The following is a 110,732-nucleotide window of genomic DNA, read 5'->3' on the forward strand; positions in this document are numbered from 1 at the left end:
TGACCGTCTCGCCCCACTTCTCGTGCGGCACCCCGATCACCGCTGCCTCGGCCACCGCCGGGTGGCCGTACAGGCAGTCCTCCACCTCGATCGAGGAGACGTTCTCCCCGCCGCTGATGATGACGTCCTTCTTCCGGTCGGAGATGGTGAGTTGGCCGTCGGTGAGGGTGCCGCCGTCGCCGGTGTGGAACCAGTCGTCCCGCAGCGCCTCGGCGGTGGCCTCCGGCTGGCGCCAGTAGCCGTCCAGGACGGTGTTGGAGCGCACCAGCACCTCGCCGGACGCGTCGACCCGCAGTTGGGTGCCCAGCGCGGGGGCGCCGGCCTGCACCAGCTTCTCGGCCCGCTCGGCGGCCGGCAGGGCGTCCCACTCGGCGCGCGAGCGGTTGACGGTGACGATCGGGGCGGTCTCGGTCAGGCCGTAGAGCTGCATGAACTCCCAGCCCAGCTGCTCCTCGACCTGCTGAACCACCGAGGTGGGCGGCGGCGCGCCGGCCACGATCATCCGCACCCGGTCCCGGCCGGGCACCGGGCCGTCCCAGTCGGCGGCCGCGTCCAGCACCATCTGCACCACGGCGGGCGCGCCGGACAGGAAGGTCACCCCGTGCCGCTCGACCCGGCGCAGGATCTCCGCGCCGTCCACCTTGCGCAGCACGATGTGCCGGGCGCCGAGCCCGGTGATCGCGAACGGCAGGCCCCAGCCGTTGGCGTGGAACATCGGCAGGGTGTGCAGGTACACGTCCCGGTCGCTCGCGCCGTAGTGCAGGCCCATCAGCGTCGCGTTCAGCCAGGCGTTGCGGTGGGTGATCTGAACGCCCTTGGGGCGGGCGGTGGTTCCGCTGGTGTAGTTGATGGTGGCGGTGTCGTTCTCGGAGATCGCGTACCGGCGGGGCGCGTTGTCGAAGTCGTACAGCAGGGCGTCGCTGTCCGCGCCGATCACGAACTTGTGCTCGGCCACCACCCCGTCGAGCGCGTCGGCGAGTTCGGGATCGACCAGCAGGACGGAGGCGCCGCTCTGCTCGACGATGTACGCGACCTCCTCGGCCCGCAGCCGGAAGTTGACCGGCACCAGCACCCGGCCGTACCCGCTCACCCCGAAGAAGGAGGTGAGCAGCCGGGCGGAGTTGTGCGACACGATCGCGACCCGCTCTCCCGGCCCGACGCCGAGCCGGTCCAGCCCGGCCGCCTGGGCCCGGGCGAGTTCGGCGACCCGCCGGTAGCTCAGCTCGCCCCAGGATTCGGCCGGCTGCACCGGCTCGTCGACGATGCCGACCCGGTCGCCGTAGACCAGCTCGGCCCGGTCGAGGAAGTCCATCACGGAGAGTGGAATCTGCATGCGCCCACTGTCCTCCGCGGTCGGCCCCCTGCACACCCCCGATCGGGGGTGGTCACCCGTCCGTCCGTCTGCCCGGGCCGCTTCCCGGGCCGTTCTCCGGCTCGCTCCCCGGCCCTTCCCCCGGCTCGCGGCCGGCCGCCGCCAGCGCCGCGACCAGCCGGTCCCGGGCGTCGGTCTGGGCGGCGATCCGGCGCTCCAGCACCGCCAGCCGTTCCCGGGCGATCCCCAGCACCCGTTCGGACGGCGGCCGGGACATCACGTCCCCGTCCAGGCAGCCCAGCAGCGGCCGCAGGTCCTCCAGGGTGAGCCCGGCGGCCACCAGGGCGCGGATGTTGCGCACCCGCACCACCGCCGGCTCCCCGTACTCCCGGTAGCCGTTGGCCGCCCGCTCGGAGTCGATCAGCCCGGCCTGCTCGTAGTGCCGCAGCGCCCGGGCCGTACTGCCCGTCCGCCGTGCCAGCTCCCCGATCAGCACCCCTACCGCGCCCCCGCCCGTCAGCCCACCAGTGCGCCCCCGTCCACCGACAACACTACGCCGGTCACGAACGAGGCCTGCGGCGAGGCGAGTTGGGTGATCGCCCAGGCCACCTCGGCGGGCCGGCCGATCCGGCCCAGCGGGGTGTGCGCCAGCTGCCACGCGCGGATCGCCGCCGACTGCTCGGGGCCGTGACCGGCGTGCTCGCCGATCGGGGTGTCGATCGCCCCGGGCGCCACCGCCACCACCCGGATGCCGCGCGGCGCCAGCTCCACCGCCCAGCTGCGGGTGATCGTCTCCAGCGCGGCCTTGCCCGCCGCGTACACCGCGTTGCCCGGCCAGCCGCGCTGCCCCACGGCCGTGCTGACGTTGACCACCACCCCCCGGCTCTCGCCGAGTGCCGGCAGCGCGGCCTGCCCGAGCAGGACCGGGGCGACCAGGTTGGTGGCCAGCAGCGTCTCGATGCCCGCCCGCCGGTAGCCGCCGACGGCCTGCCCGCTCTGCACGATGCCGGCGTTGTTCACCAGCACGTCGAGCCGCCCGTACCGCTCCAGGGCCGCTCCCACGATCGTCTCCGGCGCGTCCGGTCCGGTGACGTCCGCGACCAGCGGCTCGATCAGCCCCGGGTGCGCGGCCGCCGTCTCCGCCAGCGGCTCCGCCCGCCGGCCCACTGCCACCACCCGGGCCCCCTCGGCCGCGAAGGCGCGCGCGGTCTCCCGCCCGATCCCCGTCCCGGCCCCGGTGACCACCACGACCCGCTGCTCCACCACGTTCTCGTCGTTCATGCCGGGAAGCCTCCGACCCTGCCGCCAGCGTCAGGGTCAAGCGCGGGACCGCAACCGAGCGGCAGCCCACGACCGTCCGTCAGGGAGATCGTCGAGTACGGTTCCGAACCCAGGGGGAGACCGCCGAATGACCGTCACAGTGAACGCCCGCCCGACGGCGGAGGGCCTGCTGCTGCGCCCCTTCGAGGACGCCGACGCACCGGCCCTGATCGAGGCCTACCGGGACGACACGCTGCGCCGCTTCACCCGCGTCCCGGTGACCGACGCCGAGCAGGCCGCGCGCTGGCTGGGCATCCAGTACGAGGGCCGGGCGGCGGGCACCCGCTACTCCTTCGCCGTCCTGGAAGCCGGTGAACTGGTCGCCAACGTGGCGCTCAAGCGCGGCGCCCCGGGCGGGGCCACGGCCGAGGTGGGGTACTGGACGGCGGCCCCGGCGCGTGGCCGGGGCGTGGCCCCGCGCGCGGTGGAGGCGCTCACCGCCTGGGCCTTCGCCGCCTTCGCCGAGGACGGCCTGCGCCGGATCGACCTGCTGCACCAGGTGGACAACCTCGCCTCCTGCAGGGTGGCGGAGAAGAGCGGTTACGTCTTCCAGGAACTGCTGACCGCCCTCCCGCCGGAGTTCCCGCTGGACGGCCACCGGCACTCCCGGAAAGCGCTGGACGTGATCGAACGGCACGGGTCAGAGTGAGCGCATGGCTTCTCTGGTACGGCACGTGACGATCGACTGCGCCGATCCCCACGCCCTCGCCGCCTTCTGGGCGCAGGCGCTGGACGGCACGGTGGGCGAGGACGACAACCCGGGAGACGAGGAGGCGGTGGTGAACTCCGAGGGCGCCTCGCTGCTCTTCATCCGGGTGCCCGAGGGCAAGTCGGTGAAGAACCGGGTCCACCTCGACCTCCAGCCGCAGGACCGCAGCCGGGACGAGGAGGTTGAGCGCCTGGTCGCCCTGGGCGCCACGGTGCTGGCGGACCTCCGCCGCCCGGACGGCACCGGCTGGGTCACCCTGGCCGACCCGGAGGGCAACGAGCTGTGCGTCGAGCGCAGCCACGCCGAGCGGGTCGCCACCGGCGCCGCCTGAGCCCGGCTAAGAGCCCGGAAGGGCCGTCACACGACAGGCCGAGCCCCCGGGCCGCCGCCGGGGGCTCGGTCGATAATCGACCCTGTCCGACGCCATCGCGTCCACCCCCGGCAACCAGGGCAGGTACCCCATGGCCAGAATCGCCGTGATCGGCGCCAACGGCACCATCGGCAGCGCCGTCGTCGAGGAGGCGGCGGCGCGCGGGCACGAGGTCACCGCGGTCGTCCGCGACCCGGACCGCTACCGGGGCGGGGCCGCCTCGGTGGAGCGCGGCGACGTGCTCGAACCGGCTGACGTGGCCCGGGTGGCGGCCGGCCGGGACGTCCTGGTGAGCGCCGTCGGCGGCGGCGACGGCCCGGGCCACCTGACGCTGATCGAACCCGCCGCCCGCTCGCTGGTCGAGGGCCTGCGCTCGCTCGTCGGCGGCGCGCCCCGGCTGGTCGCGGTCGGCGGCGCGGGCAGCCTGGAGACCGCGCCGGGGGTGCGGGTCTGGGACACCCCGGGCCTGCCGGAGCCGATCCTGCAGATCATGCACGCCCACGGCGAGGCGCTGGACTACTACCGGACGGTCTCCGACATCCGCTGGACGGTGCTCAGCCCGGCCGCCGAGATCGGCCCGGGGGAGCGGACCGGCCGCTACCGGACCGGCCTGGAGCAACTGCTCACCGACGGCGAGGGCCGCAGCTGGATCTCGGTGCCGGACTACGCGGTCGCCCTGGTGGACGAGATCGAGCAGCCCGAGCACATCGGCGAGCGCTTCACCTGCTGCGCCTCAGGGCGTGCCTGACGCGGATGACCCGTTCAGCCCAGCTGGATCGACCGCTTGGCCAGCCCCATCCAGAACCCGTCGATCACGCTGCGCTGGCTGCCGAGGTCGGCCTCGCCCGCACCGAGGGTGACGAACAGCGGGGCGAAGTGCTCGGTGCGCGGGTGCGCCAGCCGCCCGGCCGGGGCCTTGTGCTCGAAGTCGAGCAGCGCGTCCAGGTCGTGGGCGTCCAGCGCGCGCTTGCCCCAGTCGTCGAACTCGGCCATCACCGAGCTGATCCGGCCGTCGTTGCTGAGTGCCCGCAGGTTGTGGGTGAAGAAGCCGCTGCCGATGATCAGCACGCCCTCGTCCCGCAGCGGCGCGAGCCGGCGGCCGATCTCCAGCAGGCGCTGGGGGTCCAGGGTGGGCATGGAGATCTGCAGCACCGGGATGTCGGCCTCCGGGAACATCTCCACCAGCGGCACGTAGGCCCCGTGGTCGAGCCCCCGGCCGGGGATGTCCTGGACGGGCGTGCCGGGGGCGCGCAGCAGCTTGCGCACGCGCTCGGCCAGCTCCGGCGCGCCGGGGGCCGGGTACCGAACCGTGTAGTAGTGCTCGGGGAAGCCCCAGAAGTCGTACACCAGCGGGACGGTGGTGACGGCGCCGACGGCGAGCGGGGCCTCCTCCCAGTGGGCGGAGACCATCAGGACGGCCTTGGGACGCGGCAGGTCGGCGGACCAGGCGGACAGCTCGCCCGGCCAGATCGGGTCGTCGGCGAGCGGCGGCGCGCCGTGCGACAGGTACAGGGCGGGCATGCGCTCGGGGGCCGCGGCGCTCATGGCGTCCTCCTCGGGATCGGTCGGGGGCTTGGGGGCCAAGTAGTTCAAATTTGAACCTATACGACCGACCGTACACCTTCGTTCGAATTTGAACAACAGGAGTAGGCTTCACCCCATGTCCGCACTGAACGAACCCCGCTGGCTCGACCGGGACGAGATGGCCGCCTGGCGGGGCTTCGTCGTCGCGAGCAACCTGCTCAACCGGCGGCTGGAGCGCCAGCTCAAGGAGGACTCCGGCCTCTCCCACCAGCAGTACGAGATCCTGGTGCACCTGTCCGCCGCCCCCGGCGACTCGCTGCGGATGACCGAACTCGCCGACAAGCTGGTCACCTCCAAGAGCGGACTGACCTACCAGGTCACCCAGCTGGAGCGGATGGGCCTGGTCGCCCGCCGCTCCTGCCCCAGCGACGTGCGCGGCGTCATCGCCGAACTCACCGACCAGGGCCGGGAGATGATCCGCCGGGCCGCGCCCGGACACGTCGCCCTGGTGCGCGAGCTGCTGATCGACGTGCTCACCCGCGAGCAGCTGGCCGTCCTCGCCGAGAGCCTCGGCGCGGTCAGCGCCCGGCTGCGCCAGGACGACGTTCCGTAGCGGGCGCCGGATCGACACCCGCCGCGGCGAAGGGCGCAGATGCGGGCCGGGCAAGCGAAGCTCCCGCTCGGCCGCTGATTCCGCACGAACCGCTTGCCCGGGGCCGCTGCTCGCCCGCGCGAACCGCTCGCCGGGGGCGGCGTTCCGTGTCAACATGCCCCGTATGGGGACGATTCTGCACGGCACCCTGGTCACCCTCCGCCCGGCCACCGCCGACGACATCCCGGCGCTGGCGGCGATCCGCAGCACGCCCGAGGTGTTCGCCCGCTGGCGCGGCGGCGACGACCTGGTCGACGAGGTCGCCGAGGACCTGGAATCGCCCGACACCGAGACCTTCGCGATCGAGCTGGGCGGCCGGGTGGTCGGCGCCGTCCAGTGGTACGCCAACAACGACGACGAGTACCGGCACGCCGGGATGGACCTCTACCTGGAGCCGTCGGTGCACGGCCTGGGGCTGGGCACCGACGCCGTGCGCACCATGGCCCGGCACCTGGTGCACGACCACCACTACCACCGGCTGGTGATCGACCCGGCCGCGGACAACCTCGCCGCGATCCGCTGCTACACCAAGGTGGGCTTCCGCCCGGTCGGCACCATGCGCCAGTACGAGCGCGGGCCGGACGGAAGCTGGCACGACAACCTGCTGATGGATCTGCTCGCGGACGAACTGTCGGACGGCTGACGGAAGTTCACCGGCCCCTCGGCGCCCGGTGCAAGGGTGTACAGACATCTTGTCAGCCAACTGTCCTGACCTGTACAGACACCTCGTCGCCACAGGAGCGATCGAAACTGATCGCCTGCCGTTCTTCCCCTGGTACCGAGCAGTAGCTAGCGTTCCCCCGCCAATCCCCGGCGGCCGCACCCCGGCCCGGCCGGGCCCCACCGGATTGACGGACCAGGAGAACGCCCATGCTCTCGCGTCGCACGGCCACCGCCCTCACCTCGGCGGCCGCCGCCGCACTTCTGCTCGGCGGCACCGCGCCGACGGCCTTCGCCACCACCCCGGCGAGCCCCACCACGCTGTCCGTCTTCGCGTTCAACGTCGACCTCGGCACCGCGATCGTCGACAGCACCCAGAACGAGCAGGCCGCCCGCCGCACTCCGGTGATCGAGCAGATCGTCCGGCAGCACAACGCCGACGTGGTCGTCCTGGACGAGCAGTTCAACAACAGCTCGACCGCCGACATCAACGCCAAGCTCGCCGACCTCTACCCGTACCGCACCCCGGTGGTCGGCGGGGTCTGCTCCGGCGGCGGCTGGACGGGCGTCAGCGGCAACTGCTCCAACTCGCTGTTCGTCATCAACGGCGGCACGATGATCCTCTCCAAGTACCCGATCACCGCCCAGTACGCCCACGTCTTCAGCAACTCCACGTACGGCACCTGGGACTACCACGCCAACAAGGGCGCGGCGCTGGTGCAGGTGAAGAAGAACGGCGGCACCGCCTGGGTGGTCGGCACCCATCTGCAGGCCGACGAGTCCGACACCTCGACCGACACCACCCAGTCCACCCGGCTCGGCCAGCTCGCCGAGATCCGCGCCTGGGTCGACGGCATCGTCGGCAGCAGCGCGCCGGTGCTGATCGGCGGCGACCTCAACGTCGAGTACTTCCACGGCCAGAGCCGCGGCGACTACGCCAACGCCCAGAACGCGGTCAACGGCGTGCTCGGCACCCCGGCCACCGACCCGACGCAGGCCCGCACCACCATGGACTGCCCGGTCTCCTCCTGGTGCCAGTACATGGCGGGCGTCGAGACCTTCCCGACCGACTACCGGGACGACCTCGACTACATCGGCTACCTCAACGCCCCGGGCCGTCCGGTGCCGACCTCGATGTCCAACGTGAAGATCGACTTCGACCCGCAGGCCGGCTGGGCGCCGGGCCGGCTGGACACCGACGCGCCCAGCGACCACTACCCGGTCGAGGCCGCCTTCCAGCTGAACTGACCGGTGACCTACGGCGGTTGCTCAGCGCGCCGGCGCAGCCGGGCAGCCGCAGGAGCGCCGCACCACCAGCTTGGCGGGGAAGGTCCGGTCCCCGGCGGCGCGGCGCTCGGGCCCGCCCAACACGAGGTCCAGCGCGGCCCGGGCCATCTCGTCCTGCGCGGTGGTGACGGTGGTCAGCGCCGGTCCGGCGATCACCGCCTCGGCGATGTCGTCGAAACCGGCCACCGCGAGGTCCTCCGGCACCCGGATGCCCAGGTCGTCGGCGGCCCGCAGCAGTCCGATCGCCTGGTCGTCCGTCGCGCAGAACACGGCGGACGGCCGGTCGGGCCGGCTGAGCAGCGCGAGCGCCTCGGCGTGCGCCCGGACCCGGTCGAAGGGCGCCCGGGTGAGCCGCCCGTCGGTCGACAGCCCGGCCTCGGCCAGCGCCCCGGCCCAGCCGGCCGTCCGACCGGTGACCGGGTCGAGCGGGCTGAGCGCCAGGGTGCCGCCGAAGCAGTGCACCTCGGCGTGGCCGTGGCCGAGCAGGTGACGGACCACCTCGCGGGCGCCGCCCTCGTCGTCCGCCACCACGGCCACGCCGTCGGCGCTCTCGGCGCGGTGGTGCAGCAGGACGACCGGGGTGCCGTCGGCCGAGTCGAAGCCGGTCAGCCCGGGGGTGGCCGGGTCCTGGGTGACCAGGATGAGGCCGTCCACCTGCATCCCCAGGAAGGCCCGGATGTAGTGCGCCTCGCGCTCGTCGGCGTAGTCGGAGTTGCCGATCAGCAGCAGCCGGCCGTGCTCGGTGGCGGCCTGCTCCACGGCGTGCGCCAGCCCGGCGAAGAAGGGCTGGCGGGCGTCCGGCACGACCATCCCGAGCAGGTTGGTCCGCCGCCGCGCCATCGCCTGGGCGACCCGGTTGGGCCGGTAGCCGAGCTCCTCCACGGCCGCGAGGACCCGGGCCCGGGTGGCCGCCGCCACCGGGCGCGGTCCGTCGTTGATCACATAACTCACGACCGCTGTGGACGTCCCCGCCACCCGCGCCACATCGTCCCGTGTCACCCTCGCCATGACCAGTGAGCCTACACAGCACCTCCGACCAGCGGTGTTCCCGCGTGCGGGGAGCCGCCCGGCGCCGCGCCTTAGACGGCGTCCGGCACGATCACCGTCAGGGAGGTCTCCTGCCGCAGGAAGCCCAGTGCCTCGTAGACCCGGCGGGCCGGGTTGCCCTCGGTCACCACCAGGTGCACGTCGGCGAGCCCCCGGTGGGCGGCGTCACCGAGCGCCCGGCGCAGCAGGTCGGCGCCGAGGCCGCGGTAGCCGCGCCGGGGGTGGCGGAAGACCTCGGCGACCCAGGGCAGGCCGTCGCGGTCGGTCAGCACGGCCGCGCCGACCACCCGGTCCTCGGCATCCACGGCGAGCAGGCTGGAGGGCAGCACCGGGCCGATGGCCTGCCCGGCCAGCAGCGGGCCGATCCGGTCGGCGACGGCCCGGGCGTCGTCGCCGGGGTAGTGGTCCACGTGGGCCGGGTCGAAGGCGGCCCGCCAGGACTCCAGCATCTCCTCGGGCGAGCGGTCGCAGGGCACCGCCCGCAGGCCCTCGCGCAGTGGAGTCCCGGCCCAGTCGGCGGGCGGGGGATCGGCGCGCAGGTCGCGCCGGAAGGTGTGGGCGTGCCGCAGCGCGGTCGCGCCCTGCGCCAGCAGCCGCTGCCCGAGCTCGGGCGGCCCGGAGACGACCCAGCCGGGCAGCTCGGCGCGGATGTACTCCGCCGGGTCCGCCGAGTCGTCCAGCACCTCCAGCAGGTCGGCCCAGGGCCGCCCCTCCCGCTCGCCCAACCGGTACCGCAGGACCGGTACGCCGTCGCCGTGCCGCCTGGTCACCCAGTCCGCCTCGGCCATGGCACCCACCCCGTTCACGAGTTCGTTCGTCGGCGCCCATGCTCACCAGTGGCGGGAGCCCGGTGCAAGGGGTTTTCGACCAGTGCGTTCGTGGTGGGACCGGGCTCAGCCCACCACCGCCGCGCGGAGGCAGAGCACGTCCGGCAGGTGGGAGACCAGCAGCGACCAGGTCCCGCCCTCGTCGCGGCTGCCGTACACGTCGCCGGTCCGGTTGCCGAAGTAGATCCCGGCCGGGTCGGCGTCGTCGGTGCGCAGGGCGTCGCGCAGCACGATCCCGTAGTGGTCCTGGCCGGGCAGCCCGTCGGCGAGCTGCTCCCAGCTGGTGCCGGCATCCGTGGTGCGGAAGACCCGGCAGCGGTGGCCGGGCGGGATCCGGTCGTCCGAGCCGCCGAGCGGGAAGAGGTAGGCGGTGTCGCCCCGGCGCGGGTGGGCGGCGACGGCGAAGCCGAACTCGGCGGGCAGCCCGTCCGCGATGGAGCGCCAGCTCCCGCCCCAGTCGTCGCTGCGGTAGACGCCGCCGTGGTTCTGCAGGTAGAGCCGGTCGGGGTGGACCGGGTCCGGGGCGATCTTGTGGACGCACTGGCCGAACTCGGGGTACTGCCGCTCGGCCGGGAAGAACTCGGCGCGCAGGCCGGTGTTGGAGGGGGTCCAGCTGTCGCCGCCGTCCTTGCTGCGGTAGACGCCGCCGCTGGAGACGGCGACCAGCAGCCGCTGGGGGTCGCGCGGGTCGGTCAGGATGGTGTGCAGGCCCTGGCCGCCGTAGCCGGCGCCCCACTCGGGCCGCTGGGGGTGGTTCCAGAGCGACTCGACCAGTGCGAAGGTCTCGCCGCCGTCGGTGGAGCGGAACAGCGCGGCCGGTTCGGTGCCCGCGTACACCACCCCGGGGGCCTCCGGCCCGGCGGGCTGGAGCTGCCAGACCCGGGTGAGCGAGGCACCGGTGGACTCGGGGAAGCGGATCGCCGGTCGGGACGGCGCGTGCCAGTTGGCGCCGAGGTCGTCGGAGCGCCACACCGAGGGGCCCCAGTGGCTGCTGTCGGCGCCGACCAGCAGTCTGGTCCGGCCCTCGCGGCGGTCGATCGAGACGGAGTAGATCGCGTTCATCCGGAAGTGCGGCCCGCTGAACTCCCAGTCCAGCCGGTCGCGGCTGCGGCCGAGAAAGAGGCCCTTCTCGGTTCCGACGGCCAACAGCACCTCGGTCATGCCTCACACCACCTGATCACGAGCACGGCCCCCCGGGACGCCCCCCGGGGCGCGTCGGCACGCCCCGTCGCCAGTGTCCCGCCGTCCGCCGGTGGTCACATCTCGCCGCGCCGCGCGCCCCGGCCAAGGGCCGTGCAGAGGCAGGGGCCGGGCGCTACCCCCGGCAGCCCTCCAGCAGCCGCAGCCACACCTCGCTGATCGTCGGGTAGGCGGGAACGGCGTGCCAGAGTCGGTCGATCGGCACCTCGCCGACGACCGCGACGGTCGCCGAGTGCAGCAGCTCGGCGACGGCCGGGCCGACCAGACAGGCGCCGACGATCACCTCCCGGTCCAGGTCGAAGACCACCCGGGCCCGGCCGCGGTAGCCGTCGGCGTAGAGCGAGGCCCCGGCGACGTCGCCGATCTCCTGGTCGACGGCCTTGACCCGCAGTCCGAGCCGCTCGGCCGCCGCCAGGGTCAGGCCGACGGCCGCGACCTCCGGTTGCGTGAACACCACCTGCGGCGCGCCGGCGAGGTCGGCAGACGCGGAGTGCGCGCCCCAGCGCGAGGTGTCCAGCGCGCGCCCCTGGGCGCGGGCCGCGATCGCCGCACCGGTGATCCGGGCCTGGTACTTGCCCTGGTGGGTGAGCAGCGCCCGGTGGTTGACGTCCCCGGCGGCGTACAGCCACTCGCCGTCCACGCCCAGCACCGTGCAGCTGTCGTCCACGTCCAGCCAGCTGCCCGGCCGCAGCCCGACCTGCTCCAGTCCGATGTCGGCGGTGCGCGGGGCCCGTCCGGTCGCGTACAGCACCTCGTCGGCGCTCAGCCGCTCGCCCTCGGTCAGCCGCTCGCCGTCGTTCAGGGAGAGCACCACCGGCCCGGTCGCCCCGGCCCGCTCCAGCGAGGTCACCTCCGTACCGAAGCGCAGGTCCACCCCCGCCCCCCGCAGGCCCTCCGCGACCAGCTCGCCGGCGAAGGGCTCCATCCGCGGCAGCAGCGCGTCGCCGCGCACCAGCAGCACCACCTCGGAGCCCAGCGCCCGCCAGGCGCAGGCCATCTCCACCCCGACCACCCCGCCGCCGACCACCGCGAGGCGCCCGGGGACGGTAGGCGAGCCGGTCGCCTCCCGGTTGGTCCACGGGTGGGCGTCCGCCAGCCCGGGCACGTCGGAGGGCAGCACCGGGCGGCTGCCGGTGCACACCGCGACGGCGTGCCGGGCGGTCAGCACCCGCTCGGTGCCGTCGTCCGCCTCCACCGCGACGGTCCGCACGCCCGCCAGCCGGCCGTGTCCGCGGACCAGCTCGATGCCGGTGTCCCGCAGCCACTGCACCTGGCCGTCGTCCTTCCAGTGCGAGGTGAAGGAGTCCCGTCGGGCCAGCACCGCCGCCGCGTCCAGCTGTCCGCCACCGACCGCCTCCCGGGCGCCGCCCACCGCGCGGGCGTCGTCCAGCGCGGCCGCCGGGCGCAGCAGCGCCTTGCTCGGCATGCAGGCCCAGTACGAGCACTCGCCGCCGACCAGTTCGGCCTCCACGATCACCGTGCGCAGGCCCGCGGCGACCGTCCGGTCGGCCACGTTCTCGCCGGTCGGGCCGGCGCCCAGGACGATGACGTCGTACTCCTCGGCGGTGCTGCTGGTCATGTCGCGTCCTCCGTGGTCTCGCGGGCCTCGCGTCGTTGCGCCCGGTGCGGGCCGCTCCCGGCGGCCGCAGGCGTGGGCCCCATCCTGCGACGCGGAGGGGCCCGCGCGCGGGCGAACACGCGGACGGGCTCAGATTGCCGCGAGCTCCGCCAGCAGGGCGGCGGTGTCGGCGGGGCGGGAGAACATCGGCCAGTGCCCGGTGGGCAGTTCGCGAAGTTCCCAGTTTGGCCGGTCCATCCCGGCGAACCACGGGTGCCCGGCCGCGATCAGCGCCCGCACCTGTTCGAGCGGGAAGGAGCAGGAGACCAGCGCCTGGGGCAGCGCGGCCCCGGCGCCGGTCAGCCGCAGCGCGTCCCGGTAGGCCCCGACCGGGTGCGGGGTCAGCCGGGTGCGGATCTGCGCGAGGGCGGCGTCGTCCAGGCCCTCGGTGCTGGACCCGTGGGCGGTCATGTACTCCCAGGAGGGCATCGGGAAGCGGCCGTCGACCGCCGTGGCATCGGCCTCGGCCCGGAAGTCGGGCTGCCAGAGGTCGTACACCGAGGCGCCGTCGGCCATCGGGCCGCTGTCCAGGTAGACCACCCGCCGGATCCGCTCCGGCATCCGGTCCGCGACGCCGCCCACCGGTGCGCAGGCGCCGCTGTGCGCGACCAGCACCACGTCCCACAGGTCCTCGCGCACCAGCAGCTCGGCCAGGTCCGCGATGTGGTCCTCCAGCCCGAAGTCGCCCTGCTCGCCCGCCCGTTCCGCCAGCCCCGGCAGGCTCACCGGGTGCACCCGGTGGCCGGCCGCGCGCAGCGGCGCGGCCACGCCGTCCCAGGCCCAGGCGCCGAGCCAGAAGCCGGGAACCAGTACGAACGTGCTCATGGTGGACGCTCCTTCCGCGGTGGGACCCCCGTCACCGGCGACTCTAGGCGCCGAACCGGACGGATCGCGCCCGGATTTCCCGCCGCGGAAGGAGCGCCGGACGGAGCCGCGGGTGGAGCACCCGCGGACCCCTTGGCCGTCAGGCCTGGCCCTCGGCCGCCTGCTCCTCCGCCACCTTGCGCTTGACCTCGGTCATGTCCAGGTTGCGGGCCTGGCCGATCAGGTCCTCGAAGACCGGCTCCGGCAGCGCGCCGGCCTGCGAGAAGACGAGCACGCCCTCGCGGATGATCGCCAGCGTCGGGATCGACTGGATGCCGAACGCGGAGGCCAGCTCCTGCTGGGCCTCGGTGTCGACCTTGGCGAAGACCAGGTCGGGGTGGCGCTCCGCGGCCTTCTCGTACACCGGGGCGAACTGCCGGCACGGCCCGCACCACCCGGCCCAGAAGTCGATGAAGACGAAGTCCTTGCCCTCCGGGCCCGGGACGATGTCGTCGAAGTTCTCCTTGGTCAGCTCGACCGTGTTGCTCATCTCGCGGATCCTTCCCTTCCGGTGGGTGGCGGTACAGATCGGGTGTCGGCACAGATCGTGCGCCCGGGACAACGGTGATGCCCACAGGGGTATTCCGGTCGGCCTCCGGATTGAGCACGCGGCGGCCACCGTCCGTACAGATGAGTGTCCAGTCCGCTCGCCGAGGCGGGAGGCGCCCCATGCGCAGCACACCCCGAACCCGCCGGGTCGCCGCCACCGGCACCGCCGCGGCCGCCCGGGTGGCCGGTTGCGGATCATCCGGGTCGGGCAAGTCGGGCGCCACCGGCACGTCCGGCGGTACCGGCGCTCCGGCCGGTGTCACCCTGCGGACCGCGCACGGCCCCGGGCTCGGCACGATCGTCACCGACAGTGCGGTCTTCACGCTCTACCGCTTCGACCAGGACGGGACCAGTCCGCCGAAGTCCTACTGCAACGGTAACTGGGCAACGCTCCGGCCGCCCGAGCAGGCCCGCGGCAACGTCACCGCCAAGGGCGCCGACAGCAAGCCGCTCGGCACCGTCACCCGCTCCGGCGGCGTCGAGCGGGGCACCCTCAACGGTTCGCCGGGGCCCGCCGACCCCACCCCGACGTCCAGCGCCCCGGGCTACCGACCGGCGGGCTGACCGATGGCCACTGACCGCCCCCGAGCCCGACCGCCGCCGACGACGACCGACGGCCGCTGACGGCTGTCGATCACCGCCCTCGCCGGGGAGGCCGGGGTGCGCAAGGATGAAGTGGTGACCGATGAGCACCCCGTCGGCGGTTCCGCCGCACACGGCGCGGGGGCCGCCGACGAGGAACTGATGCGGGCCCTGTACCGCGAGCACGCCGGTCCGCTCTTCGCCTTCGTCCTCCACCTGGTCGCGGGCGACCGCCAGCGGGCCGAGGACGTCGTCCAGGAGACGCTGGTCCGGGCCTGGCGCAACATCCACCGGCTCGACCCGCAGGTCGACTCGCTGCGGCCGTGGCTGGTCACCGTCGCCCGCCGGATCGTGATCGACGACCACCGCAGCGCCCGCGCCCGCCCGCACGAGGTCGACGCGGAGGCCCTGAAGCAACTGCCCGCCGAGGACGACATCGAACGGGCCCTGCGGATGATGACCGTCGCGGACGCCCTCGCCGACCTCTCGCCCGCCCACCGGGAGGTCATCGTCGAGACCTACCTCAGGGGCCGCACCGCCAAGGAGGCCGCCACCGAACTCGGCATCCCGGCCGGGACCGTCCGGTCGCGGGTGTTCTACGCACTGCGCTCGCTCAGGCTCGCGCTGGAGGAAAGGGGAGTGACATCGTGACCACGTGGCCCGCCCCCGATCCCGGCCTGCCCACCGGAGCCGTGCACCTGGCCGTCGGAGCGTACGTTCTCGGCGTGCTGGAGCCCGCCGAGAACGCCGCCTTCGAAGGGCACCTGGCGGGTTGCCCGCAGTGCACCGAGGAGGTGCGGCAACTCGAGTCCGTACAGCGGGTGTTGGCCGAGTACGCGGCCTCGACCGCGGCCGCCGGGCTGGACCCTGCCGGGCCCCTGCCGATGCCGGGCGGGCGGCTCCTGGACCGGCTGGTCGCCGAGGTCAGGGCCGGCCGGCGGCGGGGCCGGATACGTCGGCTGGCCCTCGCCCTGACCGCCACCGCGATGATCGCGGCGGGCCCGGCCGTCACGGCCGCGGTGCTCACCGCCGAGAACACGCCCTCCGTGGTCGCCGTCGCCGAACAGTTCAGCGCCACCGACCCGACCACCGGCGCCAAGGCTACCGTCGGCATCAACGGACAGTCCTGGGGCAGCCAGATCAGCCTCCAACTCTCCGGCGTGCACGGCCCGTTGACCTGCCGACTGGTCGCCGTCTCGCACGGCGGCGAGCACCAGACGGTCACCACCTGGAGCGTCCCGGCCGGCGGCTACGACGAGCCGGACAACCGGGAGACGCTGCGCACCACCGGCGGCGCGGCCCTCCAGCCGCACGACATCGACCACTTCGAGGTGCGGGTCCAGGGCACCGACGCCCTGCTGGTCTCCGTCCCGGCGCACAAGGCCTGACCCGGGCCGGGCCGTTCTCAGCACGGCCCGTGCGGTGACTCGTACGCGACCAGCCGCTCGACCCGGACCGTCTCCAGGAGGGTGGGCCAGTGCGGGTTCGGCTCGCCGCTGCCGGTCATGTGCGCCCGACGCCAGGTCTGGCTCCAGCCGACCGGCGGCTGCGGCTGGTAGCAGTGCCACCGGTCGCACGGGCAGGGCACCAGCACCCGTGCGCAGCAGCGGCACAGCTCGGCCCGGCCGTGGCCGGTCGGGACCGGCACCGCCGGCCCCTCCTCTCCGCAGGCCGGACAGCCGGGCAGTCCGGCCCCGTCCAGCAGTGCGTTCTGCCGCCGGACGTAGTCGGGCAGGCTCAACGGCGGGTGCAGGAAGGGGTCGTGGTACCACACCGCATCGGGCGAGCCCGGCCACGGCCGGTCCCACCACGCCGTGACCGGCGGCTCCCGCCGCCCGGCCCGCTTCTCCGCCCGCCGCTGCGCCGCGTACTGCTCCGCCCGGGCCAGCCACAGCGCCCGTGCCTCGTTCAGCTCCTCCACCGCCCGCACCAGCGAGTCCGGATCGGCCTCCAGGATCCGGGGCATCCGCGCGCTGACGGTGAGGTGGTGATAGGTCGCCCGGAGGCCGTACGGGGCGAACTCGGTCAGGCAGGTCCGCAGGGCGCTGTGCCGCCGGTACGGCGGGAGGGCGGCGTCGTGCACCCGGGCGCGGTGGGTGAGGAAGCTGGTCACGGCGACGGCTCCAGGGCGAGGGCCCGGGCCAGTGCGGCGGTGAGGGCCCGGGCATGCCCCGGCAGCTGCCGCTCGGCCCAGCAGCCCGCAAGGCGGACGAAGTCGCGCAGGTCCTGCTCGGCCCCGGCGAGCAGTCGGCGCAGCTCGTCCACCGGCAGCTCGATCACCTGGCCACTCCCGGCCCGGGTGTCCACCATCAACCGCACGGTGCCGCCGTGGCGTTCTGCCGCGGCGTGGGGGTCGTGGCCGAACCAGCCCTCGGCGGTGCCGTCCGCCACGTCCAGCCACTCGCGCCACTCCTCCAGGCCGTTGCAGCAGCCCGGTGCGAAGACGGCGCCGGTGACGCCGTCCGTCACCCGGAAGCCGCCGGGGGCGAGCAGGTGTTCCGCGGTGAGCAGCCCGTACAGGAAGGCCGCCGACGGGTCGGGCGCAGGGCCGTCCTCAGGGGCGTCCTCGTTGGCCTCGGCGATCCGCCACACCGCGGAGCCGACCTTTTGCGGCGTCAACCGCCCGTCCAGCACCAGGAATCCGTACGGCTCGACGGCGGCCGTCGGCCAGAGCGCGAAGTCCTCGTCGGGGGCGCCCGTCTCCAGTGCCGGCTGCATCGTGATCACCTGGCGATGATGCCGGAGGCCGCGCCGGCCGACCAGAGGATTTACGCCGCGTCGGCCGCGATCGCGGCCAGCACCCGTCCGCACCGCCGGGCGAAGGCGTGCTGGAGGAGCGGGAACAGCGGTCCGGCCAGCCGGGCCCACCAGGCGACCGGGCGGCTGAAGGCGGTGACGCTGAACCAGACCGCCCCGTCGGGTGCCAGTTCGACCAGGAAGGTCTCCTCGCCCCGGCCCAGGTGCCCGTGCCTGGTCCCGTAGGTGAAGCCGTACCGGTCCGGGCCGTTGACGGTGGCCAGCACCCGGTTGGGCGCGCCCGCCCGCAGCGGGCCGAGGCCGATGGCGCACCGCACGGCGACGCCGGGTGCGGCCTCCTCGGCCTCCGCGTCGATCCGCACGCCCGCCAGGCGGTGCATCCGCCAGCCGAGCAGGGCGCCCCCGGCGACGTCGAGGGCGGGGCGGCCATGGCCGATCCGGGCCCGGTGGCGCAGGTGGCGGTAGCCGGCGGGCAGGTCGCCGGTGCGGCTGGCGCCCTGCTCGGGGTAGCTGTAGTCGTTGCCGGGGCGGCTGTGGTCGTTCAACGGTGGGTCTCCACGGTGGTGGTGATTCGGCGCCAGGCGAGGACCGCGCACAGGGCGAAGCCGAGCGCGTTGCCGAGGCCGTGGGTGGCGGCCATCCAGGTCAGGGTCGGGTGGGGGAGCCCGGCGGCCCGGCCGAGCGCCCACCAGAGGGCGAGCAGCATGGTGAGGGCCAGGACGGCGGAGGAGGCGGCGAGCAGCCGGGCGGTGGCCCGGTCCGCCGTCCGGGGCCGCAGTTCGCGCCAGCTGATCAGGCCGACCAACCACATCCCGGCGCTCAGCACGACGGCTCCGGCGAACTGCCACCAGTCGCCCAGGAAGTACCCGGCCAGCACCAGCAGGGTGCCCGCCGGGACGCTGAGCGCCGCGCAGCGGGCCGGCCGGGAGCCGTGGTCGGCGCGGCAGACCAGCCCGGCGATCAGTGCGGCGGTGAATCCGGCGTAGTGGAAGTGCGGGACGGTCAGCGCCAGGATGTGCGGTTCGAAGCCGAACAGCGGGTAACCGGAGCGCTCGGCGACCAGTGCCACGCCGGCCACCGAGGGCGCGGTGAGCGCGGTGAGCACGGCGACCTCGGCGGCGGCGAGCGAGCGGGTCCTCGCCAGCCGCAGCGGCGCGTGCAGGGCCACCAGCAGGGTGCCGAGCGCGTAGAGGAGCGCGCAGCCGGTGGCGAGGCCCCCGCGCGGCAGCCAGAGCGAGAGCGCCCCCGGGACGGCCGCGAGCGGCCAGAGCCGGCGGACCCGGGCGAGTCCGGGTTCGTCGATCAGGGCCAGTCCGAGCGGCAGGACGGCGCCCATGCCGAGCAGGACCAGCAGGTCCACCAGTTCGGTCGTGCCCTTGCCCATGGCGGGCCCACCCCCTCTTGAACGCGTTCAAATGCTCCGCCGGTGACTCTACGCCGCCGACTTGAACGCGTTCAACTCACCCTCGCTCCGGCTGGCCTGGTGTTCACGTGGGGTGCGGCGCACTCTGGAGGAGTAACCGATGGAGGTGATCCGCCATGCAGACTCTGGTCGGTTGGCACATCGAGATGGAGTTTCGCGAGGACGGCCCGCGGACGACCGCGGCCGCCCTGCTCCGGCTCGGCGACGGGAGCGAACTGCGCGCCCACGGCTACAGCAGCCGCCACCCCTCCGACCCGGAACAGCTGAGGGTCGGCGAGGAGATCGCGGGAGCCCGCGCGCTCAACGACCTCGCCTCGCAGCTGCTCTCCAAGGCGCACGGGGAGATCCAGGAGGTCAGCCCGGTCCCGACCCATCCGCTCTCGTGACCGCCCCGCACCCCGCCGGTGACCATGCCGGACGGGATCCGGAGCGTTCGCGCATCCCGCTGATCTGCCCGCGCTGCGGGCACGAGCAGCAGGTCGTCCCCGGCGGTCCCGAGCGGACGGTCAAGGTGGTGCACGTGGGGACCGGTCGCGAGGCCTGCGAGCCGGGGGACCTGGCCCGGGCGCCGGACGAGGGGACCTGACGCCCGGGGGTGACGCCGCGTGCCGGGACCCGCGTGCCCGCGGGTCCCGCCACTCGGCGGGCCAACCGGAACGAACGGAAGGTCAGTTGACCGCGAGCGAACGGTCAGTTGGCGCAGTACGTGGCCGGCGGCAGCCACTCCGGCCCGACCAGCCGCTGCTCCAGCTCGTTCAGCGTGATCCGGATCCCGACCGTCCCGTCCAGCCCCACCCGGAACCGGCTGCGGGCCAGCGCGATCAGCGCGGTCAGGCCGTACTTGTTGATCAGCGAGGTGCGGTAGCGCGCGGTCGCGTCGGCGTCGCAGAGCCGGGCGCGGGCCGGGAGCCGGCGCCCGGTCGGGCGTCCGTGGGCGTCGCAGGGGCCGATCAGCACCCTGGGGTGGCGGCGGATCCGTTCGGCCTCGCCGGAGTGGGCGGGGGTCCAGACGCCGAGCGCCGTGCCGTCGGGCACGACCCACAGCTGCGAGTCCTGTCGGCTGCCGTCGTCGCCGAAGGTGGTCAGCAGGAGGTACTTGCTGTCGGCGAGCCGCTCGGTTCGGGCGTGCATGATCTCCTCCCTCTCGCGGGGGGCGGCGGGGTCAGTGGTGACCGTGGCCCTCGGTGATCTCGCGGTACTCCTCGGCGGTGGGCCGGGGGATCCGGGCGTGCTCGCCGTGGAATGCCCGGGACAGCCGTACCCGGGTGCGGGTGAGCACGTCCGCCGGCCGGGCCACTCCATTCTCGTCCACCGCGGGCGGCAGTTCGAGGGGGCGGGGCTGTTCGTGGGCGGTGAGCCGGTGCAGTTCGGCGGGCGTGAGCCGGGCGTGCACCTCGGTGAACTCGCCGTGCGGCAACCGGTGGACGGTGCCGGTCTCCCGGCCGTGCAGGACCTTGTCGCGGTCCCGCCGCTGCAGGCCCAGGCACCAGCGCTTGGTGACCACGAAGACGGCCACCGGGACGACGAAGAAGCCGATCCGCACCGCGTAGGTGATCGCGTTGAGCGACAGGTGCAGGTGGGTGGCGATGAGGTCGTTGCCGCCGCCCGCGAGCATCACCAGGTAGACGCTGATCCAGGCCGCGCCGAGGGCGGTGCGCACGGGGGCGTTGCGCGGACGGTCGAGCAGGTGGTGCTCGCGCCCGTCGTCCGTCACCCAGCTCTCGACGAACGGGTAGAGCGCGATCGCGCCGAGGATCACCGGGAACAGCGTGAACGGGACCAGCACCCCGAGGTTGAGGGTGTGTCCCCAGAGGCTGACCTCCCAGCCGGGCATCACCCGGATCAGGCCCTCGGCGAAGCCCATGTACCAGTCCGGCTGGGCGTCGGTGGAGACCTGGTCCGGACGGTACGGGCCGTACAACCAGATCGGGTTGACGGTGGCGACCGCGGACATCAGCGCGACGATCCCGAAGACCAGGAAGAAGAACCCGCCGGCCTTGGCCGCGTAGACCGGCATCAGCGGCATGCCGACGACGTTCTTCTCGGTCCGGCCCGGTCCGGCCCACTGGGTGTGCTTGTGGTAGAAGACCAGGATCAGGTGGGCCACCAGCAGTCCGAGCATGATGCCGGGCACCAGCAGCACGTGGATGGTGAAGAACCTCGGGATGATGTCGTGTCCGGGGAACTCCCCGCCGAACAGGAACATCTGGACGTACGTGCCGATCAGCGGCACGGCCAGCACCACTCCCTCGATGAACCGGATGCCGGTGCCGGAGAGCAGGTCGTCCGGGAGCGAGTAGCCGAAGAAGCCGTCCAGCATGCCGAGGAACAGCAGCAGGAAGCCGAAGACCCAGTTGATCTCGCGCGGCTTGCGGAACGCGCCGGTGAAGAACACCCGCATCATGTGCACGAACATGGCCGCGACGAAGACGATCGCCGCCCAGTGGTGGACCTGCCGGATCAGCAGTCCGCCGCGGACCTCGAAGCTGATGTCCACGGTCGAGGCGTAGGCCTCGGACATCGAGATCCCCTTGAGCGGCACGTACGAGCCGCTGTAGACCACCTCTCCCATGCCGGGCTTGAAGAACAGGGTCAGCCAGACGCCGGTCAGGATGATGATCAGGAAGGTGTAGAGGCAGATCTCGCCCAGCATGAAGGACCAGTGGTCCGGGAAGATCTTCCGCAGGTTGGCCCTGGCCAGGGTGTGGATCCCCAGCCGGCCGTCCGTCCAGTCGGCGGCCCGCCGCCCCCGCCCTGGGTTCTGATTCCGGGTCATGTGCACGCACCTCAGTCCGAAGGAAACGGGGATAGTTCCCCGGTTCGCGCTGGGGTCACAATAATCGGGGGGTATTCCCCACTTCTACCCGGGGTCCGTTCGCGGAGCGGCCGGGGCGGAAACGCCGAGCGGCCCGCCCGGTGTCGGGGAGACACCGGACGGGCCGCGAACGCACCCACGTGACCGGGACGGACCGGCGCCCCGAAGGGCGGCCGGCGTCAGTGCACCAGCACCGGCACCTCGTCGACCTTCGCCGCGTCCGAGCCGGCGGCCGCACGCGTGGCGCCGGGGCGGCCGGCGTTGATGAAGGTGAAGGCGACCGAGGCGGCCGCCACCAGGATCCCGAAGGAGATCCAGATCGCGGTGGTGAAGCCGTGCACCATGCCCTGGAACTGCAGGGCCTTGGCGGCCTCGGGCGAGGCGGCGGTGGCCAGTGCGTGGGCGTGCGAGGTCAGCCAGGTGGTGGTGGCGCTGGCCGCGATGGTGTTCAGCAGCGCGGTGCCGATGGCACCGCCGACCTGCTGGGAGGTGTTGACCATGGCCGAGGCCACGCCCGCGTCCCGCGGCTGGACGCCGTGGGTGGCCAGGCTCATGGCCGGCATGAAGGCGGTGCCCATGCCGAGGCCCATCAGGATCAGGCCGGGCAGGATCAGTGCCGGGTAGGAGGTGTCCAGGCCGATGTGGGTCAGCAGGAACATGCCGATCGAGGCGGTCAGGAAGCCGGGGGCCATCAGGAACCGCGCCGGGACGCGGGTCATCAGGCGGGCGCCGATCTGGGTCGAGCCGGTGATCATGCCCGCCACCATCGGCAGGAAGGCCACGCCGGTCAGCACCGGGCTGTAGCCGCGCACGACCTGCAGGTAGTAGGTCAGGAAGAGGAACAGACCGAACATGCCGATCACGGCCATGCCCAGCGACAGGTACACCCCACCGCGGTTGCGGTCCAGGGCCACGCGCAGGGGCAGCAGCGGGGCCTTGACGGTGCGCTCGACCACGGCGAACGCGGTCAGCAGCACGACGGCCGCGGCGAACAGGCCCAGGGTGCTGCCGGCCGTCCAGCCGCTGGACTCGGCGCGGGTGAAGCCGTACACCAGCGAGACCAGGCCGGTGGTCACCAGCAGCACGCCGGGGACGTCCAGCTTGTTGCGGTTGCGGCCCTCGGCGGGCTCGCGGATCACCATGACGGCGCCGGTGGCGGCCACGACGGCGAACGGGATGTTGACGAAGAAGGTCCAGCGCCAGTTCATGTACTCGGTCAGGAAACCGCCGAGGATCAGACCGATGGCACCACCGCCACCGGCGATCGCGCCGTAGATGCCGAAGGCCTTGGCGCGCTCCTTGGCCTCGGTGAAGGTCACCGCGAGCAGCGACAGCGCGGCCGGCGCCAGCAGCGCGCCGAACACGCCCTGGAGGGCGCGGGAGCCCAGCAGCATCGCGGTGTTGACCGCGGCGCCGCCGAGCGCGGACGCCAGGGCGAAGCCGGTCAGGCCGACGATGAAGGTCCGCTTGCGGCCCCACAGGTCCGCGATCCGGCCACCGAACAGCAGCAGGCCGCCGAAGGCGAGCGCGTAGGCGGTGATCACCCACTGGCGGTTGCCGTCGGATATGCCGAGGTCCCGCTGGGCGGACGGCAGGGCGATGTTCACGATGGTGGCGTCGAGGACGACCATCAGCTGGGCGAGGCCGATGAAGATCAGGGCCTTCCAGCGCCTGGGATCGGGCAGCGTCGCCGGGCGGGCGTCGGTTTGAGACATGGGGGTACCCATTTCACGGTGCGTGGGTGTGCGAGAACGGTCAACTGCCGTACGGCACCGGCAGGTTGCCGTACGGGTGCGAGGGCGCGCGAACGCGTCGGAGGCGGCGCCGGCCAGCGGCGCGTCGGGTCGGTGCTGGTGGTCGGTCAGTTCTTGGTCTGGAAGTCCTCGAAGGTCGCGGCCCGGCCGGGCAGGACCGAACGGACGGGCGTGCGCAGACCGTCCAGGAAGATCTGCAGGTGCCGGTGGACGAACTCGTCGAGCAGCCGGCAGGAGGTGTTCGGAAGCGGTCGGGTCAGCTGGCTCATCGCGATGAACAGGTCGCCGTGGTCGACGTCCGGCCGCAGCTCGCCCGCGGCCCGGGCGCGCTCCATCAGCCCGCCCACGGCGGACTGCAGGCGCTCCCGGACCTCGGTCAGGTCTGGGTCGTGCGGGTCGATGTGGCTACTGAACAAGGTGCAGAGGCCGCCGATCTTCTCCGCGACGTTCGCGTGCACGAACCGTTGCAGAGCGTCGAACGGGCCTCCGCCGTCAGGCGCATCCGCCTCCGCAGTCGCCGTCTCGGCGAGCGCCAGGATGCGGTTCTTGACGAGCAGTGCCACCTCGCGGATCAACGCCACCCGGTCCGGGAAGTTCCGGTACAGCGTGGCATTGCCGACCCCCGCCCGCTTCGCGATCTCGTCCAGCGGCACGTCCGCGCCGTGCTCGACGAACGCGTCCCGGGCTGCCAGCACGATCCGCTCCCGGTTCCGGCTGGCGTCCGCACGCAGCTTCGGCGTGCGCACGCTCCCCGGGCAACGGGCCGTCTCGGCGGCGACGGTGGTCATGGCTACTGCTCCTCCAGGATACCGGGGAAGTTGTCCCCGCTTCTACCAACGTACTGGAAAACGGGGAATCCGTCCCCGTAATTTCCGCCCGTGATGTGACCCGCATCACATCAGGGCGGTCGTCGGACGTGGTCGGTATCGTCGGAAGCCAGACGCTCCGTAACCGCTCGCCGGTGTGCTCGTTCTCCCGGCGGGTGCCTAGGCGAAGGAGCAAGGCCCGTGACTGCGCTCTCCGACCGCCCGCAGATGCTGCCCGAGGAGTTCGAGCAGTTCGCTCGTCATCTGGCCACGACCGCCGAAGGTGTACGGCCGGAGTTCATCAACGGGAAGCTGGGGGTCAAACCCGTGCCGGACGGCGACCACGGCCGCATCATCCAGTGGCTGCTCCGCATCTGCATCCAGGCTCGGCCGGAACTCTACCTGCATGACCAAGGCCTCAAGGTGCAAGGCTGTCGAGGAGGATTCGCCCGCCCGGACGGCACCTTGGCCGACGCCGACGCGTTCGTCGGTCACGGTGACTGGGCCGCTCCCGACCGGGTGCTCATGGTCGCGGAGGTCACCTCGTTCGATTCCGACACGGACCGCCGCGACCGCGTCGAGAAGCCGCGGGCCTACGCCGAGACCGGCATCCCCGTCTACCTGCTGATCGACCGGGACTCCGCCGAGGTCCTCGTGCGCAGCCGGCCCGACGGTGTCCGCTACGAGACCCTTCCAGACCCTGCCCTTCGGAAAGACGGTCCGCCTGCCCGAGCCGGTCGGCATCTCCCTGGACACCGAGCCGCTGAAGAACTGGGTGCGCTGAGCCCGGCCATGTCTTCCCGGGGCGGGTAGCCCCGTCGGCCTAGGCTGGGCGTCCCGGGCGGCCGGTGGGTCGCGGGAGTCGGGAGGGGCCCGGCGGCCGGGTGGCGAGGAGGTTCGCTATGGACAGCGAGGAGACGACCGCCAAGGTGCGCTGCGTGGCGGCCGTTCCGTGCTGGGTGAGCCTGATGGCCCGGGACCTGGAGGGCGCCAAGGACTTCTACGGTCCGCTGCTCGGCTGGGAGTTCGAGCCCGGGCCGGAGCGCTTCGGCCCGTACGTGCACGCGGTGACCGGTGGGGAGGCGGTGGCCGGGCTGGGGGTCGCGGGAACCGGGGCGGTGCCGCTCGCCTGGACCAGCTACTTCGGCACGGAGAACGCCGACGCCGTCGCCGACGCGGTGCGCGAGCGCGGCGCGACCCTGGCGGTCGGCCCGCTGGCCTTCGACGCCGGGCGGGTGGCCTTCGCGGCGGACCCGGTCGGGGCGGTGTTCGGCATCTGGGAGGGCCCGCTGGGCCGGGCCCGGAGGCTGGACCTGCCGGGCGCGCCGGTCTGGATCGAGCTGCGCACCCCGGACCCCTTCGCGGCGGCGCTGTTCTACGGCGAGGTGTTCCGCTGGGACGGCCGGGATCCGGAGCGCTTCGAGGTTCGCTGGGAGCACGACCGGGTGGTGCTGCGGGCGGAGGGGCACAGCGTCGCGGCGCTGGCCAAGGAGCAGGCGGGCGGGCCGGCGGGCATGCCGCCGCACTGGGAGATCTCCTTCGCCGTCCAGGACGCCGACCGGGCGCTGGCCCGGGCTCTGGAGCTGGGCGGTTCGGTGATCGGCCCGGCCTTCGACACCCCGTACGGGCGGGTGGCCCGGCTGCGGGACCGCGAGGGCGCCCGGTTCGCGGTGATCAGCCCCAAGGGCTGACCGGAGGCCGCCGGAAGCGTTCCCGGATCACTCCGGATCGCCGAGCTCCTCCCGTTCCGTCCGCAGCCGTTCGCCGAGCGCCGCGCGGGCCGCCGCGGGCAGGGCCTTGCGGGCGGCGGGGAACAGCAGCTTCTCCTCACCGGTCAGGTGCCGCCGGAGGGTGTCGGCGAGGCCGCGCAGCAGGGTGTCGAAGGCCGGGTCGGCCGGGTCGAGCCCCTGGAGGTCGGAGAGGTACTGCCCGATCGCCAGGTGGTCGTGGATGCTGCGGAAGACCATTGCCCCGCCCTCGGGCACGTCGTGCTGGACGGCCGGGAAGAGGTGTTCCTCCTCTGCGGCGCAGTGGGTGAACAGCAGATCGGTCAGCCGGGCCACCAGCTCGGCGCGCTCGGCGGAGCCGGCCGGTGCCGTCTCGGCCCGGTCGAGCAGCTCGGTGACCGCCTTGTGGTCGGCGGTGAACTCGCCGAGGATGTCCGGCCTGCGGCTCATGGCGTGACCGCCTCTCCTCCGGGATCGGGACTGCCCCCCGTACTGTCCAGTATCCGGCGCCGCCGGACGGAACCCGCGACCCGCCCGGGCCGGGGCCGGCCGGGCGCGCGTATCAGCCGTCCCGCCGCCCGGTGAGGGCCGGCAGCCGGGTCTGCGGGCTCGCGTCCTCGGGCACCGGCAGCGGCGGGTCGAACAGCCCGCTGCCGGAGAGGTCGCCATAGCCCGCGAACCGGTCCGGCGCGAAGTCCACCAGGTCGCCCGGGAGCCGGGTGTCCTTCCCGATGCCCTGGGCGAGGTCCCAGGTGTGGACGACCAGGTCGGTGGTGAGCTGGTCCAGGTGGTACCGGCCGGAGACGTCGCCGAAGGAGAGGTGGACGGTGAGCCCGGCGGTGCCGGGCACCTCCCAGGCCTGCCGGGCGGCCGTGGCGGCGGCCGCCCCGGTACCGCCGGGGCACGCGAGTCGCTCACGGACCGTCAGTTGTTCAAATTCGAACTCCACGGTACGGTCGAGGAGCGGCCGGTTCAAATTTGAACAACAGGCGCGGGGGCCACACCCCGCCCGGCCGCACCACCAGCCACACCCCTACGACCGATCCCGATCGATGGAGACGCGCATGCCGAGCAGCAGCCCGAGCACGACCGCCGCCACCAGCCCCGCCGGCCCGGCCCGGAACCGGAACGGCTCCGGGCCCGCGACCACCTCCCCGCACGCCTATGACGCCGGACTCCTGCTCCTGCGCCTGGTGCTCGGCCTGACCATGGCCGCGCACGGAAGCCAGAAGCTGTTCGGCTGGTTCGGGGGCGGCGGGATCGACGGCACCGGTCAGTTCTTCACCATGAGCGGCTATCCCGCGGGCAACACCATGGCCGTGGTCGCCGGCCTCACCGAGATCCTGGGCGGCCTCGGCCTCGCCGTCGGCCTGCTGACCCCGCTGGCGGGTGCCGCGGTCGTCGGCACGATGGTCAACGCGATCGCCGTCACCTGGGGCGGCGGCTTCTTCGCCCCCAAGGGCAACGAGTACGAGCTGCTGCTGACGGCGGGGGCCGCCGCCCTCGCGCTGACCGGCCCGGGCCGCTACGCGGTGGACCGCTTCCTGCCGGTGCTGAAGGCGCACCGCCTGGCGTACGGCGTGGCCGCCGTGCTGGTCGGCCTGGCGACGGCCGGGGTCATCCTGCTGCTGCGCAAGTAGCCCGACACCGGGGGCGAGGGGCTCGACCCCCCGTCTCGGAGGCCGTGGTGGCCGATCGCCGCCGCGGCCTCCGCGCGTTTCCGGTGCGTCCCGCGTGCGGCGGACCGGAAACGTGGCGGACCGGAAACGTATCGCGTCACTCGCCGATCCGCACCAGCGCCAGGGTGATGTTGTCCGGCCCGCCCGCCTCGATCGCCGCCTTCCACAGCTCGAAGGCGGCCTTGCCGTCGGCCCGCTCGGAGGTGTCGGACGGCCGGGCGAGCACTCCGCTCAGTTCCTCCTCGGTCACCGGGTCGGTCAGGCCGTCGCTGCACACCAGGTAGCGGTCGCCGACGGTCAGTGGCGCAGTCCGCACGTGCGGTTCGACGAAGGTGAGCCCGAGCGAGCCGCCCAGCGTCTGGGTGACCACCGAGGTGGTGCGCCGGCCGGGCGGCAACGGCGGGCTGTCGTCCACGCTCACCCGCTGCAGCCCGTCCCCGGTGATCCGGTAGACCCGGCTGTCGCCGACGTTGAAGACCACCGCCTGCCCGGGGAGCAGTACCAGCCCCGCGACGGTGGTGCCCATCGCGGCCAGCTCCGGGTCCCCGGCGGTGGCCGCGTAGACCGCCCGGTTGCACTCCTGCAGCTCGTCCCGGACGGCCTCCTCGCCGTCCAGTCCGCCTCCGCCGGCGGCGAGCCGGCGGGCGACCAGGGCGCTGGCCACCTCGCCGCCGGGGTGGCCGCCGAGGCCGTCGGCGACCGCGACCACGCAGGGCGGGCCGAGCGGGAAGAGCAGGGTCTGCGGGTTGGTGGTCACGGTGGCGCAGAGCGTCCAGGGGCCGACCGTGAGACTGTCCTCGTTGTGCTCCCGCACCAGGCCCTCGTGGCTCAGTGCGCTCACCGCGATGTACGGCGCCATCGGTTCGCCGCCCTTCCGGAGGGCCGGGCCGCTGTCGGGGGCCCGCCTTCCATTGTCGGGGGGAGCCGGGGGAATAACGATCCGCGGCCGGCTGCTAGGGTGGTTGAAAGTTGGACTACCTGGGACCCTCTGGAGTGTGGTGAGCAGCATGCAGTTCGGAATCTTCAGCGTCGGCGACGTCACCCCCGACCCGACCACCGGCCGCACCCCGACCGAGCACGAGCGGATCAAGGCGATGGTGGCCATCGCCCGCAAGGCCGAGGAGGTCGGCCTGGACGTCTTCGCGACCGGCGAGCACCACAACCCGCCGTTCGTCCCGTCCTCGCCGACGACGATGCTCGGCTACATAGCCGCGCAGACCGACCGCCTCATCCTCTCCACCTCGACCACGCTGATCACCACCAACGACCCGGTGAAGATCGCCGAGGACTTCGCGATGCTCCAGCACCTCGCCGACGGCCGGGTGGACCTCATGATGGGCCGCGGCAACACCGGCCCGGTCTACCCCTGGTTCGGCAAGGACATCCGCCAGGGCATCCCGCTCGCGATCGAGAACTACGCGCTGCTGCACCAGCTGTGGCGCGAGGAGGTCGTGGACTGGCAGGGCCGCTTCCGCACCCCGCTGCAGTCCTTCACCTCCACCCCGCGCCCGCTGGACGACGTCCCGCCGTTCGTCTGGCACGGCTCGATCCGCAGCCCCGAGATCGCCGAACAGGCCGCCTACTACGGCGACGGCTTCTTCGCGAACAACATCTTCTGGCCCAAGGAGCACTTCCAGAAGCTGATCGGGCTCTATCGCGAGCGCTTCGCCCACTACGGCCACGGCACGCCCGAGCAGGCGATCGTCGGCCTCGGCGGGCAGGTGTTCATGCGGAAGAACTCCCAGGACGCGGTGCGCGAGTTCCGTCCGTACTTCGACAACGCTCCGGTGTACGGACACGGGCCCTCGCTCGAGGAGTTCACCGAGCAGACCCCGCTGACCGTGGGCAGCCCCCAGGAGGTCATCGAGAAGACGCTCGGTTTCCGCGAGACCTTCGGCGACTACCAGCGCCAGCTGTTCCTGATGGACCACGCCGGCCTGCCGCTGAAGACCGTGCTGGAGCAGCTGGACCTGCTCGGCGAGGAGGTCGTGCCGGTGCTGCGCCAGGAGTTCGCCAAGGGCCGCCCGGCCGGGGTTCCGGAGGGGCCGACCCACGCCGCGCTGGTCGCGGCCCGCGATGCCGCCGGCACCAACGAGAAGGAGGAGGTCGCCAAGTGACCGCGTTCAAGCTGGCGGCGGTGAGCGCCGGACTGAGCAAGCCGTCCTCGACGCGCCTGCTGGCCGACCGGCTCGCCGAGGCGACCGTGCGCCGGCTCGGCGAGGAGGGGCGGGAGGCCGAGGTCGCGGTGATCGAACTGCGCGACCTCGCGGTGGACATCGCCAACAACTTCGTCACCGGCTTCCCGGCCGCAGCGCTGCGCGAGGCAATCGGCACGGTGACGGAGGCGGACGCGGTGATCGCCGTGACGCCGATCTTCACCGCCTCCTACAGCGGCCTGTTCAAGTCCTTCTTCGACGTGATCGACCACGACGCGCTCACCGGCAAGCCGGTGCTGATCGCCGCCACCGGCGGTACGGCCCGGCACTCGCTCGCCCTGGAGCACGCCGTACGGCCGCTGTTCAGCTACCTGCGCGCGGTGGTGCTGCCGACGGCCGTGTACGCGGCCACCGACGACTGGGGCACGGCCGGGGACGCGCTGACCGACGGCCTGCCGGGCCGGATCGAGCGCGCGGCGGGTGAGCTGGCGGGCCTGCTGGCCGGGCACGGCCCGGTGGCGGAGGCGGCGGTGCCCGAGCAGGTGGTCCCGTTCGCCGAACAGCTGGCAGCGCTGCGGGTCTGAGGGCGGACGGTCGAGGGGGCGGGTGCGCGAAGGAGCGCGCCCGCCCCTTCCGCCTGCGCTCGGGCAGTACGGCCCCGTCACCCGAACGGCCCCGCGGTGCGATCCCCGGCGGTGCCGTCGGCTCCCTCGGCGGGCCGTTCGGGCTGCGTGTCGACCATGCCGATGCGTCCGTTGTGGGATGTGATCGTTGCCATGCAGTCCGAACCGCAAGCCGTGCTCTCCCCGCTGACCGGCGCGGCGATCTTCCTGGTCCTCACCGTCGAACCCGGCGGCGAGGACGCCGTCCGCGACCTCCTGCCCGACCTCGCCGGGCTGCGCCGCTCCGTCGGCTTCCGCGCCCCCGACGGCGGCCTCACCTGCGTCACCGGCATCGGCTCCGAGCTCTGGGACCGCCTCTTCGACGGCCCCCGGCCCGCCGACCTCCGCCCCTTCCAGGAACTGGCCGGCCCTCGCCACCGAGCCCCCGCCACCCCCGGCGACCTGCTGCTGCACCTGCGGGCCGAGCGGATGGACCTCTGCTTCGAACTGGCCGGCCAGCTCACCACGCGCCTCGCCGGGGCGGCCACCGTGGCCGACGCCGTGCACGGCTTCCGCTACTTCGACGACCGGGACCTGCTCGGCTTCGTCGACGGCACCGAGAACCCCGAGGGCCGGGCCGCCGCCGAGGCCACCCTGGTCGGGGCGGAGGACGCGGACTTCGCCGGCGGCAGCTACGTCATCGTCCAGAAGTACCTGCACGACCTGGACAAGTGGAACGCGCTGAGCGTCGAGCAGCAGGAAGGTGCGGTCGGGCGCACCAAACTGACCGACATCGAACTGGACGACGAGGCCAAACCCGCCGACTCGCACGTGGCACTCACGGTGATCACCGGCCCGGACGGCGAGGAGCAGAAGATCGTCCGCTACAACATGGCCTTCGGCTCCTTCGACGGCGGCGGCGAGTTCGGCACCTACTTCATCGGCTACGCGCGCGACCCCGGGGTGACCGAGGAGATGCTGCGCAACATGTTCCTCGGCAACCCGCCCGGCACCACCGACCGGCTGCTCGACTTCTCCACCGCCGTCACCGGCTCGCTGTTCTACGTTCCGACGGCCGACTTCCTCGACTCCCCGCCGCCGCCGGCTTCCCGGGCCGCCGATGCCGTCCCCGCTGACGTTGCTGCCGCCGTTCCCGCCACCGAGGACCGCTCGGACGGCTCGCTCGGCATCGGCAGCCTCAAGGCGCCCTCCTGACAACCGCCCGCCCGAAACCGCCCGCCCGAAACCGCCCGCCCGAAGCCGCCTGTCCGAAGCCGCCCCCTGAACAGGACCTGCGCCATGAACAACCTGCACCGCGAACTCGCCCCGGTCTCCGCCGTCGCCTGGGAGGAGATCGAGGAGGAGGCCCGCCAGACCTTCAAGCTCCACATCGCCGGACGCCGGGTGGTCGACCTCGCCGGTCCCGAGGGCACCACCCTCGCCGCCGTCGGCACCGGCCACCTCACCGGCGTCGAACCACCCCTCCACGGCGTCCAGGCCCGTGCCCGTGCCAGCCGCCCGGTGGTCGAACTGCGCGTCCCCTTCACCGTCGGCCGGGAAGCCGTCGACGACGTCGAACGCGGCTCCCGCGACTCCGACTGGCAACCGGTCAAGGACGCCGCCCGCACCCTCGCCCGCGCCGAGGACCGCGCCGTGTTCGAGGGCTACCGGGCCGCCGGGATCGAGGGCATCCGGGCGGGCTCCAGCAACCCGCCGGTCCAACTCCCCGACGACGTACGGGAGTACCCGGAGGCCGTGAGCCGCGGACTCACCGCCCTCCGTCTCGCGGGCGTCGGCGGACCGTACTCACTCCTGCTCGGCGCCGAGGTCTTCACCGCCGTCAACGAGACCAGCGACCACGGCTACCCCGTCCACAACCACCTGGCCCGGCTGCTCGACGGAGAGATCATCTGGGCCCCCGCGATCGAGGGCGCGTTCCTGCTGTCCACCCGAGGAGGGGACTTCGAGCTCTGCCTGGGCCAGGACGTCTCGGTGGGCTACCTCTCCCACGACTCGGATTCGGTGGAACTCTACCTTCAGGAGTCGCTCACGTTCAGCGTGTACACGGGAGAGGCAGCCGTAGCCCTGCACGGCTGACACCAGCAGGGAACGTCCCGGATGGTGGGGTCGTGACCGGTCCCCGGGTGGGGCGCAGGGCTTGTGGAAACCTGGTGTCAGCTCCCGGCGGCCGGACACCGGGTAGGGTACTGAGTGCCTTTACGAGGGGTACTGAGTGCCGTATTCTTTCGGTGGAGCCTCTGACGCCAGTCGAAGACAGCCGACACGGCATGCCGGTCCAGGTGGCGCTTACGGCGCGCGGACCGCGGCCGGGCCGGACTTGGCACTCAGTACCCTCGGCCTGACCTGAGGCCATGGATCCAGTGCATCCGTGCACCCGTGACAGGAGAAACCGCTCATGAGCTTGAGGATCGTCGTCTGTGTGAAGTACGTGCCGGACGCGACGGGTGACCGTCGTTTCGCGGACGACCACACCACCGACCGGGAGGGCGTGGACGGCCTCCTGTCGGAGCTGGACGAGTACGGCGTCGAGCAGGCGCTGCGGATCGCCGAGGCGAACGACGGTGCCGAGGTGACGGTGCTGACGGTGGGTCCGGACGACGCGAAGGACGCGCTGCGCAAGGCGCTGTCGATGGGCGCGGACAAGGCCGTCCACGTGAACGACGACGACATCCACGGTTCGGACGTGCTGGCGACGTCGGCGATCCTGGCGAAGGCGCTGGAGAAGACCGGGTTCGACCTGGTGATCGGTGGCATGGCGTCGACGGACGGCACGATGGGTGTGCTGCCGGCGCTGCTGGCGGAGCGGCTGGGTGTGCCGCAGGTGACGCTGCTGTCCGAGGTGTCGGTCGAGGGCGGCGTGGTCAAGGGCCGTCGTGACGGTGACGCGGCGACCGAGCTGGTGGAGGCCCCGCTGCCGGCCGTGGTCTCGGTGACGGACCAGTCGGGCGAGGCCCGCTACCCCTCCTTCAAGGGGATCATGGCGGCGAAGAAGAAGCCGGTGCAGTCGCTGGACCTGGACGACCTGGGCATCGAGGCCGACGAGGTCGGCCTGGCGGGTTCGTGGACGGCGGTCGACTCGGTGGCGGCGCGCCCGGCGCGCACCGCGGGCACGGTCGTCAAGGACGAGGGCGAGGGCGGCAAGCAGCTCGCCGCCTTCCTCGCCGACCAGAAGTTCATCTAGTCCGCACCCCGACCCCGACCCAGCGAAACACGGAGACATAGAGCAATGGCTGAGATTCTCGTCCTGGTCGACCACGCCGAGGGTGCGGTCCGCAAGCCCGCCCTGGAGCTGCTGACCCTGGCCCGCCGCATCGGCGAGCCGTCCGCCGTCGTCCTGGGCGCCGGTGCCGCGGCCGCCGACATCGCCGCCAAGGCCGCCGAGTTCGGCGCCGCCAAGGTGTACGTCGCGGACGGCGCCGAGTTCGCCGACCAGCTGGTCGTCCCCAAGGTGGACGCCCTGACCCAGATCGCCAAGGCCAACGACGTGGCCGGCGTGCTGGTGACCTCCTCCGGCGAGGGCAAGGAGGTCGCCGCCCGCGTGGCGCTGCGCCTCGGCTCCGGCATCATCACCGACGCGGTGGACGTCCGCGCCGGCGACCAGGGCCCGGTCGCCACCCAGTCGGTGTTCGCCGCCTCGTACACCGTCGAATCCCGCGTCAGCAACGGCGTGCCGGTCATCACCGTCAAGCCGAACGCCGTCGCCCCGGAGGCCGCTCCGGCCGCCGGCGCCGTCGAGAACGTGTCGGTGGAGTTCACCGGCAACGCCGCCAGGGTCACCTCGCGCACCCCGCGGGTCTCGACCGGCCGCCCCGAGCTGACCGAGGCCGCCATCGTGGTCTCCGGCGGCCGCGGCGTCGGTGCCGCCGAGGGCTTCGGCGTGGTCGAGGAGCTCGCGGACGCGCTCGAAGCGGCCGTCGGCGCCTCGCGCGCCGCCGTCGACGCCGGCTGGTACCCGCACAGCTCCCAGGTCGGCCAGACCGGCAAGCAGGTCTCCCCGCAGCTGTACGTGGCCAACGGCATCTCGGGCGCGATCCAGCACCGGGCCGGCATGCAGACCTCGAAGACCATCGTGGCCGTCAACAAGGACCCCGAGGCCCCGATCTTCGAGCTCGCCGACTACGGCGTGGTCGGCGACCTCTTCGAGGTCCTGCCGCAGCTCACCGCCGAGGTGAAGGCCCGCAAGGGCTGATCCCCCGGAAGCCGCACGGAGGGCGTGGCACTCGGTACCCCCGGTACCGAGTGCCACGCCCTCCGTCGTGCCGTCCCGCCGACTACTCGGCGAAGGCCGCCAGGTGCTGGGTGAACCCGCCCTTGACCGGCGGCAGCGGGCGCGGCTCCGGGTCCTGCTCCACCGGCGGTTCCTCCACCGTCAGCAGCCGCAGCTCGGGCTGGTCCGAGCCGGGGGAGGAGTACAGCCTCACCCGGGTGCCGACCGGCACGGTGCTGCGCATGCCGTCCACGATGCACCAGACGTCGAACCCCTCGGCCATCCGGATCAGCGACTTCTGGCGGACCAGCGGCGTACGGGCCTGCTCGACCGCGCAGCGCCGCACGACGCCGGTGCCCTCGCTGGGCTCCAGCCGCAGCTCGGTGGAGCCGCAGGTGGGGCAGAGCAGCCGCTGGAAGGTCGGGTTGTTGCACCAGGTACAGCGCTGGAAGTACAGCGTCGTACTCCGGGTGTCGGCATCGATGGCTGAGTGGACCACGTCGTCATCTCCCTGCGCTCGGACCGGCTCTGTCGGCAGAAGTACGCCAGTAGTTCGGCTGTAGTGCGGCAGGAAAAGAATAGGGAACTCAGTGCCGCCCTGTGAAGGCACTGAGTTCCCTTTTTGCCGTGCCCGTGCATAATGAAGGGTACTGAGTACCGTCGTGAAACAGGAGTGGCGATCATGAGCCAGGACTTCGATCTCTTCCGTATCTCCGAGGAGCACGAGATGCTCCGTGAGGCGGTGCGTTCGCTGGCCGAGGCGAAGATCGCTCCGTTCGCGGCGGAGGTGGACGAGCAGGGGCGTTTCCCGCAGGAGGCGTTGGACGCGCTGCGGGGCAACGATCTGCACGCGGTGCACGTGCCGGAGGTGTACGGCGGTGCGGGGGCGGACGCGCTGGCGACGGTGATCGTGATCGAGGAGGTCGCGCGGGTGTGCGGCTCGTCGTCGTTGATTCCGGCGGTGAACAAGCTGGGGTCGCTGCCGGTGCAGTTGTCGGGTTCGGAGGAGTTGAAGGCGAAGTACCTGGGGGCGCTGGCGCGGGGTGAGGGGATGTTCTCGTACTGCCTGTCGGAGCCGGAGGCGGGCAGTGACGCGGCGGGGATGAAGACCCGGGCGGTGCGTGACGGTGACTTCTGGGTGCTGAACGGTGTGAAGCGGTGGATCACCAACGCGGGGGTGTCGGAGTTCTACACGGTGATGGCGGTGACGGATCCTTCGATGCGTTCGAAGGGGATCTCGGCGTTCGTGGTGGAGAAGGGCGACGAGGGTGTGTCGTTCGGTGCTCCGGAGAAGAAGCTGGGGATCAAGGGTTCGCCGACGCGTGAGGTGTACTTCGACAACGTGCGGATTCCGGCGGACCGGATGATCGGTGCCGAGGGGAGCGGGTTCCAGACGGCGATGAGGACGTTGGACCACACCCGGGTGACGATCGCGGCTCAGGCGGTGGGGATCGCGCAGGGTGCTCTGGACTACGCGAAGGGCTACGTGCGGGAGCGCAAGCAGTTCGGGAAGGCGATCGCGGAGTTCCAGGGGATCCAGTTCATGCTGGCGGACATGGCGATGAAGCTGGAGGCCGCGCGGCAGATGACGTACGTGGCGGCGGCGAAGTCGCAGCGCGGGGACGCGGATCTGACGTTCTTCGGTGCGGCGGCGAAGTGCTTCGCGTCGGACGTGGCGATGGAGGTGACCACGGACGCGGTGCAGTTGCTGGGTGGTTACGGTTACACGCGGGACTACCCGGTGGAGCGGATGATGCGGGACGCGAAGATCACCCAGATCTACGAGGGCACCAACCAGGTCCAGCGGATCGTCATGGCCCGCAACCTGCCGTAACGGCGCCCCCCGGGACGCCCCGGCGGCCGGGCGGGTCAGCCCACCGGCCGTCGGGGCCGACACGTTGCGCCGATGCTAAGTTCCGGAGAATGAGCGAGAAGGAAGAGCAGGACCTGCCCATGAACGACGGGCCCTCGAAGCCGGCGATGCGCGAGGCGCTGGTGGCCGCTGCCTTCGAACTCTTCCTGGAGCGCGGCTTCGAGCAGACGACGATCGACGACATCGTCTCGCTCGCCGGCGTCGGCCGGCGCTCCTTCTTCCGGTACTTCCCGGCCAAGGAGGACGTGGTCTTCCCCGACCACGAGCGCAGCCTCGCCGAGATGACGGAGTTCCTGGACTCCGGCACCGGCGAGGAGGACCCGGTGAAGCACGCCTGCGACGCCGCCCGGCTGGTCCTGCGGATGTACGCCGAGCAGCCCTCCTTCTCCGTCCAGCGGTACCGCCTCACCCGCAAGGTCCCGGGCCTGCGGGCGTACGAGCTGTCGGTGGTCTGGCGCTACGAGCACACCCTCGCCGCCTACCTGCGCGGCCGCTTCGCCGACCGCCCGGACGGCCCGCTGCGCGCCGACGTGATCGCCGCGGCCGTGGTCGCCGCCCACAACCACGCCCTGCGCACCTGGCTGCGCTCGGGCGGCGAGAGCGACTGGGTGGCCGAGGTGGACGCGGCGATGGCCTTCGTCACCTCCACCTGGAGCGACCGCCCCGCCGACGCCCCGGAGGGCCAGGACGCGGCCGACGACGTGGTGGTCCTGGTCGCCAGCCGCCGGGCCCCGCTGTGGCGGATGGTCCAGGGCATCGAGAGCGCCATCGGCGACGCCCGCCGGCCCTGAACCGGCCCGGCGGACCGCGTCGCAGCATGCCGAACGGCCCCTCCCACCGGACACGTGGTCCGGTCGGAGGGGCCGTTCGGCGTTCCCGCCCCGCCTCCGGGGGCCGGGCGGCGCGGGAACACGGGGTGATGGACTCCCGGATCGCGGGGCCGGTCAGGTCGGGGCAGGTCAGGTACGGGCCGGGGCGGGCGCGGCCGCGGCCTCGGTGCGGCGCTCCGAGTGGGCGACCAGCCGCCAGGCGCACCCCGCGCCGAGCAGGTAGGCGACGCCGACCAGGACGAACGACACCGAGGCGCCCCGGCTCCAGTCGGGCGTCGCGTGCAGCACCACGCCGACGACGGCGATGCCCACCAGCGAGCCGATCTGGCGGTTGGCGTTCAGGACGGACCCGGCGACGTTGGCGTGCTCCGGGCCGGCCGAGTCCACCATGGCCGCCGTCATGCCGGGGGAGACGATGCCCGAGCCGAGGCAGGCCACGCCGATGCCGACGGCGATGATCCAGTACGGGGTCGACGCGGAGATCGCGGTCAGGCCGAGCGAGCACACCCCGGCGATCAGCAGGAAGACCGTCAGCAGCGGGCCGTTGGCGTAGCGCTCCGAGATCTTCGAGTACACCACGTTGGCCACCGGCGACAGGACGGTGATCGGGATCAGCTCCAGCCCGGCGACGAACGGGCTGGCGCCCTGGGCGTGTTGGAAGAACAGCCCGAGCGTGAAGATGGTGCCGAAGAACGCGAAGTTGAAGAAGAAGCCGACCAGGTTGGCGCCCGAGAAGCCGGGGTGGCGGAAGAGCGTCCACGGCATCACGAGCTTGTCGCTGCTGCGCTCGCGCCGTACCAGCACGGCGGCGGCGACCAGCGCCACGGCGTAGGAGACCACCACCGGGGTTGCGGCCCAGCCGAGTTGGGGGGCCTCGATCAGCGCGAAGCTGACCGCGGCGAGCGTGACGATCCAGACCAGGTGGCCGAACGGGGCCGGCCGGTCGCCGCGCGCCTCCGGCGCCGCGATGAACCGCCGCGTCATCAGCATGCCGATCACGCCGATCGGCAGGTTCAGCAGGAAGACGCTCTGCCAGCCGAGCGAGCCGACCATGAGGCCGCCGAGGGTGGGACCGACACCCGAGGAGGTGGCGACGATCGCGGACCACAGACCGAGCATCTTGGTGCGCCGGCGCTTCTCGGGGAACGAGAACACCAGCAGGGACAGCGAGCTCGGCATGAACAGCGCGGCACCGGCGCCCTGCAACATCCTTGCGGCGATCAGCAGTTCGGGCGTGTTCGCGAGTGCGCAGCCGAGCGAGGCCAGCAGGAACAGACCCATGCCGCCCATGTAGACCCTCTTGGCGCCGAGCCAGTTGGCCAGGCCGCCGGCCAGCATCAGCAGGGAGGCGAAGGTCAGGATGTAGCCGTCCACGACCCAGGTGAGCTGGGTGAGCGTGGCCCCGAGCCTCTCCTGGAGGGTCGCGCCCGCGACGTTGACGATGGTGACGTCCAGAGTGGCCATCACGAATCCGGTGGCCAGTGCGGCGATCTTCGGGCCGCTGGAGGAGTCCGGTGGGGCGGAGGCGGGGGCGCCGGTCTGCGCCGGGCGGGTCTCGGCGGTAGTCATCGCTGGTTCCTTCTCTTGCGGACGGCGGCTGCCCGGGGAGCGGGCAACTCACCATGGCGATGGTCGAGTTGGCGAGTGTGCGGGACCCCACTGAAGGGCATATGACGATGGCTGTCAAATTTGATTACGGTCGTCATAAAGTGGCCGTCGTACGATCGCGCTCGTACGATGAGGACGCCGCGAACCAGAGAGGTGCACCGTGACCGCACAGGCCGCCGTCGACCGCATCGGGGACCACCCCGACGCCGCGGACATCACCCTGCAGCGCATCCTGGAGGCCTTCGCCGACCCGGTACGGCGCAGCATCGTCCGGCAGATCGCCCGCGCCGCGGGCGACACCGCCTGCGGCACCTTCGACATCTCGGTCACCCGGTCGACCGGCACCCACCACTTCCGGGTGCTGCGGCAGTCCGGGCTGATCCGGCAGTACTACGTCGGCACGTCCAAGATGAACACCCTGCGCCGCGACGACCTGGAGCAGGCCTTCCCCGGCCTGCTGGACGCCCTCATCGCCGCGGCCGACCGGGAAGCCGGCTGACCGGAGACCGGCTCCCTGGTCGGCCGGCCTGGCCGAAGGCGGCCGGCCTGGCCGGGCGCGGCGACGAGGGCGTGGCGCCGCAGAGGTAGGAACATACCTATGTGAAGGTATGTTTCTGGGGCGATGGAGGAGCTGGGCACCAGGGGTCGACCGACGCTCCGACGGGCGGGCGGTCGGCCCCTGGCGCGGGACGCTGCGCAGCGTGCCAGGGCGGCGCGGCCGCACGGCGGCACGGGGTTCGGCGGCCTGGGCGCCTACCCGTCGAGCACGGCCGCGGCGTAGTCGGCGGCGGCCGCCGCCGGGCCCAGCACACCGTGCGAGGCCGCGGTGGTGACGTCGCGCCAGTACCGCTGGATGGGGGAGTCCTCCCGCTGCACCTGCGATCCGGCCGCGCGGAAGAGCCGGTCGACCGCCTCCGCGCACCAGGCCGCGGCCATCGCCGCGTCCCGCCGGTTCTCCGCCACCAGCAGCGGGGTCACCTCGGCACGGTCGGCCCGCTCGGCGACCCGCTCCAGCAGCAGCCTGGCCGCGGCGATCCGAGCCGAGCCCTCGCCGAGCGCCAGCTCGGCCTCCGCCCGCCGGGCGGGGGAGAGGGCGGGCAGCCGAGGCGTCACGGCCGAGCGCCATGCGTCGAACGCGCCCTCGGCCGCCCCCAGCACCGGCGCCGCGAACATCAGCGCCCCGGCCAGGTGGACCGGCACCCGGTGGCAGCGGGCCGCGTCCACGCCCAGCGGTCGCTGCAGGTCCGCGAGGGTGCAGGAGAGCCGGTCCGGGACGAACGCCCCGGCCACCTCCACCGCGTTGCTGCCCGTCCCGCGCATGCCCAGGCTCCGCCAGGTGTCCAGGACGGTCCAGTCCGACCGGGGGACGGCGAAGATCCGGTGCTCGGGCCGGTCCGCGGGGCCGGTCCGGGTGGCCAGCAGCAGCCAGTCCGCGTGGTCGACCCCGCTGGCGGTGTCCCAGCGGCCGCGGATCCGCCAGCCGTCGCCGTCCCGGACCGCCTCGCCCTGCGGCGGCATGATCGAGGTGGCGATCAGTACGTCGGGCGAGGCCCCCCACAGTTCCTTCCGCCCTTCCTCGGGGAGGTAGGCGGCGAGCCGGCCGTGCGCCGCGAACAGGATGGCGCACCAGGCGGTGGACGGGCAGGTCCGGGCGATCTCGGCCGACGCGCCGAGCAGTTCGGCGAAGGTGCCGGCCGTGCCGCCGAGTTCGCGGGGGACGAAGTGGCGGGGGAACCCGGCGGCCACGACGGCCGCGACCGCCTCCGGGCCCAGCCGGCGCCGGTCCTCCACGCCGGCCAGGTCGCGCCGCGCCGCGTCCACCACCCGTCCGATCGCGTCGGCGGGCAGGGCGGGGGGCGGGGCGGCGGTGTTCGCGACGGGCGCCTTCACGGGGCCTCCTGACGGTCCGTCGGGTAGGCGAGCCGGGCCGTGGCGAGGACGACGCCGCGCTGGGCGGCGGTGACCTCGGCCGTCCGCATCCGGCCCGGGCCGCCGGTCCGCGCGGCCCCGTCCGGCCCGGGCGTCACGGTGACGGCCACCGGCAGGTCCGGCTCGGCGAAGGCGGTGAAGCTCGCGGAAAGCCCGGCGGGGTGCAGTGCAGCGCCCAGGGCGCGGCCGGCCTGCCGGAACGCCTCCAGCAGCACCATGCCCGCGACGTGGTCGGACGGATGGTCGAAGAGCACCGGGTGGCCCGGATCCGGGTCGAGCCAGAAGGTGCCGGGGGCGTCGGAGGAGTCCCGGGCGAGCAGGACGTGCTCGTCGCCCGGGTACCCGACCTCGCCGGGAGCGAGCCGCCGCAGCGGGCCGAGCGGAGCCTCGGGGCGCCGGGGTGCCCCGGCCGCCGTCCTCGGGCGGGCCTCGCGGTGGCGCACCACCTGGTAGAAGGCGGGGTCCAGGACCTCCCAGCGGATGCCCGCCCGGCCGAGCGGGACGCCGTCGACGGACGCCGCCGCCTCCAGGGCGAGGCCGGTGCGGCGCGGCGTGTTCACCGTTCGGGTGCAGGTGACGTCCAGGGTGACGTGCGCCGGGGCGCCGGGCCGCAGCGGTGCAGCACCGTCCGGCAGCTCCAGGTCGAGCCGGTCGAGGACGAACGGGTGCCCCTGCGGTACGCCGTGGAAGCGGTGCGAGAGGTGTATCAGGGTCTGGCGGACCGTCTCGGCGAGCAGCAGCGGATCCGGCGACCGGCCGTCCCCGCTGTGGTGGAGGAAGTGGTCGCGGAGCCATGCGGCGCCGACGGTGAAGCGGCCGTCGCCGGTGCGGACGGCGTCGGTGAGCAGGACCTCGGCCGCGGAGGTCTTGTGGACCGAAGCGGCCGGAAGTCGGTGACTGAACGAGATCCTGGAGCCGGACGACAGTGGTACTGCCTGGTCCGACGGCAGGTACTTTGGCGGTGCGGTGATGATGGACATGCGAGCACGTCTCCCCGTTGGTGTGCCGTTCCCTAAGGTGGTGCCACCCCATCTGCGGGCGAGGGTCATGTCAGGTGACCGTTGATCCCGGGCTGAAAATATACCTGGGAGAAGGTATATCGCCAGAAGTGCCCGATGTAGAAAGAAAGGGCGAACAGTGAGTCAGAACAAGGGTGTTGCCGTGGAGTCGCTGTGGCCGACCCCCAAGATCCAGCGATCGGGCGCGACCGGGCCGCTGCTGCGCCAGGAGCGCGCCGAACGCACCAGGGAGCAGATCCTGCACTGTGCCGCGCGGATCTTCGCCGAGCGCGGGTACCAGCAGACCGGCATCAAGGACGTGGCGGACGAGGTGGCCATGACCAAGGGTGCCGTCTACTTCCACTTCCCGAACAAGCAGGCCCTTGCCATCGCCGTGGTGGACGAGTTGTACTCACGTTGGCCCGTGACGCTGGAGGCGGTGCGCGGCAAGGGCCTCTCGCCGCTGGACACCGTGATCGAGATGTTCAACGCGGCGACCGTCGCGTTCCTGGAGGACCCGATCATGCAGGCGGGCACCAGGCTGCAGAACGAGCGCGACGCCGTCGACGTCGAGCTGCCGCCGCCCTACGTGGACTGGACGAACCTGATCTCGATGCTGATGCGCGAGGCCCACCAGCAGGGCCAGTTGGCGCAGCACGTGGATCCGGACGTCGCCGCGCGGGTGGCCGTCGCGGCGTTCTTCGGCGCCCAGCACATCTCCGACAACCTGAACGGCCGCGCGGACTTCGCCGAGCGCTGGCGCGAGGTGCGTGACACCCTGTTCCCCGCCCTGCGCGCCCGGCCGAGCCTCGCCACCGACCCCGACCGACCCGTCACCCGCGGGTGACCCCGGCCCCCGAGGAGCCCTCCGTGGTCCAGTCCGACCGTCTGGCATTCAGCGACCTGGACGAGACGCTGATCGACTGCAAGAGCATGTTCGACTTCCTGGACTTCTACCTCGGCGACCGGTACGGGGCCTCGGGCGTCCGGCGGGCGGCCCGGGTGCGGGCCGAGCTGGTCGCCCTGGTGGCCGCCGGGACGCCGCGCGAGCAGGCGAACCGGGCCTACTACCGGGTCTGGGCCGGGGAGCGGGAGGAGTCCGTCCGCGCGGCCGGCTGGGAGTGGTTCGCCCAGCGCTCCCGGAGCGCCGGCTTCTACATCGCCGCCACCCGCGAGGCCCTGACGCGGCACCGGGCGGCGGGCGACCCGGTGGTGCTGGTGTCCGGCTCCTTCCCGGCGCTGGTCGAGCCGGTCGCCCGGGACATCGGCGCCGCGCACGTGGTGTGCAGCCGGCCGGAGGTGCGCCGGGGGGTGTTCACCGGCGAACTGGTCGGCGAGCCGGTGATCGGCGAGGAGAAGCGCCGGGCCGTGCGCGCCCTGCTCCGGGCGTACCCGCACGTCGATCCGGCCGACTGCTACGGCTACGGGGACCACGTCTCCGACCTGCCGATGCTGACCGAGGTCGGGCACCCTGTGGTGGTCGGCGACCCGGACCTGGTCGACCGGGTGCCCGGGGCCCGGCTGCTGCCGGTCGGCAGGCCCCTTCCGCCCGACGCCTTGACGGCGGACGGGCTGACGGCCGGTCAGCCGGTGGCCCGTGAGCTGACGGCCGGTGCGCTGGCGGCCGGGGCCGCGGCACGCTGATCACCCGGGCCCGCCGCCCCCTGAACGCAACGGTCTCGCTGCCGCATGTTGCGGCCGCATTAAAATACCGTCCCAAAGGTATGTGTGTGGCCTACGATCGCTGCGAAGCATGCCCCCTTTGGCCTGCCTCGACGAGGAGACGCCCCAGCAGACCCAGGGAGCGGGACGGGCACGGTCCCCGAGGCCGGACGAGCGGTGCGCACAGCGACCCCGTCCGCCCGGCCACGCTCCCGTGTTGCACGTCAGAGGACTCGCCGTGAAGCAAGAGACCGCAACCGTCCGAGCCGAGGAGAACCCGGCACTCCGCACGCCGTCCCCGGAATGGGCCCCGGCCCTGTCCGAGGTGGTGACCGTCCCGGTCGCCGCACTGCTGCCGGCCGACTCGCCGCGCGCCCGCGGCGAGGACCCGGAGCACCTGAGGACGCTGGCCGAACTCGGCCGCGACCTGCCGCCGATCATCGTCCACCGTTCGACCATGCGGGTGATCGACGGCATGCACCGGCTGCGCGTGGCCGCCGCCGAGGGAAGACCCGACATCCCCGTCCGCTTCTTCGAGGGCCTGGAGCGTGACGCCTTCGTGCTCTCGGTCCAGAGCAACACCCGGCACGGCCTGCCGCTCTCCCGGGCCGAGCGGACGGCGGCGGCCGGCCGGATCCTCGGCTCCCACGCCGACTGGGCGGACCGCATGATCGCCGAGGTCACCGGCCTGTCCACCAAGACCGTACGGGCGCTGCGGCGGGAGATGGGCGGGGCGATCCCGCACCCGGCGACCCGGATCGGCCGCGACGGGCGCGCCCGGCCGCTGGACAGCGCGACCGGCCGGCTGCGCGCGAGCGAGCTGATCGCCGCCAACCCCCGGGCCTCGCTGCGGGCGATCGCCGACGAGGCGGGCATCTCCCCGGGGACGGTCCGGGACGTCCGGGAGCGGCTGCGGCGCGGCGAGGCTCCCGTCCCCGCCGGGCGCCGCGCCCCCGCCTCGCAGCAGGCGGGCCCGGACCTTGCCCGCACCATGGAACGGCTGATGAGCGACCCCGCCCTCCGGCTGACCGAGAGCGGCCGGCACCTGCTGCGGATGCTGACCAGCAGCCTGCCCCCGGCCGAGCAGCGGGACCAGCTGGTGCGCAGCGTCCCGCCGCACTGCGCCGGGCGGGTCTCCCAGCTGGCCCTGGAATGCGCCGCCGCCTGGCAGGAGTTCGCGCGGCTGGTGGAGACCGCCAGGCCGGACCTCGCCCCCGAGGGCTGGTCCTCGGCGGCGGGCGCGGTCGCCTCCTCGGCGCGCTCGCACGGAGCGGGGCGGGCCGATGCTCCGGCGGCCTGACCGCCCGGGCCACCGCCCGGGCCGCGAGGCGACGGCGCCCGGGGTGTGCAACCGGGGCCGGTCCCCGGTCGCACACCCGGCCACGGCGGAGCCCGGACCCGACGACGCCCCGATCGCCCTGCCGGGGCTGCACCCGGCCGGAGGCAGTACGGCCTTCTTCACCGGCCGGCAGCGCGCCCCGGGGGAGCGGGCGAGGGACGTCCCGGTCCGGCTCCCCGGCCGGGACGCCACCGGCGGCCACTGCCGGGCCGACCTGTCGAGCCTGGTCGCCGCCCTGGCGCGCGACCTCGGCCCGCCGCTCGACCGCCCCTATCTCCTCTACGGGCACAGCATGGGTGCGCTGCTCGCCCATCGGCTCACCCTGTGCAGAACCGAGCAGGGCCGCCGACTGCCCGAGCGGCTGCTGCTCGGGGCCTATCCGGCACCCCGCCTGCCGCACCCGCCGCACCGCGCGGCGGGGCTCTCCGATGCCGAACTCGTGCGTCTGCTCGTCGATTCGGCGCGCTGCCGGAATCGCTCACCGGCGCCTGTCCGAACTGGAGGCGAAGTGCGACCCCGCCAACGTCTTCCGGGTGAACCAGAACACCGAGCCCGCCGAGCCGGCCCGCAGCTGAACCCCCGGGCCCCGGGAAACGCAGAAGGCCCCAGATCAACTGGGGCCTTAGCTGGTGTCCGAGGGGGGACTTGAACCCCCACGCCCGATAAAGGGCACTAGCACCTCAAGCTAGCGCGTCTGCCATTCCGCCACCCGGACCGGGTGTCGCCCTCGCGGCTTCCGATCTCTCGTCCGTCGCGCTGACAGATGTAACTGTAGCAAAGATCGGCTTGGGCTCCCAAAACGGCTCCGGACCGGGTGGCCGGGCCGGTGGCGGGAGCAGGGCCCGGCCTGTGGCGGGGGCGTGACCAGCGGGTTTCGGGGCGGTACGGGGGGTGGATCGGGATCGGGCGCTGGGGGAGGATGGGCGGACGTGCTCGTACGGCCCGGGTGCAGAGCCTGGGGGTGGCGCGCTGGTGCGTCGGTGCGGGCCCAAGACGAGGAGTGACCGTGAGCGAGCGGAGCGAGTCGGCGGCGCCGAAGGTGACGGCTGAGTCGGAGGTCGCGGAGATCTGTCGCGATCTGATCCGGATCGACACCAGCAACTACGGCGACGGCTCCGGCCCGGGCGAGCGCAGGGCGGCCGAGTATGTGGCCGAACAGCTCGCCGAGTTCGGGGTGGAGCCGCAGATCTTCGAGTCGGCCAAGGGCCGAGCCTCGACCGTGATCCGGATCGAGGGCGAGGACCGGTCCCGCCCGGGCCTGCTGATCCACGGCCACACCGACGTGGTGCCGGCCAACGCCGCGGACTGGACGTACGACCCCTTCGGCGGCGAGATCGCCGACGGCTGCGTCTGGGGGCGCGGCGCGGTCGACATGAAGGACATGGACGCGATGACCCTCGCGGTCGTCCGCGACCGGCTGCGCACCGGCCGCAAGCCCCCGCGCGACCTGGTGCTGGCCTTCCTCGCCGACGAGGAGGCGGGTGGCACGTACGGCGCGCGCTTCCTGGTGGACAAGCACCCCGAGCTGTTCGAGGGCGTGACCGAGGGCATCGGCGAGGTCGGCGGCTTCTCCTTCACGGTCAACGACCAGGTGCGGCTCTACCTGGTGGAGACGGCCGAGAAGGGCATGCACTGGATGCGCCTGACGGTCGAGGGCCGGGCCGGGCACGGCTCGATGGAGAACGACGACAACGCGATCACCGAGCTGTGCGAGGCGGTCGCCCGGCTCGGTCGGCACAAGTTCCCGCTGCGGATCACCAAGACCGTCCGGGCCTTCCTGGACGAGCTGTCCGACGCGCTCGGCGTCGAGCTGGACCCGGAGAACATGGACGAGACGCTCCGCGTCCTCGGCGGTATCGCCAAGATGATCGGCACCACGCTGCGCAACACCGCCCAGCCGACCATGCTCGGCGCCGGCTACAAGGTGAACGTGATCCCCGGCCAGGCCACCGCGCACGTGGACGGGCGCTTCCTGCCCGGCTACGAGGAGGAGTTCCTGGCTGAGTTGGACAGCGTGCTCGGCCCGCGCGTGAAGCGGGAGAGCCTGCACTCGGACCGGGCGATCGAGACCGGCTTCGACGGCTCGCTGGTCGAGGCGATGCAGACCGCCCTGCGGGCGGAGGACCCGATCGCCCGCGCGGTGCCGTACTGCCTGTCGGGCGGGACGGACGCCAAGTCCTTCCAGGACCTCGGCATCCGCTGCTTCGGCTTCGCGCCGCTGCAGCTGCCGCCGGAGCTGGACTTCGCCGGGATGTTCCACGGCGTGGACGAGCGGGTGCCGGTGGACGGGCTGAAGTTCGGCGTCCGGGTGCTGGACCGTTTCATCGACGCCTGCTGAGCGCCCCGCGATTCCGTCGCGCCTGCTGATCAGGCGACTGGGTCGGCCCGCTCCCGGGCGGCCGGGGGCGGGCCGAGCGCATTGTCCGAGCGCATGATTGTGGGACGGGTGGAAAGAGATCAACAGAAACGATTCTGCCCGCAATTTTGCGCCGCTTATCTGTGCGAAGCGTCACCGTTGCGGGTGAATGGGAAATCTGTTCCGTACCCCGTTCGCCGCAGCGTCGTTCATTCCTGTGCAGCCCGCCGAACGGGTTGCGTTGTCCATACAGGAGGAATGATGAAGGTCAAGAAGATCGCCGCTGTCGCCGCCGCCACGGGTGGCCTGGTGCTCGCCGCCGCCGGTGTCGCGTCCGCTCACGGCGGTGCCGGTGCCGAGGGTGTGGCCGCGGGCTCCCCGGGCGTCGTTTCGGGCAACCAGGTCCAGATCCCGGTTCACGTGCCGGTCAACGTTTGCGGCAACACCGTCAGCGTGATCGGTCTGATCAACCCGGCGTTCGGCAACCACTGCGCCAACGTCTGAGTCAACCTCCGGGCCCTCGGGGCCCGTTGAGCCCGATTCAGCACGGCCCCCGGGCGGCGGACGCGCCGCACGGGGGCCTTCGTGCGCGCGCCGTCAACCGGGGGCCTTCGTGCGGTCCCGCCGCGTGGCGCGGCAAGGCCCCGAGGCCCCGATCGCTCGATCGGGTGAAGCCGCTTCGTTCGGCCCAACTCCGCCGTTCGCCTCTCGTTAACTCCTGTGCAGTCTAAGACCTTGCGTGATTGCCGCATATACAGAAATTCCGATTTTCGTAAGGTTCACGTCAAGGTCGCACAAGCCGTCTCGAAACGTCAGGGGAAATCATGAGGAACGTCACCAAGAAGGGGATCCTCACTGCCGTGGCCACCGGCAGCGTGCTGGCCTCCACCGCCGGCTACGCCTACGCGGCCGCCGAGGCGCAGGGGAGTGCGGCGGGATCGCCGGGCGTCGCCTCCGGGAACTCGGTCCAGGTGCCCGTCGAAGTGCCGATCAACGCCTGCGGCAACACCGTCGACGTGGTCGGCGCGTTGAACCCGGCGTTCGGCAACCGCTGCGCCAATGTCAGCGGCGGCCGGCACGCCGTCTCGAAGCCCGGTCAGACCGGTCAGACCGGTCAGACCGGTCACTCCGGCGGAAGCGACAGCTCCGGCGCCGGGGCGAGCCGCGGCTCCTCCGCCTCGGGTGCCTCCGCCAGCGGTGCCGCCGTCGGCTCGCCCGGGGTGGTCTCCGGCAACAGCGTCCAGGCCCCGGTGCACGTCCCGGTGAACGCCTGCGGCAACTCCGTGGACGTGGTCGGCGTCGCCAACCCGGCCTTCGGCAACGAGTGCGGCAACGTGACCCACCCCGCCCCGAAGCCGACCGACGACATCCCCGAGGGCCACACCCCCTCCACCCCGCCGGCGTCCGGCGGCGACACCGGCCCGGGCGGCCCGCGCAACGGCGGCCTGTCCACCAGCGCCACCCCGAGCACCCCGGCCGTCCCGGCCGCCGCCCGCACCAGCGCCCCGGCCACCCCCGCCGCGCAGAGCGTCGCCACGGGCGATCAGCTGGCCCACACCGGCGCCGGCGGAGTCGAGGCACTCGGCGCCGCCGGGCTCGCGCTGCTGGTCGGCGGCGGCGTGCTCTACCGCCGCGCCCGCGTCGGCGCCCGCTGAGTCACTCGGCGGACTGAGCCCCTCCGCCCGCTGAGCACCCCGACCGCTCAGCGGCAACCCGCTGGTGGAGCGAAGCACCCGCCGACGGAACGACGCACCCGCGGCCGCCCGTAGAACCACGGGCGGCCGCGGGTGCGTGAAAGCCCGGCGCGCATCCCCCCGGGGCGGACCGGACGCCGTCCGTCACCAGCTCCGGACCTGCCGGATGATCCGCCGCTTCAGCCGGACCGTCCGGCTCCCGTCGGGGAACAGCCTCAGCCGGTCGAGCTCCCAGTGCCCGTACTCGGCGTGCTCGGTGAGCAGTTGGCGTGCCGCGTTGCGCGTGGTCCCGCGCGGCATGCGCAGCGACTGGTACTCGTACTCCGGTTGCCGGACCGGCTTCGGTGGGGTCAAAACGCTCCTCCTGAGGATCACCTGCACGCAAGCCTACGGCCTGCCGCGGACAGTCGGCCCGGGTATTTCCGGCCGTCCTCCCGTCCCGCTGCGACGGTCCGACGGCTCTCCCCGGGCTCTTATCTGACAGTCCATCAGTTCTGTTGCGGTTGTGGAGTGGATATCCCGATACCGGCGCGCACAGCCGCACCCGGACGGCCCCGGCAGAACCGGCTGCGCGCCCTTCGCGCCCGACCGCGCCGGTTCTGCCGGTGGACAGAAACCCCTGAATCGGACATCAGGGGGGAAGTTGCGGTGAAATCGCGGGTGTAGGTGACAACCGCTGTGCGTACCGGCGCCGTGGGGAGATAGCGTCTGCACCATGTCTGATGCCGCGCAGCCCACCATTGCCGAGGTACGCGCCGCCGCTGAGGCGGTCAAGGCCGCCATCGACCGTCATCTGGAAGCGGTGTCAAGCCCCAACGCAGCCGATGATCCCGCCGTGTCCGCTGCCTACGAGCAGCTCGCGACGGCGGCCATCGCCTACGACCAACTCCTGTACGAGGTCTACGACGAGGTCACTCCCTTCGAGATCCCCGGCGACGAGGGACCGGGCGGCTACCACGGCCCGGAGCAGCCCGAGGCGATCAGCGTGCTGATCCGCCGCGACTACCACGTGGTCGACCCCAAGCGGCTGCGCGCGCAGGCCGAGCGGCTCGACGAGTCGCTGACCCCGGGCGGCGCCGGCGGCGTGAACACCGCGCTCGGCGTGCTGTTCGGCGAGTACGAACCGGACGAGATCGCCGCCCGCAGCGAGGAGTTCGGCCTGGAGGAGGCGGACTCGACGCTCTGGGTCGCGGCGGCCGTGCCGACCGAGCCGGGGGAGTGGCTGCCGGAGCCCTTCGAGCACGCCGACCCGCAGCTGCTGATCTGCCGGTTCGACGTGAGCGAGGTCTACGACGACGAGGACCCCGAAGACTGACGTCGCCCGTACGCGCGGAGGGCGGGCCCGGGAGCACCGGGCCCGCCCTCCGCGCGTCAGCCGGCCGGACCGGCCACGGGCGGGCCACCGGGTCAGTCCGCGTCGACCGCGTTCTCCGCGAGGATTGCCCGCAGCCGGGTGGTGCGCGGTTGCGCCGGGCGCTCGGCGACGGCCTGGACGAGCGCCGGGCCCGCCGTGTGGACCACGGACAGGTGCCGCTCGCCGCGCCCGAACGCGGTGTAGACCCACTGCCGGGAGAGCGCCGGAGCGGCGTCCTCCGGCACCACGACCACCGCGGCGGGCCAACGGCGGCCCAGCGACTGGTGGACGGTCAGCGCCCAGCCGTGCCGCAGCCGCCCGGCCTCGGCGGGCAGGACGGTCCGGCGCGAGCCGTCCGGGTACTCCAGATGCAGACCGGCGGCGTCGCCGTCCACCACCCGGGCGGGGCGGACGACCCCGGGCACGGGGGACTCCACCACCCGGTCGCCCGGGTCGAAACCGCCGAACCGGCCGGGGCCGGGGTTCAGCCGGGCCTTGGCGGCGGCGTTCAGCGCCCGCGTACCGGCCGGGCCGCCGTGGCCCGGGGTGAGCAGCACCACCTGCTCGGCGGGGATGCCGAGCGCGCGCGGGATGGAGTCGGTGAGCAGCTGGACGGCGCGGTGGACGGCCTCGCCGCCGTCCTTGGCGGTCAGGATGACCACCTCCTTGTCCGGTGCCTCGACGGGCTGCAGCTCGCCGATGCCGACCCCCGAGACCAGCTCGCCGATCGGCCCGAAGTCCGGGGTGCGGGAGGCGACCGCCGGGCAGACCTTGGCGGCCAGCAGGTCGGCGAAGAACCGGCCGGGGCCGGCCGACCAGAGCTGGCCCGGGTCCCCGCTGAGCATCAGCCGGGTGCCGTCGGCGAGCGACTCCAGCACGGTGGCGGCCAGTTCGACGTCCAGCAGCGGCGCGTCCAGCACGATCAGGAGGTCCAGGGCGAGCGTGCCGTCGGCCGCGCGGCCGGGGCCGGCCGTCCCGGACAGCAGCTCGGCGAGGGTGACCACCGGGCTCCCGGCCTCGCCGAGGGCGGCGAAGGACGCCTTGCCCTGGTCGGTCCAGGTGGCGGCCCAGGCGCGCAGCCCGAGCCCCGTGGCGGCGGCGAGCAGCGCGGCCGGCTCGGCGCGGGCCGCCTCGCCGCCGGTGTGCAGCACCAGGGCGCTCCCGGCCACGGCCCGGATCAGGGCGGTCGCGGAGGAGGACGGCGCCGCCTCGGCGGCGGCCTCCCAGGCGGCGGGACCGGGGGAGACGGGCGCGGTCTCGGCAGGCCCCTCCGGCGCCGACTCGGACTCCGACTCCGCCGATGGCTCGTCGCCGTCCTGCTCGCCGCCGTCCTCGCCCGGCACGAAGGAGGCCATCAGCTGGAGCAGCTTCTCGGCGAGGCTCACCTCCGCCATCGCCAGCGTCTCCAGCGCGAGCAGCGTGCGCGTCGGCGGCTCGTCCTCGTCCCCGTCACCGGCCGCCGAAGCGTGCGCCTCGGCTCCGGTCAGCTCCTCCTGGAAGGGCAGCACCCGCCCGTCCGCGAGGGCTTCCTCGATCGCGGCGGCCGGCTCGGGCATCCGGAGCCGTTCGAGCCCGGCGGCCACCTCGGACAGCTCCTGGGCGGAGTGCCCGCGCAGCGCCGCCTGCTCCAGCACCCAGACCACCAGGGCCTGGGCCCGGCGGGGGTCGTCCGGGCCGACCGAGGCACCGAGCAGGCCGCGGGCGAAGTGGTCCGCGTGCTCGGGGCGCACGCCGGGCAGCCCGAGGACCGCCCACGGGTCCTCGCGCAGCCGCTCGGCCGCGCCGTCGCCGAACGCGGCCACCGCGGCGGCCGCCAGCTCGACGGGGGCACCACCGGCGGACAGCACCGCGACCGTCCGCTGGAGCACGTCAGCGCTCGGCTCGGCGGGCCGCAGCACCGGGGTGGAGGGAGCGGCCGGAGCCGCCGGGGCGGAGGGAGCGGCCGGAGCCGCCGGGGCCGCCGGGGCGGGAACCGGGGGAGCGGCCTGTTCGGCCGGCACCGCCGGCTCGGACTCCGGAGCCTCCGCCATCGAGGCCTCCGCCCGTGCGGCACCCGCCCGTGCGGCACTCGCCGCGGCATCCTCTGGCTGCATGCCGCGGATCCGCTGCGCCAGCTCCGCGAACTTCGCCGCCTTCTCCTCCGCGGTCAGCCGGACCCCGGGGGTCGCCTCCGGAGCGCCGTTCCCCGTGTCACTCATCGTCGTCCGCTCCAAAGCTCACTCCACCGCACGTTCTGCACTGCACGTTCTGCTCGACGACCCGGTCCGGGGCTACAGCTCCGTCCACCCCTGGTCCGGGTAGCGGTGCACCGGCGACGAGATGTCGTCCAGCGCGCCGCGGATCTCATCCGGAAGCGTAAGCGCCTCCACTGACAGCGCCGCCTGCAGCTGCGCCACCGTGCGGGCCCCGACCAGCGCGCAGGCCACCCCGGGCCGGTCGCGGACCCAGGCCAGCGCGACCGCGAGCGGGCTGCTGGCCAGCCCGTCGGCGGCGGTGGCCACGGCGTCCACGATCCGCCGGGAGCGCTCCCCGAGGTACGGCTGGACGAATCCGGACAGGTACGCCGAGGCGCCGCGCGAGTCCTGGGGCACCCCGTGCCGGTACTTGCCCGTGAGCACCCCGCGCCCGAGCGGTGAGCCGGCCAGGATCCCGACCCCGGCGTCCAGCGCGGCGGGCAGTGCTTCGCGCTCGATGCCGCGCTGGAGCAGCGAGTACTCCCACTGGGCCCCGGCCAGCGGCATCCGGGCGTGGTGGGCGCGCTGCCAGGTGGCGGCCTTGGCGAGCTGCCAGCCGCTGAAGTCGCAGACCGCGGCGTAGCGGGCGCGGCCGGAGGAGACGGCGATGTCGAGGGCGCTGAGGGTCTCCTCGACCGGCGTCATGGGGTCGAACGCGTGCACCTGCCACAGGTCGACGTAGTCGGTGCCGAGCCGGCGCAGCGAGGCGTCCAGGGCGGCGAGCAGGTGGCCGCGTGAGCCGTCGAAGCGGCGGGCGGACTCGGGGACGCTGCCCGCCTTGGTGGCGATGACGACTTCGGAGCGCGGGATCAGGCTGTCGGTGAGGCGGGAGATCAGGTACTCGGCGCCGCCGTCGGCGTACACGTCGGCGGTGTCGACCAGGTTGCCGCCGGCGTCGACGAACTCCTTGAGCTGCTCGGCGGCTTCGTGCTCGTCGGTGTCGCGGCCCCAGGTCATGGTGCCGAGACCGAGGCGGGAGACCTGCAGGCCGGTACGGCCGAGGTGACGCTTTTCCATCCGACGGGCCCTCCACTGGCCGGGCGGCGCCGGTGGCGCCGGTAGCCCTGTAAACGCGCAGGTGGGAAGAGCGCTCCCCACGTCGGCTGAGCGTAGCGGCCGGTACCCGGGCAGGGGCGGAGACCCGCAGAACGATCATTCACTCGCCAGTCGCCCGCTCGCCTCCGGGCCCTCCTGACCCGGGCCCGCCTGGCCCGCGCCCGCTGTGACCCAGGCCACCGCTACCCGTCAGTAGCATGACCGCGCGGTCGGCACTACGCTCGACCACCAAGCCCACCCGACTGGAAGGTTCGGCACATGCGACTCGGCATCAACCTCGGCTACTGGGGACTCGGCATGGATGCCGACAACATCGCGGTGGCCCAGGAGGCGGACCGGCTCGGCTACTCGGTCTGCTGGGCGGCCGAGGCGTACGGCTCGGACGCCGCGACGGTGCTGAGCTTCGTCGCCGCCAGGACCGAGCGGATCGACGTCGGTTCGGCCATCTTCCAGATCCCGGCCCGCACCCCGGCGATGACCGCGATGACCGCCGCGACCCTGGACACCCTCTCCGGCGGCCGCTTCCGGCTCGGCCTCGGCGTCTCCGGCCCGCAGGTGTCCGAGGGCTGGTACGGCGTGAAGTTCGACAAGCCGCTCGCCCGCACCCGTGAGTACGTGGAGATCATCCGCAAGGCGATGTCCCGCGAGCGCCTGGTGCACGAGGGCGCGCACTGGACCCTGCCGCTGCCCGGCGGCCCGGGCAAGCCGATCAAGCTGACCGTGCACCCGGTGCGCGAGCACATCCCGCTGTACATCGCCGCGATCGGCCCGAAGAACCTGGAGCAGACCGGCGAGATCGCCGACGGCTGGCTCGGCATCTTCTTCGCCCCGGAGCACGCCGCGCTCTCCCTCGACCCGCTGAAGGCCGGGCGCGCCAAGGCCGGCAAGTCCCTGGACGACTTCGACCTCTGCCCGACCGTCACCATTGCCGTGGGCGAGGACATCAAGGCCGGTGTCGACTCCCAGCGGTCCTACGCCGCGCTCTACATCGGCGGCATGGGCAGCAAGGAGAAGAACTTCTACAACCAGCTCGCCCGGCGGATGGGCTACGAGCAGGCCGCCGACGAGGTCCAGGAGAAGTACCTGGCCAAGGACTACGCGGGCGCCGCGGCCGCCGTCCCGCACGACCTGATCGACGCCACCTCGCTGGTCGGCGACACCGCCCGGATCGCCGACCGGATGCAGGCCTACGCCGACGCGGGCGTCACCACGCTCACCCTGGCCCCGGCCGGCTTCACCCTGGACGAGCGGATCCAGGCGCTGCGCACGGGCGTCGAGGCGCTGGAGCGGGCCGGGCTCGCGTAACCCGTCGCCTACGACCCGGACGCGGGCGGCGCCACAGCCGGCGGCACTACAGCCAGTCGTGCCGCTTGAACACCCGGTGCAGCACCATGCAGACCACCGCCATCAGCGACAGCGCCGCCGGGTACCCCCAGGGCTCGTGCAGCTCGGGCATGACGTCGAAGTTCATCCCGTACACGCCCGCGATCATGGTCGGTACGGCGGCCAGTGCCGCCCAGGCGGAGATCTTCCGCATGTCGTTGTTCTGCTGCACGCTCACCTGCGCCAGGTTGGCGCCGAGGATGTCGGACAGCAGCCGGTCCATGCCGTCGACCTGGTCGTTCACCCGGGCCAGGTGGTCGGCGACGTCCCGCAGGTAGGGGGCGGTCTCCGGGCGGACGAACGGGGCGCCGCGCTCCAGCCGCAGCATCGGCTCCAGCAGTGGGGAGGCGGCGCGCCGGACGGTCATCACCTGGCGCTTGCAGCCGTAGATCCGGCCGGCGGCGTCGCGGTGGACCCGGCCGGGGGCGAAGACGTCCGCCTCCAGCTCGTCCAGGTCGACCTGCAGGGCGGCGGCCACCTCCACGTAGCCGTCCACCACGGTGTCGCAGACCGAGTGCAGCACCGAGCTGGGCCCGTACCGCAGCAGTTCGGGCTCCTGCTCCAGTCGGGCCCGCAGGCCGCTGAGCGGGCTGTCGGTGCCGTGGCGGACGGTCATCACGAAGTCGGGGCCGAGGAAGACCATCACCTCGCCGCTGGTGACGGCGTGGGTCTCGGGGTGGTGCCCGAGGGTCTTGAGGGCGACGAACAGCGAGCCCTGGTAGGCCTCGACCTTGGGGCGCTGGTGGGCGCTGACGGCGTCCTCGACGGCCAGCGGGTGCAGTGCGAACTCCTTGCCGACCCGGTCGAGTTCCTCGGTGGTGGGCTCGAAGAGGCCCATCCAGACGAAGGCACCCGGGCCGGCCCGGCGGGCGGTGGTGAGCGCGTCGGTCAGATCTTCGGAGGCCCCGATCCGGCGGCCGTCCTGGTACGCGGCGCAGTGGACGATCATGCGGGCCATTGTTCCCCGGGAACGCCGGACGATGCCGGGCCTGCGCGACGACCTGAGCCGCAGCGGTGCTCGCGGCGGCGGTCCGACCGGGAACCGTGCCCCACCGCCGTGCCCGCAGGCCGTAGGCTGAGCCCCATGCCCACCCTGTTGCTCGTCCGCCACGGCCGCTCGACCGCGAACACCGCCGGAATCCTGGCCGGTTGGACCCCCGGCGTGGACCTGGACGACACCGGACGCGCCCAGGCCGCCGCACTGGCCGGCCGACTGGCCGCGGTCCCGCTGGCGCAGGCCGTCAGCAGCCCGCTGGAGCGCTGCCGGCAGACCCTGGAGCCGCTGCTCGCCGTCCGCCCCGAGCTGGGCCCGCCGGCCGAGGACGAACGGCTGGGGGAGTGCCACTACGGCGAGTGGACCGGCCGCCCGCTGGCCGAGCTGGCCAAGGAGCCGCTCTGGCGCACGGTGCAGGACCACGCCGCCGCCGCGGCCTTCCCGGGCGGCGAGTCGCTTCGCGAGCTGAGCCACCGCACGGTCGGCGCGGTCCGCGAGTGGAACGCGAAGATCGCCGCCGAACATGGCGAGGACGCGGTCTGGGTCGCCTGCTCGCACGGGGACGTGATCAAGGCGGTGGTGGCCGACGCGCTCGGCCTGCACCTGGACCACTTCCAGCGGATCAGCGTCGAGCCCTGCTCGGTCACCGCGATCCGCTACACGCCGCAGCGGCCCTTCGTACTCAGGATGGGCGACACCGGCGACCTCTCCTCGCTGGCGCCCAAGCCCTCCGCCGCCACGGCCACCCCGGCCGGTGACGCGGTGGTCGGCGGAACCGCCTGAACCGCCCGCGACACCGCCCGGGCCCACCGGTGCGACCCGCCCGCGGCCTCCGGCTCGGCTCCCCGGCCGGGCCCCGGAGGTCGTAGGGTGACTGGTGAGCGTCCCGTAGTTCTGAGTGCCTCCTAGTTCGACCACCCGCCCGTTGAACGACCCCGCCCGTTGGACAACCCGCGGTCCCGCGTGGCGGATCCGTACCGACCGACACGATCCGGAGCTAGAGCGTGCCCCGTCAGGTCTTCTTCTACGACCAGCCCGAACGGTTCGTGGCCGGCACCGTCGGCCAGCCCGGCGCCCGGGCGTTCTACCTGCAGGCCAGCGCCCGTGGCCGGGTCACCAGCGTGCTGCTGGAGAAGAACCAGGTGGCCGCCCTCGCCGAGCGGATCGAGGAGGTCCTGGACGAGGCGCTGCGGCGCAGCGGCGGCGACGCCGCCATCCCGGCCGCCGCGCCCAAGGACCTGCTCGACACCGCCCCGCTGGACCTCCCGCTGGAGCAGGAGTTCCGGGTCGGCACCATGGCCCTGGCCTGGGACAGCGTGGACGCCTGCCTGGTGGTCGAGGCGCAGGCGCTGGTGGAGGACGAGGAGGAGGACGGCGAGGAGGCGGTCTTCCGGGACGACGAGGACGGCCCGGACATGCTGCGGGTGCGGCTGACCGGCGCGATGGCCCGGGTGTTCGCCAAGCGCGCGCTGGACCTGGTCGCGGCCGGCCGCAAGCCCTGCCCGTTCTGCAACCTGCCGCTGGACCCGGAGGGCCACCTGTGCCCGCGCGCGAACGGCTACCGGCGCTGAACACCGAGACCCCGCCGCAGGCCGACCCGGCGGCGGCCGCCGCCCTCGCCGCCGATGCGCCGACCGCCCTGGCGCTGCTGCGCCAGGGCGCGCTGACCGTGCACGGCCGCCTCACCGAGGCCTCCAACGCGGCGCTGTACTGCACCGTCGAGCACGGCTCGCTGAGCGCGCAGGCCGTCTACAAGCCGGTGGCCGGCGAGCGCCCGCTCTGGGACTTCCCGGACGGTACCCTGGCCGGCCGCGAGGTCGCCGCGTACGAGCTGTCCGCGGCGACCGGCTGGGAGCTGATCCCGCCCACCGTGCTGCGCGAGGGCCCGCACGGGCCCGGCATGCTGCAGCTGTGGGTCGAGCCGGACCCGCGGGCCGAGCCGCTGCTGGCGCTGCAGGACCCGAACGGCCCGGAGGCGGGCTGGCTGCCGATCGTCCGGGCGGAGGTCGAGGACGGCCGCACCGCGCTGCTGGTGCACCACGACGACCGGCGGCTGCGCCGGCTCGCGGTCCTGGACGCGGTGCTCAACAACGCCGACCGCAAGGGCGGCCACCTGATCCCCGCCGCCGACGGCCGGGTGTACGGCATCGACCACGGCGTCACCTTCAACACCGAGGGCAAGCTGCGCACCCTGCTCTGGGGCTGGGCGGGGGACCCGCTGCCCGCCGAGGCGCTGGAGGTGCTGTCCCGGCTGGCCCGGGAGCTGGAGGGGGAGCTGGCCGAGCGCCTCGCCCCGCACCTGACCGGCGCCGAACTGGACGCCACCCGCGCCCGGGTGGCCGCGCTGCGCAGCTCGGGCAGGCATCCGCTGCCCTCCGCGGACTGGCCCGCGATCCCCTGGCCGCCGGTGTAGGTCCCGGGGCCCGGGCGCCGGGCCGGGCACGGGCGCGGCCGTTCGGTTCCGGGCCCCGGCGAGGTTACCGGCCGGTGGTCTGGACCTGTTGCCGGAATCGGTCGCACACTGCTCCGATGGACGTGCGACGGACCACCCCCAGAACCGCGCCGGACCTGCCGTTGCACCGCCTGCAGGTCCCGCTGCCCCAGCTACTTGGCGCGGGAGAGCGCGCCGATCGCGTCGAAACTGCCGATTGCCGGGTGCCCGGTCGGCGGCAGGGCCGACCGGGCGCTCACCCCCGCGCCCGAACGCTCACTATCAGTCGGAAAGCAGTCAGGCAACGACGGGATCAGAATTCAGTCGATCTTGTTGACTGGTTAGGCTTTCAAATGTTCTCAAGGTTAAAGTCGATGCCATGCATGCCTGGCCCGCCTCCGAGGTTCCCGCCCTGCCTGGTCAGGGGCTCCCCCTCCACATCTTCGACACCGCAGCGGGCAAGGTCCGCGAGGTCGTGCCGCAGGACGGCACCGCCCGGATCTACGTCTGCGGCATCACCCCCTACGACGCGACCCACATGGGCCACGCCGCCACGTACAACGCCTTCGACCTGGTGCAGCGGGTCTGGAAGGACGCCGGCCACGACGTCCTGTACATCCAGAACGTGACCGACGTGGACGACCCGCTGCTGCAGCGCGCGGTCGAGACCGGCCAGGACTGGGTGGCCCTGGCGGAGCGCGAGACGGCCCTGTTCCGCGAGGACATGACCGCCCTGCGGCTGCTCCCGCCGGCCCACTACGTCGGCGCCGTCGAGTCCATCCCGTGGATCGTCCCGATCGTCCAGAAGCTGCTGGCCTCCGGCGCCGCGTACAAGGTGGACGAGGACATCTACTTCTCGGTCGACACCGACCCGAACTTCGGCCAGGTCTCCGGCCTCACCCGCGAGGCCATGCGCCCGGTCTTCGCCGAACGCGGCGGCGACCCGGACCGGCCCGGCAAGCGCAACCCGCTGGACGCCCTGCTCTGGCTGGCCGCCCGCCCGGGCGAGCCCGCCTGGGACACCGAGCTCGGCCACGGCCGCCCCGGCTGGCACATCGAGTGCGTGGCCATCGCCCTGCAGTACCTGGGCATGACCTTCGACGTCCAGGGCGGCGGCAGCGACCTGTCCTTCCCGCACCACGAGATGGGCGCCTCGCACGCCCAGGTCGCCACCGGCGCCCACCCGTACGCCAAGGCGTACGTGCACGCCGGCATGGTCGGCCTGGACGGCCAGAAAATGTCCAAGTCCCGCGGCAACCTGGTCTTCGTCTCGGCCCTGCGCCGCGACGGCGTCGACCCGGCGGCGATCCGCCTGGCGCTGCTCTCGCACCACTACCGCGAGGACTGGGAGTGGACCAAGTCCGTCCTGGACGAGGCCGTCGAGCGCCTCGCCCGCTGGCGGGCCGCGGTCTCCCGGCCGGACGGCCCGGCGGCCGAGCAGCTGCTCGCCGAGGTCCGCGCGGCGCTGGCGAACGACCTGGACGCGCCCGCCGCGCTGGCCGCCGTCGACCGCTGGGCCGCCCAGCAGCAGAGCGAGGGCGGCACCGACGTCGGCGCGCCCGGCCTGGTGACCCGGACGGTGGACGCCCTGCTCGGCGTCGCGCTGTAGTCCGGCACCCGTCCCGCAACGACGCCGAAGGGGTGTCAGGACCTCGGTCCTGACACCCCTTCGGCGTTCGGCGGGGAGGGAGGACTACTCCTCCTCGGCGCCCTCCTGGCTCTCGCGGGTCGTGCCCGGCGACTCCGGCTCGGCCGGCCGCTCGGCCGTCGCGTGCCCGGACACCGGCTTCTCACCGGTCGGCCCGACGTTCTCCCGGCGGCGCAGGTAGCGCTCGAACTCGCGCGCGATCGCGTCCCCGGAGGCCTCCGGCAGCTCCGCGGTGTCCTGCGCCTCCTCCAACTGCTGGACGTACTCGGCCACCTCGCTGTCCTCGGCGGCCAGCTGGTCCACGCCGAGCTGCCAGGCCCGGGCGTCCTCGCCGAGCTCGCCCGGCGGGATGCGCAGGTCCAGCAGGTCCTCCAGCTTGTTCAGGAGTGCCAGCGTGGCCTTGGGGTTGGGCGGCTGCGCGACGTAGTGCGGCACCGCGGCCCACAGCGTCACGGCCGGCACCCCGGCGTGGGTGCAGGCCTCCTGCAGCACCCCGACGATCCCCGTCGGGCCCTCGTAACGGCTCTCCTCCAGGTCCAGCCGGCGGGCCAGCTCCGGGTCGGAGGTCACTCCGCTGACCGGCACCGGGCGGCTGTGCGGGGTGTCGCCGAGCAGCGCGCCCAGGATCACCACCAGCTCGACGCCCAGCTCGTGGGCGAAACCGAGCAGCTCGTTGCAGAACGAGCGCCAGCGCATGCTCGGCTCGATGCCGCGCACCAGCACCACGTCCCTGGTCACCGGCTCCGTCACCCGGACCACCGAGAGCCTGGTGGTCGGCCAGGTGATCCGGCGGATGCCGCCGTCCAGCCAGATCGTCGGCCGGTTGACCTGGAAGTCGTAGTAGTCCTCCGCGTCCAGGGCGGCGAACACCTTGCCGCCCCAGGTGTCGTCCAGGTGCGCCAGAGCCGCGGAGGCGGCGTCACCCGCGTCGTTCCACCCCTCGAAGGCGCAGACCATCACCGGGTCGATCAACTCGGGAACATCTTCCAGCTCGATCACCCAGCGTCTCCCTCCGGTCGGCGGTCGGACCGGCACCGCCTCGGCTGGCCGCCGGGGCACTGACGGGCCGGCTCCCGCCTGTCGAACCTCTCGTCTCCCATGGAACGGCTCGCTCCATGGTCCCTACCTGCCCAGCCTACGGGCTTTGATGCGCAAGGCGGCCGGGCACCGGGACAGTCTGGGGGAGCGGGCCGCCCCGATCCAGCGGTTATCCGCACCGTGACGGCCGACGCCCCCGGCAGCCCGCCCGGACGGCGGCGCACGGGGCCCGACCGGCTACCGGGCGCACGACCGTGCCGCCCGGGCACGGCGGCGCGATGATGGTGAGCGGGGCGGAAGGGGCCGACCGATGAACCGACGGCTGTGGATCCTCGCGGGTGCGGGCGCGGCGGCGCTGGCCGGGGCCGCGCTGCTGGCGGCGGACCGCGCCGGGCGCAGGCTGCCGGTGGAGCACGTGACCGAGGGCGGGCTGGAGCTCGCCCAGCCGCCCGGCGCGGTCTGGGACGTGCTCACCGACATCGACCTCTACCCGGCCTGGCGCCCCGGCCTCACCCACGTCGAGCGGCTGCCCTCGGGGGCCGGCGGCCGCCTGCGCTGGCGCGAGTACGACCGGCACGGGCACACCACCTACGAGGTGGTCGCCAGCGAGGCCCCGCACCGCCTGGTGACCGGCATCGCCGACCCGGACCTGCCGTACGGCGGCACCTGGACGTACCAGCTCACCCCGGCCGGGCCCGGCTGCTCGCTGACCGTCACCGAGCGCGGCGAGGTCCGCAGGCCGCTGTCCCGGGCCGTCTCGCACTACCTGACCGGCGAGGACGCCACCGTCCACCGCTACCTCGGCGCCCTGGCGCACCGGATGGCGGCTTAGGCCGGGTCCACCCAGCCGCGCCGGTACGCCGCCCAGTTCTCCGGCGTCGCGGCGAAGTCCACGTAGAGGGCGACGCCGAAGTTGGCCCGTCCCAGGCCCTGGCGGCCGAGGCCGAGCCGCACTCCCCGGACGGCCGCCGGGACGGTCTCCGCGTCGCCCCAGTGGCCCCACTTGTCGTCCCAGAAGAACGGCAGGCCGATCAGCAGGTCGACCTGCGGCGGGGTCGCCCGCAGCGCCAGCTCGGTCTGCTGGGCGACGTAGCCGCCGTACAGCGGCTCGGTGGGCATCGAGGTGTCGTAGGCCATCACCGCGACCTGGTCGACCCGGCGGGCGGTCTCGTGGAAGTACGCCTCGTCCCACCACTTGCCGTGGTCGGTGAGCAGGATGCCCGCGGTGTGCAGACCGGGGACGGGGTCGATCTGCGCGGCCGCCACCGACAGCACGGCGCCGCGCGCGGCCGTCACAGGGCGGACCTCGTCCAGCAGGGCGAGCCACCCGGCCGTGCCGGGGCGGATCGGCTCCATGTCGAAGTGCACGCCGTCGAAGCCCTGGTCCAGCACCTGGCGGGCGGAGGCGGTGACCCGGTCCCGGGTCGGTGCGTCGTCCAGGTCCAGGGCGTCCTTCTCCGGCTTGACCTCGTCGCCCAGCCAGCCCTGCACCCGCACCCCGGGCAGCGCCCGGTGGGCGGCCTCGGTGAACCAGCGGGCCCGCGGGTGGACGGACGCCGGCAGCGAGCCGTCGTGCTCCAGCGGGCCGGTGTGGACGTACAGGTCGCGTACCCCGGTGCCGGCCAGCTGCTCGGCCAGCGCCGCCACGTCCGCGTCGGTCTTGCGGCCGTCCACCCAGGCGTGGCCGAGCCAGACGGCGTCCCTGCCGCGGGTGCGGGCCCCGGAGGCGGGTTCACCCGTGTAGTGCAGTCGGATCTCCACGAACACCGTGCCCAGCGCGGCGACCGGCACGGCCGCCGCGAGCCCCAGTGCCAGCAGCCCCCGCCGCCACCGGGACCATCCCCTCCAACGCTCGCGCAGCGCCCGGAACGGGGCCGTCACGGCCCCGCCCGTGCGCCGCGCGGCGGTCCTGAATCGGGCCACGCGGTTGCTCCCCCCTTGCGGTCGAGCGCTCAGGATACGGAATGGGCCCGCGTAGCGGCCCGTGGGCCGGATACCCTGGCGGCGTGCGGGCCCGACGAAGCGGGTTCGCAAAGCCGACAGCCGTCGCACCAGGGAGACGCCCCATGGCCACTGCAGCCGACCCGTCCATCACTCAGCAGAGCCGCGCGAACGCGCTGCGCGAAGCACTCGCCACCCGGGTGGTGGTCGCCGACGGTGCGATGGGCACCATGCTCCAGGCGCAGGACCCGACGCTGGAGGACTTCCAGGACCTCGAGGGCTGCAACGAGGTCCTCAACATCACCCGGCCGGACATCGTCCGCTCCGTGCACGAGGCCTACTTCGCGGTGGGCGTGGACTGCGTCGAGACCAACACCTTCGGCGCCAACTTCGCCGCGCTGGGCGAGTACGACATCTCCGAGCGGATCTTCGAGCTCTCCGAGGCCGGCGCCCGGATCGCCCGCGAGGTGGCCGACGCCCACGCCGCCGACGGCCGCACCCGCTGGGTGCTCGGCTCGATCGGCCCCGGCACCAAGCTGCCGACCCTCGGCCACGCCCCGTACGAGACGCTGCGCGACGGCTTCCAGCAGAACGCGGCCGGCCTGATCGCCGGTGGCGCCGACGCGCTGCTGGTGGAGACCAGCCAGGACCTGCTGCAGACCAAGGCCGCGATCCTGGGTTCCAAGCGCGCCCTGGCCGAGGCCGGGCTGGACCTCCCGGTGCTGGTGCAGGTGACGGTGGAGACCACCGGCACCATGCTGCTCGGCTCCGAGATCGGCGCCGCGCTCACCGCGCTGGAGCCGCTCGGCGTCGACTTCATCGGCCTCAACTGCGCCACCGGCCCGGCCGAGATGAGCGAGCACCTGCGCTACCTGGCCAAGAACGCGAGGATCGGCCTGTCCTGCATGCCGAACGCGGGCCTGCCGGTGCTCGGCAAGGACGGTGCCCACTACCCGCTCTCCCCGGCCGAACTGGCCGAGGCGCACGACGTGTTCACCCGCGAGTACGGGCTCTCGCTGGTCGGCGGCTGCTGCGGCACCACGCCCGAGCACCTGCGCCAGGTGGTGGAGAAGGTCCAGGGCCGCCCGATCGCCCGGCGCGACCCCCAGCCGGAGCCCTCGGCCGCCTCGCTCTACCAGGCGGTGCCGTTCCGCCAGGACACCTCGTACCTGGCGATCGGCGAGCGCACCAACGCCAACGGCTCGAAGAAGTTCCGCGAGTCGATGCTGGCCGGCGACTGGCAGGCCTGCGTGGAGATCGCCCGGGACCAGATCCGGGACGGCTCGCACCTGCTGGACCTGTGCGTGGACTACGTCGGCCGCGACGGCGTCGCCGACATGAAGGAGATCGCCGGCCGGCTGGCCACCGCCTCCACCCTGCCGATCGTGCTGGACTCCACCGAACCGCCGGTGCTGCAGGCCGGCCTGGAGGCGCTCGGCGGCCGCGCGGTGCTCAACTCGGTCAACTACGAGGACGGCAACGCCCCCGACTCGCGCTTCGGCCGGATCGCGTCGCTGGCCCGCGAGCACGGCGCCGGCCTGATCGCGCTGACCATCGACGAGCAGGGCCAGGCCCGTACGGCCGAGAAGAAGGTGGAGATCGCCGAGCGGCTGATCGCCGAGCTGACCTCCGACTACGGCATCGACGAGGGCTCGATCCTGGTCGACTGCCTCACCTTCACCCTGGCCACCGGCCAGGAGGAGTCCCGCCGGGACGGCATCGAGACGATCGAGGCGATCCGCGAGCTCAAGCGCCGCCACCCGGGGGTGCAGACCACCCTCGGCCTGTCGAACATCTCCTTCGGCCTCAACCCGGCCGCCCGCGTGGTGCTCAACTCGGTCTTCCTGCACGAGTGCGTGGAGGCCGGCCTGGACTCGGCGATCGTGCACGCCTCCAAGATCCTGCCGATCTCCCGGATCCCCGAGGACCAGCGCGAGGCCGCCCTCGACCTGGTGTACGACCGCCGCCGGGACGGCTACGACCCGCTGCAGCGCCTGCTGGAGCTGTTCGAGAACGTCTCCACCGCCTCGGTCAAGGCCTCCAAGGCGCAGGAGCTGGCCGCGCTCCCGCTGGAGGAGAGGCTGCAGCGCCGGATCATCGACGGCGAGCGGGGCGGCCTGGAGGCCGACCTGGACGAGGCGCTGGGCGAGCGCCCCGCGCTGGAGATCATCAACGACACGCTGCTGTCCGGCATGAAGGTGGTCGGCGAGCTCTTCGGCTCCGGCCAGATGCAGCTGCCGTTCGTGCTCCAGTCCGCCGAGGTGATGAAGACCGCGGTGGCCCACCTGGAGCCGCACATGGAGAAGTCCGAGAGCGAGGGCAAGGGCACCATCGTGCTGGCCACCGTCAAGGGCGACGTCCACGACATCGGCAAGAACCTGGTCGACATCATCCTGTCCAACAACGGCTACAACGTGGTCAACCTGGGCATCAAGCAGCCGGTCTCGGCGATCCTGGACGCCGCGCAGGAGCACAACGCGGACGTCATCGGCATGTCAGGCCTGCTGGTGAAGTCCACCGTGATCATGAAGGAGAACCTGGAGGAGCTGAACCAGCGCAAGCTGGCCGCCAGCTACCCGGTGATCCTCGGCGGCGCCGCCCTGACCCGCGCCTACGTCGAGCAGGACCTGCACGAGATCTACGAGGGCGAGGTCCGCTACGCCCGGGACGCCTTCGAGGGCCTGCGGCTGATGGACGCCCTGATCGCGGTCAAGCGCGGCGTGCCCGGCGCGACCCTGCCGGAGCTCAAGCAGCGTCGGCACGCCCGGGTCGAGGTGGAGGAGCCGGAGCCCGAGGTCAACCTCGGCCAGATCCGCTCCGACGTGGCGCTGGACAACGCGCTGCCCACCCCGCCGTTCTGGGGCGACCGGATCGTCAAGGGCATCCCGTTCGCCGACTACGCCTCCTGGCTGGACGAGGACGCGCTGTTCAAGGGCCAGTGGGGCCTGAAGGCCGCACGCAACGGCGACGGCCCGTCCTACGAGGAGCTGGTGGAGACCGAGGGCCAGCCGCGGCTGCGGGCCTGGCTGGACCGGCTGCAGACCGAGGGCTGGCTGGAGGCGGCCGTGGTCTACGGCTACTACCCGGCCAACTCCAAGGGCGACGACCTGATCGTCTTCCACGAGGACGGCACCGAGCGGACCCGCTTCACCTTCCCCCGCCAGCGGCGCGGCCGCCGGCTCTGCCTGGCGGACTTCTTCCGCCCGGAGGAGTCCGGCGAGCGGGACGTGGTCGGCCTGCAGGTGGTCACCATGGGCAACCGGATCTCCGAGGCGGCCAACGAGCTGTTCGCCGGGAACTCCTACCGCGACTACCTGGAGCTGCACGGCCTGTCGGTGCAGCTGGCCGAGGCGCTCGCCGAGTTCTGGCACGCCCGGGTCCGCTACGAGCTGGGCTTCTCCGGCGAGGACCCGCAGGACGTCAAGGACATGTTCGCGCTCAAGTACCGGGGCGCCCGCTTCTCGCTCGGCTACGGAGCCTGCCCCGAGCTGGAGGACCGCGCCAAGATCGCCGAGCTGCTGAAGCCCGAGCGGATCGGCGTGGTGCTCTCCGAGGAGTTCCAGCTGCACCCGGAGCAGTCCACCGACGCGATCGTGATCCACCACCCGGAGGCGAAGTACTTCAACGCCCGGTAATTCGGACGCCCTTCTCCGTTCGCTCTTTCCGGGCGAAGCGGGCGTATCCTTGATGATCCTGAACGGGCCGGTCCGCTCACCAGCGGGCCGGCCTGTGCCATCCCCGGCGGCGTCCCAGGACGCTCCGCGGGGCACTGCCGGAAGGACGCGCCATGACCACCAGCTCCACCACCGCCCTGGCACTCGACCACGGGGACGACCGCGGCCTGCAGGCGGTGCTGCTGGACATGGACGGGACGCTGGTGGACACCGAGGACTTCTGGTGGCAGGCCGAGGCCACGCTCTTCGCCGAGCTGGGCCACCAGCTGGACGAGCAGGACCGGGCGCACGTGGTCGGCGGCCCGATGACCCGGGTGATGGACTACCTGGTCGCCCGCACCGGGGTGGACATCGCCCCGGCCGACCTGGGGGTGCTGGTCAACCAGCGCTTCGTCGACCTGCTGGCCGGCGGCGTGCCGCTGATGCCGGGCGCCGAGCGACTGCTCAACACCCTCGCCGCGCACGGCGTCCCGGCCGCGCTGGTGTCCGCCTCGCACCGGCACGTGATCGACATCGTGCTGCGCTCGCTGGGTGCCGAGTACTTCGCCTTCAGCATCGCCGGGGACGAGGTGCCGCGCACCAAGCCGTTCCCGGACCCGTACCTGGCGGCGGCCTGCCGGCTGGGCGCGGAGCCGGGCCGCTGCGTGGTCGTCGAGGACACCCCGACCGGGGTGCGTGCGGGCGAGGCGGCCGGCTGCCCGGTGATCGCGGTGCCCTCGGTGGCGCCGATCGAGGCGGCGCCCGGCCGGCTGGTGGTCCCCTCGCTCGAGCAGGTCGATCTCGAACTGCTGCGCTCGCTGGTCGCCTCGCGGGTGTAGCCGGGGCAGGTGGAGTGGGAAGCGCTTGATGTGATTGTCATCTCATTGCGCCTCGCCCCTACTCGCCGGTAAACGCTCCCACCGGGCATCTGGGGACGGCCGGCCGGGGAGAAAACGGGCATTGCCTGACAACTCGTCGGGTGCGCCTCGCTGCCCCCGATCACCGTGTCCCAAACGTCATCTGCACGGGTAGCGGTCGTGCGTGTTCGATATGGCACGCTACTCGGGTTCGTGACACCCCCGAAGGACGCTCCCTTGAAGACTTCAGCTGAACGCCTGGCAGCACTCGGCTGCGCCGGTCTGGTCGCCGTGACGGTGGCCGGTTGCGGATCGGTCACCGACGCCGTCAAGGGGGACAGTGGCGGCAAGGCGATCACCATGGGCACCCGCGGCCTCACCAGCGTCCTGGACCCGGCCGGCGCCTACGACACCGGCTCGTGGCTGGTGCTCTCCAACACCTTCCAGTCGCTGCTCGCCTTCCCTCCCGCCGCCAGCTCCCCGACCCCGGACGCCGCCCAGTCCTGCGAGTTCGTCAGCGGGGACACCACCCAGTACCACTGCGTGCTCCGCCCCGATCAGAAGTTCGCCAACGGCCACGCCCTCACGGCCGCCGACGTCGTGTTCTCGATCCAGCGGACCAAGAAGATCAAGGACCCGAACGGTCCGAGCGGCCTGCTGGACACGATCAAGTCGGTCGAGGCGAAGGGCGACAACGAGGTGGTCTTCCACCTCTCCGCACCCGACGCGACCCTGCCGGCCAAGCTGGCCACCCCGGCCGGCGCCATCGTCGACCACGAGGTCTACCCGGCCGACAAGCTGCTCGACAACGACAAGGTCGTCGGCTCCGGCCCGTACAAGCTCGACTCGGTCGAGACCATGACCCCCGAGGGCGGTAGCGCCAAGGTCCTCGCCAAGGTCGTGCTGACTCCCAACAGCAAGTACGCCGGCGACGCCAAGCTGCAGAACGACAAGTTCACCGTGCGGTACTTCGACAACCCCGCCGCGCTGAAGGACGAGTTGGACAAGGGCGGTGTCGACCTCACCGACAACAGCCTGGAGCCGAACACCGCCGCCCGGATCCTCGACGACCAGCAGAACGGCAAGGGCGACCTGGCCGTCGTCCAGGGCGACAGTTCCGACACCAACTCGATCGCCTTCAACACCAAGGACGCCACCACCGGGAACCTCGCCGTCCGTCAGGCCGTGGCGCAGCTGGTCGACCGGAAGGCCCTCGCCCGCGACGTCTTCGCGCGCACCGTCCAGCCGCTGTACTCGATGGTCCCGACCGGCATCGCCGGCCACAACACCGTCTTCTCCGACAAGTACGGCGACCCCGACGTCGCCAAGGCCAAGGCGATCCTCGCAGCCGCCAAGGTCCCCGTGCCGGTCAAGCTCAATCTCGCCTCGGGGCGCTCGCGCACCGGCACCAACGAGATCGACACCCTGAAGCGCCAGTTGGAGACGGGCGGTCTGTTCCAGGTCACCACCCAGGTGGAGAACGATTCGGCCGCCTACCAGAAGGGCCGGAGCGAGGGCAAGTACCAGGCGTACCTGGTCGGATGGACCGCCGACTACCCGGACCCCGACAACTACATCGGGCCGCTGGTCACCGAGGACAGCGTCTACCGCACCGGGTGGGTGGACGAGCGGGTCACTCAGAAGCTGCTGCCGGAAGGTCTCAAGCAGGCCGACCGCGGCGCCGTGAACGGGATCTACAACCAGGTCCAGGGCATCGTCGCGGAGAACGTGCCGCTGATCCCGATGTTCCAGACCAAGGCCTTCTTCGCGGCCAAGCCGTACGTCACCGGCGTCGAGTCGACCGTCGACACCACCGGCGTCTTCCGCTTCTGGGAGATCGGCCGCAACAAGAAGTAGCGCCCCGCGCACGGCGGCCCGCCGCCTCCCCCGGACCCGGGAGAGGCGGCGGGCCGCCGCGCTGTCTACAGGGTGCCCGGGCGCACCAGCCCGCTCTCGTAGGCGTACACCGCCGCCTGCACCCGGTCGCGCAGCTGGAGCTTGGTCAGCACGTGGCCGACGTGGGTCTTCACCGTGGTCTCGCTGACGAACAGCTCGGCCGCGATCTCCGCGTTCGACAGCCCGCGCGCCACCAGCTTCAGCACCTCCAACTCCCGCTCGGTCAGCGCGCTCAGCGCCTGCGGCGGCGCCTCCTCGCCCGAGGGCAGCTTGGTGGCGTACATGTCCAGCAGCCGGCGGGTGATGCTCGGCGCCAGCATCGCCGCGCCGTCCGCGACCACCCGGATCGCCTGCACCAGCTCCTCCGCCGGGACGTCCTTCAGCAGGAAGCCGCTGGCACCGGCGCGCAGCGCCTCCACCACGTACTCGTCCAGGTCGAAGGTGGTCAGCACCAGCACCTTGGCCGGGCCGTCACGCCCCGGTCCGGCGATCCGGCGGGTCGCCTCGACGCCGTCCATCCGCGGCATCCGGATGTCCATCAGCACCACGTCGGGCTGCAGCGCCCGCACCTGGTCCAGCGCCTGCTGACCGTCGCCGGCCTCGCCGACCACCACCAGGTCGGACTCGGCCTCCAGGATCATCCGGAAACCGGTGCGCAGCAGCGGCTGGTCGTCGACCAGCAGCACTCGGATCGTCACTAGGACTCCTCGCTCATCGGATCCCCCGTGGGATCGCTCTCATCCGACGTACGGGCTTGTGCCGGCACGGGCAGCGGGTACGGCGGCGGGGTGCCACCGAACTCCGGGCAGCTGGCCTGGTGGTCGCACCAGTCGCACAGCCGGTTCCGGGTGGCCGGGAAGTCCCCGGTGGCCACCGCGTGGCTGATCCGCTCCCACAGCGCCTGCAGCTTGCGTTCCACCGCGAGCAGGTCGGCCTCGTCCGGGTCGTAGCTCACCACGTCCCCGCCCCCGCCGAGGTAGACCAGCTGGAGGCGCTTGGGGATCACGCCCTTCCAGCGCCACACCACCAGCGCGTAGAACTTCATCTGGAACATCGCCTTGCCCTCGAAGTCCCGCGAGGGCGCCCGGCCGGTCTTGTAGTCCACCAGCCGGACCTCGCCGGTGGGGGCGACGTCCACCCGGTCGATGTAGCCGCGCAGCAGCAGCCCCGACTCCAGTGACGTCTCCACGTACAGCTCCCGCTCCACCGGGTGCAGCCGGGTCGGGTCCTCCAGCCGGAACCACTGGCCGACCAGCTTCTCGGCGTCGGCCAGCCAGCGGGTCAGCGCCGCGCCGTCCGGGTCGTCGGGGAACAGCGAACCCAGCTCCGGGCGCTCGCCGAGCAGCCGCTCCCACTGCGGGCGCAGCAGGCCCAGCGCCCGCTCCGGCGTCCGCTCGGCCGCCGGGCTGTCGAACAGCCGCTCCAGCACCGCGTGCACCAGCGTGCCCCGGGTCGCCGCCGGACTCGGCGGCTCCGGCAGCCGGTCGATCACCCGCAGCCGGTACAGCAGGGGACAGGTGAGGAAGTCCCCCGCGCGGGACGGGGACAGCCCGGTCGGGGGCGCCGCCGGGCGCGCCGGGGCCCCGGCGGCACTGCTGGTGTCGGTCTGCTGCATGGCTACGACCCTATTGCCCTTTGCTGTCATCCCGCTGCCACCGTGCTGCCACGGCGCCGGGACCGGCGGGGCAGCCCCGCCGGTCCGAAGCCGGTCCGAGCCGGTCCGGGGCCGGTCCAGTGGGTATGAAGCCTGACAGAGGGGCGCGCGGCACCGAGTGGCCGCGATCACGTAGCGTGGGCGCACCGGGGGCACGACGGGCGGACGACCGAAGGGATCACGGTGAGCGACACCAGGGGGCAGCAGACCTCCGACCAGCCACCGCAGGACGGCGGGCGCCCCACCGGGCCGCCCCCGGAGCGCGGCGGCGGCCTCCTGATGGGGCGCCCCTTCGGCGTGCCCATCTACGTCACGCCGTCCTGGTTCGTCATCGCCGCCCTGATCACCTGGGTGTTCGGCGGGCAGCTCGGCGACGTCCTGCCCGAACTCGGCAGCGGCGTGCGCTACCTGCTGGCCTTCTTCTTCGCCGTCGCCTTCTACGCCTCCGTCCTGGTCCACGAACTCGCCCACACCCTGGTCGCGCTGCGTTACAAGCTCGGGGTGCGGCGGATCCAGCTGCAGTTCTTCGGCGGCGTCTCCGAGATCGAGAACGAGGCCGAGAGCCCCTGGCGCGAGTTCTGGCTGGCCTTCGTCGGCCCGCTGCTGTCCCTGGTGCTCGGCGGCGTCTTCTACCTCGCGCTGCGCGCCGTCGAACTGTCCAGCGTGCCCGGGGTGCTGCTGACCGGCCTGATGGTCTCCAACCTGGTGGTCGCCGCCTTCAACCTGCTGCCGGGCCTGCCGCTGGACGGCGGCCGGATGCTGCGCGCCGTGGTCTGGGCCGTCAGCGGCAGGGCGATGACCGGCACGGTGGCCGCCGCCTGGATCGGCCGGGCGCTGGCGATCGTGGTGCTGGTCGGCCTGCCGCTGGTCAGCGCCTCCCGCAGCGGCGAGCGCACCACCACCGACACCCTGGTCGACGCGGTGCTGGCCGCCGTGCTGGCCGCGATCATCTGGAACGGCGCCACCGGCAGCCTGCGCAACGCCCGGCTCAAGGAGGCGCTGCCCGAACTGCGGCTGCGCGACCTCGCCCGCCGCACCGTCGAGGTCACCGCCGACACCCCGCTCGGCGAGGCCATGCGCCGGGCCCGCGAGGCCCAGGCCGGCGCGGTCGTGGTGGTGGACGGCCGGGGCGACCCGATCGCCATCGTCCGCGAGTCCGCGGTACGCGCCGTACCGGTGCACCGCCGCCCCTGGGTGGCCGTCGGCCCGCTCGCCCGCGACCTCGAACCCGGGCTGCGGCTGGACGTCGACCTCGGCGGCGAGGACCTGCTGCGGGCCGTCCAGGCCACCCCGGCGGGGGAGTACCTGGTGGTCGAGGCGGACGGCCGGGTGTACGGCGTGGCCGCGCTCACCGACATCGAGCGGCGCCTCACCGCCGCCGTCTCGGGCAGGTGACCAGGCCCTGGTGAGGCGGGGCGGCCCGCTTCCCTTAGGATTGGCCGCATGTCCGAACCGACCGGTGCCGCCCGCCGACGCGGGCCCTTCCAGGTCGGGGACCAGGTCCAGCTGACCGACCCCAAGGGTCGCCACTACACGTTCACGCTCCAGGCCGGGAACCAGTTCCACACCCACAAGGGTGCGTTCCCGCACGACGAGCTGATCGGCGCTCCCGAGGGCACGGTCGTGCGCACCACGGGGAACGTCCCGTACCTCGCGCTGCGCCCCCTGCTCCCCGACTACGTCCTGTCCATGCCGCGCGGCGCCGCCGTGATCTACCCCAAGGACGCGGGGCAGATCCTGGCGATGGCCGACATCTTCGCGGGCGCCCGCGTGGTCGAGGCGGGTGTCGGCTCCGGGGCGCTCAGCACCTACCTGCTGCGCGCCGTCGGCGAGCAGGGCTCGCTGGCCTCCTACGAGCGCCGGCAGGACTTCGCGGACATCGCCCGCGGCAACGTCGAGCGCTACTTCGGCGGCCCGCACCCGGCGTGGAAGCTGACCGTCGGCGACCTCCAGGACAACCTGGTCGAGACCGACGTCGACCGCGTCATCCTCGACATGCTGGCCCCCTGGGAGTGCCTGGACGTCGCCTCCAAGGCGCTCGTCCCCGGCGGCCTCATCTGCTGCTACGTGGCCACCACCACGCAGATGTCCAAGACCGTCGAGGCGCTGCGCGACCACGGCACCTTCACCGAGCCGCAGGCCTGGGAGACCATGGTCCGCACCTGGCACCTGGAGGGCCTGGCCGTCCGCCCGGACCACCGGATGATCGGCCACACCGGCTTCCTGCTCACCGCCCGCCGCCTGGCGGACGGCGTCGAGCCGCCGCTGCGCCGCCGCCGCCCGGCCAAGGGCGCCTACGGCGAGGACTACGACAGCGGGGCGCCCGAGCCGACCCTGCAGGAGCGGGCCGCGGCCCGCAAGGCCTCCCGCGGCGCGGAGGACGAGCAGCCCGACCTGGGCTGACCCGGAACCCGAGAAGGGGTGGTGCGAGCTCGACGCCCGCACCACCCCTTCCTTTTGTCGCTCTCGGCACCGGCGCGCCCTTCGGCTCCCCGGTCGAGAGCGGACGCGCGCGGTGTGGGACGATGCTCGCTCACGCAGACCAGCTCCTGGAGCTCTGGAGGGGACGCCTGGTGGAGACCGCGGTCGGGACGACGACGGCGACGGCTGGACAGCAGACACCGCGGGGCCGCTCCGGGCCCGGACGCGCGCGAACCGCCCCCCGGCACTGGGCCGTTGCCCTGGCCGGCTGCGGCGCGGTGGTGGCCGCGGCGCTCGCCGCCTCCCCGGCGACCGGCACCCCGCTGGCGGCCAGGGGCACCCCGAAGGCCCTCGCCGCGAGCACCGCCCCCGACCCGGCCCGGGCCCAACTGCCGATGGACTGCGGCCCCTTCCCGGTCAAGACGGTGCTCAGCGTGCCCGCCGACCTGGGCGACGGGCACCCCGGCACGGTCGTCGCCGCGCACTGCGCCACCGACACCGGCAACCCCCCGGACTCCGTCTACCTGCTCGGCTTCGGCCCGGGCGAGCGCCCGGTGGTGGTCGCGACCCTGCTGACCGAGCGCGAGAACCTCACCATCGGAAGGCTCGCGGTGCGCTCCGACGGCGCCATCACCGGCCGCGCGCAAGGGTATTCGAGCGACGACGTCCCGCGCTTCCGCCCCGACGTCTCACTCGACCTCACCTGGACGCACCGGGGCGGCAGCTGGGAACGCTCCCAGTCCGCCGCCCCGGCCGGCTCCGCCTGAGGCCCGCGTCGGCCCTACTCGGCGTCCGGCCCGTAGACCTCGACCCGGTCGGTGACCCGGCGCACGTGGATGCAGTCGCCGGGGCACTCCTTGGCCGAGTCCACCACGTCCTGAAGGAGCGTCAGCGGCACCGGGGCCGTCTCCCCGGGCTGCTGGCGCAGTTCGTCGTCCGGGCCCTTCACGTACGCGAGTCCGTCGATGTCCAGCTCGAAGACCTCGGGCGCGTACTGGGCGCAGATGCCGTCGCCGGTGCACAGATCCTGGTCGATCCACACCTCCAGCTCCTCGGTCGCCGCCGCGGTCTGCTCCGTCACCGACATGTCCCCTGCCGTTTCTGTCCCGGGTCGCCCCTATTCCTGGAGCAATCCCGCCATTCGTACAACGATCGGACCCGAGTACCGCGGTCGCGGTCGGATATCACTTCGCTCGACGATACATCTGGCCCGCTTTGGGTGGTGCGCGGTGGGTATCCCCTTAGCAGAGGGGAAGCACGCTGGGGCGAAGATCGGACACGCCCGTTCCATCTTTCTTGATCTAGGGGTTTACGGACCCCTGGTCCCAGGTAGGGTCTGGAAGCGTCCAGCTCCCCGGAGGAGGTGAGGACCGTGGCAGCCCACGATGACGACTACAACCGCAGCACCGGCAGGCCCGCTCGTGGTTCCGACGAGGCCGCTCAGGTCTCGTACCTTGAGCAGGAAATCGCCGTACTGCGCCGCAAGCTCGCCGACTCGCCGCGCAATTCGAGAATCCTCGAAGAGCGGATCGTCGAGCTCCAGACCAACCTGGCCGGCGTGACCGCCCAGAACGAACGACTCGCCTCCACCCTGCGCGAGGCCCGCGACCAGATCGTGGCCCTCAAGGAGGAAGTGGACCGGCTGGCACAGCCCCCGGCCGGGTTCGGCACCTTCCTCGCGGCGAACGAGGACGGTACCGCCGACATCTTCACCGGCGGTCGCAAGCTCCGCGTCAACGTCAGCCCGAACGTCGCCCTCGACGAACTGCGGCGCGGCCAGGAAGTGATGCTCAACGAGGCCCTCAACATCGTGGACGCGATGGCCTTCGAGCGCATCGGCGAGATCGTCACCCTCAAGGAGATCCTGGAGGACGGCGAGCGCGCCCTGGTCATCGGCCACACCGACGAGGAGCGCGTGGTGCGCCTCGCCGAGCCGCTGCGCGAGGTCACCATCCGGGCCGGGGACGCCCTGCTGCTGGAACCCCGCTCCGGCTACGTGTACGAGGTCGTGCCGAAGTCCGAGGTCGAGGAGCTGGTCCTCGAGGAGGTCCCGGACATCGACTACCGCCAGATCGGCGGCCTGAGCAACCAGATCGAGCAGATCCGCGACGCGGTCGAGCTGCCCTACCTGCACGCCGACCTCTTCAAGGAGTTCGAGCTGCGCCCGCCCAAGGGCGTGCTGCTCTACGGCCCGCCCGGCTGCGGCAAGACGCTGATCGCCAAGGCGGTCGCCAACTCGCTGGCCAAGAAGGTCGCGGAGGTCACCGGCCGCCCCCAGGGGAAGAGCTACTTCCTCAACATCAAGGGCCCCGAGCTGCTCAACAAGTACGTGGGCGAGACCGAGCGGCAGATCCGCCTGGTCTTCCAGCGGGCCCGGGAGAAGGCGAGCGAGGGCACGCCCGTCATCGTCTTCTTCGACGAGATGGAGTCGCTGTTCCGCACCCGCGGCTCCGGCGTCAGCTCGGACGTGGAGAACACCATCGTCCCGCAGCTGCTCGCGGAGATCGACGGCGTGGAGGGCCTGGAGAACGTCATCGTCATCGGCGCCTCGAACCGCGAGGACATGATCGACCCGGCGATCCTGCGGCCCGGCCGCCTGGACGTCAAGATCAAGATCGAGCGCCCGGACGCCGAGGCCGCGAAGGACATCTTCTCCAAGTACCTCAGGGACTCGTTGCCGTTCCACCCGGACGACCTCAAGGAGCACGACGGCTCCGTCGAGGCCACGGTGGCGGCGATGATCCAGTCGGTCGTGGAGCGGATGTACTCCGAGACCGAGGAGAACCGCTTCCTGGAGGTCACCTACGCCAACGGTGACAAGGAGGTCCTGTTCTTCAAGGACTTCAACTCCGGCGCCATGATCCAGAACATCGTCGACCGCGCGAAGAAGATGGCCATCAAGGACTTCCTCGACCACGGTCAGCGCGGTCTGCGCGTCTCCCACCTGCTCGCCGCCTGCGTGGACGAGTTCAAGGAGAACGAGGACCTGCCCAACACCACCAACCCGGACGACTGGGCCCGCATCTCCGGCAAGAAGGGCGAGCGGATCGTCTTCATCCGCACGCTGGTCACCGGCAAGCAGGGCGCCGAGTCCGGCCGCTCGATCGACACTGTCGCCAACACGGGGCAGTACCTGTAAGCACGCGGTTGTCCGGGCCGGCAGCGGTCCCCGGAGCTGTACGCACACCGTCCGGCTGTGGCGCCTCGCGGCCCCGCAGCCGGACGGCGCGTCTCGGGGCCCGCCGGTCGACGCCGCATTCTAGGCTCGACCCACCGTCCGCGGGCAGTCCGCCGGCGTCGGTGTTGTTCAGCGGTACGTCAGCGTGTGCCGTCCGTCGGGGGCGGTGCACCGGGCAAGGAGGGCCGCATGACCGTACGGCGCGTGATGGGCATCGAGACCGAGTACGGGATCTCCGTGCCCGGGCACCCCAACGCCAACGCCATGCTCACCTCGTCCCAGATCGTCAACGCCTACGCGGCGGCGATGCACCGGGCGCGGCGGGCCCGCTGGGACTTCGAGGAGGAGAACCCGCTGCGCGACGCGCGGGGCTTCGACCTCGCGCGGGAGGTGGCGGACGCGAGCCAGCTGACCGACGAGGACATCGGCCTCGCCAACGTCATCCTGACCAACGGGGCCCGCTTCTACGTGGACCACGCCCACCCCGAGTACAGCTCGCCCGAGGTGACCAACCCGCGCGACGCCGTGCTGTGGGACAAGGCCGGCGAGCGGATCATGGCGGCCGCCGCGCAACGCGCGCTGGAACTGCCCAACGGGCAGAACATCCACCTCTACAAGAACAACACCGACAACAAGGGCGCCTCCTACGGCACCCACGAGAACTACCTGATGAAGCGGGCGACGCCGTTCGCCGACATCGTCCGCCACCTCACCCCGTTCTTCGTCTCCCGCCAGGTGGTCACCGGCGCCGGCCGGGTCGGCATCGGCCAGGACGGCTCGGCGCACGGCTTCCAGATCAGCCAGCGGGCGGACTACTTCGAGGTCGAGGTCGGCCTGGAGACCACCCTCAAGCGGCCGATCATCAACACCCGGGACGAACCGCACGCCGACGCCGAGAAGTACCGGCGGCTGCACGTGATCATCGGGGACGCCAACCTCTCCGAGATCTCCACCTACCTCAAGCTGGGCACCACCTCACTGGTCCTGTCGATGATCGAGGACTCCTTCATCGCCTCCGACCTCGCCGTCGACCAGCCGGTGCGCACCCTGCACCGGGTCTCCCACGACCCGACGCTCAAGCACCTGATCACCCTGCGCAACGGACGCAAGCTCACCGCCGTCCAGCTGCAGCTGGAGTACTTCGAGCTGGCCCGCAAGTACGTCGAGGACCGCTTCGGCAACGACGCCGACGAGCAGACCGTGGACGTGCTCACGCGCTGGGAGGACGTCCTCGGGCGGCTGGAACGCGACCCTATGTCGCTCTCCAAGCAGCTGGACTGGGTCGCCAAACGGGAGATCCTCGAGGGCTACCGCAGCCGGGACGCCCTGCAGTGGGACAACCCGCGGCTGCACCTGGTCGACCTCCAGTACAGCGATGTACGGGCCGAGAAGGGCCTCTACAACCGCCTGGTGGCCCGCGGCCGGTTCGACCGGCTGCTGACCGAGGAAGAGGTCGAGCGGGCCGTCACCAAGCCGCCCGAGGACACCAGGGCGTACTTCCGCGGGCGCTGCCTGGAGCAGTACGCGGAGCACGTCGCGGCGGCCTCCTGGGACTCGGTGATCTTCGACCTGCCGGGCCGGGACTCGTTGCAGCGGGTGCCCACGCTGGAGCCGCTGCGCGGCACCCGCAACCACGTCAAGGAGCTGCTGGACCGCTGCCGCACGGCGGAGGACCTGCTGCGCGTACTGGCCGGCGGGTAACTTTTCGATCACCACGGGTGAACGTCCGCCGAATGGGAATCATCCGGGGTGGCAGCGGGTGTTGGACAGGAGGCGCCACCGGCAAACCGGGAGCGGCAGTCGCACCTTGTGTATAGGGTCGGAGCCAACCGGCAACGACCGACCGACCAAACCGTGCCAGACGATTCGAGCGGGGTGAGGGAAATGGCGAGCAAGGACACCGGCGGCGGCCAGCAGCGGGCAAACCGCTCCTCCGAGGAGGTCGAGGAGCAGGTCGCGGAAACCCAGAATTCCGATGACCTCAAGGAACGCCAGGAAAAGCTGAGCGACGACGTCGACGCCGTGCTGGACGAAATCGACGAGGTCCTGGAGTCGAACGCGGAAGATTTCGTGCGCGGCTTCGTGCAGAAGGGCGGGCAATAGCCCTTCCCCGGTATTCGGGAATTCACGGTCGCGACCGTCCCGGGCGGCCGGACGGCAGCGGCCGTCCGGCCGCCCGGCACCGGCCCCTCCACGCGTGGACAGTGATCGTCGGCGGGTAGGGTGCGGGCATTGCGCGCTTCAAGCTACCTGGAAGGAATCGTGTGGAAGCCAACACTCGTGGCACCGGGCGTCTACCGGCTGCCTTCCTGACCCCGGGGTCCTCCTCGTTCCTCGACTTCCTCGCCGAGCACAAGCCGGAGCTGCTCCCCGGCCGAACCGGGCTCCCCGAGGGATCCGTGGTGGAGGCCCCGCACGGGACCACGATCGTGGCCGCGGTCTTCGACGGCGGTGTGGTCATCGCCGGTGACCGCCGGGCGACCATGGGCAACGTCATCGCCCAGCGCGACATCGAGAAGGTGTTCCCGGCCGACGAGTACAGCGCCGTCGGCATCGCCGGCACCGCCGGCCTCGCGGTCGAGATGGTGCGGCTGTTCCAGCTGGAGCTGGAGCACTACGAGAAGATCGAGGGCACCACGCTCTCCCTGGAGGGCAAGGCCAACCGCCTCACCAGCATGATCCGGGGCAACCTCGGCATGGCGATGCAGGGCCTCGCGGTGGTGCCGGTCTTCGCCGGCTACGACCTCGACCGGGGCCGCGGCCGGATCTTCAACTACGACGTCACCGGCGGGCGCTCCGAGGAGCGCGGCTTCGCCGCCACCGGCTCGGGCTCGGTCTTCGCCCGCGGCTCGCTGAAGAAGCTCTACCGCGAGGACCTGACGGCCGAGCAGGCCGTCACCCTGGTAGTCCAGGCGCTCTACGACGCGGCGGACGACGACTCCGCCACCGGCGGGCCGGACCTGGCCCGCAAGATCTTCCCGATCGTCTCGCTGATCACCGAGGACGGTTTCCGCCGGCTCACCGACGCCGAGGTCGCCGAGACCGTGGTCGCCATCACCGACGAGCGCCTGACCCGGCCCGACGGCCCGCGGGCCCCGCTGATCTAGCCATCACCTCACAGGAAAGGGACGACCGCCGGTGTCGACACCGTTCTACGTCTCACCCCAGCAGGCCATGGCGGACCGCGCGGAGTACGCCCGCAAGGGCATCGCTCGCGGCCGCAGCGTGGTCGTGCTCACCTACGCCGACGGCATCGTCTTCGTCGCGGAGAACACCTCCAGGGCGCTCCACAAGGTCTCCGAGATCTACGACAAGATCGCCTTCGCGGCGGTCGGCCGCTACAACGAGTTCGAGAACCTGCGCATCGGCGGCGTCCGCTACGCCGACCTGCGCGGCTACTCCTACGACCGGGCCGACGTCACCGCCCGGGGCCTCGCCAACGTGTACGCCCAGACCCTGGGCACCGTCTTCTCCTCGGTCGGCGAGAAGCCGTACGAGGTCGAGCTGATCGTCGCGGAGGTCGGCCGGACCGCGGACAACGACCAGATCTACCGGCTCACGCCGGACGGCTCGGTCGTCGACGAGAAGAACTACGTGGTGGTCGGCGGCAACGCCGACTCGATCGGCAACTACCTGGGCCAGCGCCACCGGGTGGGCATGAGCCTCACCGAGGCGGTGAAGGTCGCGGTGGACTCGCTCGCCCGCGACCCCAACGGCGGCAGCCCGCGGGCCCTCACCCCGGAACAGCTGGAGGTCGCGGTCCTCGACCGCCAGCGGTTCCAGCAGCGCAAGTTCAAGCGGATCCTGGGCAACCAGCTCGGTCGCCTGCTCGACGGCGACCAGTCCGCCGAGGCGGACGACGAGGACAGCCCGGCGGACACCACGCCGTCGGACGAGTAGTACGGCGGAGTCCCGTACGGCGGCCGGACCGCCGTCGTACGGGACTCCGGTGCCCCTGCGGCGGCCCAGTCGTCGTGGAGGCGGTTTCGGACAGCTCCGACCAGATAGGAGTGCTCATGGACCGCCGGATTTTCGGGCTGGAGAACGAGTACGGCGTGACCTGTACGTTCCGCGGGCAGCGGCGGCTGTCGCCGGACGAGGTCGCGCGGTACCTGTTCCGCCGGGTCGTCTCCTGGGGCCGCAGCAGCAACGTCTTCCTGCGCAACGGCGCCCGCCTCTACCTCGACGTCGGCTCCCACCCCGAGTACGCCACCCCCGAATGCGACGACGTGGTCGAGCTGGTGACGCACGACAAGGCGGGCGAGCGCATCCTCGAAGGACTCCTGGTGGACGCCGAGCGGCGGCTGCACGAGGAGGGCATCGCGGGGGACGTCTACCTCTTCAAGAACAACACCGACTCGGCCGGCAACTCCTACGGCTGCCACGAGAACTACCTGGTGGCCCGGCACGGCGAGTTCTCCCGGCTGGCCGACGTGCTGATCCCGTTCCTGGTGACCCGCCAGCTGATCTGCGGCGCGGGCAAGGTGCTGCAGACCCCGCGCGGTGCGGTGTACTGCGTCAGCCAGCGGGCCGAGCACATCTGGGAGGGCGTCAGCTCCGCCACCACCCGCTCCCGCCCGATCATCAACACCCGGGACGAGCCGCACGCGGACGCCGAGCGCTACCGCCGGCTGCACGTGATCGTCGGCGACTCCAACATGTCCGAGACCACCACCCTGCTCAAGGTCGGCGCCACCGACCTGGTGCTGCGGCTGATCGAGGCCGGCGTGGTGATGCGCGACCTCACCCTGGAGAACCCGATCCGGGCGATCCGCGAGGTCAGCCACGACCTCACCGGAACCCACCAGGTGCGCCTCGCCAACGGCCGGGAGGCCAGCGCGCTGGACATCCAGGAGGAGTACTACACCAAGGCCCTGGAGTTCGCCGACCGCAAGGGCATCAACACCGGCACCATCGCCCGGGTCCTCGACCTGTGGGGCCGCACCCTGGAGGCCGTGCGCACCGAGCGGCTGGACGGGGTGGCCACCGAGATCGACTGGATCATGAAGTACAAGCTCATCGAGCGCTACCGCGACAAGCACCAGATGACGATGTCCAACCCGCGGGTCGCCCAGATCGACCTCGCGTACCACGACATCCACCGTCGGCGCGGCCTGTTCTATCTGCTCCAGGGCAAGGGCCAGGCGGAGCGGGTGACCACCGACCTCAAGACCTTCGAGGCCAAGTCGATCCCGCCGCAGACCACCCGGGCCCGGCTGCGCGGAGACTTCATCCGCCGGGCGCAGGAGCAGCGCCGGGACTTCACGGTGGACTGGGTGCACCTGAAGCTGAACGACCAGGCGCAGCGCACGGTGCTGTGCAAGGACCCGTTCCGTTCGGTGGACGAGCGGGTGGAGAAGCTGATCGCCGGCATGTGATCGTCGACCCCGGGTGACCGCCCGGCACGCGTCCGGCCCCGGTGGTGCCTACCGGGGCCGGACGCGTGCCGGGCATACGCTGTTCGTCGAGCCAGGAGAGCCGACTTCGACCGACAGTTAGGACCACCGTGCGCCGCACCGCCGGTTTGCTTCTTACCCTGCCCCTGCTGCTCGCGGTGGCCTGCAGCAGCTCGCCCAAGGCGGCCGGTCCGGCGACACCGTCCACGGCGAGCGCCGCGCCGACGGTGCCGCCGCCGGTGGGGGAGGCGTCCCCGATGCCCACTCTTTCGGGTGGCGGTTTCGGCAGCAAGGCCACCATCACCATTCCCGAGGGCCAGCAGCCCAGCGGCCAGTTCGTGGTGAACACGGTCACCGACGGGGAGCGCTCGACGGTCAACAAGGGCGACTGGGTGACCGTCAACTACACGGCGAAGGACTGGACCACCGGCAAGGACCTGCCCAGCTCGTACGACGACAACGGCAAGCCGCAGCTCTACCAGGCCGGCAGCGGGCAGCTGGTGCCGGCGCTGGACCAGAGCGTGATCGACAAGAAGGTGGGCACCCGGCTGCTGGTCGTGGCCCCGCCGGCGGCGGCCTTCGGCGAGCAGGGCTCCAACCAGCTGGGCGTCAACAAGGGCGACACCGTGGTGTTCGTGCTGGACATCATGGAGAGCGTGCCGCAGGACTCCGTGCTGACCGGGAACATGACCCAGGCGGCCGCGACGCTGCCGCAGGTCAAGGACAACGGCAAGGCGCCGGTCGGGATCACCGTCCCGGCGGGGGAGGCCGCGCCCGCCGACCTCCAGCAGGCGGTGCTGATCAAGGGCGAGGGCAAGCAGGTCAAGTCCGGGCAGACCCTGGTGCTGCAGTACACCGGGGTGCTCTGGAGCAACGGGCAGCAGTTCGACTCCTCCTGGACGCACGGCGGCGCGCAGGCGGTGCAGATCGGCACCGGCAGCGTGATCGAGGGCTGGGACAAGGGACTGGTCGGGCAGAACGTGGGCAGCCGGGTGCTGCTGGTGGTGCCCCCGGCGCTCGGGTACAAGGACCAGGCACAGGGTTCGGTGCCGCCGAACTCCACGCTGGTCTTCGTGATCGACATTCTGGAAGCGGTCTAGGCCCCAGCGCCGCCCCGCAGACGCGAGTTTGAAGACAGGTCCTAGGAAGTCGCCGGGAGGATTCCGTACGCTTGGGCGGACGCTCGTACAACGAAGCGTCCGCCCTCATCCTGAGCTGTCATACTGCCCTCGCACTGTGGCACGCGCCGCCCGGCGCCGAGGTCCGGGCGGGCGGTGCGGCGGCAGGCCGGCGCTCACCACGCCGGGCGAAGACCTGGAAGACCTCGTGGCGAGATGGATGGGGAGTCATGACTGAGAAGACGCCGAGCCCGGGCGGGGCCGGCACCGCGGCGAACGACAGCTCTGCGGGTGACCCGGCCGCCTCTCGTCCCGGCGGCCCGATTGCGGCGGACCGCGAGTCGATCGTCGTCCCCCCGGCGATCCTCGCGCAGCAGGCCGGCTGGGCGCAGCCCGGCGAGAAGCCGCGGCCGGCGGGCGGGACCAGGACGGACGCCGAGGACGCCCCGCAGATCTTCGCCAGCAGCGTGCGCAAGGCCGAGGCCTCCGAGGCCGGGTACGACGAGAACCCTCCGGGTGTGGGCAAGCTGGGCGTGATCCTCGGCACGGTGCTGGCGCTGCTGCTGGTCGGCAGCGGCATCACGCTGTACATGGTGAACAAGGACAACTCCAAGGACACCTCCGCGGCCGCCCAGCCGGACGCCACCAAGTCCGCGCCGCCCACCCCGAGCGCCGAGCCGGTGCCGCCGATCAAGGACAGCGCCAAGGTGCTGCCGACGGTCACCGGTGACTTCGGCAAGAAGGCCGACATCCAGGTGCCGGGCGACAAGTCCGACGGTTCCTTCGTGGTGAAGGTGCTGTCCGAGGGCAGCGGCCCCAAGGTGGACAAGAACAACTGGACCTCGGTGGACTACACCGCCAAGGACTGGAACACCGGCAAGGACATTCCGAGCTCGTACGACGACAAGGGCAAGCCGCAGATCTTCCAGGCCGGTACCGACGCGCTGATCCCGGCGCTGGACCAGGCCGTGATCGGGAAGAAGGCCGGCAGCCGGCTGCTGGTGGTGGCCCCGCCGGCCGCGGGCTTCGGCTCCCAGGGCAAGCCGGACATGTCGATCGGTGCCAAGGACGACCTGATCTTCGTGATCGACGTCCGCAACACCAACGCGCCGGACGCCGTGGTGAGCGGTACCGTCACCCCGCCGCCGGCGGACTTCCCGCAGGTCAAGGACAACGGCAAGAAGCCGGCCGAGATCACCCCGGTGGCCGGTGCCAAGGACCCGACCGAGCTGAAGACCCACGTCCTGATCAAGGGCACCGGGCCGGTGGTGGAGAAGGGCGAGAAGGTCGTCGTCCAGTACACCGGCGCGCTCGCCAAGGACGGCAAGGTCTTCGACTCCTCGCTCAGCAAGGGCCAGGCGTTCTCCTTCGCGGTCGGCGGCGGCCAGGTCATCCAGGGCTGGGACCAGGGGCTGGCGGGCCAGACCGTCGGCAGCCGGGTCGAGCTGGTGATCCCGGCCTCGCTGGGCTACGGGGACAAGGGCCAGGGCGACATCCCGCCCGGCGCGACGCTGGTCTTCGTGGTGGACATCCTGGACGCCGGTCAGGGCTGATCCACTTTCGGGTGACAATGGTGGGCGTGTGACCTTCGGGGTCGGCCGCGTGGCCGCACCCCACGGGCGGCGGGCGCCCGTACCGTGGTCCAGGAACGGACCGTGGTGCGGGCGCCCGCCGCTTGGTCGTCTATGGAATTCGCGAACGTGAGAAGAGGGACCATGGCTGTGAACCTCAACGAGAAGCCCGAGATCGACTTCCCGATCGGTGACGCTCCGAAGGAGCTGCAGATCCGCGACATCGTCGTGGGCGACGGCGAGGAGGCCAAGCCGGGCCAGACGGTCAGCGTCCGCTACGTGGGCGTGACCTTCGAGACCGGCGAGGAGTTCGACGCGAGCTGGAACCGGAGCCCCAACGAGTTCCGCTTCCCGCTGGGCAAGGGCCGCGTCATCAAGGGCTGGGACCAGGGTGTCGTCGGCATGAAGGTCGGCGGCCGTCGCGAGCTGACCATCCCGTCGCACCTGGCGTACGGCGCCCAGTCGCCGACCCCGGCGATCCCGCCGCACTCGACCCTGATCTTCGTGGTCGACCTGCTGGGCGTCTGAGCCTGCGCTGACCTCGGGCCGGACCCCTGCGGGGGCCCGGCCCGAGGCCGTGTTCGGGCCCGAACGGCACGGCGCGACGAACGGGCGTGGGACGCGGCTTTTGCAGTGCGTACCGCTACCGGTACGGTCGGTCCCGCCGGGTGAGGGTCGCCCGGGCGCACCCCGCGCACGGCGCGGCACACCGGAAGGGTCACCGATGGCGATCGCCAAGGCAGAGCGGCTGATGAATCTCGCCCTGTGCCTGATGAACACCAGACGCCCGCTCTCCAAGAAGGAGCTGCGGGAATCGATCGAGGCGTACCGCGAAGCCTGGCAGAACAGCAGCGAGGACGCCTTCAACCGGATGTTCGAGCGGGACAAGGACGACCTGCGCGAGCTCGGCCTGGTGATCGACGTCGACGAGAGCGCGCTGGACGGCGAGCTCGGCTACCTCGCCCGCCCCGACCGCAACCGGCTGCCGGAGATCGCGCTGGACGCCGAGGAGGCCGCCGCGCTCACCCTGGCCGCCCGGGTCTGGCAGCAGGCCAAGATGTCCGGTGCGGCCAGCGGCGCGCTGCAGAAGCTGCGCGCGGCCGGAATCCCGTTCGGCGAGGCCGCCGAGGGCCGTACGGCCCTGGAGCCGCGCATCCCCGCCCGGGAGGCCGCGTTCGAGCCGCTGCTCACCGCCGCCCGGGACCGCCGCCCGGTCACCTTCGAGTACCGCAAGGCCGGGGCCGCCGCCGTCGAGCAGCGCAGCGTCGAGCCGTGGGCGCTGGAGTGCTGGCGCGGGCACTGGTACCTGGCCGGGTACGACCGGGACCGCGGCGACGCCCGGGTGTTCCGGCTCAGCCGGATCACCGGCAAGGTGAAGGCCAAGGGCGGCGCCTTCCTCGGCACGGTGCCCGAGCACGTGGACGTCCGGGCCACCGTGGCCAAGTTCGCCGGCGAGGGCGCCACCGCCACCGCGACCGTCCGGGTCCGCCGGGGCGCGGGCTTCCCGCTGCGCACCAAGGCGCTGCACAGCACCCGGGTCGACGAGGGCTGGGACGAGCTGGAGATCCCGTACGGCAACGGGCTGGGCGCCGACCTCGCCGAGTTCGGGCCGGACGTACTGGTGCTCGGGCCGGAGGAGCTGCGGGCGGATGTGGTCGACCGGCTGCGGGCGGTCGCGGGATTCGAAGGAGCGGGCGCGTGAGCAATGCCATCGACCAGACGCGACGGATGCTGTCGCTGGTCACCTACCTGCGCGAGCGGCCCGGGGCCGAGGTCGCCGAGGTGGCCCGGGCGTTCGGGATCAGCGAGCGGGAGCTGATCGGGGACCTCAACGTGCTGCCGATGTGCGGCACCAGCTTCCGCGGCGGTGACCTGCTCGACATCGACACCGACGGCGAGCGGATCTGGTGGCACAACGTCGACGACGTGGCCCAGCCGCTGCGGCTGGCCGCCGACGAGGCCACCGCGCTGCTGGTGGCCGCCCGTGCGGTGGCCGGGCTGCCGGGCCTGCGGGCCGGCGACCGCGAGGCACTCACCCGGGCCGTCGCCAAGATCGAGAACGCGGCCGGGGAGAGTGCCGAGGGCAGCGCCCGGGTCGGCGTGACCTTCGAGGCGGAGAGCCACGTCTTCGCGGACATCGACCGCGCGCTCAGCGAGGGCCGCCGGGTCTGGCTGCGCTACTACTCGCACGGGCGCGGCGGGATGACCGAGCGCGAGGTCGACCCGATCCGGCTGCTCACCGAGGGCCACACCTACCTCGAGGCCTGGTGCCGCACCTCGGAGGACCACCGGATGTTCCGGCTGGACCGGGTCGCCGAGATCCGCGTCCTGGACGTCCCGGCCGACCCGCCCCGGCGCGAGCCGCGCGACCTCAGCGGCGGGCTGGTCAACCCGGCGGCGGACGACCCCGAGGTGGTGGTGGAGGTCTCCTCCGGCGGCCGCTGGGTCGCCGAGTACTACACCCACGACCGGGCCGAGGAACTGCCCGACGGCGGGTTGCGGATCACCCTGCGCAGCGCCGACCCCTCCCAGCTGCGCCCGCTGGCGCTGCGGCTGGGCCGGGACGGCCGGATCGTCTCGCCGCCCGAACTGGCCGAGCAGGCGCGCTCGGCGGCGCGGGAGGCGCTGGCCGCCTACGGGGAGGGGCAGGTCTGAGCGGTGGAGCCCGGGACGAGATTCAAGGTGTACTGCTCGCAGTGCCGCGAGAAGGTCGAGCTCCCGGCCGAGGAGTTCCGGCTGACCTTCGGCCGGACCCCGGCGCAGGCGCACTACAGCTTCGGCTGCCCGCTCTGCGGGGCGGCGGTGCGCAAGCCGGCCGGGGACAAGATCGTCGAGGCGCTCACCGCGGCGGGGGTGCGCACCATGCGGCTCGTCCCGGTCGAGGGGTAGCGCGCCCGCGCCCCGTATAGGGTGGGCGCATGCCCTGGATGCTCGTCGCCGCCGTCCTGCTCGCCACCGCGGGCCTGCTGGTCCTCGGGGTCCTCGCGATCCGGCTGTGGCTGGACGTGCGGGCGCTCGCCAAGGGCGTGGACGCGGCCTCGCGGGCGCTGACCGAGGCGGCGGGGGAGCTGGCGTCGGCGGTTCCGAACCCGTAGGGCGTCCGGCTGCCAGCACACGCGGGGCACCGGCGGTACGGGGGATGCTGCTCGGAGGTAGGGGCGGGTTACGCTCTCAGGTGGCTCCTGAACCGCGAACCGGGGGCCGCTGTCCTGTTCGGGCGGCCGTCGTCGGGGCGTCATCCGCAGTGGTTACCATCCGCGGCGGGCGGCCTGCCGGGCCGCGGATGCTGAAGGTGGTTGACGCATGCGCTTCTCGATGACCGCGATCGTGGTGGTCGCAGTGGTTGCCATCGTGCTGTTCGGGGCCAAGCGGCTGCCCGAGCTGGCGCGCTCGCTGGGGCAGTCGATGCGGATCCTGAAGAGCGAGGCCAAGGCGATGCGTTCGGAGGACGAGCCGGACGGGAGCGCGCCGTCGGCCCGGCCGCAGGTCGCGCCGCAGCCGGCGGCCAGGACCGTCCAGACCGCTCCGGGGGCCTCGGCCACGGCCCGTCCGGTCGCCGAGCCGGGCGCCGGGCAGGATGCGCCCGACGGCGACCGACCGCACTGAGCGCGGCGCATGTGACGCACCCGACGTACACGGCGCGCGTGACGTACGCGACGCACGCGACCACGGGGGCCCGCCGACCGGCGGGCCTCGACGCACGAGTTGAGGACCGGGGTTGAGCAAGCTCTCCAAGGCGTCGCCGAAGGCGCCCAAGGATCCTGAGGGGCGGATGGCCCTCGCCGACCACCTGCGGGAACTGCGCAACCGCGTGGTGAAGTCGGTCCTGGCGATCGTGGTGATCACGATCATCGCGGCGATCTACCACAAGAAGATCGAGCACTTCCTGCTGGAGCCGCTGCCGCAGTGCACCCCGGAGACCTCCGGGCAGTACCACGGCAGGTGCGCCCAGGTCTCCAACATCGGGCTGACCGCCGGTTTCACCTGGATGCTCAAGGTCTCGCTGACGGCCGGCGTGGTCGGCACCGTGCCGATCTGGCTCTACCAGGTGTGGGCCTTCGTGGCGCCCGGTCTGCACAAGCACGAGAAGAAGTACGCGGTCGTCTTCATGCTCTGCGGGGCGCCGCTGTTCCTGGCCGGTGTGGCCGTGGCGATCCTGACCCTGCCGACCACGGTTGAGGTGCTGATCTCGTTCACCCCGAACGGCACCACGCCGATCCTGCCGCCCGAGGACTACTTCGACATCGCGACCCGGATGGTGCTGGTCTTCGGCCTGGCCTTCGAGTTCCCGCTGCTGCTGGTGATGCTCAACCAGGTCGGAATCGTCACCGGCAGGCGGCTGCTCGGCTGGTGGCGCGGCATGGTCATGGGCATCACGGTGTTCGCGGCCTTCGCCACGCCGAGCGCCGACCCGCTGAGCATGCTGGCGCTGGCCGCGCCGATCTGGGCGCTGTACTTCATCGCGGTGGGCATCGCGATCCTGAACGACCGGCGCAAGCGCCGGAACAACCCGGACGCGGACCTGGACGACGAGGAGGCCTCGCACCTGGACCTCTCGGTGCAGCCGGTGGCGGGTGCGGAGACGGTCCAGGCCTCGGCGGCGCCGGCGGCGAGCGCGCCGGTGCCGGCCTCGCGGCGGGAGCAGATGGACGACATCACCTGAGCCGTTGACGGTCCTCGTGGGGTGGCCCCGGTCCTTCGCCTCGGGCGGAGGACCGGGGCTTTCCGCTGTTCGGCGTCGGTTCCGGGCCCTTTCCGTGGCTGCGCCGGGTACGCTCTTGGCAGCACGGATGGCATGTGACATATTACTGGCGTGCTGAAGAGCTGGACACCTCCCCTGGACGTCGTCGTGGTCGGCGCCGGAGTCGTCGGCGCCGCCTGCGCCTACTACGCCGCTCGCGCCGGACTCGCTGTCGCCGTCGTCGACCGCGGGCCGGTCGCCGGCGGCACCACCGGCGCGGGCGAGGGCAACCTGCTGGTCTCCGACAAGGAACCCGGGCCCGAACTCGACCTCGCCCTGCTTAGCCTCCGGCTCTGGCGCGAGCTCGCCGAACAGCTCGGCCCGGCCGTCGAGTACGAGCCCAAGGGCGGCGTGGTGGTCGCCTCGACGGCCGCCGGACAGCAGGCGCTGCGGGACTTCGCCGCGGGGCAGGCCGCGGTCGGGGTGAGCGCCGAGGAGGTCCCGGCCGAGCGGCTGCACGAACTCGAACCCCACCTCGCCCCCGGGCTGGCGGGCGGCTACCACTACCCGCAGGACGCCCAGGTGCAGCCCGCGCTCGCCGCCGCCCACCTGCTGCGCGAGGCCCGCCGGATGGGCGCCGAACTGAGCACCGGCGAGACCGTCACGGCCGTGGAGCGGGGGTCGGACGGCGCGGTGCGCGGCGTCCGCACCGACCGCCGCCGACTGGCCGCGCCCGCCGTGGTGAACGCCACCGGCGCCTGGGGGGCCGAGCTGGCCGCGCTGGCAGGTGCGCACCTGCCGGTGCTGCCCCGGCGCGGATTCGTCCTGGTCACCGAACCGCTGCCCAGGGTCGTCCGGCACAAGGTCTACTCCGCCGACTACGTGGCCGACGTGGCCAGCGGCTCGGCCGGGCTGCAGACCTCCTCCGTGATCGAGGGCACCCCCGGCGGGCCGGTGCTGATCGGCGCCAGCCGGGAGCGGGTCGGCTTCGACCGGACCATCTCCCACGAGGCGATCGGCCGGCTGGCGGCCGAGGCGGCGGCGCTGTTCCCGGTGCTCGCGCAGGTCGCCGTGATGCGCACCTACCGGGGTTTTCGCCCGTACCTGCCGGACCACCTGCCCGCCATCGGCGAGGACCCCCGGGTGCCCGGGCTCTACCACGCCTGCGGGCACGAGGGCGCCGGGATCGGGCTGGCGCCCGCCACCGGGCTGCTGATCAGCGAACAGCTGACCGGGAAGCGGCCGGAGCTGGACCTCGCGCCGTTCCGGGCCGACCGGTTCCCCGCCTCGACCGATCCCTTGGAGAAGCCGTGACGCGTCGCCGCACCCCTGCCGCCCTGGTCGAGGCCGACCCCGGGCCTGCCCACCGGATCGAGTTCGACGGACGGCCCGTCCGCGCCCTGCCCGGGCAGTCGATCGCCGCCGCGCTCTGGGCCGACGGCGTGCTCGCCTGGCGCACCACCCGGGTCGGCGGGCGACCGCGCGGGGCGTTCTGCGGCATCGGCGCCTGCTTCGACTGCCTGGCCACCGTGAACGGCCGGGCCAACCAGCGCCTGTGCCTGCTGCCCGCCGAGCCGGGCACCGTCGTCACCACCCAGGAGGGACACGGCCGTGCCGACCTCGCCGTCTGAGCTGTTCGACCTCGCGGTGGTGGGCGCCGGGCCCGCCGGGCTGGCCGCCGCCGTCACCGCCGCCGACCTCGGGCTGCGCTGCGTCCTGCTAGACGGCGCGGACCGGACCGGCGGGCAGTACTACCGGCACCCCGCGCCCGGACTCGGCGCGGCCCGCCCCGACCGGCTGCACCACGGCTGGGCGGCGTACACCGGGCTCGCCGCGCGGCTGACGGCGCACCGGCGGGCCGAGTTCCGCGGCGGCCACCAGGTGTGGGCGCTGGAACGGACCGAGGACGGCTTCGCGGTGCACGTCACCCTCGGGCCGGAGGCCGCCGAGCAGACCACCGTGCGGGCCCGGACGGTGCTGCTCGCCACCGGGGCGTACGAGCGGCAGCTGCCGTTCCCCGGCTGGACGCTGCCCGGGGTGGTCACGGCGGGCGGTGCCCAGGCGATGCTCAAGGCCGGGCTGGTGCTGCCCGGGCGGCGGATCGTGGTGGCCGGCAGCGGGCCGCTGCTGCTCGCGGCCGCCTCCTCGCTGGTCGGCGCCGGTGCGGACGTCCCGGCGGTGGTCGAGGCGAGCGGCTACCTCGGGTACGCCCGGCGCCCCGGCGTGCTGGCGGCCGTCCCCGCCAAGCTGGTCGAGGGCGCCGGACACGGGAGCGCGCTGCTGCGTCACGGCGTACGGCTGCGGCCGCGCAGCGCGGTCGTCGAGGCGCACGGGGACGAGCGGGTCACCGGAGTCACCGTGGCCCGGCTGGGCGCCGACTGGCGGCCACTGCCCGGCACCGAGCGGCAGATCGACTGCGACGCGCTCGCCGTCGGTCACGGGCTGCTGCCGCAGATCGAGCTGGCCACCGAACTCGGCGCGCAGACCCGCACCGGGCCGGACGGCGCGGTCGCCCTGCGGGTCGACGCCCGGCTGCGCACCACCGTTCCCGGCCTGTGGTCCGCCGGGGAGACCAACGGCGTGGGCGGCGCGGACCTCGCGCTGGCCGAGGGAGAGCTGGCCGCGCACGCGATCGCCGGGGAACCGCCGGAGCGGGCGCTGCTGCGCCGCCGGGCACGGCTGCGGGCCTTCGCCGAGCTGATGGCGGCGGCCCACCGGCCGGGGCCGGGCTGGACCGGGTGGCTGCGGCCGGACACCGACGTGTGCCGGTGCGAGGAGGTGCCGGTCGCTCGGATCCGGGAGGCGGTGGAGGAGCTGGGCGCGGGCGACCCGCGGACCGTGAAGCTGCTCACCCGCGCGGGGATGGGCTGGTGCCAGGGGCGGATGTGCGGTCCGGCCGTGGCCTGTCTGTCCGGCGCCACGGGGGCGGGGCCGGACCGGCGGCCGCTGGCCTGCCCGGTGCCGTTGTCGCAGCTGGCGGCAGGTGCGTCGGAGTAGTCCGGCCCGGGCCCGGGTCTTCGGGCCCGGGCCGTCGCAACCCCAGTCGGAACCGGTCGGAACCCAGGGGGCGGGGGCTCTTGTCTCCGGCCTGTCGCCGCTTATAAAATGTCACACCTCACCAAGGAGCTCAACGTGTCCATCACCCCGCACGACACCAACCGGCCCTGGCGCGGCGTCATGGTCGCCACCACGATCCCGCTGCGCCCGGACCACTCCGTCGACTACGACGCCTACGCCGAGCACGTCCGCTGGCTGATCGAGTCCGGCTGCCACGGCGTCGTCCCCAACGGCTCGTTGGGCGAGTACCAGACGCTCACCGCCGAGGAGCGCGCCCGCATCGTCGAGGTGGCGGTCGAGGCGGCCGGCGACGGCTCCCGGGTCATGCCCGGGGTCGCCGCGTACGGCAGCGCCGAATCCCGCCGCTGGGCCGAGCAGGCCGCCGAGGCCGGAGCGGGCTCCGTCCTGCTGCTGCCGCCCAACGCCTACCGGGCCGACCACGCCTCGGTGCGGGCGCACTACTCGGAGGTCGCCCGGGCGGGGCTGCCGGTCGTCGCGTACAACAACCCGATCGACACCAAGGTCGACCTGGTGCCCGCGCTGCTCGCCCAGCTGCACGGCGAGGGCTCGATCGTGGCCGTCAAGGAGTTCAGTGGGGACGTCCGCAGGGCGTACGAACTCGCCGAGCTGGCGCCCGGGTTGGACCTGCTCATCGGCGCCGACGACGTGCTGCTGGAACTGGCGCTGGCCGGTGCGGTCGGCTGGATCGCCGGGTACCCGAACGCGCTGCCGGACGCCTGCGTGGCGCTCTACGACGCGGCCGTCGGGCACGACCTGGGGGCCGCCCTGCCGCTGTACAAGTCGCTGCACTCGCTGCTGCGTTGGGACTCCAAGACCGAGTTCGTCCAGGCCATCAAGCTCTCGATGGACATCGCCGGGCGCCCCGGCGGGCCGGTCCGGGCGCCCCGGCTGCCGCTGGAGCCGGAGATCGAGGCGGCGGTGCGCGCGGCCACCGAGAAGGCGCTGGCAGAGGGCCTCGGATAGTTCTCGGCGTTCGGCCGGCTGTGCGGGCAGCCGGCCCCGACGACCGCTTCGGCTGTTCGGCTTCGTTTGGCCCGCCTGGCCCGCCTGGCCCGCCCGGCCCGCTTCGACAGAGGAGTTGTGAGGAATGCGCAGCCGTCACGTGTTCCACGCCGTGGACTCGCACACCGAGGGCATGCCGACCCGGGTGATCACCGGTGGCTTCGGCGTCATCCCCGGCGCGACCATGGCCGAGCGCCGGGTGCACTTCCAGCAGCACCTGGACCACTTCCGCACCCTGCTGATGTACGAGCCGCGCGGGCACGCCGCGATGAGCGGCGCCGTCCTGCAGCCGCCCACCCGGCCGGACGCCGACTTCGGGGTGCTCTACATCGAGGTGTCCGGGCTGCTGCCGATGTGCGGGCACGGCACCATCGGCGTCGCCACCGTGCTGGTCGAGACCGGGATGGTGCCCGTGGTCGAGCCGGTGACGACGGTGCGGCTGGACACCCCCGCCGGGCTGGTCGTCGCCGAGGTGCGGGTCGAGGGCGGCGCCGCCAAGGCGGTGACGATCCGCAACGTCGCCTCCTACGCCGTCGCGCTGGACCGCAAGATAGAGGTGCCCGGCTACGGCACGGTCGGCTACGACCTCGCGTACGGCGGCAACTTCTACGCCATCCTGCCGCTCGCCGAACTCGGGCTGCCGTTCGAGCGCGAGCGCAAGCAGGACATGCTGGACGCGGGCCTGGCCCTGATGGCGGCCGTCAACGCGGGCCCGGACCGGCCGGTGCACCCGGAGGACCCGTCCATCCACGGCTGCCACCACGTCCAACTGCTCGCCCCCGGCTCCACCGCCGAACACTCCCGGCACGCGATGGCCATCCACCCCGGCTGGTTCGACCGCTCGCCCTGCGGCACCGGCACCTCGGCGCGGATGGCGCAGCTGCACGCGCGCGGTGAACTGCCGCTCGGGCGGGACTTCCGCAACGACTCCTTCATCGGGACGACCTTCACCGGGCGGCTGGTCGAGGAGACCGAGGTGGCCGGACACCCCGCCGTGGTGCCCACCGTCACCGGGCGGGCCTGGGTCACCGGCACCGCCCAGTACTTCCTCGACCCGGACGACCCGTTCCCGGCGGGCTTCCTGCTCTGATGCTGTCTTTGTGAACTCACTCTGAAGGGCTGGTAGTTGTGAGCATCACCTCGTACAACCCCGCCGACCCGGCCGACCTGGTGGTCGCCGTCGAGGCGCCCGGCGCCGAGGCCGTGCGGGCCGCCGTCGGACGGGCCCGGGCCGCGCAGGCCGGCTGGCTCGCGGCCGGTGCGGGCGCCCGCTCGGCGACCCTCGGCCGGGTCGCCGAGGCGGTCGAGGCGCACGCGGAGGAGCTGGCCGCGCTGATCGTGCGCGAGGTCGGCAAGCCGCTCGCCGAGGCGCGGGGGGAGGTCGCCCGGACGGCGGCGATCTGGCGCTACTACGCCCAGGCGCCGTACGAGCCGTCCGGGGCGGTGCACGAGACCGCCGCCGGGCCGGGGCTGCTGCTCACCCGGCGCCGGCCGTACGGGGCGGCCGGGTTGATCGCGCCGTGGAACTTCCCGCTGGCGATCCCGAGTTGGAAGGCCGCTCCGGCGCTGGCGGTCGGGAACACGGCGGTGCTCAAGCCCGCGCCGGAGGCGACGGCGTGCGCGCTGCGGCTGGCCGAGCTGACCGCGCTGGCCTCGCTGCCCGAGGACGTCTTCACGGTGCTGCCCGGCGGGGCCGAGGAGGGGGTGGCGCTGGTCGAAGCGGCGGACGTGGTGTCCTTCACCGGCTCCACCGGGGTCGGCCGGGCCGTGGTGCGGGCCGCCACCGGGCGCGGGGTGCCGGTGCAGGCCGAACTCGGCGGACTGAACGCGGCGTTGGTGCTGCCGGACGCGGACGTGGAGCTGGCCGCCGGGCACATCGCGGCCGCGATCGCCGGGTACGCCGGGCAGAAGTGCACCGCCACCAGCCGGGTGATCGCGGTGGGAGCGGCGTACGCGCCGCTGCGCGAGGCGCTGGTCAAGGCCCTTGCGGCGGTGGACGATTCGGTCTGCGGGCCGGTGGTCAACGAGGCCGCGCGGGAGCGGATGACGGGGGCGGTCTCCTCGGCCGTCGAGGCCGGGGCGAGCGTACTGGTCGGAGGAGGGGTGCCCGAGCGGGCCGGCTGGTACGTCGAACCGACCCTGCTCGCCGACGTGCCCGACCAACACCCGCTGGCACGCGAGGAGTTCTTCGGCCCGGTGGCGGTGCTGCACGCGGCGGCCGATCTGGACGAGGCGATCGCGCTCGCCAACGACACCCCGCACAGCCTCGCCACCTCGGTGCACACCCGCAGCCTGGACGCGGCCCTGGCCGCCGCCGACCGGCTGGACGCGGGCATGATCCGGGTCAACGCCCCCTCCAGCGGCGTCGACTTCCACCTGCCCTTCGGCGGGACCAAGGGCGCGAGCCACGGCGAGCGCGAACAGGGCCGGGCGGCGCTGGAGTTCTACACCGTCAGCCGGACGGTCAGCGTGCTGCCGGGCGGCGGGCTGTGATGAGGGTCAGCACGGTCGACTACCACACGGCCGGGGAGCCGTTCCGGATCGTGCTGGACGGGATCCCCCCGATCCCGGGCGACAGCGTCGCCGAGCGGCGGGCCGTCGCGATCGGCGCGGGCGGCAGCGCCACCGCGCCCCGGCCGAGCTCGCTGGACGAGGTCCGGCAGCTGCTCGTCCGGGAGCCGCGCGGGCACGCCGGGATGTACGGCGGCTTCCTGGTGCCGCCGGACGACGACGGGGCGCACCTGGGCGTGCTGTTCTGGCACAAGGACGGCTACTCGACCGCCTGCGGGCACGGCACCATCGCGCTCGGCGCCTGGGCGGTCGACTCCGGGCTGGTCCCGGCCCCCGCGGACGGTGTGGCCCGGGTGCGGATCGACGTGCCCTCGGGGCGGGTCACCGCCCTGGTGCACCGGGCGGGCGGGCGCACGACCGGGGTCACCTTCCGCAACGTGCCCAGCCGGGTCAGCGCCCTGAAGCTGCCGCTGGCCACCTCGCGCGGCGTGGTGGAGGCCGCCGTGGCACACGCCGGAGCGTGCTACGTCTCGGTGCCGGCGGCCGCGCTGGGCCTGGCGGTGTCGGCCGAGCAGCTCCCCGAACTCACTGCTGTGGGGCGGGAGATCAGGGAGCTGCTGGCCGGCGCCGAGGAGGTCTCGCACCCGACGGACCCGCGGCTGTCCGGGGTGTACGGCGTGGTGCTGTACGAGGAACTCCCGTCGGAGGGCTCGGCGTTGGTGCAGCGGAACGTCACCGTCTTCGCGGACGGGCAGATCGACCGCTCGCCCTGCGGCTCCGGGACCTCCGCCCGGCTCGCGGTGCTCGTCGCCGAGGGGCGGCTCGCGCCGGGGGAGGAACTGCTGCACGAGTCGATCATCGGCACGGTGTTCACCGGGCGGGCGGTGGGCCGGGGCGACCCGCTGGCGGACGGGGTCGTCACCGAGGTCGGCGGCGTCGCGTTCCGGACCGGGGAGCACCTGTTCGTCGTGGAGCCGGGGGACTCGCTCGGGGCGGGGTTCCTCCTGTGAGCGGTGCTGCGCCGCCCGGTGGCGAGCCGTTCGGTGCGGGGCCGTCGGGTGCCGCGTCGCCCGGTGACGGACTGCCCGGTACGGGGGCTGAGCCGCTCCAGTCCACCGTGCCGGGCACCGGTGGGCTCGGGCCCGCCGGGGCGGTGCGGGCGATCGAGCGGGTGCTGCTGGACGGGCTGGACCCGGAGGCGGCGCCCGCCCGGTCGGCCGTACCGGTGCCGGCGGGAGAGCTGCTGCTGATGCCGGCCGCCGCCGGGCCGTACGCGGGCGTCAAGATCGCCGGGGTCGTGCCGGACAACCCGGCGCGCGGGCTGCCCCGGATCACCGGCAGCTACCTGCTGCTGGACGGGGCCACGCTCCAGCCGCTGGCCGTGCTGGACGGCGCGGCCCTCACGGCCCTGCGCACGCCCGCCGTGACGGCGGCGGCGCTGGCGAGGCTTGCGGAGCCGGAGGCCGAGCACCTGGTGGTGTTCGGCTCCGGCCCGCAGGCGTACGGGCACCTGGACGCGCTGCTGGCCGTCCGGCCGCTGCGGCGGCTCACCGTGGTGGCGCGCGACCCCGGGCGGGTGGCCGCGCTGGTGGCGTACGGGCGGGGGCTCGGACTCATGGCCTCGGCGGGTGGGCCGGAGGCGGTCGGGCGGGCGGACGTGGTGGTGTGCTGCACGACCGCGCGCACCCCGCTGTTCGACGGCGCGCTGGTGCCCGCGCATGCGGCCGTCGCGGCGGTCGGCTCGCACGAGCCGGAGGCGCGGGAGGTGGATGAGGTGCTGGTCGGCCGGGCCGAGCTGTACGTCGAGGCGCGGGCGGTGGCGGCGCGCGAGGCCGGGGACCTGCTGCTGGCGGGCGTCGGCGGACGGCAGCTGTGGAACCTGGCCGAACTGGTGCGCGGCGACGCGCTGGTGCCGGACGGGCGGCCGCGGTTCTTCAAGAGCGTCGGGATGGCCTGGGAGGACCTGGCCGTGGCGGCCGAGGTGTACCGGGCCGGGCGACGCCGGTCGCCGTAGCGTACGGGCCAACTGCCGGGAGTGCATCGCAGTTGTGGAGGCCGGAGCCGGCCTGGTGGGAAGGGATCCCCCACCGGGCCGGCTCCTTTCGTGCGTCAGTCCTGCGGGAGGTAGGTGGCGAGCAGCCGGGCCAGGTGGCGGCCGGCGATGTGCAGCGGCTCCTCGCTGCGGGCGACCTGGGCGGCGAGTTCGGCGCCCTCCAGGGTGTTGATGACGGTGCCGGCCAGCTCGCGGGCGTCCTCGGCGCCGATGCCGGCGGTGCGCAGGCGTTCCCCCACGATGGCCTGCCAGTTGGCGAAGGCCTCGGTCACGGCCTGCTCGATCACCGGGGCTCGGCCGACGGTCTCCAGGGCGGTGGTGGTGATCGGGCAGCCGTCCTGCCAGTCGGAGCCGCGCAGCTCGCGGGCGAGCAGAGTGGTGCAGGTGGTGACCGCCGCGGTCAGGTCCTCGGCGGAGCCGAGGCCGGCGCGCAGGATGACGGCGAACTCCTGGTCCCCGTGCCGGATCGCCTCGGCCGCCAACTCCTGCTTCCCGCCCGGGAAGAAGTGGTAGACGGAGCCCAGGGTGGCCTCGGCCTCGCGGGAGATCTGCTTGATCCCGGTGCCCTCGTAGCCCTGACGCTGCAGCAGCCGGGAGGTGGCCCGGACGATCCGCTCGCGGGTGCCGACGCTGCTGGTCTTCTCGGCGGTCTTCACGGGCCGAATCCTAGCCGAGATTCTGAGTAGAGCGTTCGTTCCAGAGTTGTGCTAGCGTCGCCGTCGGTACTGGATAGAGCGTTCGTTCTAGAGAGGGGAATCCCTGTGTCCACCGAGCAGCAGGCGAAGCGGTCCGTGACGGTGATCGGGCTCGGCCCGATGGGGCAGGCCATGGCCGGGGCGTACCTGGACGCCGGCTACGCCGTCACGGTGTGGAACCGCACGGCCGCGCGGGCCGACGAACTGGTCGCCCGGGGAGCGCGGTTGGCGCCCGGCGCGGAGGCGGCGGTGGCCGCCAACGAACTCGTGGTGCTCAGCCTCACCGACTACGACGCGGTGTTCGCGGTGCTGGAGTCGGTGGAAGGGGCGGTGGCCGGGAAGGTGATCGCCAACCTCAGTTCGGACACCCCCGCGCGGGCCCGCGAGGCGGCACGGTGGCTCACCGAGCGCGGCGCGGGGCACCTCACCGGCGGGGTGCAGGTGCCGCCCTCCGGCATCGGCAGCCCCGAGTCGTCCACCTTCTACAGCGGGCCGGTCGAGCTGTTCAACCGGCACCGGGCCGCGCTGGAGGTGCTGACCGGGGCCGACTTCCGGGGTGACGACCCCGGGCTGGCACAGCTGTACTACCAGATCCAGATGGACCTGTTCTGGACCTCCATGGCCGGCTACCTGCACGCCACCGCGATCGCCGAGGCCAACGGCATCTCGGCCGAGGAGTTCCTGCCGTACCTGTCCTCGACCGCGGCCTCCATGCCGGGCTTCCAGGCGTTCTACGCGCCTCGGATCACGGCCGGGAACCACGCCGGGGACGTCGACCGGCTGGCGATGGCGCTGGCCAGCATCGAGCACGTCCGGCACACCGCCGAGGCCTCCGGGGTGGACGACGCCCTGCCGGCCGTCCTGGCCGAGGCCTTCCGACGCGGGGTCGAGTCCGGGCGCGGCGCGGCGAGCCTGACCGCACTGGTGGGGCAGTTCCGCCGGGCGCAGCCGTCCGCGTAGCGGCAGATCGTGGGCCGCCGGCCGTTGTCAGGGCCGGCGGCCGCTGTCACCATGAGTCCCGGACTGTTGCATGCTCAACGTAACGTGACATTGTACGCTGGTGTTCTGCACCCACCCGGAGGAACACCATGGCCGAGCTCAAATCCCGCACCCTGATCTCCGTGCAGGAGCGGCTCCGCGACCAGGTCGCCCACGCCCTCCGGGCGGCCCTCATCTCCGGCGAACTGCGCCCCGGCGTCGTCTACTCCGCCCCCGCGCTCGCCGCCGATTTCGGCGTCTCCGCCACCCCCGTGCGCGAGGCCATGCTCGACCTCGCCCGTGAAGGCCTGGTCGAAGCCGTCCGCAACAAGGGCTTCCGGGTCACCGAGCTCACCGAGCGCGACCTGGACGACTACACCGAGATCCGCGCCCTGATCGAGGTCCCGACCGTCGGCCGGGTCACGCGCACCGCGAGCAAGGACCAGCTGGAGCGGCTGCGCCCCCAGGCCGAGGCGATCGTCGCGGCCGCGCGCAAGCACGACCTGATCGGGTACCTGGAGGCGGACCGGCAGTTCCACCTCGACCTGCTGGGGCTGGCGGGCAACGCGCGGCTGGTGGAGGTGGTCGGGGACCTGCGCAAGCGCTCCCGGCTGTACGGGCTGACCCGGCTGGACGAGCAGGGGCAGCTGGTGTCCTCGGCGGAGGAGCACGTGGAGCTGCTCGACCTGATGCTCGGCGGCGACGCCGAGGCGGCGGAGGCCTGCATGACGCGGCACCTCAGCCATGTGCGCTCCCTCTGGGCCGGCCAGGACGAGACGGCGGAGTCGGAGCGCCCGGCCCTGCGGCTGCGGGCCCGGTAGCGGTTGAAACCACCCTTTGGGGTGAATGCGACAGATTGGGTGTCGGGAAGCGCTCCGGTCCTACGATGATGTTCTCGACATCGGCAGCCAGGAGGAAATCCATGTCCGCCGCAGCAGTGGAAGAGCCCTTCGAGCAGGCCCCGCCGCTCGAAGCCGCCGAGCAGCCGACGCTGCTTGAGGCCGCCGAGCTGATTTCCAACCAGCTCGTTGGGTACCGGGTCGAGATCGTCGGGGGCCAGATCACCGTGACGCCGCCGCCAAATGCTTCGCACGGTAAGTCGCTGAGCCGCCTCATGCGGGCACTGTTTGCGGCTGGGCTCGACGGGGAGGAGGTCGAGGTCCTGCAGAACATCGGTATCTGGTTGCCCGACGGACCTTCTGACTATGCCGTACCAGACCTGTCGATCGTCGACGCCGACATCGATGACCACGTGATCGAGTACAACTGTTACGACCCGGCAGTCTTCCGGCTCGTACTCGAAGTCACGTCATCGAATCTCAGCGACGACCTCAAGCGGAAGCCAACCGTTTACGCGTCTGCTGGTGTGCCCGTTTACGTCATCGTGGATCGGAAGAATCAGCGAGTCATGGTGTTGACCGATCCGAAGGACAGCGAGTACCAGGTGCACGCCGTCCACCATCCCGGGCAGTCATTCACATTGCCCGAATCGATCGGGGCAACGGTGACGCTTTCGGTGGACGACGTGCTCTCCGCCAAGAGGTAGCTCAGGCCGCGGCCGAAGGCACCACCAGCCGGCCGTCGTGGACCTCGGCGATCTGGTCCACCGCCGTCAGGTGGGTGCGGTCGTGGGTGACCAGGACGGTCGCGGTGGCCCGCCGGTGGGTGAGTTCGGTGATCAACTCCAGTACCGCCGCCCCGCGTTCGTGGTCGAGGGCGCTGGTGGGCTCGTCCACCAGCAGCACCGTGGGGTCGTTCATCAGGGCGCGGGCGATGTTGATCCGCTGCCGCTGGCCGCCGGACAGCTGGTGCGGCCGTCGGTGGGCCTGGTCGTGGAGGCCGACGGCGTCCAGGAGTTCCAGGGCGCGGGGGAGGGCGCTGCGGGGGGAGCGGCCGTCGAGGTGGGCCATCACCTGCAGCTGCTCGGCGGCGGTGAGCGAGGGCAGCAGGTTGGCCTGCTGGAAGACGATGCCGATCCTGGTGCGGCGCAACGAGGTCAGCGCGGTGCGGTCGAGGCCCGCCGTGTCGGTGCCGTCCACGACGACCCGCCCGGAGTCCGGGCCGATCAGGGTGGCGGCCACCGCCAGCAGGCTGGACTTGCCGGAGCCGGAGGGGCCGACGACGGCCGTGAGCGTCCCCTTGGGGACGGTCAGGGAGACGTCGTCCAAGGCCGTGAGCCGGCCGTCGCCGTCGGGGTAGGTGAGGGTGATGCGGTCCAGGACAAGGCTCATCGGGCGCTCCCCAGGGCGGTCAGCGGGTCGACGGAGGTGATCCGGCGGATGGACAGGGCCGCGCCGACCGCGCCGAGGGCGATCATGACGGCGGCGGGTAGCAGCAGGGTCGGGGCATCCAGGACGAAGGGGACGGCGGAGCCGATCAGTGAGCCGGCGCCGAGGGCGATCGCGGTGCCGACGGCCGTACCGAGTACCAGCAGCAGGACGGCCTGGGCGAGGGCGTCGCGCAGCAGGTAGCGGGTGGAGGCGCCGAGGGCCTTCAACACCGCGACGTCGCCGCTGCGCTGGATCGTCCAGACGGTGAAGAAGGCGCCGATCACCAGGGCCGAGATGGCGAACAGGAAGCCGCGCATCAGCTGGAGGGAGCCGTTCTCGGAGGTGTAGGAGCCGATCGCGGCGAGGGCGTCGTCCCGGGTGCGGGTCTCGGTGCCGTGGCGGGCGTCGGCCGCGGCGAGGTCGGCGCCCGCGGTGGTGCGGAGGGCGACGACGGTGGCGTGGCCGGTGCCGCCGGGGGCGAACTGCTGCCAGTCGGAGAGGCTGGTCCAGATCACCGGGGTGTGGCTGTACGCGGCGTCGCCCTCGACGGCGGCGACGGTGAGCCGGTGGCCGGCCAGGGTGAAGTCGGCGCCGTCGGTGAGGTTGCCGAGCTTCTCGGCGGCGGCGGTGGACAGCACGGCCCGACCGGGACCGACCCGGCCGCCCTGCGGAGCGAGGTCGGAGCCGTCCGGGACGCCGAAGGCGGAGAGGGCGGCGGTGCGCTGCCCGGCGGCGGCCTTGGTGGTGGTGATGCCGAGCGGCTGGGCGGAGGTGACGCCGGGCTCGCGTGCCCAGGCCTGCCACTGGTCGGGGGTGACCTGGGAGTCGGTGAAGTTGAGCTCCTGGCCGTCGGCGGGCTTGCCGAACACCAGGTGGTCGGCGGGAAGGCCCTCGATGGCGGAGATGTTCTGCCGGCCGAGTCCGGCGGTGAGCCCGGACAACAGGCCGACCAGCACGGTGATCAGCACGATGACGGTTCCCATCAGGGCGAACCGCCCCTTGGCGAACCTCAGATCCCTCCAGGCGACGAACACGGTGGGCCTTCCTGCGGACAGACGGGTGATGCTCACACCGTCCCTCGAAGGAGGGGGAGGGGGCATCGCGCGGGGGATTGCATCCTGGGCATCGAAGGGCCGAAGCGCCGGTCAACCTTTTGATTGATGCTGCTCGGCGGGCCGGGAGCTTAGGCTGGAGGGATGGCGACCGAACGATCCAGGACCATCCCCGTCGCCCGCGTCCTCCAGGTCTGCCTGCACCTGCTCGTGGCGGGCCTGCTGGCGCTCGCCGTCGCCCGCGTCGCCTTCGTCGAGCGCGGCGGCGATCCGGCCGCCGTCGCCGCCGCGGCCTCCGCGACGGCCGCGGTGTACGCCGCCGGCCCCCGGCTGGCCGCCGTCCGCCGCTCGCGCCGGGGCGCGGCGCTCTGGCTGGCGCTGCTCGGCGTCACCTGGGCGGGCCTGCTGGTCGCCACCCAGGACGGGGTGTGGCTGGCGTTCCCGCTGTACTTCCTGGAACTGCACCTGCTCGGCCAGCGCAGCGGCCTGGCCGCGGTCGGGCTGACGGCCGCCGCCTCGATCGCCGCGTGGTCCTGGCACCAGCACAGCTTCAGCCTCGCCGCCTCGATCGGGCCCGCCCTCGGGGCGGCCGTCGCCACCGCCACCGTGCTCGGCTACCAGGCGCTGTACCGGGAGAGCGAGGAGCGGCGCCGGCTGATCGACGAGCTGACCGCGGCCCGCGCCGACGCCGCCGCCGCCCACCACGCGGCCGGGGTGCTGGCCGAGCGCGAGCGCCTCGCCCGGGAGATCCACGACACCCTCGCGCAGAGCCTCAGCTCCATCCAGCTGCTGCTGCGGGCCGCCCAGCGGGCGCTGCCCGAGCGGACCGAGGCCGCGGCCCGGTACGTCGAGCAGGCGCGGCAGGCCGCCCAGGACAACCTGGACGAGGCCCGGCGGTTCGTCCGCGCGCTGAGCCCGCCCGCGCTGGACGGCGATCCGCTGCCGGTCGCGCTGGAGCGGCTGTGCGCGACCACCACGGCGCACAGCGCGCTGCCCGTCCACCTGCACGTCTCCGGGGACCCGGTCCGGCTGCCGGCGGCGCAGGAGGTGGCCCTGCTGCGGATCGCGCAGTCGGCGCTCGGCAACACCGTGCGGCACGCGAAGGCCTCGCGGGCCGAGGTGACACTCAGCTACATGGAGGGCGAGGTGGCGTTGGACGTGTTCGACGACGGGGCCGGGTTCGATCCGGCGGCGGTGGCCGGCCGCACCGGCGGGGACGGCGGCTTCGGGCTGCCCTCGATGCGCGCCCGGGCGCGGGCGCTCGGCGGCAGCTTCACGGTGGAGTCGGCGCCCGGACAGGGCACGGCGCTGGCGGTGCAGCTGCCGGTCGGCCCGGAGGTCGGACCGTGATCCGGCTGTTGATCGCCGACGACCACCCGGTGGTGCGGGCCGGGCTGCGGGCGGTGCTGGAGAGCGAACCGGACTTCGCCATCGTGGCGGAGGCGGCCACCGCGGAGCGGGCCGTCGAGCTGGCCGCCGAGCCGGGGGTGGACGTGGTCCTCATGGACCTGCAGTTCGGGCCCGGTTCGGCGATGAACGGGGCCCAGGCCACCGCGGCGATCACCGCCCGGCCAGGCGCGCCGCGGGTGCTGGTGGTCACCACCTACGACAGCGACGCGGACACCCTGCCCGCGCTGGAGGCCGGCGCGACCGGGTACCTGCTCAAGGACGCCCCGCCGGAGGAGCTGGCCCAGGCGGTACGGGCCGCCGCGGCGGGGCGCAGCGCGCTGGCGCCGAGCGTGGCGGACCGGCTGCTGGAGCGGATGCGCACGCCGTCGGCAGCGCTCAGCGCGCGGGAGACCGAGGTGCTGGGGCTGGTCGCGGACGGCTTGACCAACCAGCAGGTCAGCCAGCGGCTGCACCTGAGCCAGGCCACGGTGAAGTCCCATCTGGTGCACGTCTACACCAAGTTGGGGGTGGACTCGCGCACGGCGGCGGTGCGGGAGGCGCGCAGGCGGGGGCTGATCCGCTGAGCGTAGGGTGAGGGAGGTACCCGTAGGAGTGGGAGGAGGCCCCCCGATGGCCGTGCGTCTCGACGAACTCGCCGTACCGGTGATCGGCGCCCCGATGGCGGGCGGCGCCTCGACGCCCGAACTGGCGGCCGCGGTGAACCGGGCCGGCGGGCTGGGGTTCCTGGCCGCGGGCTACAAGAGCGCCACGGGGATGGCCGAACAGATCGCCGCGGTCCGGAAGTCGACCGACCGACCGTACGGGGTGAACCTCTTCGTGCCGGCCCCGCCCGCCGATCCGGCCGCGGTGGCCGCCTACCGGGAGCGGCTGCGGCCGGAGGCCGAGCGGTGGGGGGTGGCGCTGCCGGAGGAGATCGGGCCGGACCGGGACGACTGGGAGGCCAAGCTCGCCGTGCTGCTCGCGGACCCGGTGCCGGTGGTCTCGTACACCTTCGGGCTGCCGACGGCCGAGGAGTCGGCGGCGCTGCGGGCGGCTGGGACGCTGCAGGTCGGCACCGTCACCACGCCGGAGGAGGCGCGGGCGGCCCAGGCGGTCGGGATGGACGCGCTGTGCGTGCAGGGCCCGGAGGCGGGCGGGCACCGCGGCACCCACCGGGCGGCGGACGCGGCGGGGGAGCTGCCGCTGCTGGAACTGCTGGCCGCGGTACGGGCGGTGACGCCGCTGCCGCTGGTCGCCGCGGGCGGGCTGGGCGACGGCGCGGCGATCGCGGCGGCGCTGCGGGCCGGGGCGGTCGCGGTGCAACTGGGGACGGCGCTGCTGCGCTCCGACGAGTCCGGCGCCTCGGCCGCCCATCGGGCCGCGCTCACCGAACTGCCGGAGACCGTCGTCACCCGCGCCTTCACCGGCCGTCCGGCCCGCGGCCTGCGCAACGCCTTCATCGACCGCCACGGCCCGTACGCCCCGCCCGCCTACCCCGAGGTGCACCACCTCACCGCACCTCTGCGAGCCGCCGCCACCCGCCGCGCCGACACCGACGCCATGCACCTCTGGGCGGGCACCGCCCACCGGCTCGCCCGCACGGGCCCGGCGGAGGACATCGTGGCGCAGCTGTGGCGGAGCGCGCGGGGGTAGTGCGCTCGGCGCGCCTCGGCGGTGAGGTCGAAGTCACCGTGAAGCAGGGGGAGCGGACGATCAAGGTGGCTTGATCGTCCACTCGACCGGACTCAGCTCAGCAGGTCCGCCATCCAGGACTCGATGGCGTTGACCGTGCGGGGGAGGGCGCCGGACATCAGGTGGGCGCCGTCCTCGGTGATGACGAGGTCGTCCTCGATGCGGATGCCGAGGCCGCGGAGTTCCAGGGGGAGCGTTTCGTCGTCGGGTTGGAGGTAGAGGCCGGGTTCGACGGTGAGGACCATGCCCGCTTCCAGGGTGCCGTCGACGTAGCGGTCGGCGCGGGCCTTGGCGCAGTCGTGGTAGTCGAGGCCGAGCATGTGGCCGCTGCCGCAGAGGGTGTAGCGGCGGTACAGGCCGTTGTCGTCGGCGAGGGCCTGCTCGGCCGGGATGCGCAGGACGCCCCAGTCGGCGAGGCCTTCGGCGATGACGCGCATGGCGGCCCGGTGGAAGTCGCGGAAGCGGGCGCCGGGGCGCAGGGCGGCGATGCCGGCGCTCTGGGCGGCGAGGACGAGTTCGTAGGCCTGGCGCTGGACGGGGGTGAAGGTGCCGCCGAGGGGGAGGGTGCGGGTGATGTCGGCGGCGTAGAGGGTGTCGGTCTCGACGCCGGCGTCGAGCAGGAGCAGGGAGTTCGGGTCGAGGGCGCCGTCGTTGCGGATCCAGTGCAGGACGCAGGCGTGGGCGCCGGAGGCGGCGATGGTGGTGTAGCTGGGGCCGTTGCCCTCGGCGCGGGCGCGCAGGTCGAAGACGCCCTCGATCCAGCGTTCGCCGCGGTGGTGGCGCAGGGCGGTGGGCAGGGCGCGGACGACGTCCTCGAAGCCGCTGACGGTGTGGTCGACGGCGAGTTGCAGCTGCTGGACCTCCCAGGTGTCCTTGACCAGTCGCAACTCGGAGAGGACGGCGGCGAGTTCGCCGTGACGCAACGAGTCGCCGTCGAGGTCGAGCGCGGAGTCGACGAAGGGGTCGGTGCCGGCCAGTACGCGGGTGGGCGGCTGTGGTCCGGTGAGCAACTTGCCCAGGTCGTCGAGGTGTTCGGTGCGCAGTCCGGTGAGCTGGGCCGCCTCGGCGAGGTCGGGGCGGCGGCCGACCCAGAACTCGCCGTAGCGGCGGTCGCGGTAGAACTCGCCGCCGTCGCGCGGGGAGCGGGGGCGGACGTAGAGCACCGGTTCGTGGCCCGCGGCGCCGGCCGGTTCGAGGACGAGGACGTGGTCGGCCTGGTCCTCGCCGGTGAGCCCGGTGAGCCAGACGTAGGCGCTGTGCGGTCGGAAGCGGTGGTCCAGGTCGTTGCAGCGGACCTTGAGGCGCCCGGCCGGGACGATCAGGCGTTCACCGGGGAAGGTGGCGGAGAGCCGGGCGCGGCGGCCGGGGAATCCGGAGTGGCCGGGGACGCGCCGGTCGGCGGGGAGCGGGGTGGCGGCCCAGTGGGAGGCCATGAAGGCGTCCAGGGCGGGGGAGACCGGGAGGTCGTGGCTGCCGGTGGTGAGTCCGGGCTGCGGGAGGGTCACCGGTGAACTCCTAGGCGGGGGTGGCGAGCTGGGGCGCACGGACACAGCTGGGTAACGGCGGCCGCCACCCCTTGTGCAGTGCAATTTCACATTACTATGTTACGGGTCACACGGCGGTGCGGCCAGAGCCGGGCCCCGCGACCGAACCAGGCCCAGAGCGGGCCAATGCAGGCCCCCCACAGCGGAGTTGCCACATGACCAGGCGCACCCATGCCATCCTCGCCACCGCCCTCGCGGCGGCCCTCACCCTCGGCCTCGGGGCCTGCAAGAACGACAAGAGCGACAGTGGCGGTGGCGACGCCGCGGCCGGCAGCACCCGGGCCCCCGGTGCCGAGTCGGGGACGATCGTCGGCGGCACGCCGGTGAAGGGCGGCACCCTGACGGTGCTGTCCAACCAGGACTTCGCCCACCTCGATCCGGCCCGCAACTGGACCATGCCGAACATGGACTTCGGCATCCGGCTGCTCTACCGCACCCTGGTCACCTTCAAGGCCGAGCCGGGCGCCGCGGGCAGCGAGATCGTCCCGGACCTCGCCACCGACCTCGGCCGGCCCTCGGACGGCGGGAAGACCTGGACCTTCACCCTCAAGGACGGCGTCAAGTACGAGGACGGCACGCCGATCAAGTCCGCCGACATCAAGTACAACGTCGAGCGCTCCTTCGCCCCCGACCTCACCGGTGGCCCCGACTACGCCCAGCAGTACCTGGCCGACGACGAGAACTACAAGGGCCCGCTGAACGGCGAGCACCTGGCGAGCATCGAGACCCCGGACGACAGGACGGTGGTCTTCCACCTCAAGCGCCCGGTCGCCGAGTTCTCGTACACCGCGACCCTGCCGACCTTCGCCCCCGTGCCGCAGTCCCAGGACAAGGGCCCCCAGTACGACCTGCGGCCGTTCTCCTCCGGCCCGTACCGGATCGAGACCTACGACCGGGGCAAGCAGCTCGTCCTGGTCCGCAACACCAACTGGGACCAGTCCACCGACCCGGTCCGCAAGGCGTACCCGGACAGGATCGTTGTCACCCAGGGCCTCAAGGGCGGCCAGGTGGACGACCGGATCATCGCCAGCGAGGGCGCGGACGCCTCCGCGGTGGAGTGGATGAACCTGCGCCCCGAGTCCGTCTCCAAGGTGCTGCCCAAGGCGGACGTGCGGTCCCGGCTGATCGCCGAGCAGCAGGGCTGCACCGACATGCTGTACCCCAACACCTCCAAGGCGCCCTTCGACGACCCCAAGGTGCGCGAGGCCCTGATGTACGCGGTCGACCGGGACGCCCAGGTGACGGCGAACGGAGGCCCGGCGATGGGTGACGTGGCCACCTCCTACCTCCCGCCCGCACTGGCCGGCGGCACCAAGCTGGACCCGCTGAAGATCCCCTCCACCGGCGACCCGGAGAAGGCCAAGCAGCTGCTCAAGGACGCGGGCAGGACGGACCTCAAGGTCTCGCTGACCGTCTCCTCCGGGGACAAGACCCGGGCCGAGGCGCTGCAGCAGTCGCTGGCCAAGGTCGGGATCCAGGTCACCATCACCACCGCCGACCCGTCCGTCTACTACGACACCATCGGCGACACCAAGAACGCTCCCGACCTGGCCATCCTCGGCTGGTGTCCGGACTACCCGTCCGGCGCGACCTTCCTGCCGCAGGTCTTCGACGGCCGCACCATCAAGGAGAAGGGCAACCAGGGCAACGTCGAGCAGTTCCGCGACCAGGTCACCTCGGACCGGATCGACCAGATCAACGCGATGTCCGACGTCACCGAGGCCAACAAGGCGTGGCAGCAGCTCAACGAGGAGCTGATGAAGAAGGCGCCCACCGTGCCGATGCTGTGGCAGCGCCGTCCGCTGCTGGCCGGGACGAACGTGGCCGGGGCGTTCGGCTCCCCGGTGTGGACCGGTCAGTGGGACTTCGCCACGATCGGCCTCAAGGACCCCTCGAAGAGCAAGGGCTGAGGGCTCCTCCGATGAGCACCACCATCGAAACCGCTACGGCCGAAGCGCCGCCGCCACCGGTGAAACGTTCCAGCAGGGGGCCCTGGCGACTGGTCTGGGACCAGCTCTGGGCCAAGGGCTCGGCCCGCTTCGGCCTGGTCACCGTCGCCCTGCTGATCCTGCTCGCCGTCCTCGCCGAGCCGCTGAGCGAACTCGGCGGCTGGACCCCCGAGGAGTTCGACAAGCGCGCCGTGGACCCGTACCTCGGCGGCCAGCCGATCGGCGACTTCGGCGGCATCGGCACCCGGCACTGGCTGGGCGTCGAACCCGCCACCGGGCGCGACCTGTTCGCCCGGGTGCTGCACGGCGGCCAGGTCTCGCTGCTGATCGCCTTCACCGCCACCGCCGTGGTGGTGGTCACCGGCACCCTGGTCGGCATCGCGGCCGGCTACTTCGGCGGACGGACCGACACCGTGCTGTCCCGGCTGATGGACCTGACCATGTCCTTCCCCTCGCTGATCTTCATGATCTCGATGATGTCGGTGGCCAAGGACGTCAACCGGATCCTGCTGATCACCCTGGTGATCGGGCTGTTCACCTGGCCCGGCATCGCCCGGGTGGTGCGCGGCCAGACCCTCTCGCTCAAGCACCGCGAGTACGTCGAGGCCGCCAAGGTCGGCGGCGCCCGCCCCTGGCGGATCCTCACCCGGGAGATCCTGCCGAACGTCTCCGGCCCGGTCATCGCCTACACCACCCTGCTGGTGCCCGGCATGATCGCCACCGAGGCCGCGCTCAGCTACCTCGGCGTGGGCGTGCGCCCGCCGACCGCCTCCTGGGGCCAGATGATCGCCGAGAGCATCAGCTTCTACGAGACCGACCCGACCTACTTCCTGATCCCGACGGCCTTCCTGTTCCTCGCCGTGCTCGCCTTCACCCTGCTCGGCGACGCGCTGCGCGACATCCTCGACCCCAGGGGAGGCCGGTCGTGATCCTCTACCTCGGCCGCCGGCTGCTCGGCGCGCTCGGCATCCTGCTGGCGATCTGCGCGATCACCTTCACCATCTTCTACCTGCTGCCCGCCGACCCGGCGGTGGCCGCCTGCGGCAAGACCTGCAGCCCCGAGCGGGTCGCCGAGGTCAAGGCCGCGATGGGATTGGACCAGCCGGTCTGGGAACAGTTCGCCACCTATGTGACCGGCATCTTCGCCGGACGCGACTACGGCAGCGGGGCCGGCGCCACCCACTGCGGCTTCCCCTGCCTCGGCTACTCCTACGAGTACTCGCTGCCGGTCTGGGGGCTGCTCACCGACCGCCTGCCA

112 protein-coding genes, 1 tRNA gene and 1 pseudogene (2 of these 114 only partly in view) are annotated in these 110,732 nt (G+C 72.9%); 75 read left to right on the forward strand and 39 right to left on the reverse strand.

Features of this window, described 5'->3' with window-relative positions; all coding sequences use genetic code 11:
- The 3 genes in view from BOQ63_RS33065 to BOQ63_RS33075 are tightly spaced (at most 52 nt apart) and all read right to left on the reverse strand, a layout consistent with a single transcriptional unit that may run on beyond the window.
- Positions 1-1,333: the 5' portion of an AMP-binding protein gene (locus BOQ63_RS33065; protein ID WP_030281443.1), read on the reverse strand. It extends 203 nt beyond the left edge of the window; only the first 1,333 of its 1,536 coding nucleotides appear in the window; the start codon lies at positions 1,331-1,333; its stop codon lies off the left edge, out of view.
- 52 nt (positions 1,334-1,385) lie between these two features.
- On the reverse strand, positions 1,386-1,808 hold the full coding sequence (locus tag BOQ63_RS33070; protein ID WP_078867187.1) for a MerR family transcriptional regulator: 423 nt from the start codon (positions 1,806-1,808) through the stop codon (positions 1,386-1,388).
- 20 nt (positions 1,809-1,828) lie between these two features.
- Complete coding sequence (locus BOQ63_RS33075) at positions 1,829-2,593, reverse strand: SDR family NAD(P)-dependent oxidoreductase (protein WP_030281440.1); 765 nt, start codon at positions 2,591-2,593, stop codon at positions 1,829-1,831.
- A gap of 127 nt (positions 2,594-2,720) precedes the next feature.
- On the opposite strand from BOQ63_RS33075, the gene BOQ63_RS33080 reads away from it, so the two are divergent.
- The 3 genes from BOQ63_RS33080 to BOQ63_RS33090 all read left to right on the forward strand — a co-directional run bounded on the left by BOQ63_RS33080 (position 2,721) and on the right by BOQ63_RS33090 (position 4,459).
- On the forward strand, positions 2,721-3,281 hold the full coding sequence (locus BOQ63_RS33080) for a GNAT family N-acetyltransferase (protein ID WP_072655458.1): 561 nt from the start codon (positions 2,721-2,723) through the stop codon (positions 3,279-3,281).
- 4 nt (positions 3,282-3,285) lie between these two features.
- A complete protein-coding gene (locus tag BOQ63_RS33085) occupies positions 3,286-3,672 on the forward strand; it encodes a VOC family protein (protein ID WP_030281436.1) in 387 nt (128 codons plus the stop codon).
- A 130-nt stretch (positions 3,673-3,802) separates the two neighbouring features.
- Positions 3,803-4,459, forward strand: coding sequence for an NAD(P)-dependent oxidoreductase (locus tag BOQ63_RS33090; RefSeq protein ID WP_030281434.1), 657 nt, complete (start codon positions 3,803-3,805; stop codon positions 4,457-4,459).
- A gap of 14 nt (positions 4,460-4,473) precedes the next feature.
- On the opposite strand, the gene BOQ63_RS33095 is transcribed toward BOQ63_RS33090, so the two are convergent.
- Positions 4,474-5,256, reverse strand: coding sequence for a dioxygenase family protein (locus BOQ63_RS33095; protein ID WP_072655460.1), 783 nt, complete (start codon positions 5,254-5,256; stop codon positions 4,474-4,476).
- A 124-nt stretch (positions 5,257-5,380) separates the two neighbouring features.
- On the opposite strand from BOQ63_RS33095, the gene BOQ63_RS33100 reads away from it, so the two are divergent.
- The 3 genes from BOQ63_RS33100 (at position 5,381) to BOQ63_RS33110 (ending at position 7,795) form a co-directional block, all read left to right on the forward strand.
- A complete protein-coding gene (locus BOQ63_RS33100) occupies positions 5,381-5,848 on the forward strand; it encodes a MarR family winged helix-turn-helix transcriptional regulator (RefSeq protein ID WP_072656407.1) in 468 nt (155 codons plus the stop codon).
- A 163-nt stretch (positions 5,849-6,011) separates the two neighbouring features.
- Entirely contained in the window at positions 6,012-6,530 is a 519-nt protein-coding gene (locus BOQ63_RS33105; RefSeq protein ID WP_030281428.1) for a GNAT family N-acetyltransferase, read from the forward strand.
- 227 nt (positions 6,531-6,757) lie between these two features.
- Positions 6,758-7,795, forward strand: coding sequence for an endonuclease/exonuclease/phosphatase family protein (locus tag BOQ63_RS33110; RefSeq protein ID WP_030281426.1), 1,038 nt, complete (start codon positions 6,758-6,760; stop codon positions 7,793-7,795).
- 21 nt (positions 7,796-7,816) lie between these two features.
- Here the strand turns inward: BOQ63_RS33110 and BOQ63_RS33115 are convergent, their stop codons facing one another.
- The 6 genes from BOQ63_RS33115 to BOQ63_RS33140 all read right to left on the reverse strand — a co-directional run bounded on the left by BOQ63_RS33115 (position 7,817) and on the right by BOQ63_RS33140 (position 14,138).
- Positions 7,817-8,842 carry a LacI family DNA-binding transcriptional regulator gene (locus tag BOQ63_RS33115; RefSeq protein WP_030281424.1) on the reverse strand — a complete coding sequence of 342 codons (1,026 nt, stop codon included), beginning with the start codon at positions 8,840-8,842 and terminating at the stop codon, positions 7,817-7,819.
- Positions 8,843-8,913: 71 nt separating this feature from the next.
- The gene (locus tag BOQ63_RS33120; RefSeq protein ID WP_360462596.1) at positions 8,914-9,687 is read right to left on the reverse strand and encodes a GNAT family N-acetyltransferase; all 774 of its coding nucleotides are present in this window, start codon (positions 9,685-9,687) and stop codon (positions 8,914-8,916) included.
- An 87-nt stretch (positions 9,688-9,774) separates the two neighbouring features.
- Entirely contained in the window at positions 9,775-10,869 is a 1,095-nt protein-coding gene (locus BOQ63_RS33125; protein ID WP_030281414.1) for a WD40/YVTN/BNR-like repeat-containing protein, read from the reverse strand.
- A 154-nt stretch (positions 10,870-11,023) separates the two neighbouring features.
- Entirely contained in the window at positions 11,024-12,487 is a 1,464-nt protein-coding gene (locus BOQ63_RS33130; protein WP_030281412.1) for a dihydrolipoyl dehydrogenase family protein, read from the reverse strand.
- Between the two features lie 129 nt (positions 12,488-12,616).
- A complete protein-coding gene (locus tag BOQ63_RS33135; RefSeq protein WP_030281410.1) occupies positions 12,617-13,351 on the reverse strand; it encodes an alpha/beta hydrolase in 735 nt (244 codons plus the stop codon).
- A 139-nt stretch (positions 13,352-13,490) separates the two neighbouring features.
- A complete protein-coding gene (locus BOQ63_RS33140; protein WP_079183857.1) occupies positions 13,491-14,138 on the reverse strand; it encodes a thioredoxin family protein in 648 nt (215 codons plus the stop codon).
- Here BOQ63_RS33140 and BOQ63_RS33145 point away from each other — a divergent pair.
- The 3 genes from BOQ63_RS33145 to BOQ63_RS33155 all read left to right on the forward strand — a co-directional run bounded on the left by BOQ63_RS33145 (position 14,060) and on the right by BOQ63_RS33155 (position 15,909).
- Entirely contained in the window at positions 14,060-14,503 is a 444-nt protein-coding gene (locus tag BOQ63_RS33145; protein ID WP_072655461.1) for a hypothetical protein, read from the forward strand. The two genes, BOQ63_RS33140 and BOQ63_RS33145, sit on opposite strands and share 79 nt — an antisense overlap.
- A 96-nt stretch (positions 14,504-14,599) precedes the next feature.
- Entirely contained in the window at positions 14,600-15,172 is a 573-nt protein-coding gene (locus tag BOQ63_RS33150; RefSeq protein ID WP_078656479.1) for a sigma-70 family RNA polymerase sigma factor, read from the forward strand.
- Positions 15,169-15,909 carry an anti-sigma factor gene (locus BOQ63_RS33155; protein ID WP_051746723.1) on the forward strand — a complete coding sequence of 247 codons (741 nt, stop codon included), beginning with the start codon at positions 15,169-15,171 and terminating at the stop codon, positions 15,907-15,909. Before BOQ63_RS33150 ends, BOQ63_RS33155 begins: the two co-directional genes overlap by 4 nt.
- 17 nt (positions 15,910-15,926) lie before the next feature.
- Here the strand turns inward: BOQ63_RS33155 and BOQ63_RS33160 are convergent, their stop codons facing one another.
- From BOQ63_RS33160 to BOQ63_RS33175, 4 genes are read right to left on the reverse strand one after another with little or no spacing between them, the layout of a single operon-like run.
- Positions 15,927-16,634 carry a hypothetical protein gene (locus BOQ63_RS33160; protein ID WP_072655464.1) on the reverse strand — a complete coding sequence of 236 codons (708 nt, stop codon included), beginning with the start codon at positions 16,632-16,634 and terminating at the stop codon, positions 15,927-15,929.
- Complete coding sequence (locus BOQ63_RS33165; protein WP_197698069.1) at positions 16,631-17,239, reverse strand: hypothetical protein; 609 nt, start codon at positions 17,237-17,239, stop codon at positions 16,631-16,633. Before BOQ63_RS33165 ends, BOQ63_RS33160 begins: the two co-directional genes overlap by 4 nt.
- A gap of 50 nt (positions 17,240-17,289) precedes the next feature.
- Positions 17,290-17,823, reverse strand: a complete 534-nt coding sequence (locus BOQ63_RS33170) for a DUF1990 domain-containing protein (protein WP_030281396.1) — start codon at positions 17,821-17,823, stop codon at positions 17,290-17,292.
- The gene (locus BOQ63_RS33175; RefSeq protein ID WP_037828796.1) at positions 17,820-18,662 is read right to left on the reverse strand and encodes a YndJ family protein; all 843 of its coding nucleotides are present in this window, start codon (positions 18,660-18,662) and stop codon (positions 17,820-17,822) included. The genes BOQ63_RS33170 and BOQ63_RS33175 overlap by 4 nt, the downstream gene beginning before the upstream one ends.
- Before the next feature lie 155 nt (positions 18,663-18,817).
- Here BOQ63_RS33175 and BOQ63_RS33180 point away from each other — a divergent pair, with 155 nt between their 5' ends.
- Together BOQ63_RS33180 and BOQ63_RS33185 are read left to right on the forward strand one after the other, a co-directional pair.
- Positions 18,818-19,087: a DUF1876 domain-containing protein gene (locus BOQ63_RS33180; protein WP_030281392.1), complete on the forward strand. Its 270-nt coding sequence runs from the start codon at positions 18,818-18,820 to the stop codon at positions 19,085-19,087.
- The gene (locus BOQ63_RS33185; RefSeq protein WP_030550969.1) at positions 19,084-19,287 is read left to right on the forward strand and encodes a hypothetical protein; all 204 of its coding nucleotides are present in this window, start codon (positions 19,084-19,086) and stop codon (positions 19,285-19,287) included. Before BOQ63_RS33180 ends, BOQ63_RS33185 begins: the two co-directional genes overlap by 4 nt.
- Before the next feature lie 104 nt (positions 19,288-19,391).
- Here the strand turns inward: BOQ63_RS33185 and BOQ63_RS33190 are convergent, their stop codons facing one another.
- From BOQ63_RS33190 to BOQ63_RS33205, 4 genes are all read right to left on the reverse strand, one after another.
- Positions 19,392-19,832 carry a PPOX class F420-dependent oxidoreductase gene (locus BOQ63_RS33190; RefSeq protein ID WP_063736263.1) on the reverse strand — a complete coding sequence of 147 codons (441 nt, stop codon included), beginning with the start codon at positions 19,830-19,832 and terminating at the stop codon, positions 19,392-19,394.
- A gap of 31 nt (positions 19,833-19,863) precedes the next feature.
- On the reverse strand, positions 19,864-21,477 hold the full coding sequence (gene qcrB / locus BOQ63_RS33195) for a cytochrome bc1 complex cytochrome b subunit (protein WP_072655467.1): 1,614 nt from the start codon (positions 21,475-21,477) through the stop codon (positions 19,864-19,866).
- A gap of 218 nt (positions 21,478-21,695) precedes the next feature.
- Positions 21,696-23,231: an MFS transporter gene (locus BOQ63_RS33200; RefSeq protein ID WP_072655468.1), complete on the reverse strand. Its 1,536-nt coding sequence runs from the start codon at positions 23,229-23,231 to the stop codon at positions 21,696-21,698.
- Positions 23,232-23,377: 146 nt separating this feature from the next.
- Positions 23,378-24,058, reverse strand: a complete 681-nt coding sequence (locus BOQ63_RS33205) for a TetR/AcrR family transcriptional regulator (protein WP_030281382.1) — start codon at positions 24,056-24,058, stop codon at positions 23,378-23,380.
- A gap of 246 nt (positions 24,059-24,304) precedes the next feature.
- On the opposite strand from BOQ63_RS33205, the pseudogene BOQ63_RS33210 reads away from it, so the two are divergent.
- Together BOQ63_RS33210 and BOQ63_RS33215 are read left to right on the forward strand one after the other, a co-directional pair.
- Positions 24,305-24,860, forward strand: a pseudogene (locus tag BOQ63_RS33210) (Uma2 family endonuclease).
- 118 nt (positions 24,861-24,978) lie between these two features.
- Positions 24,979-25,767, forward strand: coding sequence for a VOC family protein (locus BOQ63_RS33215; protein ID WP_030281380.1), 789 nt, complete (start codon positions 24,979-24,981; stop codon positions 25,765-25,767).
- Positions 25,768-25,794: 27 nt separating this feature from the next.
- Here the strand turns inward: BOQ63_RS33215 and BOQ63_RS33220 are convergent, their stop codons facing one another.
- Entirely contained in the window at positions 25,795-26,253 is a 459-nt protein-coding gene (locus BOQ63_RS33220; RefSeq protein WP_072655469.1) for a hemerythrin domain-containing protein, read from the reverse strand.
- Positions 26,254-26,365: 112 nt separating this feature from the next.
- Complete coding sequence (locus BOQ63_RS33225) at positions 26,366-26,752, reverse strand: TIGR03086 family metal-binding protein (protein WP_167395809.1); 387 nt, start codon at positions 26,750-26,752, stop codon at positions 26,366-26,368.
- Between the two features lie 115 nt (positions 26,753-26,867).
- Here BOQ63_RS33225 and BOQ63_RS33230 point away from each other — a divergent pair, with 115 nt between their 5' ends.
- Positions 26,868-27,443, forward strand: coding sequence for a DoxX family protein (locus BOQ63_RS33230; protein ID WP_030281374.1), 576 nt, complete (start codon positions 26,868-26,870; stop codon positions 27,441-27,443).
- 136 nt (positions 27,444-27,579) lie between these two features.
- On the opposite strand, the gene BOQ63_RS33235 is transcribed toward BOQ63_RS33230, so the two are convergent.
- Complete coding sequence (locus BOQ63_RS33235; RefSeq protein ID WP_030281372.1) at positions 27,580-28,341, reverse strand: PP2C family protein-serine/threonine phosphatase; 762 nt, start codon at positions 28,339-28,341, stop codon at positions 27,580-27,582.
- 148 nt (positions 28,342-28,489) lie between these two features.
- Between BOQ63_RS33235 and BOQ63_RS33240 the strand changes: the two genes are divergently transcribed.
- The 6 genes from BOQ63_RS33240 (at position 28,490) to BOQ63_RS33265 (ending at position 34,450) form a co-directional block, all read left to right on the forward strand.
- Positions 28,490-29,599, forward strand: a complete 1,110-nt coding sequence (locus BOQ63_RS33240) for an LLM class flavin-dependent oxidoreductase (RefSeq protein ID WP_030281370.1) — start codon at positions 28,490-28,492, stop codon at positions 29,597-29,599.
- Positions 29,596-30,222, forward strand: coding sequence for an FMN reductase (locus tag BOQ63_RS33245; protein ID WP_030281367.1), 627 nt, complete (start codon positions 29,596-29,598; stop codon positions 30,220-30,222). Before BOQ63_RS33240 ends, BOQ63_RS33245 begins: the two co-directional genes overlap by 4 nt.
- 192 nt (positions 30,223-30,414) lie before the next feature.
- The gene (locus BOQ63_RS33250; protein WP_072655471.1) at positions 30,415-31,455 is read left to right on the forward strand and encodes a Dyp-type peroxidase; all 1,041 of its coding nucleotides are present in this window, start codon (positions 30,415-30,417) and stop codon (positions 31,453-31,455) included.
- Between the two features lie 84 nt (positions 31,456-31,539).
- Positions 31,540-32,337, forward strand: coding sequence for a family 1 encapsulin nanocompartment shell protein (locus tag BOQ63_RS33255; protein ID WP_030281363.1), 798 nt, complete (start codon positions 31,540-31,542; stop codon positions 32,335-32,337).
- 319 nt (positions 32,338-32,656) lie between these two features.
- Positions 32,657-33,442: an electron transfer flavoprotein subunit beta/FixA family protein gene (locus BOQ63_RS33260; protein ID WP_050366876.1), complete on the forward strand. Its 786-nt coding sequence runs from the start codon at positions 32,657-32,659 to the stop codon at positions 33,440-33,442.
- A gap of 45 nt (positions 33,443-33,487) precedes the next feature.
- Entirely contained in the window at positions 33,488-34,450 is a 963-nt protein-coding gene (locus BOQ63_RS33265) for an electron transfer flavoprotein subunit alpha/FixB family protein (protein ID WP_063737905.1), read from the forward strand.
- An 82-nt stretch (positions 34,451-34,532) separates the two neighbouring features.
- Here BOQ63_RS33265 and BOQ63_RS33270 read toward each other — a convergent pair whose 3' ends face one another.
- Entirely contained in the window at positions 34,533-34,967 is a 435-nt protein-coding gene (locus BOQ63_RS33270) for a PhlB family protein (RefSeq protein ID WP_050366877.1), read from the reverse strand.
- Positions 34,968-35,150: 183 nt separating this feature from the next.
- Here BOQ63_RS33270 and BOQ63_RS33275 point away from each other — a divergent pair, with 183 nt between their 5' ends.
- The gene (locus tag BOQ63_RS33275) at positions 35,151-36,302 is read left to right on the forward strand and encodes an acyl-CoA dehydrogenase family protein (protein ID WP_050367176.1); all 1,152 of its coding nucleotides are present in this window, start codon (positions 35,151-35,153) and stop codon (positions 36,300-36,302) included.
- 146 nt (positions 36,303-36,448) lie between these two features.
- Positions 36,449-37,132 (forward strand): TetR family transcriptional regulator, encoded by a 684-nt coding sequence (locus BOQ63_RS33280; protein WP_094743043.1) that lies wholly within the window; start codon positions 36,449-36,451, stop codon positions 37,130-37,132.
- Between the two features lie 168 nt (positions 37,133-37,300).
- Here the strand turns inward: BOQ63_RS33280 and BOQ63_RS33285 are convergent, their stop codons facing one another.
- Positions 37,301-38,740 (reverse strand): MFS transporter, encoded by a 1,440-nt coding sequence (locus tag BOQ63_RS33285; protein WP_072655473.1) that lies wholly within the window; start codon positions 38,738-38,740, stop codon positions 37,301-37,303.
- Positions 38,741-38,939: 199 nt separating this feature from the next.
- Between BOQ63_RS33285 and BOQ63_RS33290 the strand changes: the two genes are divergently transcribed.
- A complete protein-coding gene (locus BOQ63_RS33290; RefSeq protein ID WP_030286058.1) occupies positions 38,940-39,278 on the forward strand; it encodes an ArsR/SmtB family transcription factor in 339 nt (112 codons plus the stop codon).
- Positions 39,279-39,532: 254 nt separating this feature from the next.
- Here the strand turns inward: BOQ63_RS33290 and BOQ63_RS33295 are convergent, their stop codons facing one another.
- Complete coding sequence (locus BOQ63_RS33295) at positions 39,533-40,669, reverse strand: acyl-CoA dehydrogenase family protein (RefSeq protein ID WP_223886110.1); 1,137 nt, start codon at positions 40,667-40,669, stop codon at positions 39,533-39,535.
- Positions 40,666-41,688, reverse strand: a complete 1,023-nt coding sequence (locus tag BOQ63_RS33300) for a ScbA/BarX family gamma-butyrolactone biosynthesis protein (protein ID WP_050366878.1) — start codon at positions 41,686-41,688, stop codon at positions 40,666-40,668. Before BOQ63_RS33300 ends, BOQ63_RS33295 begins: the two co-directional genes overlap by 4 nt.
- Positions 41,689-41,845: 157 nt before the next feature.
- On the opposite strand from BOQ63_RS33300, the gene BOQ63_RS33305 reads away from it, so the two are divergent.
- From BOQ63_RS33305 to BOQ63_RS33320, 4 genes are all read left to right on the forward strand, one after another.
- Positions 41,846-42,553: a ScbR family autoregulator-binding transcription factor gene (locus tag BOQ63_RS33305; protein ID WP_078656716.1), complete on the forward strand. Its 708-nt coding sequence runs from the start codon at positions 41,846-41,848 to the stop codon at positions 42,551-42,553.
- A gap of 23 nt (positions 42,554-42,576) precedes the next feature.
- Positions 42,577-43,350 (forward strand): HAD family hydrolase, encoded by a 774-nt coding sequence (locus BOQ63_RS33310; RefSeq protein WP_063737906.1) that lies wholly within the window; start codon positions 42,577-42,579, stop codon positions 43,348-43,350.
- Positions 43,351-43,606: 256 nt separating this feature from the next.
- Positions 43,607-44,668 (forward strand): ParB/RepB/Spo0J family partition protein, encoded by a 1,062-nt coding sequence (locus BOQ63_RS33315; protein ID WP_223886111.1) that lies wholly within the window; start codon positions 43,607-43,609, stop codon positions 44,666-44,668.
- Positions 44,652-45,356, forward strand: coding sequence for a thioesterase II family protein (locus BOQ63_RS33320; protein ID WP_150476209.1), 705 nt, complete (start codon positions 44,652-44,654; stop codon positions 45,354-45,356). Before BOQ63_RS33315 ends, BOQ63_RS33320 begins: the two co-directional genes overlap by 17 nt.
- Here the strand turns inward: BOQ63_RS33320 and BOQ63_RS33325 are convergent.
- Positions 45,335-45,422 (reverse strand) — tRNA-Leu (locus BOQ63_RS33325). The two genes, BOQ63_RS33320 and BOQ63_RS33325, sit on opposite strands and share 22 nt — an antisense overlap.
- 291 nt (positions 45,423-45,713) lie before the next feature.
- Here BOQ63_RS33325 and BOQ63_RS33330 point away from each other — a divergent pair.
- From BOQ63_RS33330 to BOQ63_RS33340, 3 genes are all read left to right on the forward strand, one after another.
- The gene (locus BOQ63_RS33330; RefSeq protein ID WP_030286071.1) at positions 45,714-47,045 is read left to right on the forward strand and encodes a M20/M25/M40 family metallo-hydrolase; all 1,332 of its coding nucleotides are present in this window, start codon (positions 45,714-45,716) and stop codon (positions 47,043-47,045) included.
- Between the two features lie 279 nt (positions 47,046-47,324).
- Positions 47,325-47,567 carry a chaplin gene (locus BOQ63_RS33335; protein ID WP_033350846.1) on the forward strand — a complete coding sequence of 81 codons (243 nt, stop codon included), beginning with the start codon at positions 47,325-47,327 and terminating at the stop codon, positions 47,565-47,567.
- Positions 47,568-47,887: 320 nt separating this feature from the next.
- Positions 47,888-48,718: a chaplin gene (locus BOQ63_RS33340; protein WP_030286075.1), complete on the forward strand. Its 831-nt coding sequence runs from the start codon at positions 47,888-47,890 to the stop codon at positions 48,716-48,718.
- 183 nt (positions 48,719-48,901) lie between these two features.
- On the opposite strand, the gene BOQ63_RS33345 is transcribed toward BOQ63_RS33340, so the two are convergent.
- Positions 48,902-49,111, reverse strand: coding sequence for a DUF5703 family protein (locus BOQ63_RS33345; protein WP_033350848.1), 210 nt, complete (start codon positions 49,109-49,111; stop codon positions 48,902-48,904).
- A gap of 361 nt (positions 49,112-49,472) precedes the next feature.
- Here BOQ63_RS33345 and BOQ63_RS33350 point away from each other — a divergent pair, with 361 nt between their 5' ends.
- Entirely contained in the window at positions 49,473-50,072 is a 600-nt protein-coding gene (locus BOQ63_RS33350; protein WP_030286077.1) for a hypothetical protein, read from the forward strand.
- Between the two features lie 92 nt (positions 50,073-50,164).
- Here the strand turns inward: BOQ63_RS33350 and BOQ63_RS33355 are convergent, their stop codons facing one another.
- Positions 50,165-52,309 (reverse strand): helix-hairpin-helix domain-containing protein, encoded by a 2,145-nt coding sequence (locus BOQ63_RS33355; RefSeq protein ID WP_150476210.1) that lies wholly within the window; start codon positions 52,307-52,309, stop codon positions 50,165-50,167.
- A gap of 72 nt (positions 52,310-52,381) precedes the next feature.
- The gene (locus BOQ63_RS33360) at positions 52,382-53,362 is read right to left on the reverse strand and encodes an aldo/keto reductase (RefSeq protein WP_030286081.1); all 981 of its coding nucleotides are present in this window, start codon (positions 53,360-53,362) and stop codon (positions 52,382-52,384) included.
- 297 nt (positions 53,363-53,659) lie between these two features.
- On the opposite strand from BOQ63_RS33360, the gene BOQ63_RS33365 reads away from it, so the two are divergent.
- Complete coding sequence (locus BOQ63_RS33365) at positions 53,660-54,706, forward strand: LLM class F420-dependent oxidoreductase (RefSeq protein WP_030556842.1); 1,047 nt, start codon at positions 53,660-53,662, stop codon at positions 54,704-54,706.
- A gap of 46 nt (positions 54,707-54,752) precedes the next feature.
- Here the strand turns inward: BOQ63_RS33365 and BOQ63_RS33370 are convergent, their stop codons facing one another.
- Complete coding sequence (locus tag BOQ63_RS33370) at positions 54,753-55,742, reverse strand: magnesium and cobalt transport protein CorA (protein ID WP_030286085.1); 990 nt, start codon at positions 55,740-55,742, stop codon at positions 54,753-54,755.
- Between the two features lie 126 nt (positions 55,743-55,868).
- Here BOQ63_RS33370 and BOQ63_RS33375 point away from each other — a divergent pair, with 126 nt between their 5' ends.
- From BOQ63_RS33375 to mshC, 4 genes are all read left to right on the forward strand, one after another.
- Positions 55,869-56,561: an MSMEG_4193 family putative phosphomutase gene (locus tag BOQ63_RS33375; protein WP_030286087.1), complete on the forward strand. Its 693-nt coding sequence runs from the start codon at positions 55,869-55,871 to the stop codon at positions 56,559-56,561.
- A gap of 221 nt (positions 56,562-56,782) precedes the next feature.
- The gene (locus BOQ63_RS33380) at positions 56,783-57,349 is read left to right on the forward strand and encodes a DUF3090 domain-containing protein (protein ID WP_030556841.1); all 567 of its coding nucleotides are present in this window, start codon (positions 56,783-56,785) and stop codon (positions 57,347-57,349) included.
- A complete protein-coding gene (locus BOQ63_RS33385; protein ID WP_370863286.1) occupies positions 57,346-58,191 on the forward strand; it encodes an SCO1664 family protein in 846 nt (281 codons plus the stop codon). The genes BOQ63_RS33380 and BOQ63_RS33385 overlap by 4 nt, the downstream gene beginning before the upstream one ends.
- 397 nt (positions 58,192-58,588) lie before the next feature.
- Complete coding sequence (gene mshC / locus BOQ63_RS33390; RefSeq protein ID WP_072655478.1) at positions 58,589-59,818, forward strand: cysteine--1-D-myo-inosityl 2-amino-2-deoxy-alpha-D-glucopyranoside ligase; 1,230 nt, start codon at positions 58,589-58,591, stop codon at positions 59,816-59,818.
- An 84-nt stretch (positions 59,819-59,902) separates the two neighbouring features.
- On the opposite strand, the gene BOQ63_RS33395 is transcribed toward mshC, so the two are convergent.
- The gene (locus BOQ63_RS33395; protein WP_033350855.1) at positions 59,903-60,856 is read right to left on the reverse strand and encodes a PAC2 family protein; all 954 of its coding nucleotides are present in this window, start codon (positions 60,854-60,856) and stop codon (positions 59,903-59,905) included.
- Between the two features lie 349 nt (positions 60,857-61,205).
- On the opposite strand from BOQ63_RS33395, the gene BOQ63_RS33400 reads away from it, so the two are divergent.
- Positions 61,206-61,727 carry an SRPBCC family protein gene (locus tag BOQ63_RS33400; protein ID WP_030556837.1) on the forward strand — a complete coding sequence of 174 codons (522 nt, stop codon included), beginning with the start codon at positions 61,206-61,208 and terminating at the stop codon, positions 61,725-61,727.
- Here the strand turns inward: BOQ63_RS33400 and BOQ63_RS33405 are convergent.
- On the reverse strand, positions 61,724-62,818 hold the full coding sequence (locus BOQ63_RS33405) for a glycoside hydrolase family 18 protein (RefSeq protein ID WP_197698006.1): 1,095 nt from the start codon (positions 62,816-62,818) through the stop codon (positions 61,724-61,726). The genes BOQ63_RS33400 and BOQ63_RS33405 overlap by 4 nt on opposite strands.
- Before the next feature lie 143 nt (positions 62,819-62,961).
- Between BOQ63_RS33405 and metH the strand changes: the two genes are divergently transcribed.
- The 3 genes from metH (at position 62,962) to BOQ63_RS33420 (ending at position 69,203) form a co-directional block, all read left to right on the forward strand.
- A complete protein-coding gene (gene metH / locus BOQ63_RS33410; RefSeq protein WP_072655480.1) occupies positions 62,962-66,471 on the forward strand; it encodes a methionine synthase in 3,510 nt (1,169 codons plus the stop codon).
- A gap of 152 nt (positions 66,472-66,623) precedes the next feature.
- Positions 66,624-67,328 carry an HAD family hydrolase gene (locus tag BOQ63_RS33415; RefSeq protein ID WP_030286104.1) on the forward strand — a complete coding sequence of 235 codons (705 nt, stop codon included), beginning with the start codon at positions 66,624-66,626 and terminating at the stop codon, positions 67,326-67,328.
- 255 nt (positions 67,329-67,583) lie between these two features.
- Positions 67,584-69,203, forward strand: coding sequence for an ABC transporter substrate-binding protein (locus BOQ63_RS33420; protein ID WP_030286106.1), 1,620 nt, complete (start codon positions 67,584-67,586; stop codon positions 69,201-69,203).
- Between the two features lie 65 nt (positions 69,204-69,268).
- Here the strand turns inward: BOQ63_RS33420 and BOQ63_RS33425 are convergent, their stop codons facing one another.
- On the reverse strand, positions 69,269-69,940 hold the full coding sequence (locus BOQ63_RS33425; protein ID WP_030286109.1) for a response regulator: 672 nt from the start codon (positions 69,938-69,940) through the stop codon (positions 69,269-69,271).
- On the reverse strand, positions 69,940-70,857 hold the full coding sequence (locus BOQ63_RS33430; protein ID WP_030286110.1) for a RecB family exonuclease: 918 nt from the start codon (positions 70,855-70,857) through the stop codon (positions 69,940-69,942). Before BOQ63_RS33430 ends, BOQ63_RS33425 begins: the two co-directional genes overlap by 1 nt.
- A gap of 222 nt (positions 70,858-71,079) precedes the next feature.
- Here BOQ63_RS33430 and BOQ63_RS33435 point away from each other — a divergent pair, with 222 nt between their 5' ends.
- The 3 genes from BOQ63_RS33435 (at position 71,080) to BOQ63_RS33445 (ending at position 74,084) form a co-directional block, all read left to right on the forward strand.
- Positions 71,080-72,291 carry a site-2 protease family protein gene (locus tag BOQ63_RS33435; RefSeq protein ID WP_078867431.1) on the forward strand — a complete coding sequence of 404 codons (1,212 nt, stop codon included), beginning with the start codon at positions 71,080-71,082 and terminating at the stop codon, positions 72,289-72,291.
- Between the two features lie 48 nt (positions 72,292-72,339).
- Positions 72,340-73,299 carry a tRNA (adenine-N1)-methyltransferase gene (locus tag BOQ63_RS33440; protein ID WP_030286114.1) on the forward strand — a complete coding sequence of 320 codons (960 nt, stop codon included), beginning with the start codon at positions 72,340-72,342 and terminating at the stop codon, positions 73,297-73,299.
- Positions 73,300-73,421: 122 nt separating this feature from the next.
- Positions 73,422-74,084 (forward strand): hypothetical protein, encoded by a 663-nt coding sequence (locus tag BOQ63_RS33445; RefSeq protein WP_141763787.1) that lies wholly within the window; start codon positions 73,422-73,424, stop codon positions 74,082-74,084.
- A gap of 14 nt (positions 74,085-74,098) precedes the next feature.
- On the opposite strand, the gene BOQ63_RS33450 is transcribed toward BOQ63_RS33445, so the two are convergent.
- Entirely contained in the window at positions 74,099-74,404 is a 306-nt protein-coding gene (locus tag BOQ63_RS33450) for a ferredoxin (RefSeq protein ID WP_030286118.1), read from the reverse strand.
- A gap of 285 nt (positions 74,405-74,689) precedes the next feature.
- On the opposite strand from BOQ63_RS33450, the gene arc reads away from it, so the two are divergent.
- From arc to BOQ63_RS33565, 23 genes are all read left to right on the forward strand, one after another.
- Positions 74,690-76,456 (forward strand): proteasome ATPase, encoded by a 1,767-nt coding sequence (arc, locus tag BOQ63_RS33455; protein ID WP_030286120.1) that lies wholly within the window; start codon positions 74,690-74,692, stop codon positions 76,454-76,456.
- A 228-nt stretch (positions 76,457-76,684) separates the two neighbouring features.
- Complete coding sequence (dop, locus tag BOQ63_RS33460) at positions 76,685-78,196, forward strand: depupylase/deamidase Dop (protein ID WP_191093610.1); 1,512 nt, start codon at positions 76,685-76,687, stop codon at positions 78,194-78,196.
- 183 nt (positions 78,197-78,379) lie between these two features.
- Positions 78,380-78,598 carry a ubiquitin-like protein Pup gene (locus BOQ63_RS33465; protein ID WP_030286125.1) on the forward strand — a complete coding sequence of 73 codons (219 nt, stop codon included), beginning with the start codon at positions 78,380-78,382 and terminating at the stop codon, positions 78,596-78,598.
- A gap of 161 nt (positions 78,599-78,759) precedes the next feature.
- On the forward strand, positions 78,760-79,602 hold the full coding sequence (gene prcB, locus BOQ63_RS33470; RefSeq protein ID WP_030286127.1) for a proteasome subunit beta: 843 nt from the start codon (positions 78,760-78,762) through the stop codon (positions 79,600-79,602).
- A gap of 31 nt (positions 79,603-79,633) precedes the next feature.
- Positions 79,634-80,395, forward strand: a complete 762-nt coding sequence (gene prcA / locus BOQ63_RS33475) for a proteasome subunit alpha (protein WP_030286129.1) — start codon at positions 79,634-79,636, stop codon at positions 80,393-80,395.
- A gap of 116 nt (positions 80,396-80,511) precedes the next feature.
- Positions 80,512-81,873, forward strand: a complete 1,362-nt coding sequence (pafA, locus tag BOQ63_RS33480; RefSeq protein ID WP_030286131.1) for a Pup--protein ligase — start codon at positions 80,512-80,514, stop codon at positions 81,871-81,873.
- A 128-nt stretch (positions 81,874-82,001) separates the two neighbouring features.
- Positions 82,002-82,991: an FKBP-type peptidyl-prolyl cis-trans isomerase gene (locus BOQ63_RS33485; RefSeq protein ID WP_037830163.1), complete on the forward strand. Its 990-nt coding sequence runs from the start codon at positions 82,002-82,004 to the stop codon at positions 82,989-82,991.
- A 248-nt stretch (positions 82,992-83,239) separates the two neighbouring features.
- Positions 83,240-84,562 (forward strand): FKBP-type peptidyl-prolyl cis-trans isomerase, encoded by a 1,323-nt coding sequence (locus BOQ63_RS33490; protein ID WP_050366882.1) that lies wholly within the window; start codon positions 83,240-83,242, stop codon positions 84,560-84,562.
- A gap of 162 nt (positions 84,563-84,724) precedes the next feature.
- Positions 84,725-85,108, forward strand: coding sequence for an FKBP-type peptidyl-prolyl cis-trans isomerase (locus tag BOQ63_RS33495; RefSeq protein WP_030286136.1), 384 nt, complete (start codon positions 84,725-84,727; stop codon positions 85,106-85,108).
- 196 nt (positions 85,109-85,304) lie between these two features.
- Positions 85,305-86,282 (forward strand): helix-turn-helix transcriptional regulator, encoded by a 978-nt coding sequence (locus tag BOQ63_RS33500; protein ID WP_030286138.1) that lies wholly within the window; start codon positions 85,305-85,307, stop codon positions 86,280-86,282.
- Between the two features lie 26 nt (positions 86,283-86,308).
- Positions 86,309-87,235, forward strand: coding sequence for a helix-turn-helix transcriptional regulator (locus tag BOQ63_RS33505; RefSeq protein WP_030286140.1), 927 nt, complete (start codon positions 86,309-86,311; stop codon positions 87,233-87,235).
- 27 nt (positions 87,236-87,262) lie between these two features.
- A complete protein-coding gene (locus BOQ63_RS33510; RefSeq protein WP_370863285.1) occupies positions 87,263-87,469 on the forward strand; it encodes a hypothetical protein in 207 nt (68 codons plus the stop codon).
- 29 nt (positions 87,470-87,498) lie between these two features.
- Positions 87,499-87,675, forward strand: a complete 177-nt coding sequence (locus BOQ63_RS33515) for a hypothetical protein (RefSeq protein ID WP_099054205.1) — start codon at positions 87,499-87,501, stop codon at positions 87,673-87,675.
- A gap of 208 nt (positions 87,676-87,883) precedes the next feature.
- Positions 87,884-88,186 (forward strand): Sec-independent protein translocase subunit TatA, encoded by a 303-nt coding sequence (gene tatA, locus BOQ63_RS33520; RefSeq protein ID WP_046386872.1) that lies wholly within the window; start codon positions 87,884-87,886, stop codon positions 88,184-88,186.
- Positions 88,187-88,298: 112 nt separating this feature from the next.
- Complete coding sequence (tatC, locus tag BOQ63_RS33525; RefSeq protein WP_037830166.1) at positions 88,299-89,243, forward strand: twin-arginine translocase subunit TatC; 945 nt, start codon at positions 88,299-88,301, stop codon at positions 89,241-89,243.
- A 150-nt stretch (positions 89,244-89,393) separates the two neighbouring features.
- Positions 89,394-90,575 carry an NAD(P)/FAD-dependent oxidoreductase gene (locus BOQ63_RS33530; protein ID WP_030286148.1) on the forward strand — a complete coding sequence of 394 codons (1,182 nt, stop codon included), beginning with the start codon at positions 89,394-89,396 and terminating at the stop codon, positions 90,573-90,575.
- Entirely contained in the window at positions 90,572-90,892 is a 321-nt protein-coding gene (locus tag BOQ63_RS33535) for a (2Fe-2S)-binding protein (RefSeq protein WP_030286150.1), read from the forward strand. The genes BOQ63_RS33530 and BOQ63_RS33535 overlap by 4 nt, the downstream gene beginning before the upstream one ends.
- Positions 90,873-92,258 (forward strand): FAD/NAD(P)-dependent oxidoreductase, encoded by a 1,386-nt coding sequence (locus tag BOQ63_RS33540; protein ID WP_150476211.1) that lies wholly within the window; start codon positions 90,873-90,875, stop codon positions 92,256-92,258. The genes BOQ63_RS33535 and BOQ63_RS33540 overlap by 20 nt, the downstream gene beginning before the upstream one ends.
- Before the next feature lie 180 nt (positions 92,259-92,438).
- Positions 92,439-93,302: a dihydrodipicolinate synthase family protein gene (locus BOQ63_RS33545; RefSeq protein ID WP_435823422.1), complete on the forward strand. Its 864-nt coding sequence runs from the start codon at positions 92,439-92,441 to the stop codon at positions 93,300-93,302.
- 124 nt (positions 93,303-93,426) lie between these two features.
- Positions 93,427-94,431, forward strand: a complete 1,005-nt coding sequence (locus BOQ63_RS33550) for a proline racemase family protein (protein WP_072655483.1) — start codon at positions 93,427-93,429, stop codon at positions 94,429-94,431.
- A gap of 38 nt (positions 94,432-94,469) precedes the next feature.
- Positions 94,470-95,834 carry an aldehyde dehydrogenase family protein gene (locus tag BOQ63_RS33555; RefSeq protein WP_150476212.1) on the forward strand — a complete coding sequence of 455 codons (1,365 nt, stop codon included), beginning with the start codon at positions 94,470-94,472 and terminating at the stop codon, positions 95,832-95,834.
- The gene (locus tag BOQ63_RS33560) at positions 95,834-96,862 is read left to right on the forward strand and encodes a proline racemase family protein (RefSeq protein WP_072655485.1); all 1,029 of its coding nucleotides are present in this window, start codon (positions 95,834-95,836) and stop codon (positions 96,860-96,862) included. Before BOQ63_RS33555 ends, BOQ63_RS33560 begins: the two co-directional genes overlap by 1 nt.
- Before the next feature lie 107 nt (positions 96,863-96,969).
- On the forward strand, positions 96,970-97,866 hold the full coding sequence (locus BOQ63_RS33565) for an ornithine cyclodeaminase family protein (protein ID WP_150476400.1): 897 nt from the start codon (positions 96,970-96,972) through the stop codon (positions 97,864-97,866).
- A 95-nt stretch (positions 97,867-97,961) separates the two neighbouring features.
- On the opposite strand, the gene BOQ63_RS33570 is transcribed toward BOQ63_RS33565, so the two are convergent.
- Positions 97,962-98,561, reverse strand: a complete 600-nt coding sequence (locus BOQ63_RS33570) for a TetR/AcrR family transcriptional regulator (protein ID WP_072655488.1) — start codon at positions 98,559-98,561, stop codon at positions 97,962-97,964.
- 105 nt (positions 98,562-98,666) lie between these two features.
- Between BOQ63_RS33570 and BOQ63_RS33575 the strand changes: the two genes are divergently transcribed.
- The 3 genes from BOQ63_RS33575 to BOQ63_RS33585 all read left to right on the forward strand — a co-directional run bounded on the left by BOQ63_RS33575 (position 98,667) and on the right by BOQ63_RS33585 (position 101,124).
- Positions 98,667-99,560, forward strand: a complete 894-nt coding sequence (locus tag BOQ63_RS33575; RefSeq protein WP_223886112.1) for an NAD(P)-dependent oxidoreductase — start codon at positions 98,667-98,669, stop codon at positions 99,558-99,560.
- 128 nt (positions 99,561-99,688) lie between these two features.
- The gene (locus BOQ63_RS33580) at positions 99,689-100,399 is read left to right on the forward strand and encodes a GntR family transcriptional regulator (RefSeq protein WP_030286167.1); all 711 of its coding nucleotides are present in this window, start codon (positions 99,689-99,691) and stop codon (positions 100,397-100,399) included.
- 101 nt (positions 100,400-100,500) lie between these two features.
- Positions 100,501-101,124 (forward strand): Uma2 family endonuclease, encoded by a 624-nt coding sequence (locus BOQ63_RS33585; RefSeq protein ID WP_030286170.1) that lies wholly within the window; start codon positions 100,501-100,503, stop codon positions 101,122-101,124.
- 1 nt (position 101,125) lies between these two features.
- Here BOQ63_RS33585 and BOQ63_RS33590 read toward each other — a convergent pair whose 3' ends face one another.
- Both BOQ63_RS33590 and BOQ63_RS33595 read right to left on the reverse strand, forming a co-directional pair.
- Complete coding sequence (locus BOQ63_RS33590; protein WP_072656411.1) at positions 101,126-101,809, reverse strand: ABC transporter ATP-binding protein; 684 nt, start codon at positions 101,807-101,809, stop codon at positions 101,126-101,128.
- Complete coding sequence (locus BOQ63_RS33595; protein WP_072655489.1) at positions 101,806-102,882, reverse strand: ABC transporter permease; 1,077 nt, start codon at positions 102,880-102,882, stop codon at positions 101,806-101,808. Before BOQ63_RS33595 ends, BOQ63_RS33590 begins: the two co-directional genes overlap by 4 nt.
- A 162-nt stretch (positions 102,883-103,044) precedes the next feature.
- On the opposite strand from BOQ63_RS33595, the gene BOQ63_RS33600 reads away from it, so the two are divergent.
- Genes BOQ63_RS33600 through BOQ63_RS33610 form a run of 3 tightly spaced genes read left to right on the forward strand, consistent with a single transcriptional unit; the run spans position 103,045 to position 105,942 of the window.
- Entirely contained in the window at positions 103,045-104,250 is a 1,206-nt protein-coding gene (locus tag BOQ63_RS33600) for a sensor histidine kinase (RefSeq protein ID WP_150476213.1), read from the forward strand.
- Positions 104,247-104,873 (forward strand): response regulator transcription factor, encoded by a 627-nt coding sequence (locus BOQ63_RS33605; RefSeq protein ID WP_030286179.1) that lies wholly within the window; start codon positions 104,247-104,249, stop codon positions 104,871-104,873. Before BOQ63_RS33600 ends, BOQ63_RS33605 begins: the two co-directional genes overlap by 4 nt.
- Before the next feature lie 46 nt (positions 104,874-104,919).
- Positions 104,920-105,942, forward strand: coding sequence for a nitronate monooxygenase (locus BOQ63_RS33610; RefSeq protein ID WP_030286184.1), 1,023 nt, complete (start codon positions 104,920-104,922; stop codon positions 105,940-105,942).
- Positions 105,943-106,034: 92 nt separating this feature from the next.
- Here the strand turns inward: BOQ63_RS33610 and BOQ63_RS33615 are convergent, their stop codons facing one another.
- Positions 106,035-107,486, reverse strand: coding sequence for an aminopeptidase P family protein (locus BOQ63_RS33615; RefSeq protein ID WP_030286185.1), 1,452 nt, complete (start codon positions 107,484-107,486; stop codon positions 106,035-106,037).
- Positions 107,487-107,680: 194 nt separating this feature from the next.
- On the opposite strand from BOQ63_RS33615, the gene BOQ63_RS33620 reads away from it, so the two are divergent.
- The 3 genes in view from BOQ63_RS33620 to BOQ63_RS33630 are tightly spaced (at most 11 nt apart) and all read left to right on the forward strand, a layout consistent with a single transcriptional unit that may run on beyond the window.
- The gene (locus BOQ63_RS33620) at positions 107,681-109,435 is read left to right on the forward strand and encodes an ABC transporter substrate-binding protein (RefSeq protein WP_030286187.1); all 1,755 of its coding nucleotides are present in this window, start codon (positions 107,681-107,683) and stop codon (positions 109,433-109,435) included.
- An 11-nt stretch (positions 109,436-109,446) separates the two neighbouring features.
- Complete coding sequence (locus BOQ63_RS33625; protein WP_030286189.1) at positions 109,447-110,403, forward strand: ABC transporter permease; 957 nt, start codon at positions 109,447-109,449, stop codon at positions 110,401-110,403.
- Positions 110,400-110,732, forward strand: partial view of an ABC transporter permease gene (locus BOQ63_RS33630; RefSeq protein WP_030286191.1) — the beginning only. 654 nt of this gene lie beyond the right edge of the window; the window shows 333 of its 987 coding nt (coding positions 1-333); it begins with the start codon at positions 110,400-110,402; its stop codon lies off the right edge, out of view. The genes BOQ63_RS33625 and BOQ63_RS33630 overlap by 4 nt, the downstream gene beginning before the upstream one ends.

Origin of the sequence: Streptomyces viridifaciens (genome assembly GCF_001888885.2) — a bacterium.
Classification (GTDB): domain Bacteria; phylum Actinomycetota; class Actinomycetes; order Streptomycetales; family Streptomycetaceae; genus Kitasatospora; species Kitasatospora aureofaciens.

What these genes read in the sequence shown, in the direction of transcription:
- BOQ63_RS33515 (WP_099054205.1), top strand. Translation starts at nt 87,499, where the DNA reads ATGCCCTGGATGCTCGTCGCCGCCGTCCTGCTCGCCACCGCGGGCCTG.
- BOQ63_RS33375 (WP_030286087.1), top strand. Translation starts at nt 55,869, where the DNA reads ATGCCCACCCTGTTGCTCGTCCGCCACGGCCGCTCGACCGCGAACACC.
- BOQ63_RS33115 (WP_030281424.1), bottom strand. Translation starts at nt 8,842, where the DNA reads ATGGCGAGGGTGACACGGGACGATGTGGCGCGGGTGGCGGGGACGTCC.
- BOQ63_RS33440 (WP_030286114.1), top strand. Translation starts at nt 72,340, where the DNA reads ATGTCCGAACCGACCGGTGCCGCCCGCCGACGCGGGCCCTTCCAGGTC.
- BOQ63_RS33495 (WP_030286136.1), top strand. Translation starts at nt 84,725, where the DNA reads ATGGCTGTGAACCTCAACGAGAAGCCCGAGATCGACTTCCCGATCGGT.
- BOQ63_RS33200 (WP_072655468.1), bottom strand. Translation starts at nt 23,231, where the DNA reads ATGTCTCAAACCGACGCCCGCCCGGCGACGCTGCCCGATCCCAGGCGC.
- BOQ63_RS33105 (WP_030281428.1), top strand. Translation starts at nt 6,012, where the DNA reads ATGGGGACGATTCTGCACGGCACCCTGGTCACCCTCCGCCCGGCCACC.
- BOQ63_RS33075 (WP_030281440.1), bottom strand. Translation starts at nt 2,593, where the DNA reads ATGAACGACGAGAACGTGGTGGAGCAGCGGGTCGTGGTGGTCACCGGG.
- BOQ63_RS33590 (WP_072656411.1), bottom strand. Translation starts at nt 101,809, where the DNA reads ATGAGCCTTGTCCTGGACCGCATCACCCTCACCTACCCCGACGGCGAC.
- BOQ63_RS33130 (WP_030281412.1), bottom strand. Translation starts at nt 12,487, where the DNA reads ATGACCAGCAGCACCGCCGAGGAGTACGACGTCATCGTCCTGGGCGCC.
- BOQ63_RS33190 (WP_063736263.1), bottom strand. Translation starts at nt 19,832, where the DNA reads ATGCACGCCCGAACCGAGCGGCTCGCCGACAGCAAGTACCTCCTGCTG.
- BOQ63_RS33110 (WP_030281426.1), top strand. Translation starts at nt 6,758, where the DNA reads ATGCTCTCGCGTCGCACGGCCACCGCCCTCACCTCGGCGGCCGCCGCC.
- qcrB (WP_072655467.1), bottom strand. Translation starts at nt 21,477, where the DNA reads ATGACCCGGAATCAGAACCCAGGGCGGGGGCGGCGGGCCGCCGACTGG.
- BOQ63_RS33465 (WP_030286125.1), top strand. Translation starts at nt 78,380, where the DNA reads ATGGCGAGCAAGGACACCGGCGGCGGCCAGCAGCGGGCAAACCGCTCC.
- dop (WP_191093610.1), top strand. Translation starts at nt 76,685, where the DNA reads ATGACCGTACGGCGCGTGATGGGCATCGAGACCGAGTACGGGATCTCC.
- BOQ63_RS33095 (WP_072655460.1), bottom strand. Translation starts at nt 5,256, where the DNA reads ATGAGCGCCGCGGCCCCCGAGCGCATGCCCGCCCTGTACCTGTCGCAC.
- BOQ63_RS33265 (WP_063737905.1), top strand. Translation starts at nt 33,488, where the DNA reads ATGGCTGAGATTCTCGTCCTGGTCGACCACGCCGAGGGTGCGGTCCGC.
- pafA (WP_030286131.1), top strand. Translation starts at nt 80,512, where the DNA reads ATGGACCGCCGGATTTTCGGGCTGGAGAACGAGTACGGCGTGACCTGT.
- BOQ63_RS33550 (WP_072655483.1), top strand. Translation starts at nt 93,427, where the DNA reads ATGCGCAGCCGTCACGTGTTCCACGCCGTGGACTCGCACACCGAGGGC.
- BOQ63_RS33090 (WP_030281434.1), top strand. Translation starts at nt 3,803, where the DNA reads ATGGCCAGAATCGCCGTGATCGGCGCCAACGGCACCATCGGCAGCGCC.
- BOQ63_RS33560 (WP_072655485.1), top strand. Translation starts at nt 95,834, where the DNA reads ATGAGGGTCAGCACGGTCGACTACCACACGGCCGGGGAGCCGTTCCGG.
- BOQ63_RS33600 (WP_150476213.1), top strand. Translation starts at nt 103,045, where the DNA reads ATGGCGACCGAACGATCCAGGACCATCCCCGTCGCCCGCGTCCTCCAG.
- BOQ63_RS33240 (WP_030281370.1), top strand. Translation starts at nt 28,490, where the DNA reads ATGCAGTTCGGAATCTTCAGCGTCGGCGACGTCACCCCCGACCCGACC.
- BOQ63_RS33235 (WP_030281372.1), bottom strand. Translation starts at nt 28,341, where the DNA reads ATGGCGCCGTACATCGCGGTGAGCGCACTGAGCCACGAGGGCCTGGTG.
- BOQ63_RS33625 (WP_030286189.1), top strand. Translation starts at nt 109,447, where the DNA reads ATGAGCACCACCATCGAAACCGCTACGGCCGAAGCGCCGCCGCCACCG.
- BOQ63_RS33320 (WP_150476209.1), top strand. Translation starts at nt 44,652, where the DNA reads ATGCTCCGGCGGCCTGACCGCCCGGGCCACCGCCCGGGCCGCGAGGCG.
- BOQ63_RS33205 (WP_030281382.1), bottom strand. Translation starts at nt 24,058, where the DNA reads ATGACCACCGTCGCCGCCGAGACGGCCCGTTGCCCGGGGAGCGTGCGC.
- BOQ63_RS33080 (WP_072655458.1), top strand. Translation starts at nt 2,721, where the DNA reads ATGACCGTCACAGTGAACGCCCGCCCGACGGCGGAGGGCCTGCTGCTG.
- BOQ63_RS33490 (WP_050366882.1), top strand. Translation starts at nt 83,240, where the DNA reads ATGACTGAGAAGACGCCGAGCCCGGGCGGGGCCGGCACCGCGGCGAAC.
- BOQ63_RS33175 (WP_037828796.1), bottom strand. Translation starts at nt 18,662, where the DNA reads ATGGGCAAGGGCACGACCGAACTGGTGGACCTGCTGGTCCTGCTCGGC.
- BOQ63_RS33360 (WP_030286081.1), bottom strand. Translation starts at nt 53,362, where the DNA reads ATGGAAAAGCGTCACCTCGGCCGTACCGGCCTGCAGGTCTCCCGCCTC.
- BOQ63_RS33085 (WP_030281436.1), top strand. Translation starts at nt 3,286, where the DNA reads ATGGCTTCTCTGGTACGGCACGTGACGATCGACTGCGCCGATCCCCAC.
- BOQ63_RS33165 (WP_197698069.1), bottom strand. Translation starts at nt 17,239, where the DNA reads ATGCAGCCGGCACTGGAGACGGGCGCCCCCGACGAGGACTTCGCGCTC.
- BOQ63_RS33355 (WP_150476210.1), bottom strand. Translation starts at nt 52,309, where the DNA reads ATGAGTGACACGGGGAACGGCGCTCCGGAGGCGACCCCCGGGGTCCGG.
- BOQ63_RS33430 (WP_030286110.1), bottom strand. Translation starts at nt 70,857, where the DNA reads ATGCAGCAGACCGACACCAGCAGTGCCGCCGGGGCCCCGGCGCGCCCG.
- BOQ63_RS33260 (WP_050366876.1), top strand. Translation starts at nt 32,657, where the DNA reads ATGAGCTTGAGGATCGTCGTCTGTGTGAAGTACGTGCCGGACGCGACG.
- BOQ63_RS33610 (WP_030286184.1), top strand. Translation starts at nt 104,920, where the DNA reads ATGGCCGTGCGTCTCGACGAACTCGCCGTACCGGTGATCGGCGCCCCG.
- BOQ63_RS33450 (WP_030286118.1), bottom strand. Translation starts at nt 74,404, where the DNA reads ATGTCGGTGACGGAGCAGACCGCGGCGGCGACCGAGGAGCTGGAGGTG.
- tatA (WP_046386872.1), top strand. Translation starts at nt 87,884, where the DNA reads ATGCGCTTCTCGATGACCGCGATCGTGGTGGTCGCAGTGGTTGCCATC.
- mshC (WP_072655478.1), top strand. Translation starts at nt 58,589, where the DNA reads ATGCATGCCTGGCCCGCCTCCGAGGTTCCCGCCCTGCCTGGTCAGGGG.
- BOQ63_RS33545 (WP_435823422.1), top strand. Translation starts at nt 92,439, where the DNA reads ATGGTCGCCACCACGATCCCGCTGCGCCCGGACCACTCCGTCGACTAC.
- BOQ63_RS33180 (WP_030281392.1), top strand. Translation starts at nt 18,818, where the DNA reads ATGCAGACTCTGGTCGGTTGGCACATCGAGATGGAGTTTCGCGAGGAC.
- BOQ63_RS33620 (WP_030286187.1), top strand. Translation starts at nt 107,681, where the DNA reads ATGACCAGGCGCACCCATGCCATCCTCGCCACCGCCCTCGCGGCGGCC.
- BOQ63_RS33505 (WP_030286140.1), top strand. Translation starts at nt 86,309, where the DNA reads ATGCTGTCGCTGGTCACCTACCTGCGCGAGCGGCCCGGGGCCGAGGTC.
- BOQ63_RS33145 (WP_072655461.1), top strand. Translation starts at nt 14,060, where the DNA reads ATGCGCAGCACACCCCGAACCCGCCGGGTCGCCGCCACCGGCACCGCC.
- BOQ63_RS33280 (WP_094743043.1), top strand. Translation starts at nt 36,449, where the DNA reads ATGCGCGAGGCGCTGGTGGCCGCTGCCTTCGAACTCTTCCTGGAGCGC.
- BOQ63_RS33255 (WP_030281363.1), top strand. Translation starts at nt 31,540, where the DNA reads ATGAACAACCTGCACCGCGAACTCGCCCCGGTCTCCGCCGTCGCCTGG.
- metH (WP_072655480.1), top strand. Translation starts at nt 62,962, where the DNA reads ATGGCCACTGCAGCCGACCCGTCCATCACTCAGCAGAGCCGCGCGAAC.
- BOQ63_RS33340 (WP_030286075.1), top strand. Translation starts at nt 47,888, where the DNA reads ATGAGGAACGTCACCAAGAAGGGGATCCTCACTGCCGTGGCCACCGGC.
- BOQ63_RS33365 (WP_030556842.1), top strand. Translation starts at nt 53,660, where the DNA reads ATGCGACTCGGCATCAACCTCGGCTACTGGGGACTCGGCATGGATGCC.
- BOQ63_RS33350 (WP_030286077.1), top strand. Translation starts at nt 49,473, where the DNA reads ATGTCTGATGCCGCGCAGCCCACCATTGCCGAGGTACGCGCCGCCGCT.
- BOQ63_RS33585 (WP_030286170.1), top strand. Translation starts at nt 100,501, where the DNA reads ATGTCCGCCGCAGCAGTGGAAGAGCCCTTCGAGCAGGCCCCGCCGCTC.
- BOQ63_RS33220 (WP_072655469.1), bottom strand. Translation starts at nt 26,253, where the DNA reads ATGAGCCGCAGGCCGGACATCCTCGGCGAGTTCACCGCCGACCACAAG.
- BOQ63_RS33140 (WP_079183857.1), bottom strand. Translation starts at nt 14,138, where the DNA reads ATGATCCGCAACCGGCCACCCGGGCGGCCGCGGCGGTGCCGGTGGCGG.
- BOQ63_RS33370 (WP_030286085.1), bottom strand. Translation starts at nt 55,742, where the DNA reads ATGGCCCGCATGATCGTCCACTGCGCCGCGTACCAGGACGGCCGCCGG.
- BOQ63_RS33215 (WP_030281380.1), top strand. Translation starts at nt 24,979, where the DNA reads ATGGACAGCGAGGAGACGACCGCCAAGGTGCGCTGCGTGGCGGCCGTT.
- BOQ63_RS33230 (WP_030281374.1), top strand. Translation starts at nt 26,868, where the DNA reads ATGCCGAGCAGCAGCCCGAGCACGACCGCCGCCACCAGCCCCGCCGGC.
- BOQ63_RS33415 (WP_030286104.1), top strand. Translation starts at nt 66,624, where the DNA reads ATGACCACCAGCTCCACCACCGCCCTGGCACTCGACCACGGGGACGAC.
- BOQ63_RS33445 (WP_141763787.1), top strand. Translation starts at nt 73,422, where the DNA reads ATGCTCGCTCACGCAGACCAGCTCCTGGAGCTCTGGAGGGGACGCCTG.
- BOQ63_RS33580 (WP_030286167.1), top strand. Translation starts at nt 99,689, where the DNA reads ATGGCCGAGCTCAAATCCCGCACCCTGATCTCCGTGCAGGAGCGGCTC.
- BOQ63_RS33125 (WP_030281414.1), bottom strand. Translation starts at nt 10,869, where the DNA reads ATGACCGAGGTGCTGTTGGCCGTCGGAACCGAGAAGGGCCTCTTTCTC.
- BOQ63_RS33285 (WP_072655473.1), bottom strand. Translation starts at nt 38,740, where the DNA reads ATGACTACCGCCGAGACCCGCCCGGCGCAGACCGGCGCCCCCGCCTCC.
- BOQ63_RS33275 (WP_050367176.1), top strand. Translation starts at nt 35,151, where the DNA reads ATGAGCCAGGACTTCGATCTCTTCCGTATCTCCGAGGAGCACGAGATG.
- BOQ63_RS33400 (WP_030556837.1), top strand. Translation starts at nt 61,206, where the DNA reads ATGAACCGACGGCTGTGGATCCTCGCGGGTGCGGGCGCGGCGGCGCTG.
- BOQ63_RS33250 (WP_072655471.1), top strand. Translation starts at nt 30,415, where the DNA reads ATGCAGTCCGAACCGCAAGCCGTGCTCTCCCCGCTGACCGGCGCGGCG.
- BOQ63_RS33300 (WP_050366878.1), bottom strand. Translation starts at nt 41,688, where the DNA reads ATGTCCATCATCACCGCACCGCCAAAGTACCTGCCGTCGGACCAGGCA.
- BOQ63_RS33335 (WP_033350846.1), top strand. Translation starts at nt 47,325, where the DNA reads ATGAAGGTCAAGAAGATCGCCGCTGTCGCCGCCGCCACGGGTGGCCTG.
- BOQ63_RS33500 (WP_030286138.1), top strand. Translation starts at nt 85,305, where the DNA reads ATGGCGATCGCCAAGGCAGAGCGGCTGATGAATCTCGCCCTGTGCCTG.
- BOQ63_RS33135 (WP_030281410.1), bottom strand. Translation starts at nt 13,351, where the DNA reads ATGAGCACGTTCGTACTGGTTCCCGGCTTCTGGCTCGGCGCCTGGGCC.